Here is a 115,047-nt window from a genome sequence, read left to right as displayed (position 1 = left end):
TCATAGTCGCCCAACACCTCCAGCAACCACTCGCGCACCCACAGCGAGCGCAGCTGAGGCTTGACGGACAGTTCGCGCCAGCGGTCGTGGGCGATCAGCTTGTTGGCCAGAAAAATCAGTCGGCTAGAAGCCGTCCGCAAGGCCTCGACCTTTTGGGCCACCGCGTGGGGCAAGGGCTCAGCCACACACTCCATCGCGTCCAAGGTGCCTTTGATCATGGCCGCTGGCGTCCTGAACTCATGCGAGGCCATGGACAGCAATTCGCGCTGGCTGGCCTCGGTCAGGCGCAAGGCCTCATTGGCAGTGCTGAGCGCTTGGGCGCGGTCGCTGACCCGCAGCTCCAGCTGCGACTTCTCATGCAAGAGCATGGCATGCAGGCGGTCGCGGTCCGCGCGCACCAGCTGCCGCTCGTCCATGGCGCGGGTCAGCAAGTCCAAGAGCAAGGCGAAGCAGGCCACCGACAGGGCAATCAACCATCCATACGCGGTGCCCGAGGTGTAGGGCAACACGCCCCGCTCGGCCAAGGTCTTGATCACCACCAAGGACGCTGCGATCAAACCAAACAAGAGGTACATCGGTGACTCAATGCGATGCCGCCCTAACTGCGACGCAATGCCCGCAAACACCACCACCATCATGACCCCAGCGGCCGCAGCCGCCCCCAGCAAGGGGGACCAGCCCCGCATCACCGCCATCGCGCAGGCGGGCAGGCTCATCAAGACCACCAGCTTCATGGCCCAAGGCAACCAAGGGCTGTAGCGCTTCATGCGCATCGTCGACGCAGCCCAACGATAAAAGGCCCACAAGGTGCCTGAGGCGACCAGCGTGTCCAAGACGGTGACCGCAACCTCGGACGGCCAATCCAGCCAGAGCCTCAGATAGCCGTGCCACATGCCCATCAAGCTGATGAAGCCCAACACCATCCAAGACAGATTCAAGGCGTAGCCATCGGGGGACCAGTAGCGCACCACCAGAGACAGGGTCAGCGACACCAAGCCCAACAAAAGCACCACCCCGACCATGAAGCCCTCGATCAATTCCCCCTGCTGGTGCTCGCCCATGCTCTGCACCGACACCAAGGCCGCGGTGTAGAGGCGCGACTGCACCCGAATCAGCCAGACGGACGCTCGTCGATCATGGACCTCGACATCGAACTCCGCGTGGCGCAAAGGCAGGGGCCGCAAGGACGGCTGAACCTTGTAGCCCGAGGACGCCAGCAGCCGAGGCCGCGACTCACCCGGCACCACTTGATAGAGGTCCACACGGTCCAGCAGGGCCGGCGCCACCGTCACATAAGCCCGCGGGGCCAGCCGCATGCCTGCGGGCAATTCCAGCGCCAGCCAGAGATCGTGGGAGCTCATGCCCCGCGCTACCCCCGGCCCGGAGAGGGCCTCAAAGTTCCCCTGGCGGTAGTGCTGCAGCGCGTGCATCTCATCTTGGATGACCAGGGCTTTGGCGCTCGCGCGCAGCGTCCAGGGCTGCGGCAGGGTGTCGGCATGGTGCATGCCGAAAATCATGGACAAGCCGAAGATCAGCGCTAAGAGTGCCAAATTGCGCCCAATTCGGGCCCAGCTGTGCACAATAAGGCCTTCCACCGGGCCGCCCACAGCCCCGGATGCTGGATACTTCGGCCTGTGTTGCAAAAAGTTACCCCCTCTGCTTATGGTGCCAGCAAACCGCGCAAGCGCTGAAGTCGTCATTGTCGAAGACGAGGACATCCTCCGCAATGAACTGAGTTTTGTCTTACGGCATCACGGTTTTCGTGTCGCGGCTTATGCGACCGCGCAAGAGTTGTATCGTCATCTGGCCGTGCGTTCTGCAGGGGCCGTGATCCTCGACATTGGCCTGGTGGGTGAAGACGGCCTGTCCATCTGCACCTATTTGCGCCGGCATGACCCGCACCTGGGCATTGTGTTCCTGACGGCCCGCAGCCTGCGCGATGACCGTTTGCGTGGCTTGGCGGCCGGGGCTGATGCCTACCTGGTCAAGCCGGTGGAGATGCAAGAGTTGATTCTGATGCTGGATCGGCTGCTCGACCGCCGCGCCGTCAGCCAAAGCCATGCCCCAGGTCCTGCGCCCGTGTCCGCACCGGCGAACACCGCCGTCGCCGCCCCCGCTGATTCAGCGCTCGGCGGCCTGCCTGAGCTGGGGGGCGTGAGTCGCCTGCCCAGCGCCTTGGGCTCGGTCAGCACTGCCGCCGAGCCAAGCGCCGACCATGCCTGGACCTTGCATGTAGGCCTGGGCCAACTGCGCGCACCCAATGGGCTGACGCGCAAGCTCTCCAACAATGAACGCACCCTGCTGTATTGCCTGGCCCAACAGCAAGGCGAGGTGATCAGCGCCGAGGTGTTGTCGGCACAGTTGCAGATTCCTCAGGAGGAATACGACAAGCACCGCATCGAGGTCATCATCAGCCGCCTGCGCCGCAATATCGAGCAAACCGTGGGCCTGAGCCTGCCCTTGTTTGCCAAGCGCGGCACGGGTTACTGCGTCAAGGACATGGTGTTGGTGGATTGATCTTCCCCCTCCTTGAGGGGCAAGGTGATGGTGAAGCAAGCGCCATGGGGCTGCGCGTCAGTCACCTGGACATCGCCGCCATGCAGTTGCGCCACGGTGCGCACGATGGACAGGCCTAAGCCATTGCGCAACGAGGCTTTCTGGCTGAAGAAACGGTCGAAGACTCTGAGCTTGAACTCGTCGGGCACGCCCGGCCCGTTGTCCGACACCCGCACCCAGTAACGCGCCGAGTCCGCGCGCAGCTGCACCCGCACCTGCGCCTGGCCTTTGGGGGCTTGGTTGAGCGCGTTGTCGATCAAGTTCTGGCAGGCGATGCGCATCAACACCGGGTCCACCCGCGCCCACACCGGCTCGCTGGGCAAATCCAAGCTCAGGGGCAAGCCATCGGGGTAGTCGCCCAACACATCAATCAACCAAGCCCGCAGGTCCAGCCGCTCGACATGGACTTGCAAAGAGCGCTCGCGCCAGCGATCGTGCTCAATCAGTCGGTTGGCCAAGAAAGTCAGTCGCCGGGCGGCGGCTTGCAGGTGGTCCAGCCGGTCCTGCATCACACTGGGAATGGGCTCGCGCAGGTACTCCAGGGCCTCCAGCGTGGTTTGGATGGCTGCCGCCGGCGAACGGAACTCATGCGAGGCCATGCTCAGCAACTCGCGCTGCTGCAGCTCGGCGCGCTCCAACTCCTCATTGGCCTGCACCAAGGCAGCCGTGCGCTCCACCACGCGCTGCTCCAGCTGAGCTTTTTCGTCACGCAACAGGCTTTGCAGATGAATTTGCTCGTTCAGGGCCTCACGGCGCTGTTGAAGGAATCGGCCAATCAGCTCACGCAGCAAGATCAGGTCACAGGCCGCCAGCGCGTATTGCCAAGCATTCCAGGTCAGGTGAGTCACGGGCACCATGCCCACTTGCAGCAACACAAACGGGATGCCCGAAAGCGCCAGCAACAAGGCCACCACGCCGTAGCGGCGCGCCATCTGCTGGCCCCGCCAGATCTGCCACAGCACGCCGACGGTGAACAAAACGATCAGGCCCGCCTGAGTGAGGCGAACCATCGCCGTGTCCCAGCCCTGCCAGACCGACAGAAAGGCCAGCGGCGCGGCCGAGAGGGCCAGGGCGTGAATGACGCGCGGAAGCTGCGGATGCAAGGCCTTGAAATCCAGGGCCCGCGCCCCGAAGGCGGAGATGGTCCAAATCATCACCGACACCGTGGCCCAGAACACATAGGCATGCACCTTATAGGGCATGGCTGGAAGGTACGCCACAATCAGGCCGTGAGAGTAGGCGATGTAGCACATGCTCGAAAAGGCCTGACCCGCCCAGAGCAAGAATTCGCTATCGGCCGCCACACGCCAGGCCAGCAGCGACGCCACCAGCGTCACGACCGCCAAACTCAGCACGCCCCCCAACAAAAAGACCTCGTGCTCAACCGCTAGATGATGTTGCGCCGCCGTTTCCACCTCGACCATCGCCAGCGCAAACTGCCGGGCACTGACCTTGACCAACACCGTGGCCGAGTCCTGCGCCTGCTTGTCCAGCACAAAGGTCGGGCCGCGCGCCACCATGGGCCACTGCGTGCGGGGCACATCCAGGCCTGCCGCCCCCAGCAAAAGCGCATGGCCAGACTGGGTCAGTCGGTACAGCTCCACCCTCTTCAAGGTCGCTGGCCGCACACTCAAGACACTGCCCGGGCTCTGCGCGACAGACGCTGGCAACTCCACGGCCAGCCACAAGTCACCCGCTTGGTAGCGATTGACGCTGTCGCCCGTGATCGCCTGGAAGCCGCCGGCTTGGTACAGTGCGGCGGCCTGTTGGGGCGTTTCCACCACCAGATGGGGCGGCGCAGCTTTCAGGGTCCATGCTTGGTCGGCCTCGCTGGTCACCGACGCCGCCAGCCACGCGGCAGCCAGTGCGATGGCCATCACAATGGCCCACCACACCTTGCGCTGTCGCGTCATGCTGCTTAAATTCACTCGACTGCCCACCTCATCACCATCATGCGCGCCTTGACCGCTGAGCCTCGCACCATGAACGTCTTCTTGGTCGAAGACGACGAAATCTTGCGAGAAGCACTTCGCTTTGTGCTGGAACAAAACCAATACACCGTCACACCCGTCGCCAGCGCCGCAGAGCTCTACCGCCAAATGGCCGTTCAAACAGGTGACGCCGTCATCCTCGACATCGGCCTCGAAGGCGAAAGCGGCTTCAGTATTTGCCAGTATCTCAGAGCTCACAATCCCCACCTCGGTATTGTTTTTGTGACGGGCATGACCGACCCCGATGACCGGTTCAAAGGCCTGACGTGTGGTGCCGATGCCTACTTGACCAAACCCGTGGAAACCCGGGAGTTGCTGGCCATCCTGGCGCGGATTCAAGAGCGATGGCTGGCACGGGCCGGCGAGTTGACGCGTCTGGCGGTGGGGCTGAGCCCTGATGTGGGCTTGGCGCAAGCCGCGGGCATCCCGGTGCCCGCCCCCACGCTGTGGACGCTGCGCATTGCCTCAGGCCTGCTGCAGGCCCCGAATGGCAAGACACGGCGCGTCTCCAGCAATGAGCGCGCGCTGCTGTACGGCCTGGGTCAGGCCGGGGGCGAGCCCATGTCGGCAGAAGCCTTGGCCAAGGTGCTGGACTTCGAGGTCGATGATGGCCACCGCCACCGCATCGAGGTCATCGTCAGCCGCCTGCGCCGCAATGTCGAGCAATCCACCGGCATGCACCTGCCCTTGATGTCGGTGCGCGGCACCGGTTATTGCGTGCGCGATTTGACGCTGCTGGACTGAGCCTTAGCGCTTGAGATCCCGAAACGCCGCAAACAGCCAAGAGCGCATTCCGATCACCAGGGTGTAGGGCCGCTTTTGGTCCGCCGGCAGTTTTTGATCAGCCAGGTGCTGCTGCGCAAAGTCTTGCGCCACGCGCTGCAAGCGCTCATTGAACAACTGCGCCAAACTGCGCCCGATCTGGCCGTGGACCAAGGTCAGCATCTCGCCTTCGCCATCAAAGCCGCCGCTGTAGTAGTCGCCCACCACTTCTTCGCGGAAGAACTGCATCACCGGGCCATGAGGGCGCCACCGAAAGCCCTTGGCCACTTTGAGGCGATAGCGGTTCATCGGCCGCAGCTCGATGATGCCCAGATGGTCCAAGCGCACCAGGTATTTGATGGCCTCGGCCTCGGTCATCCGATAGTTGGTGATGACTTGATCCAGTGTCCATTGGCTCAAGCAGCAAATGGCCATCAGCAACAGCTTGCGGTCGCTGATCACGGCCTTTTCTTGCTCCAGGGTCAGCTCGCGGCGCAAGGGTTGGGCGTCGGCGACCTTGCGCGCGAGGTCTGCAAAGTCCATGCGCAAGACACGGCAGACTTCATCCACCCGCGACAGCGGCATGTCGGCCTGCGCAAACATGCGCTTGATGCTGGACTCCGCCATGCCCAGCTCTTTGGCCAGCACGGCATAGGTGATGCCAGAAGTCTTTAACTCGGCCTTGAGAACATCAATCAGCGCGTGGGTGGTGGACATGGGTGCAGCAAAAGCCAATGTCCCTGCATTCTCACTGAGTTGGCGGAGCGGTCTTCGCGCCGCCCTTGATGACACGTGGACGGTCCCACAGCACCAGGGAGCCATCGGGCACATCAAAGGTCACCAAGGCGCCCGGGCCGACATGCACCCCGTTGCCGATGCGCACCGGCCCCAGCACCCGCGCACCAAAGGCAATCACCACATCGTCGCCGGCCACCGCATAGCCCGGCCCGGCACCGATATCGTCCACCCCAAAGCCGCCGCCAAAGCCCCCATCGCCCTGAATGGTCATGCGCGCCCCCACCTGGCCGAACACATACACACCCGTGGCATGAGCGATCAAAGCGGAGGGGCCGATGGAGGAGGTCGGTGGCAGCTCAGCCCGCGTCAGGTACATGGCCATCAGCGCGATCAGGCGGGCCGGAAAGTTCCAGCCGCCCAAGAGCAGACGCCGCGCGATGCGGTGCCAAAACAGCGCTTGAAACCCTGGGAGCAAAGCGAAGTAGCACTTGTGCACCCGCGAGTGCGGCTTGCCCAAATGCATGGCGAGACGGTCCAGATCGGAGCCCACCAGTTTGAAGGTTCCCGACCAGGTCGCGGGGTTCCACGCTTGCGCTGACGAGTCGGCCATAGCTGCCTTGTTCGGCCTCATGTCCTGAGGCCTTGGGTCATCAAAAGTGAGCGGATTCTAAAGACACAGGGGCTGCGGCCTCAGGCCGATTTGCGCGCAAATTCACTGGCTGCCAGCGCTAATACGCGCCCCCGTACACCCCATTGGCGTGTGCGGAGGCGCGGGCACGCCGCCCTATTCGATTTCCTTCACAAAGGCCGCCAAGCTGGCCAGCTCCGCCGCCGTGAGATTGAGATTGAGCTTGGTGTGCGCGCTGATGGCCGCCTCCAGGGTCGGGGCCGAGCCATCGTGCAACCAAGGGCCGGTGTTCCAGGCGCCCTTGAGGGTCGGCACATCCAAACCGGTCAAGGCGGCGCCCAGGCGCTTGCCGCTGCTGGCCTTCAAGGTGCCCACATCCTGCAGGCTGCCGCCCACGCTGTTGGTGTACTGCGTGGCTGGCGTGTGACAGGCGATGCAGTTCTTGCTGGTGAACAGCGTCTGACCGGCCTGGGCCGCTGGAGACATCACGGTGGCCGAGACGCGCGCCGGGCTGGCGTCCACCTTGGTCAGCGAGTTGACATAGGCGGCGAGCCGGTCGAGGTCCGCGCTCTTGCCGGCCTTTTTGTCGCCCAAGGGTTGGCTGGTGGTGCCCGCATTGAAGGCCGTGTCGGTCATCAAGCCGGTGCCGCCCGCCAGGGTGCGGATCTGGCCTTCAAAGTCTTGGACTTCATCAAAGTTGCCCGTCCAGTGCAGCTTGCCAAAGCCCGCGCCCATGCGGCCGCGCAGCGTGGGCGTGTTGCGCAGGCCTTCGCCCGCGTGGCTCAAGTCCCAGGTGCGGCCATCGCTGCCACCGTCGTTGTGGCAAGCCGCGCAGCTCATATAGCTGTCGCGCGCCAGACGGCTGTCTTTGGCGTCGTAGAACAGGCGTTTGCCGACTTCGATGTCGCTCGTCAATGAGGTGGCCGGCACGGCCGCCCAGGTGGCCTTGACGGTGGCCCGGCGCTGGCCAAAGTCGAGCAGCGGCGACAGATCCACCACCGTGACGCTGCGGCCCATGAAGTTGAACACGTAGACGGTGCGGCCATCCCGCGACGGCACCACCGCCTGCGGCGCCACGCCCACATCCACGCGGAACAGTTGCTCACCGGTCTTGGCATTCAACACCGCCAACTCACGGCTGGTCTCCAGCGTCACAAAGCCCAGCAGACCGGTGGCATTGAAGGCAGCCGCAGACGCGACACTGGCGTTGTCGTGGTCAATGCGGCCCTGCGGAATCTCTTCCAAAGTCGCCAGGTCCACGCGCGAAGTCACCGCCCGCACCGTGTTCTGGAAGTCCAGGTCATTGCCATCGCGCAGGCGGCCACGCGCGATGTTGTCTTGCTTGGACGGGATCCACGCCACGCTCTCGTCCGGCGACAAGACCATAGGCCCCAAGTAGTTGGGCACGCCACGGCTGGAGACTGCCGTGTCCAGCGCCGTGCTGTGCTTCAGCACAATGGTCTTGAGGATGCTGTTGTTCATCAGATCCACAGCCACCACTTCGGCGCCGCCTTGGCTCACGTCGACGGTGGCTGTGTCCTCACCCACCTGCAGAGGCGTCACGAACTTGGACACCGCGAGGTAGAGGCCATCGCCCTTGATGGCCAGATGGCGCGGCGTGCCGCCCACTTGAATGGGCTGGCCCACAGCCGCATTGGCGGTGGTGAAGCGGGCGACTTGACCCAAGCCTTCCAAGGCCACATAGCCGGTGGCGCCATCGGGGCTGAAGATCAGACCATGCGGCTGGCTGCCGCGCGGCAGGGTCACGGTGCGCAGGATTCGCAAGGTCCGAGGGTCGATCAGCGAGACCGTGGCCGAGCGCTTGTTGACCACGCCAATGGTGCCGTTGAAGCTCACCGCCACAGCACGCGGCTCTTCGCCCACGGTGATGTCCACCTTGGCACCGGTGGTGGTGGTGAAAGCCGAGACCTTGTTGTGGTCCGGGCTCACCACCCAGAGACGATCGCCGCCCGTGCTGCGGCGCTCCAGCACCATGGCCGACGAGGCGCGGCCCACATAGTCCACGATGGGGCCTTTGACCATCTGCATGAAGGAGTAGGTCGAGATCAGTCCGACCCGATTCTTCATCGACACCACCACGGTGTAGACGCCGGGCTGGCTGAAGGTGTGCTGCACCGTCTGATTCGGCCCAAAGGCGGTGGCGGGAGTGCCATCGCCGAAGTCCCAGCTCACTTGAGCATCGGCCACGGTCAAGGTGGCGCTGAAGGGCGTGGCCACACCGACGCTGGTGGCGGGGGTGGGGATCTGACCCACCACATCGACCTTGGCCAGCGGCTCCATGCGCGCGGGGGGCGGCGATACATTGGCCCCCACAGCCATGATGAAGGCCTTGGACGGCACGCCCATCTCATCCACCGCCGACACCATGTAGTAGCCGGGTGGCGTGAGATTGGCATTGGGGGCCACGGCGTCGAGGCGCCCGCCGGTTTGCGTGAAGCTCAGCGGAATGCGGCGCTGGCCGGCATTGAAGCCGTGGGTCGTAACCGTCAGGCCCAACATGCTGAGCGACTTGATCTTGGCGGTGGTGGCCATCTCCAGGCTGAAGCTGCCGCCATGCGCCACTTTGAACGCCGTGGTGCCCGTGATGCTGGGACGAGTCGCCCACACCGATGTGCTGCCGCTTTGTTTGAACAGATAAGGCGGCAAGAAGATCTCGGCGTTTTTGTTGAAGACCGGGCCGGGGTTGCCGCCGCCGCCGCTGATGACCGTGCCGTTGGGCAGCAAGGCGGAGCTGTTGTGATAGACGCGCGCCTTGGTTTGGGCCGCCATCAGCGTCCATTGGCCCGTGGCCGGGTCCCAGATCTCACCGTTCAAGCGCGCATAGGCGCCGTCGTTGTTGCCGTAGGAGCTGCCGCCATTGGCGAAGACCTTGCCATCGGGCAGCACGGTGGCGTTGAAGAAGCGGCGGGAGCGCTTCATCTCCCCGGTCTCGGTCAGCACCGGCAAGCTCGGGTTGTTGAAGTCGATCACTGTGGCGGCGCTGCTGGCCCACAGATGGCTGCCATCAGCCACCCAATAGCCATTGCCGCCCATCTGCAGGGCCTTGCCTGGCGCAAACATGACGGCGCTGGTGGTGGACGAGCCCACATTGGGCAGGCTGCGCGTGCCGCCAGCGCCACCATTGCCCACCACAGCGCCGCCCTTGAAGGTGCCCACCGTGCGGATGGAGCCATTCCCGGCAGGGTTCAGCGCCCACATCACGTCCGAGGAGATGCCGAACACCTCACCGTTGGGCGCGACCCAGGCATGGGGAAACTCATTGCGGGTGCGGTACATGCCAAAGGCCTCGGTGCTGTAGGCCCCCGTCAAGAAAGACCACCCCTTGCCTGCGGTGAAGATCTCGGGCGTCAGTGCAGCCAGATTGTTAGATGTTTGCGACGCCCATGAGCCCTCGGAGTAGGGCACCATGCCGCCCAGCAAGATGGGGCGACCGTCTGCCAAGGTGATCATGGTCGAGTACCACCGCGCATCGGCCGTGTCAAAGCTGGTTTGGCGCTCGGTGCGGTTGGTCTCTGGCGAGTACAAGCCCGACATGAAGGTGCTGGAGGTGCGCCCGCCGATGAAGCCGCCCGAGCCACCTGCCGTCAAGACCTTGCCGTCGGACAAGATGGTGGCCGAGCTGCAAAAGCTGTTGATTTGCGTGGTGGTGCTGGTGGAGAAGCGGGTGACGTTGAAGACCTTGCCGTCGCCCTCAGACGGGTCCCACAGCACATTGGCGCCGCCGTCTTGGTTGCCCAGACCGCCGTCGTTTTCATTGGGCCGCGTGCCGTAGCTCAAGAGCTTGCCGTTGGGCAACAAGACCATGTGGATGGCATTGATGGGCCAATCCATGGTGGGCAGCCACATGCCTTCGCTGTGCGCCGTGGCGGTGGGTGTGACGCCGTTCAGCAGAGGGTCCGGTGGGGGTGTCACCTGATACCAAGTCTCATTGGCGACGCCCACGCCAGCAGCCTTGGCGCGCTGGCCGACCGCAGATTCATCGTCGCTGCTGCCGCCACCACCACAGGCCGTCAGCGAAAGGGCCAGGGCCAGCGCCGACAAAGAAAGGGTTTGGGGTTTGTTCATGGTCTGTCTCAATCAATAGGGTCGTGCGTCGCGCTTTGGTGCTGCGCGAGCTCAGGCTTGGGCCAGACGGGCGCGGGCACTGATGCTGCGGTCCACCTCCAGCAGCTCACGTTGGGTGCGCTCCAGGTTCACCGGCGCGCCGGAGAGACGGCCGATCACGCGGCCAAAGCCGTCAATCAGGAACAGCGAGGTCAGATGGTCCTCGGGCTTGCGGCTGTCTCCTTGCAGCGCGCCAAAGTGCTGGATCAACCGCTGCACTTGGGCAGGCTCGCCGGTCAGCCAATGCCACTGCTTGAAATCCACGCCTTGGGCTTGGGCATAGCGCTTCAAGGTCTCCGGGGTGTCCGACAAGGGGTCGACGCTGACGGTCACCAGCTCGATGTGCGGGCTGTGGGCCGCCACCGCCTGTTGCAACTGGCGCAATTGCTGAGTCGTCCCAGGGCAGGTGGTGGAGCAGGCCGTGAATGCAAAGTTCAACAGCACGGTTTTGCCCCGCAGCGCTGTGTGCAGCAAAGGCGCACCGTCCTGCCGCACGAGGCGGACACTCTCCAAGGGATTGGTGAAGTCCGGTGACGGCGCCGCCACGGGCGTCGTCGGCGCCTCGAGCGCTGCGCTCGCCGGCACCAAGGCCGCCACCCAAGACCCTAGCGCCACGCCTATGGCGGCCAAGGCCAAACCGCACAAGGCGACGCGACGCCAAGGACGGCTGGGCTTGTCTTCGGCCATGGCCGCAGAAGCACTGACAGTGGAGGGGTTCATGCGTTCGAGCTCCGTGAGAGAAGCGCGAATATATAGAACACCCCGGCGGGTAACAGCCCCACTAAATCACGAAATCACCCTTCCCAGGGGGAATATGAAAAACCTCACAGAACAAGTTTGAGATCACTTCTCACTTGCAAGACATGATGTCTTTATATTCAGATTCGCAATTAATTTGAGATTAAATGGCGATATTGTTCGGAGCGAGGAGACACCGGGCAAAGCGGCCCGCACGGGCTGCTCTTCCCAGCATGCCAAGGGGCCTCAGGTCGTGACAATGTCACGCACGAAGTAGCCAACGCCGCGCACTGAAAACAGCGGCAGTTTGAGCCCCACCGCTTGTTCCACGCTCTTTCTCAAGCGGCTGATAATCACCTCGACGCGATGCCGCTGATAAGACTCAATTGGAATATTGAGTTTATGTGCCAATTGCTCTGAAGACACCGGCTGACCCTTTTCGGACATCAGGCAGAAAACCAGCTTTCGCTCGACGTCCGACAAAGAGCAGATGTGCCCATTGGGCGCACGCAATTGACCAAAGGCCACATCGAGATTCCAGCACGACGCATCGGCGGCGGCGGGCACCTGAGCCGCAACACCACCGGCCGCTGGCACTTCAGCAGGGGCGCTGAGGGCCACCACGTTGTCGACGTTGCCGGCCTCTGCGCTCGGCCGGCCCATGTAATCGCGGCGCGCCATCAATCGCTCAATGACCAGCACGATCTCTTGGATCTCGACGGGCTTGACCAAATAGGCATCCGCCCCGGCGACCAAGCCTGTGATGCGATCGTCACGCAAACCACGCGCCGTCAAGAAGACGATGCCCAAGCTGGGATCATGACCCCTGAGGTATTTGCAGATCGACAGGCCATCTTCACCATCGAGTCCGATGTCCAACACGATGACCGCTGCATTTTTGACCGCAAGACGCCGATAAAGCTCTGTGGCAGTGGCCACCCCTTCGACGCTGAAGCCGCTTCGCGACAGCACAAAGCACAACTCATTGCGAAGCACTTCTTCGTCTTCGACAATGTACACATGGGCCGCTGTTGATGGTTGGTTCACGAGGGGCTCACCACTGGTTGTTCGGACCCTCGAATTATCGCTTTGGAACCCCTTTGAGTGCTGTACTTTCGCCGCTGAAAATTCCACGCTGGAGCAAGAATTGGCTGCGGATTTCGCCGGTCCTGTTCCTCTTGTGCGTGGCGGCTTTGCTGCTGCTGCCACGCCAGGCGCCAGTGCAAGGATTCGAGCTGTGGTATTCCGAGCCCGGCGAGGTCTATCACACCCCCACCGAGGCGTTAGCATCATTTCGTCGAGGTGAGTTTGATATCACCCGCGTCAATGGCTCAGGGCGCCCACAGACCGGTGATGATTGCTGGTGGGTGCTGCAGATTCCGCCCGACCATCGCTGGGGCAAGGACCCCCGTTTGACCGTCGGCATGCCGCTGCTGGACCAGGTCACTCTCTACCGCGTTCAGCCTGGCGATACACGTATAGACAAGGTAGGCGAAGGTGGTCTTTATGTACCACCGGCAGCGCGCCATATGCGTGATCGTCAGGCGGCATTCCGGCTCGCGGACGGCGGCCCACCGCATGGTCTGTGGCTGATCCAAGTGCATGCCACCAGCAACCATGCGGTCACGATTCACATCGAGTCCCAAGGCGATCACACCACTCGCGTCTTCCGCGAGAACCTGTTGCTGTGGACCATGGTCACCTTCTGTGCCGCGGTCTACCTGGGGGCGCTCTGGGCAGCGACCGTGCTGAAGGACGATCAGCTCTACGTCTGGGCCACCTTGATTGCCGGCTTCACCCTCTATGCCTTGGCCTGGAACGGTGTGTTGGCCGCCAGCCTCGATTGGCATCACCCTGGTGTGGTGCACGCCATCTTGCTGACCGCCACCTGGTTGGCTGGCATCAGCATTGCCAGTGTGCTGCGGGCCTTTTTGCCCGACGAGCAACAAAGCAGCCGCGCTGCGGTGTGGCTGGTGCGCTGGGGAGCCCTGGCTGCGGCAGCCGGCTTGGTCTCCTTGAGCATGGGGGGCTCCATCATCCTGGGCGCCGCCCTGTGGACCATTCCGCTGTTCCTGATCGCACCCTGGGTGGTGTGGCACGGGGTGCAAGCTGGCCAACGCTATGCCCGCCGCTATGGCGGTCTGTTCATTTTTCATTCGCTGACGGTCGGCTATCAATATGCGGGCGAGGTGGGTTTGGTGCCTCTCGATGCACTGAGCATGTATGGCTGGCAAGTGGTGGCCGGTGTCAGCATTGCCGGCCTGCTGCTCAACATCGTCTCGGAGATTGCGCGCGAACGTCAGGCCCAGCTCTATGAGCAAGCCACGCTGAAGCGCGACCTGCAACTTGAGCGCGATGCGCTGCGCCACAAAGTGCTGCGGCGTGCCAGCGAGTTGGAACAAGCGAACGCGGACCTGATGGAAGCAGAGCAGGCACATCGCCGCTTGCTGTCGATGGCCTCGCATGAGTTCCGCACCCCCGCCGCGATGATCAAGGCCTCACTGGATTCCTTGCGATACGAAAGCAGCCCGCCCTCGCCCGACACCCTGGCACCGCTGGCGGAGCTGCGCGCAGCCTCCGAGCAATTGGTGGAGTTGACCAACCGAGTGATCCTGCTGGACCAGTGGCGCCAGTGGGTGCAGTCGCCACAGATGCAAGCGGTGGATCTGCGTGAATGGCTGCTGGAGATGGCCGGCGACTACAGCGAAGACATGACGCTCGGCCTGGGCCTGCCGGACGACGACGCCCCTTGCGTCATCCACGCCGACACGCGCTTGCTGCGTGGGGCCTTCACCATTGTCATCAACCATGCGCTGGCCCGCAGCAGCCGTCAGCCCAATGCAGTGATCCTGTCCTTGAGCCGCGGTGTGTTGGGCCTGCGCTTATGCGTCTCCGACGATGGCCCTCGGCTGAGCCCTGCCGAGGCGAATGCGCTGCATAACGCCCTGATTCCCATCGAGCCCTTGCGACTGACCGAAGACTTGGGCTGGAGCATGGTCAGTGCCGTCGGCGCCAAGCTGGGTGGCCACACCCGAGCGGAGATGCCCGAGGCAGGCGGCTTGCACATTCTCATGGAGCTGCCGCCATGAGCCTGATCGATCACGGCCTGAGTCAGGCTCTGCGACGCACACTGTGGGGCTGGCTGTGCTGCTGGTGCGTGCTGCTCTCGGGCTGCGGCGTGTGGATGCCCCAGCACGACTTCACCGTCTATGCCAGCGCCAAGTCTGCCGAGCTCTTCTCGCCCGACCAAGCGCTCAAGAGTTATCTGGCCGGTGCGTTCGAGCGCAAGGACACCGGCTTTGGGCGCGGCTATCAGCGCCAGCCCATGTGGCTGGCCGTGCAGTTCTCGTCCTCGCCGCCGGGGACGGCCTCGGTGGTCTCGGTCGGCCCCGCGATTCTCGACAGCATCGAAGCCTACACCTTGGACGCCACAGGACATCCCATCTTTGTGGGCCGCTCAGGCATCGGGGTGCCGCGCCAGTCACGCAGCGGCGCCACGCTGGAGCACAGCTTTGTCATCAAGCCCGAGCGCCCCGGGCCGACATTGGTGTTGCTCAAGGTGAAGTCCTCAGCCTCCATGGCCGTTTATGCTCAGGTCACCTCGGCGGAGTACCAGTTGGAGAGCCTGCGCCTGCAGGGGCTGGGCTTCGGAATTCTGTTCGGCCTGATGTGCGCCTGCCTGGCCACCGCCGGCCTGGCCTTCCTGCGCTCTCGCAACGGCAGAGTGGCGGTGTGGCTGGCGCAGACTGGGGCAGGCCTGCTGTTTGTGTTGTGCTTCAACGGCATGCTGTCCATCTTGCTGTTGGACTTCTCGCTGCAAGCCTATAGCTGGCTGCTGACGACCTCGGGGGCGCTGATGTTGGTGTCCGTGGTGTTGTTCATGGGGCGCTATCTGTCTTTGGCCGAAGACTACCCGCGCCTGCACGCCACCACCTTGGCCATGTCTTGGTTGGTGATTCCAGTCGCCCTGGTGATGGATGCATTGGGGTGGTCGCTGTTCTTGGGGCTGGCCCTGGTGCTGCTACCCACCATGGCCTGCATGGGATTGGGACTCTTATTGCAAACGTTAAGAGGACATCCCAAGGCGCGCTCTCAGGGCATTTGGGGTTGGCTGCTCGGTGCGGCGTTCATCTACCAGTACGGTGGGAAGTGGGGTTACTGGAGCTTTGGGGCCTTCAACATGACGGCCTGGCAGTACGCGCTGTTCATCTGCTATTGCGTGATCTTGGTGGACTTGGTGCGCGGCTTGGCCCAAACCCACGGTCGTGCACGCTTGAGGCGCCAGCATCTTCAGGCTCAACTGATGGCGGAGCGCTCGTCCCTGCAAGAGAAGGTGCTGGCAGGCACCTCGGCGCTGCAGACTTTGCATGAAGATTTGCGGCGCGAGGAGCGCGCGCAGCGGGACTTGCTGCTGGTCGCGGCGCAAGAGTTTCAGCCGCCCGCGCGGCGGATTCGTCGTCTGCTGGATGACTTGCGTTTGCGCCCCGGCTCACAGCAGTCGAACTTGGCCGAGCGCTTGCGCAATATGGGAATCGCGGCCGACCGCTTGCAGTTCCTTGCCAACAAATTGATCAGCGCCGAACGCATTGATGAGCTGACCATCCATCCAGAGTTCCATGCCGTCTCGGTGACCGAATGGGTGCACGAGGTTTTGCATGACACAGTGCTGTTCATCCACACCCGAGGACTGGAGCACGTCCAAGGTGTGCAGGTGTCTGGCGACCCGGTCCTGCTGCGGATTGCGCTGCAAAACCTGATCGACAACGCCATCCGCCACACCGATGCCCAAGAAGGCTCGGTGTCATTGGAAGTGCTTCAGCATCCGCAGGAGATCGAGCTGATCATCGCCGACCAAGGCCCAGGCATTCCGGACTCGCTTCGACCGCATCTGTTCCAGCGCTACACCAACGCGCAGCGCAAGCCCGGTCATGGTTTGGGCTTGTCCATCGTGGCCGCGATCGCGCGCTCTCACCAGGGCCAGGTCAGCGTCAGCGATGCCCAGCCGCATGGCGCACGCTTTCACCTGCGCCTGCCCTCGCTGCCCACACTCAGTGGCGCCGAAAGCTCAAAAACAAATGCGGGTTGAGGACCGAGCCGCCCAAGACCCGATTACTGCAGGCCTTGAGCCACCATTCCGCCAGCTTGGCCGCCGGCTCGCCCAGGCTGCTGCGTAGACGGTTCATCTCGAAGAAGCCCGTGGGGTCGAGGTGCTGCTCCAGCTCAAAGCCATTGCGACGAAAGAGTCGGACCAACTCGTCCAATGACAGGGTCGCTTGCTCGCGAGGGCTGTGGGGCCGAAAGCCGCCCAGCAGGCGCGTGCCATGCTCATCAAAGGGAAAGCGCTTGTTGGCGGTGGTGATCACCACCATCTCGCAAGAAACGCGACAGAGCTCATCCACAAACTGACGCCGCAGGCGCCAATGGTTTTCACAAAGCGTCAGCTCCGGCCCGACGGTGCCCACATGCTCGATCACGTCCAAAGAAAAGCTCAGCTCAAACCGGCGCGCCTCGAAGGGCAGGTAAAGCCCTGAAGCCCGGCGCATGAAGGGATGCAAGTCCGAGACATCCCGCCGGAAGAAGGGGTCGACCGCATGCGCATCCAAGCCCAGATGCCGCAGCATCAAGGTGCCGTGGCCATTGTTGGCGCCCACCTCCAGGACGGAGCTGAAGAAGTTTCTGCGCAGCAGCGGGATCAGAAAGCGCGCAATCCTGCGCTCCAGCTTGGCCTTTTCCAGCTCGGAGTCGCAATACTTCCACGGCGAATCGGCGTCGATCAGCCCGATGTCATTGGTGTTCACCGCCGCCCTCTCCTCAAACTTCTGGCACGGTCCCAGACAGGCGGTGAACAGCCTCTTTTTTCTGAGCAGCCATCTCTTATATCGGTGCCGTGGTCACCACGGCCCGCCCCAACGGTAAATCTCGATCAGGTTACATCGGTAACAACTTGATTCTATGGGCAGATACTATACCGTCAAGGGTTTTTAGAGGAATTGCCGAATATATTTAAATATCCTCTAGCGAAATATAAATTTCTTATTCTTGCTATTTCTATTTTTTAGGAGAGTTACGTCTGCCTTCGGAGCGGGCCTCATGCTGGCGACTTGTCTGTGCAGACATTTCTCGCACCCAACAGGCCCCAAAGCCCGGCTGGCTGAGGCCAAAGCTCTCAAGACTCTCTCGCAGGCCGGTGCAGGGCTGGGCGGCCTGCGCCGCCCAGGTCGGGCCTGATCAATACATCTCACGCCAACTCATGCGCCCGAGCTTGGCCCGGTTGGCATGGGTCAGCGCGGTGCTGTTGCCGCCTGGGGTGGCGGAGCCGCCGGCCGGGGTGCCGCCCGACCAGGAATCGACCTGCCCTGTGTCTTGCCCCAGGCTGGGCAACAGCAGCGACATCTGCTGCGCTTGGGTGGACGCCGCCAGCAGGATCGCCGGAGGCCCGAACTGTGCCCCGCTGACCGCCATGCCCGCTGGGCTCAGCGGCGTATTGCTGTTGGGGTTGAGGCGGTCCTGGCCATCAATGCTGCCGTCGCCGTTGGTGTCAAACGGCACCAAGGCGCTGTAGCCATGGATGGGGTCGACCTCATTGAGCCAGGAGCGCGGGCCGATACAGACGTTGATGGCCTTGTCCGGCGTGGTCGGCCGGATGGACGAGAACATCACCAAACCCGTGGGCTGCTGGCGGGGCGCGCCCACGCCGTGCTCATAGGCTTGCAGGTCCACCACCCAGCCCAGGGCGCTGTCTTTGTAGTTGACGGTGGTGGGCTTCAAGGCCCGGTACTCCACGCTGTTGAGAACCTGGTTGCTCTCAAACGGGATGGCCGTCAGGCTGGCCCGCGCCACCGTGCGGCCCCGGCCTTTGTCGAGCACGCCGTAGATCGACTGGGTGCTGATGTTGGGCGTGCCGATCAGCGGCGCAATGGCCGCGCCGGTGGAGAACACCACTTGCCAGCAGCGCTTGGCGCTGGCACTGGCGCTGGCCTCTTCGCTGCCGCAGCCGGTGGCCTGGGTGTTGGCCACCACAAAGGGCGCTTGGGTGATGGGCTGCTGCTCCTCGGTCTTGAACAGCCGCGTCACACGGGCGGCGGCGGGGTCGCGAATGTCAAAGCGCCACATATTGCCCTGTATGTCGCCGGCATAGACCAGGTCGATGCGCCCGTCGTCGTCCACGTCCACGGGCGTGGGCATGCTCAGGCCGTTGTTGGTCTTGAGCGCGGGCTCGCTGTCGGCACCGGCCCACAGCTCATCCACGGCCCAGCGCCGCCAACGCCGCTCGCCCTTGTCCAGGTAGAAGGCGTAGAGCACCGCCTTGCCGCTGCCGCTGGCGGCCGCCCCACCTTGGCCGTCGTTGCTGTGGATGCCGTTGCCCACCAGCACGGCGGCACGGCGCTCGGTGTCTTTGCCCAACTGCACGATGTGCTGGGAGACCAAGGCGTTGTTGCTGACGGGCTGGCTGATGATGTAGCCCAAGTCCTTGAGCTCCGGGTCGCTGGTGTTGCTGTACTCAAAGAGCACGCCATCGCCTTTGCTCAAGTCGGCTTGGGTGACGTCGAGTGCGGTGATGGCGCGCGCCCCTCGGCCGTAGGTCACCACGGCCACCGCGCGCCAGCCGTCTTTGCTGTTCTCGCCCGTGGTGTTGACGTGGCCGACCATGGGGATGTTGTCGACGAAATAGGGGTTGGCGCGGATGCCCGCCAAACCAGGGTCGGCATAGTTGGCTGCACGGCGCAGCATCACGTCGGGCACAAAGGACCAGGCTTCCTTGAGGGCGCCGGGGCGCACTTCGTAGGCATGCACGGCGCCGTCATTGCCACCGAACAGCGCAATCGGGTGGGGCCGCGTCACCGCAGCGCGGTAGGCGGTGTAGCCGGGATAGTTGCGCTCGCTCAGGCTCAGGGTGGCGGCCGGCAACACCATGGCCGGGCTGGAGCTGAGCACCGGGCCCAAGCTCTTGCCGCCCCGGGGGCGGAAGCTGCCATCGCTGCCGCGCAGATAGTCCAGCCGCGCCGAGCCTTTGGTGTCGGCCACGCCGCGCAAGTCCAGGTTCAGCGCGCTTTGTTGGCCCGCGCTCAGCGAAGCCCATTCCAGTTTGCTGGCGGCTTGGGCACTGCTGGCCGCCACCGCCGTGAACATGGGCCGCAGCGCGGCCGCTACCGTCGCGTCTTGGGCCGAGAGGTGGCTGCTGCTGTCGATCTGGCCATTGGCACTCAGGCCAAAGGCCCACAAGTCGCCGCTGAAGTCCTTCAGCGCCCAGCGGCCTTGCACCACATAGGTCTTGGGGTCGCGCGCGCCCAGGTCGCTGAGCACCGCCCGCGGTGAGGTCGGCGTGGCCACGGCCGAGTAGCCGCTGGAGAGGCCACCGGGCGAGAGCACGGTGCCCACGCTCAGGGTCTCGGCCGGTGTGCCCACGGCTTCACCCAGCACGCGGGTGTTGACCACCAAGCTGCTGTTGAGTTGGCAGTTGGGTTGCGCCGGCTGTTTGGTGCTGACGCACACTTGCTGCGGGTCACCGTCCCAGGTCACATCCGCGCCGAACTCGACTTTGTTGGGCAAGGCCCCGGAAGACTCCAGCTTCAGGCCGATGGTCAGCTTGGGGTAGCTGGCATAGGGAATGTCGGCAATGCTCAGGCTGTAGCTGTCCTTGGCCATCTTGCGCACCGGGTTCAGCGCTGCAGGCAGCTCTTTGCCCGCACCATCCTTGAGCGTCACCGTGACCGCGCTCAGGCCATTGGCGCCGCCCCAGGCAATGCTGCGGCTGATGCGCACATCCCGCCAGCCATCGACCCGCGAGCGCGCGCTGTCGCACTGGAAATAGTCTTGCGGGTCCACGGCCAAGTCGGGCAGGGTGCCGGTCATGCCACCGCTACAGGCCTTCCAGGTCTTGGCATCCACGATCAAGGCGACCGCGGCGTCGCCCAGCGTCAACAAACACCCGGGGCGGGTCGCATCCTCACGCACCCCATAGGTGGCCATGCCCGCTGAGGCAGGCCCGGAGGACCCGCAGGAGGCATGGGTCGCAAAGTCAAAACAACCAATATAGACATCGTTGGCGGTGTAAATCTTGGTACCCATATAGGTACTGCCAACCGCCCAGTTCGGATAGCGCGCCGGTGAGTATTGCCGGATGAAGCTGGCAAATGCGCTGCTGGGCGTCAGTGACTCGCCATTTTTGGTCAGGCACCCCAGGCTATCGGTGTAGATATTGAAAGTGCACACGCCCTTCAGGCTGCCGTCGGTGTTGAGCAAACCGTAGAGGTTGTATCCCTCCAGTTTGATTCCTTCGAGAGGCCATCCACTGCAAGAGCCCTTGGCCGCGTCATCGTGGCAATACATCCGGACTTGGTCTGAGAAATACAGACGTCCTTCGAACACGGCGGAGGGCTGCTTGTTCGCGGCCACTGGGCCATAACTGACCGAGCCACAAGGCTCCTTGCTCACGTAGTTGTAGCAGTACAAAGTGCCGAACTTGTCGCGCATGTAGTAGTGGTCGCCCACGGGCTCAAAGCTGCCCATCATCGGGGTGCTGCTGATCTTGGTCATGCCGCAGGACGTGAGCGTATCCAGTTGAGTGCAAGCCACATAGGTATCTCCATCCCAGCTTCCCTTCGTCACGAAGACGAATAACTCGCCGGTACGGTAATTCATGGCTTCCAAATTGATTCTGGCGCGCTCCCAATACTGCTCTCTGCCCTGCGCTTTCAGGGGCGTTCCGGCCACTTCTTCAAAATTGAATCCACCCCTCTCAAAACCCGGGCAGGGCAAGCCAGTGGTGGCCATGCGGCAATTGAGATAATCCCAGTTCAGGTGATTAACAACAAACAATTTATCTTTGAAGGGGATGATGCGATAACCATCACCCGTCCCACTGAAATCCACCGCCGATGCCGTCGAGGTATAGGTGGCCTCATACATGGGCCTCTGATTCCATTTCACCGCCGTGACGGCCGTTCCTTCGGCCGGCTCGGTCTCGGTCCATTGCCCATTGACCTGCCACTGCGCCTTGGCCGTGGCGGGCTTTTTGAGGCTGCCGCGCACCCAGGTGTTGCCCTCAGGGAGCGTTTGCAAGCCCTCGGCTTCAAAGGGGCTTTCCAAGCGTGAGCTCATGAAATGCGTCCAGCGCACAGTGTCGCCGCCGCTCACATCCAAGGTGCTGTTCAGCGTGGGCGAGGTGGCCGGGCCGACCACCTGGCCTTGCAGCTCCAGATAGCTGCCGATCACACTGGTCGCTTGGCTTTGGGCCACGGCCCAGGCCAACATGCCCACCAGGCCGGCAGCGGCCAGCCAACGCAAAACCCCCCGCGCTTGTTGGCGGGCTTGGTCGGGCAGGGGTTCAGGAGCGCTCATGGTCAGGCCTTTTCAGAGGCTCAAATTATCTGATTTCATGGAATTATTAATCATCCTCAGCGGGGTAAGTCTGTGAATTTATAGTGGCCATGCGCGAGATTAATTTATTCCAGTATTGATAATTAAATGGCGCCTTTGAAATATTAGTTTCACAAACTCTCGCGGCGCGGCCCAGACAGGGCTCCACCCTGATGCATCGGCTGGGCTGCAAAGTCCTTGAGTGCCAACTTGTGCTTTTTGAGTGCGCACTTCGTCGCTAACTCGCTATCTTTGGCGAGAGGTAGAGGCGACTGCGATGCCGGTGCGCCGTATGATCGGCGCCAACTTGCGAGAGAGTCCTGCTGTGAGCACGCCCATCAATACCCGCCATGCCGATTGCCACGTCTTCCTCGTCGAGGACGAAGACAGCCTGCGCCAAGACCTGAGCTTTTTGCTGCAGCACCGCGGATACCAAGTCACGGCCTGCGCCTCAGCCGCGGAGTTCTATCGGCATTTCGCTGTCAAGCCAGCCTCTGTGGTGGTCTTGGACATCGGCCTGGAAGGCGAGGATGGCCTGTCCATCTGCAAGCACCTGCGCAGCCACAATCCCCTGCTGGGTATCATTTTTCTGACGGCGCGTGGCCTGCGTGACGACCGTGTTCATGGGCTGATGACGGGCGCTGACGCCTATATGGTCAAGCCCGTCGAGCTGGATGAGCTGTGCCTGACGATCGACCGTCTTGAAGACCGGCTGCGTCTGGCCCAGGTCAACAGCCTGAGCGCCGTATCAGCAGCCAGGGCCGTGGCTGACGTGGCACCGGCGCGGCCCGCCCCCGCAGTGGCGGAGGCCAGCGAGGCCGCCCCCAGCCCGATGGTGTGGTCCTTTGAGTTGGGAACGGGCCTGATCACAGCCCCCAATGGCAAGAGCCGCCGCCTGACCGGCAATGAGCGCACCGTGGTCTATGCCTTGAGCCAGCGCGATGGGCAAGCGGTGAGTGTTGAGGAACTGGCGGTGCAATTGCTGATCGCCAATCCGGCCGAGGCCAAACACCGCGTGGAAGTCATCGTCAGCCGGCTGCGCCGCAGCGTCGAGCAGGCGGTGGAGATCCCGCTGCCGCTCTATTTGCTGCGGGGCACCGGTTATTGCCTGCGCGATGTGCGCGTGGTGGAAGATTAGAGTCTGTGATCACTGCGGCCAGGGGCCGCGTTGTCGGTCAAAAAGGGCGGATGCGCCCTTTCTGGGCCACACCCCTCAGGGAAGCGGCGGGTTGGGGTGCGCTAGGACACCAACGGCAAGCTGATCACAAAGCGCGCACCGCGCCCCGGCGCATCGGCCACCGTGGCATCGCCACCATGCAAGCGCGCCACAGCGCGCACGATGGACAAACCCAGGCCATGCCGCTGGGTGCGCCGGCCGCTGAAGAAGCGGTCAAAGACTTTGGCCTTCACCTCATCGGGCACACCGGGCCCGTCATCGTCCACGGTGACATGCGCCCAGCCTTGGGCCGCATGCAAAGCCACAACGACCCGCCCATCGCTGGGCTTGGTGTGTGAGAGTGCGTTGTCCACCAAGTTCTGCAAAGCAATGCGCAAGAGCACGGCATCGCCGTTCACCATCAATGCCGCCTCGCCGGACCGTACCGTCACCGGTGTTTCGGGCGGGAAGTCGCTCATCACATCCAACATCCAGGCCCGCAGGTCCAGCATCACCTTGTTGGGCTTGACGGACATCTCCCGCCAGCGATCGTGCTCGATCAGCTTGTTGGCCAAGAACACCAGCCGGTTGGAGGCCGAGCGCACGGTCTCCAAGCGTGTGCGGGCCGCCTCTGAGTAATCTTCGGGCAGGCAGGCCAGCACATCCAACGCCCCCTTGATCATGGCCGCTGGGGTGCGGAACTCGTGCGAGGCCAGCGACAAAAGCTCGCGCTGATGCGACTCCACGCGCTGCACCTCGGCCAGGGCTTCACGCAGCTCGGCCGTGCGCTCTTCGACGCGCACCGCCAACTGCTGCTTCTCTTCGGTCAGCAGCTGATGCAAGCGCTCGCGCTCCAAGGCATTGGCCTTGCGCTCACGCCAAGCGCTCATGAGCAAGTCAACCAGCCACGACACAAAGGTCAAGGCCAAGGCCACTTGCCATAAAACCCAATGACTGATGTGAAAGGCGACCCATCCTGTCAGCCCGAGGTAAAGCCACAGCACCGAGCCCAGGATCAAGGCGCCATGCAGCGCATAACGCCGAGCACTGCGGTCGCCCACCCAGACCCGCCAGACCCCCAACGCCACCATGACCGGAATCTGCAAGGTGTGCCAGGCAAACACGCTTGCCAACGCACTGGTGCCCCAGAAATAGCCCACCAGCCCGGCCGGGACGACCATCCACACCGACAGGCGGACCCAAAACACCCCGCGCGGCAATGCGTTGGGCACGCCGAAATGGGGCAGTGCGGTGAGGCTGTAATTGATGATGGTGGCCGCGGCGAGGATGGTCAGCGCCTCATTGAACATGCCGCGGTAAAGGGACTCCAGCGGTGCCCGCATGATGCCGTTCACGGCCAAGAGCAAGCTTGAGACGATCACCAAAGCCAGGGCCCATTCAGCCAAGGTGCGCTGCTGCAAAAGGGTGTAGATGAGGATGGCCACCCCGAACAGACAAATCATCAAGCAAAGTGCTCCGCCAATGGCAATGCCCTCCACCAGCGTCCACTGCTGCTGCGCATGGGCATCCCGCAAGGTCAGACCCACGACGCGAACGGAAATGGTCTCAACCTTGAGGACCAAGAGCCCCGAAACATCACGCACCTCAGGCACCATCACCGTGGCCAAGCGGGTGCGGGTTGCGCGCTGCTCACCGGGCACTGCCATGCCATTGCGGCCCAGCTCAAAGATCTCGCCATTGGGCCGCGCCAGCCACAAGATGACCCGCGAAATGGGCAAGGGATTGATGTTGAGGAACATCGGCCCGCTGGCCGGCCACGCCTTGCTGGGCTCCACCACCATCCACACCGGAGCCTCGCTGTAGCCATAAGAGACCGGTGAGTCCGTCATGGCCACAAACTCACCACGATGAAAACCGGCCAAGGCCTCCGCCGCATTGGCATACACCTGTTGAGCCGGAGCCACATAGCGGCCTGGCTGAGGCGCGTCAGCCCAGGCCGGCGCCAGCCAGGCCAAGCACAGCAGCGCCAGCATCCACGCACGCACGCGCGCCCACCCAGGCGGGGGGCGCAGCAAGCGGCGAAGAGGGCAAGGGGCAAACATCAGATGCAGATTGTCCGCGCCCTGGGCAAAGCTGACCATGCCCCTTGGCCAGGTCGCACACGGTATTGACCAGTAATACCGCCAGCCCCCCGGGTGGGCACTTGGCAGCGCCAGCGCGACTCGGGGCCCCATCCGCAGCGAGCATGCGCGGCCTTGCAACCTCAAAAAGCCCGCCATGCCTGCCTTGATCTCCCGCCGTCATGCCCTGTGCTGTGGTGCCGCCGCCGTGGCCGGCCTGTTCAGCAGCCTCACCACGCCCGCCGCGCAAGCCGGCTGGCGCAACCCCTGCAAAGGCCCACTCCCTGGCCCTCTCGTCGAGCACCCGCTCGTGGCGCAGACCTTTGCGGGGCTGGACCCGCACGCGCTGTGGGACAGCCACGCCCACCTGCTGGGCACCGGTGATGCCGGCTCGGGCTGCTGGGTCGATGCGCGCATGAGCCAGTGGTGGCACCCGGCGGCCGTGGCCCGCCGCAGCGTGATCCTGAATGCGGCCTGCGTGGCCCCCGATGCCCCCTCCATCGACCGCGCCTATGTGCAGCGCCTGCTGCAGTTGACGGCCGACTTTCCGCCAGGTGCGCGCTGGATGCTGTATGCCTTTGACGAAGCCTTGGACGACTTCGGCCGCCCCCGCCCGGACTGGACCACTTTTCATGTGCCCAACGCTTATGCGGCCGAGATCGCCCAGCGCCACCCAGAGCGCTTTGCCTGGGTCGCGTCCATCCACCCCCACCGTGCCGATGCGCTGGAGCGGCTGGACCGTGCCATCGCCAGCGGTGCCGTGGCCCTGAAGTGGCTGCCCAGCGCGATGAACATCGACCTGGCCGCCCCGCGCCTCGCGCCCTTCTACGCCCGACTGGCCCGCAGCGGCCTGCCCTTGATCGTGCACTGCGGCGAAGAAAAGGCTGTGCCGGGTGCGGGCCGCGACGAGCTGGGCAACCCGCTCAAAGCGCGCGCGGCACTGCAAGCCGGTGTGCGGGTGATCATGGCCCACTGCGCCTCGCTGGGCGAGGCCCTCGACCTGGACCAGCGCCGCCCCAGCCCCTGCAGCGCTTTCTCTTTGTTTGAGCGCTTGATGGACGAGCCCGCTTGGAAGGACTTGCTGCTGGGCGACATCTCGGCCGTGTTCCAGGCCAACCGCAGCGCCGAAGTCTGGCGCACGCTGCTGGCGCGGCAAGACTGGCAGCCGCGCCTGCTGCATGGCTCCGACTACCCGCTGCCCGGCGTGGCCCCGCTCTACCGCCCCTCAGGCCTGGTGCGAGCGGGCCTGCTGGCCGCCGAGCAGGTGCCGGTGCTGGAGACCGTGCGGGCGCACAACCCGCTGCTGTTCGATCTGATGCTCAAGCGCACGCTGCGCTGGCAAGGCCAGGGCTTGAGTGACGCGGTGTTTGACACCCGACGCCACTTCGTCAAGCCGCTCAAAGTATCGCCCGCAGATACCTGAGGGCCGACGGACCTGCACACGCACGCAAGCGCCTGCGCTGCGGCCACGCAGCGTTCGATGATGAAACCCTGTTCAACCCTGAAAGCCCTGTATGGACTCACACCAACCCCTGACCATGATCCGCCGCGACACCCGTGCGTGGCGAGCGCAAGTCTGGATCTCTTTCGGTATCGCCGCCTCGCTGTGCGCCACCGGCCTGGCCTGGTTGCCCGGCGAGGACCTGGACCGCGCCTTCATGGTGATGGGTTATGTGTTTTGTTTGTGCAGCGCCTTTGTGCTGGCCAAAACCATCCGCGACAACCAAGAGCAACGTCAAGACTCGCCCATGTGGTCCAACGTGGCCTGGGCCGGCTTTGTGCTGGCCATGGTGCTGACGGCCTGGGGCCTGTGGCGTATGAACATACAGCCGGTGTGGAAGTCTTACCTGCTGGTGTCTTGGTTGTTCCTCATCTCCTGCGTCTTCACCCTGGCCAAGACCCTGCGCGACGCCTATGACGCCGACCTGCTGGAAGCCCGCTGGACCGCCCGCCAAGAAGGCCGTCACGAAGCCCGCCAACACGCTGCCCGCAACGCCGAATAAGGAGCCCGACATGACCACAAGCTTCACCCGTATCAGCCTATGCGCCGCCCTCAGCCTGAGCCTGCTGACGGTGTCACCTATCGCCTCGGCCCACCGCTGCTGCAACTCGCATGCATCCGACATCAGCCTGCTCTCGGCCCTGCCGATTGCCGTCTCGGTGGCGGCGCCGGTCGCCGTGCTGTCGGCCGGAGTGGCCTTCACGGTGGTCGCGGTGGAAGCCACCGCCGCCGGCTCGGTCTGGGTGCTGCAGCGCGCGTCGGACGGCGTGCGCATGAGCGTGCGCTTTGCCGGCGAGTCGGTGGCCGCCGTGGGCACGAGCGTCACCGTGGTCGCCATCGGTGCGGGCTGGGTGCTCTCTGCGGCCGGTGAGGCCTTGTGCTTCATCCCCAACGAGATTGGGGCCTCGCTGCTCTACAACGAGCCCATCACCCGATGAGCCCCGCCCCGCGTATCGCGGCTGTTGCCGTGCTGTTGTGGGCCGCCAGCACCGCCGCGCTGGCCGGCCGCACCTGCGAAGAGAAGCCCCTGAGCCTGCGCGAGCTGGAGCAAGGCCTGAAACTGGCCGAGACCACCGCCAAGCAATTGGACGCCACCGGCGCACAGGTGCTGCTGCTGGCCCGCGCCGGGCAAGACCTGAGCAAGCATGGCTTGCAGTGGTCGCACCTGGGCTTTGCCTATCGCCCGGCCGCCACCGCAGGCAGCCCCGCGCCGCCATGGCGCGTGCTGCACAAGCTCAACCAATGTGGCACCGACCGCGCCCAGCTTTTTCGCCAAGGCTTGGGTGAGTTTTTCTTGGACCGGCCCCACCGCTATGAAGCCGCCTATGTGGTGCTGAGCCCCGAGGCCCAAGCCAAGCTGCTGCCGCTGCTGCAAGACAACGCACGCCTGCCGCAATGGCACAGCCCCGCCTACAGCATGGTGGCCTACCCTTGGAGCCAGCGCTATCAACAGTCCAACCAATGGGCGTTGGAGACGCTGGCCGGTGCCCTGGAGCCCAGCGCGAGCACCCGCAGCCGCGCCCAGGCTTGGTTGCAATTCAAAGGCTATGAGCCCACCACGCTGCACCTGGGCACCTTCACCCGCTTAGGCGCCCGTGTGACCACCGCCAATGTGGCGTTTGACGACCACCCCAATGCCAAACGCTTCTCCAACCGCATCGACACGGTGACAGTCGACTCCATGTTCAGCTGGACACAGCGCAGTGGCTTGTCAGGGTCGCCTCAAGTCATCCGTTAGATCGACTTCAGCGGTAACTCAATGTGCACCTGCAGGCCGCCCAGTCGCTCTGAGCGGCGCAGCGCCACCTGCCCGCCCAAAGCCTGTGTCACCGACTGCACAATGGACAGGCCCAGGCCCGCGCCCGATTCGGATCGCGGGTTGTCCAGCCGCGTGAAGCGCTGAAAGGCGCGCTCGCGGTCGGCCTCGGCAATGCCCGGGCCGTTGTCTTCCACATCGAGCAGCGCGGTGTGATCGCGCTGGGTCAGACGCACCAAGACCTCGCCGCCGCTGTCCACATACTTGATGGCATTGCCCACAATGTTGTCGATCAGGGACTCCAAGGACTCCGGCGGTGCCCAGACCCGCAGGCCAAGGGCGGCTTGCAGCTCCAGGGTCACCGACTTGCGGTCTGCCACACTGCTGAGTTCCGCCAAGCGGGACTCCAACACCCGCGCCAAATCCAGCAACTGAGGCTCGGCCTCAACCATCACCTCGCTCTCATGGCGCACCAAGCGCATCAACTGCTCCACCACGCGCGTCATGCGACGGCAGCCGCTCAGCAAGGGCGCCAAGGCACCGTCCACTTCAGGCCCCGTCTGCCGCTGCAACTGCTCGGCATTGACCTGGATCGCGGTCAGGGGCGTTCTGAGCTCATGGGCGGCATTCGCCAAGAAGAGCCGCTCCCGCATGCGGCTGGATTGCAGCTCAGCCATCCAATGGTTCAAGGCAGCCACCATCGCCCGCAGCTCCTTGGGATGCTTCTGCACGTCGATGGGGTCTAGCTGCTCCGGTTGGCGTGCCGCGATTTGCCGGCTCAGGCGCCGGACAGGCCCCATGGCCCACCAGTAAATGGGCAGCATGAAGGGCCCACTCAGGATTGCCATGTAAAGCAGCACTTGCATGTAGTCCTTCAGGGTGCCGCCAATGGCCCGAATGAAAAAGTGCGGGCCTTGGGTGGTGAAGCAGACGATGTAAGGGCTGGAGGCTTCCGCTTTGCAGAGCTGACCTGCCGCTCCGTGGCCCAAGTCCACCATTTCGCCCATGGGTGTCGGCGCCGCCGGGTGCGGCAAATGCGGCGGGCTGTAGACGAGCTGCCCGTCGCGCCAAATGACCAAGGAGGTGACCAAGTCGGGCTCATCGTTGGCATGTTGGTCACGGGCAAAAAAGTGCTTGTTCAATGCAGTCAGCAGCAGGGCCTGCTGCACAGGGTTGCGTTCGGTTTGACGCAAAACCTCAAAAACCAAGGTGTGCCGCCCATCAGTGTGAAGGTCCTTGTCGCTCCAATCGTCGAACAGGTACATCAAGGTGCCCACAACCATCCACAAGACCTGGGCCATCACCAAGCCGGCCAAGGCGGCACGCCAGGATATGCCCAGCACGGGCCAACGCCAGGCGCTGGGTCTCATGGCTGCACCTGCTCAGGCGCGTCTGTCGGCATCAATGACATACCCTACCCCTCTGACTGTGCGCAGTCGGTGCGCACCAATCTTCTTGCGTAAATTGGAGACATGCATGTCCAAAGAGGTGCTGTCTGCGCTGGGCAACACCACCCGCTCCAGTGTGCTGCGCGGCACCACGCTGCCCTGCTTGAGCAGCAGGGCGCGCAGCAGCTCATATTGGGTCTTGGACAATGCAATGTTCTGGCCATCCACTTGGACGCGCATGGCCTTGTCGTCCAGGCTCACGCCCGCGCGGGTGAGCTGCCCGACCTGAAAGCCCCGCACCCGCCGCGCCATGGCGTTGACGCGGGCCGACAGCTCCAACATCTCAAAAGGTTTGATGAGGTAATCGTCGGCGCCGCATTGCAGGCCCAGCACGCGGTCGTACAGGCCGTCCCGCGCAGACAGGATCAACACCGGCGCTTGATAGCCCGCTGTTCGCATCTCCCTCAGCCACGACATGCCATCACCATCGGGCAGCCCTAGGTCCAACAAAAACAGATCAAAAACAGAGTCCTGCAAGGCCTGGCGCGCCGCCTTCAAGCTCCGGACTTGAGTCACTTGAAAGCCCTCGTGATGCAGAGCTCGGCCAATACCACTGGCGATATCAATATCGTCCTCAATGGTCAGCACTTTCATCGGAGCCCAAGGGCTGGGTGTGGCAATGTTCACGGTCAACGACGATGTCCTAGTTGTTGACAGAAAGTCTAGGAGATTGCCCCTTGGAAAGCCACGTCAGCACTGAGACCGCTTCTCTCTTTCGACAGAAACATAGGAAACATTGAGGATCGCCTAAGCTAGTCTTGAGCGTCCGGCGAACGAGCCTCAATCGACTTCAATGACCTGGCCGCCGCAAGAGGTGTAGCAGCGCCTGAAGCTGGCCTCGCAGCTTTCAGTCATGGGGATGGCGACGCATGCCGGCGCGCGCTCATGGCACTTCTCCTTCTGGGCTTTGTCATTGGCGCCAGCCAAGCACAGAGCCAGCGTGAAGGCGCGGGTTTGCCGGCATTCCTTGGCGCCGGCTTCGGCTCGGTCTTGGGCAGAGGCGATACAGCTTTGGCGTGGCTGCTCACACTGAGCGGCGCAGGCGCGCCCTGCATCGCTGCTGGGCGGCACGTACTCATAAGTGGTGCAAGCCCCCAAGGCCAGCAGCATGGGGAGCGCCATCAGGGCGTGACGAAAGGCAGAAAAGCGCTTCATGGTGAATACCTGTTCAGTAGAGGGGAGAGGGCATCAAACGTGCCGACGGCAGTGCAGAGGCATCACTTGGGGCGCGCTGGCGGTGTGTAGGCCTTCAGGCCGACGCTGAGCACCCGTGCGTCGGCTTGCAATTGCTTGAAGGCTGCGGGCATGTGCTCGGGCACAACCTCGATCAAGGCATAGCCCGGGTTGCTGAACTCCAGGCGCGCGCCTGGCAAAGCCTGGGCCAAGGACGCCGCATCGGCGCCCGGTGTCAGCTCGACCCGCAGCACCGAGAGGCGGTAGTGCACCTGGCCGGTGACGGGGTCGCGCAAAGTGAGCAGCGGCTGAGTCCGGCCTGCCGCCACCTCCACCGGCCGCTGAGCCAGCAGCTCGACCCTGTCTTGACCCAAGAGCACCCATGGCGTGGGGGCGCCTTCTGGCAGCGCCAGTGGCCGTGCCTTGACCCGACGAGTCACCGAAGAGGCCGCGCTCGCCACCATGGGCCCCGCCGCGTGCGGCGCCGCGCCCGCATCGTGGGGTGCAGGCTGTGCGCCAGGCGGCTGCAAAGCCGCCGAGGCCGCCGCGAACTGAGGGCCCCCTGCACCCCCCGCAGCCGCAGACCCCGCGGGCGGAGGCTCTGCTTCAGCCTGGGCCAGATCAGGAGCCCAGGCATACAGCGCCAGGCCAACGGCCACCGCTGCTGCGGCCCCCCACCACCAATGCGCATGGCCTGCCGCCTTGGTGGGCGTGCGTTGCATGACCATGATCAGAGGCTGTGTGAGCTCAGGTTGGCCGTGAAGTTCAAGCCCTTGGATTGGCCTCGAACATCCACCACCCGCACCTCGAAGTCGCCGGACAGGCTCTCGCCGAAAAAGGCATTGCTGAAGAAGCGCAGGCTCTGGCTGGCACCGTTCATCAGCAGCGCATCGTCACGCTGACCGCCGATGTACCACGCCGTGAAGGCCGGCATCACGATGGACCGCGTCCCGCTGCGGCGGTTGATCACTTCAAACTGCAGGCCCCCCACATTGAGCGGCGCCCCGGACACATTCGTCAGCGTCACATCGAGCTGCAGCTTGCCTTGCACCGCCGTAGTGTCCGCAAAGCGGGCCAGGCCGCTGTAGACCGTGAAGCCGTCGATCGTGCTGGTGGTGGAGGGCCCCGAAAGCGGCGCCACCAAAGTCGCCTCACGTCGGCCCTTGGGGGCCGTGAAGCCGATAGACATGTTCACCGCGGCGCGGGCATCCGCCATGCCGAAGCCGTAGCGGTTCTGGAAGCGATAGCCCGCCGCATTGGTTTGCCAAGGCAGGTCCAGCGGCCAGCCCACGGCGTTGCCCTGGGGCAGATAGCGCGGCTGGCGGCTGCTGTCCGCGATGGTCGGGTCCACCTGGCGGGCGCTGCGGGCCAAGATGTAGCCCACATCGCGCCAAGTCAGCTTGGGATTGGCTTCCAGCATCAACGCCACAATGCCGCTGACGGAGGGCGTTGCCGCCGAGGTCCCGTTCATGCGGCCGGTGTAATGGCAATTCGGGTCTTGGGTGCTGGCGCCAAAGAGGTCGGCAATGATCTTGGTCCAGTCCGGGAAGCTGGCCTTCCACTTGGCCGCATTGGCCACGTTGTTGGCGCCACTTGCGCAGCCGCTGTTGTCGGTTGTGATGATGGCGGCTTGGTCACCGCCAAACTCCCCGCCGAAGCCCGCCACCCAGACTGACGAGCCGGCACTGGAGTACGACGCGGCGCGACCCGTGTTGTGCATCGCGGCAATCATGTACTTGCTTTCGTGGCCGCGGTAGTCTTGGTTGGGCGAGCCACAGCTCACCGCATCGAGGTTTGCAAAAGACCCCGGCAGCTGAGCCGCAGACAGCGCGGTCTGACAGAAGATCTCTGCGGTGCTGCCATCCGGCATGAAGAATTTCTCGGAGCCCTGATACTCATTGCCGGCGGCCTGCAGATAGATCGCGCCCTTGCCCTCGCGGCGCGTCTTGACGCCAAAGGCCATCGCGCTCTCTTGTGCGCCGGGCGACTCAACCGGCGCGGGCACGCCGATGTCCATGCCGGCGCTGTAGTTGAAGACGTCGACCCCGCTCGATCGATTGGCGAACAGCGTCACGGCGGGCCCTTGACCCGCCAGCTCGCTGGCCCCAAAGGAGAGATAAGCCACCGCATCGGACGACAGGCTTTCATGCAGCTTCACGTCCACGGTCGGAAACGCCAAGAGTGACGCAAAGGGTGCGGTGCCTCGCGAGCCCAGACCATTCCAACCGCGCGCGGCCGCAACCCCGGCCACACCGGTGCCGTGATCGAGATCCACCTGATCTGCGGCGGGCGAGGTGTCGCTGCTCAGCGTGGCGAAACTGAACGATTGACCCGGCAGCACATTGGGCTGCAAGTCTTCGTGGCCCAGCTCCATCGCGGTGTCCACAACGGCGATCTTCACGCCCTTGCCGGTGCAGCCTTTGCCGGCTTTGTGGATGTCACTGACATTCGCGTCAATCCCCGCCACACCGGCATTGCTCTGGGCCGACACGGCCTGTGTGGCGCCGGTATTGAGCAAATGCCACGCATGGGCAGCGAAGGGGTCATCAGCGCCGACAGCATTGGCGGTGGTGCCGTCAATACAGGTACCGGTGGTCACGGCCGCCGGCGGGGCATCATCGCCGCCGCCACAGGCGGCAAGAAGGGTCGAGACAGCAGCAGCGGCTGCCGTGAGGCGCAGCGTCAAGGCAAAGGAGGTACTCATGGAACAACGACTGAGAAGGTGATCTTGGATGCGCAGAGCAGCCCAGCAGCCCCGCGTCGATCCCCAGCTTAGTCACGCGTCCTCAAGAGAGGCCATGCTGGCCTCAAGGTACGCTAAAGGTTCCTGCGAGCCCCCCGCTCGCTGCCGGTCGTCAGTACTTCTCGCGCCAGCTCATGCGCCCCAGTTTGGCCGGGTTGGCGTGCGTCAGGGCCGCGCTGTTGCTGCCCGGTGCAGGGCTGCTGCCGCCGCTGCCCGGCCCGCCCGACCATGAATTGGCCTGGCCTGTGTCCTGGCCCAAGCTGGGCAACAGCAGCGACATTTGCTGAGCCTGGTTGGACGCGGCCAGCAGCACCGCGGGCGGGCCAAACTGCGCGCCGCTGACGGCCATGCCGGACGGGGTCAAAGGGGTGCTGCTGTCGGGGTTGAGCCGGTCTTGGCCATCGATATTGCCGTCGCCATTGGTGTCAAAGGGCACGATGGCGCTGTAGCCGTTGAGCGGATCCACCTCATTGAGCCAGGAGCGCGGCCCAATGCACACATTGATGGCCTTGTCGGGTGTGGTCGGCCGGATGGACGAAAACATCACCAAGCCCGTGGGCTGCTGGCGCGGCGCGCCCACGCCATGCTCATAGGCCTGCAGGTCCACCACCCAGCCCAAGGCCCCGGCCTTGTAGTTGACGGTGGTGGGCTTGAGCGCGCGGTACTCCACGCCGTTGATGATCTTGTTGGCTTCAAAGGCGATGTTGGTCAGCTGAGTGCGCGCCACGGCTGCGCCGCTGCCTTTGTCCAGCACGCCGTAGAGAGATTGCGTCGCCACATTGGCCGAGCCGATCAGCGGAGAGATGGCCGCGCCGGTGGCGAACACCACCTGCCAGCAGCGCTTGGCTGCGGCACTGGCGCCGGGCTCACTGCCGCCGCAGCCGGTGGCGTTGGGGTTCATGCTGACAAACGGTGCTTGGGTGATGGGCTGCTGGGCCTCGGTCTTGAACAAGCGCGTCACGCTGGCGGCAGCGGGGTTGCGCACATCAAAGCGCCACATATTGCCCTGTAAGTCGCCGGCATAGACCAGATCGATCCGGCCGTCGTCGTCCACGTCCACGGGCGTCGGCGAGCTCAGGCCGTTGTTTTCGCCCAAGCCGGGTTCGCTCTTGGCGCCCGCCCACAGCTCATCCACGGCCCAGCGTTGCCAGCGCCTGGCGCCGCCTTGGTCCAGGTAGAAGGCATAGAGCACCGCTTTGCCGGGGCCGCTGGCGGCAGCGCCACCCACACCGTCGTTGCTGTTGATGCCGTTGCCCAACAGCACGGCCGCGCGGCGGCCCGCGCCTTCAGCGAGCTGCACCAGGTGCTGCGAGACCATGGCGTTGCTGCTGACGGGCTGGCTGATGATGTAGCCCAAGTCCTTCAGCGCGGGGTCGCTGGTGTTGCTGTACTCAAAGAGCACGCCGTCACCCTTGCTCAAGTCCTCTTTGGTGACGTCTATCGCGGTGATGGCCCGCGCACCGCGCCCATAGGTCACCACAGCCACCGCACGCCAGCCGTCTTTGCTGCTCTCACCGGTGGTGTTGACATGGCCCACCATGGGAATGTTGTCCACAAAGTAGGGGTTGGCGCGCACGCCCGCAATGCTCGGGTCGGCATAGTTGGCTGCTCGGCTCAACATCACGTTAGGCACAAAAGACCAGGCCTCGCGCAGGCTGCCGCTGCGCACCTCGTAGGCGTGCAAGGCGCCGTCGTTGCCGCCAAACAAGGCGATGGGATAGGGCCGCGTGCTTTGCGCCCGGTAGGCCGCATAGCCGGGGTAGTTGCGCTCGTTGAGGCTGACGGTGGCTGCCGGCAACAGCATGGCGGGGCTGGAGTTGATGACCGGCCCCAAGGTCTTGCCGCCGCGCGGGCGGAAGCCGCCGTCCAGACCGCGCAGATAGTCCACGCGGGCCGGGCCTTTGTCGTCAGCCACACCACCCAAGTCCAGGTTCAGGGCTTGCTGCTGGGCCGGCGAGAGCGAGGCCCAAGCCAGCGGCTGCACGGCTTGCACGCCGCTGGCCGCGGGGGCGGTGAACATGGGCCGCGCAGCCGCCGCCGCCGTGGCCGATTGGGCCGAGAGGTAGCTGCTGCGATCGATCTGGCCGGTAGGCGCCAAGCCAAAGGCCCACAAGTCACCGCTGAACTGCTGCAGCGCCCAGCGGCCTTGCACCACATAGGTCTTGGGGTCGCGAGGGCCTAGGTCGCTGAGCACCGCCCGCGCCGAGGTGGGTGTGGCCACGGCCGAGTAGCCGCTGCTCAGGCCGCCGGGTGACAGCGTCTTGGAGACGGTGAGCGTTTCGTCGTACGTGCCCGCAGCGCTTTGCAGCAGCCGGGTCTTGACGGTCAGGCTGGCGCCCATCAGGCAATCGGGCGAGGCCGGCATCTTGGTGCCGACGCAGACTTGAATCGGGTCTCCGTCCCAGCTGACATCAATGCCCAAGCCCGCCACGGCAGGCATGGCGCCGGGGGTTTGGAAATCCACGCCAATCTTCAGCGCGGGATAGTCGCGGTAGGGAATGTCGGCAATGCTCAGGGTGTACTGCCCGGTGGTGAAGGTGCGCACCGGCTTGAGGGCCGCGGGCAGCAGCTTGCCGGTGGCGTCCTTGAGCGTCACCGTCACGGCCGAGAGGCCATTGGCACCGCCCCAAGGCATCACCGGGCTCAGGCGCACCTGCCCCCAGGCGCTGACCCGCGAGCGGCTGATGTCGCAGGCATAGGACTTGGCGGGCACCACGTCGATGTCGGGCACCTTGCCGCTGAGGCTGCCTTTGCAGGCACCGCCGGTCGTGACATCCACAAAGTCGCCCACACCGCCGTCCCCCAGCACCATCAGGCAGTTGGCGCGGGTGGGGTCTAGGCGCGTGGTGTAGGGATACCAGTCATGCACCGTGTGCGGCTTGAAACTGGTGCACATCGCATCTTGTTTGAAGTCAAAACAGGCCAAGGCCTTTTGGCTGCCATTGGCCGCCCACCACTTGCCCTCTTGGAACGCGCCCCAGCGGTTGCCGCAGCAGTTGTAGGTGTCGTTGGCATAGGCGTTAATGAAAGCCATGTAGTTGGCCGACGGGCTGAACGAGGAGCCATCGAGCGCAAAGCATTGGCCCGAGCGCGTGCACACCCCGTTGGGCAGGCCATCGCGGCCCGCGTGGGTGTGGGTGCGGGTGGCCGCCGCCGACTTGCCGGAGGTGGCCCAGCCCTGGCAGGTGCCGCGCACCCCCGCATCGGTGTCGTAGCAATAGGTGCGGCTGCCATCGTTCCAGAACAGCTTGGTGCCGATGGCTTTGGCGTCAAAACTGTAGTTGTTGCCACCAGCCGAGGTGCCCGTCGTCATGCCGGCACAGCGGGCTTTGGTGACGATGTTCAGGCAATACAGGGTACTGGTCTCTGGGCTGTAGGCGTAATACTCATCACCCACGGTTTCCAAGCCATAAGGGGCCGAACTGGCGCTGCCCAGCGGAAATGACTGACAGGCTTTATGCGGCGTGGTGGTGAGATTGACGCACGCGATGTGAATGGTGTTGTCGCCGATATTTCGGACCGGCACAAATAACTCGCCGGTGGCGTAGTTCACCGCCTCCAAGGGGGCGATGCTGACATTCAGATTAGAGCGCCCTTGGATGGGTGTGCCCGCCACCAACTGCAGGCCTTGGTTGCCGCCCTCAAAGCCCTTGCAGGCGAAGCCGGTGGTGGCATCACGGCAGCCAAAGGGGTGGTCGTCGGTGTAGCTGGTGGAGTAGACGTGGTTCAGCACATAGAGGCGGTCGGCATAAGGGATCACCCGCAAACCATCGCCCGTCCCCTGAAAGTCGATGATCTCGGGCAGCGGCGTCGCCTCAAAGGTATAGAGCGGCTTGACCGTCCAGGCCACCGCGCTGACGGCCGTGCCGCTGGCGGGCTCATTGCTGACCCAGGCGCCGTTGACCTTCCACTTCAAGCTGGTGTTGGGCGGCGCTTTGAAGGAGCCGCTGACCCAGGTTTGGCCCGGCGGCAGCGCCAGCTCACCCTCGGTGTCAAAGGGTGCGGTCAGGCGCGACTGGCCGTAGCTCGTCCAGCGCACCACATCCCCGCCGCTCACATCATCCGTGCTGTACAGCGTGGGCGTGCCCACCGGCCCGGTGACCTGCGCCCCCAGCTCCAAAAAGCCCCCCTCCGGCGGGCGCACCTGGCTTTGCGCCACCGCCCACCACACCGTCGCCGCCAGGGCCCCTACGCCCAGCACCTTGACCACCCGTGCCCATTGCTGCCACTGCATCACACACCCCGCACCACTAAACCCCTGACATCCCCGTCAAGCAAGGTTTTCAGAAAACATAATTATTCTGGAATGCGCTGAATATGTCTGGTCATAGTTGTCATTTTCGGACGCCTTGGCAAAACGAATTATTTCTAATATCTCTCCCTATATTGAAACCCTCTCGAAAATCGCTAATAAACGAGAGTTGTCCTGGCCTCTCGCGAGCGGGAGGCCTGTTTGATCTGCCTGGTGAGAGGTGCGTTGCCGCGCCGCCCTGAGTACTGCGCCGCGATACCCGGGCAAGCCCCGCCCCAAGCGCGTCAAAGTGCGCCTGTACATTTCGTCCTCACGTACAGCCACACCGACGCCAGTCGTTACCTGCATGAGCCACACCACCGGCCACGAGCATCCCAACCAGTTCGCGCTGATGACCCAGCGCCGCTTTGCCCCCTTCTTCTGGGTGCAGTTTTTGGGCGCTGCCAACGACAACATCTTCAAGTTCGCCTTCACCATGCTGGTGACCTACAAGGTCTCGGTCAGTTGGATGCCGCCGGCCATGGCGGGCTTGGTGATTGGGGCGGTGTTCATCGCCCCGTTTCTGCTCTTCTCGGCCACCGCCGGGCAGTTGGCCGACAAGTACGACAAGCGCACCCTGACCCGCTTTGTCAAAGACCTGGAGCTGGTGATCATGGCGCTGGCCACCTGGGGCCTGTTCCAGGGCAGCGTGGGCGTGTTGCTGGGCTGTATTGGCCTGCTGGGCCTGCACAGCACCTTGTTTGGCCCGGTCAAATATGCCTATCTGCCGCAGCACCTCAACGAGCGTGAGCTGACCGGCGGTAACGGCATGATCGAGATGGGCACTTTTGTGGCCATCTTGCTGGGCAATATCGCGGGTGGCGTGTTGAGCGACCTGCCCGATGGCGCCTGGTTCACGGCCAGCAAGGCGGTGGCCGTGGCCTGCGTGGTGGTGGCCGTGCTGGGCCGCATCGCCGCCCACTATGTGCCGGCCAGCCCGCCCACCGCGCCGGGCCTGCGCGTCAACTGGAACCCCTTCAGCGAAACCTGGCGCAACCTGCGCCTGGCCCATAGCAACATCGTCGTCTACCGCTCGCTGCTGGGCATCTCCTGGATGTGGTTTTATGGCGCGGTCTTCCTGACCCAGATTCCCGCGTTTGCCAAAGACGTGCTGCATGCCCAGCAAAGCGTGGTCACGGTCTTGATGGTGGTGTTTTCGGTGGGCGTGGCCTTGGGCGCCTTGCTGTGCGAGAAGTTCAGCCACCGGCATGTGGAGATCGGCCTGGTGCCGCTGGGCGCCATCGGCATGAGCCTCTTTGCCTTTGACCTCTACCTGGCCTCGACCGGCTTGGCCCTGCCCGCCAGCGCCTACAGCGTGAGCAGCTTCTTGGCCCAACCCGCCCACTGGCGCATCTTGGTGGACCTGTTCCTGCTCTCGGCCGCCGCAGGCCTCTACAGCGTGCCCATGTATGCGCTGATTCAGATCCGCTCGCCGGAGAGCCACCGCGCCCGCATCATTGCGGCCAACAACATCTTGAACGCGCTGTTCATGATTGCGGCCAGCCTGGGCGTGGGCCAACTCTTGAGCCATGGCTTCAGCATCCCGCAGATCGTGGGCATCTTGGCCCTGCTCAATGCCATCGTCGCGGCCTATATCTTCTTGCTGGTGCCCGAGTACCTGCTGCGTTTTGTGGCCTGGGTGCTGTCCAACTGCATCTATCGCTTTCGGGTGAACGGCAGCGAACACATCCCCACCCAAGGCGCCGCCGTTTTGGTATGCAACCACGTGAGCTTTGTCGACGCCGTGCTGCTGATGGCCGCCAGCCCCCGCCCCATCCGCTTCTTGATGGATCACCGCATCTTCAAGGTGCCCGTGCTGGGCTGGTTGTTCAAACTGGCCAAGGCCATTCCCATCGCCCCGCGCAGCGAAGACCCCGAAGCCTACGAAGCCGCACTGCGCGCCGCCGACCAAGTGCTGGCCGAGGGCGACCTGCTGGGCATCTTCCCCGAAGGCGGCATCACCCTGAATGGCGAGCTGCAACCCTTCAAGGGCGGCATCATGAAGATCCTGGAGCGCCGCCCCACCCCCGTCATCCCCATGGCCCTGACCAACCTCTGGGGCTCCTTCTTCAGCCGCATTGAAGGTGGCACCGCCATGGTCAAACCCCTGCGCCGAGGCTTCTGGAGCCCGGTGGGCTTGAATGTGGGCGCGCCGATGGCGGTGGGGGAGGTGACGCTAGAGGGCTTGCAAGCGCAAGTGAGTGCCTTGCATGCACGCTGAGCTGCCCAGCAAGATGGCTGCCCCGACCATCGTCCTCATCATTGCCAGCGTCGCTAGCTATTGCGGCTCGCTCGCCATGGAAGCCGTAGATGGCCAGTACGGCTTCGTATGCCTGCTGTTCGGTTGGATCTCAGTACTCTCCTTAACCAATCTGTCGTGGCTGGCCAACTTCATGCTCTGGATCGCCGCTTACTACACCATCGCCGCTCGCAGAGGTGCCGGCATGTTTTGGAGTTGCTCCACCGCCTTGCTGATGGCCAGCAACCTGATAGTGAAGCGATATGCCACTTGGGACTCGGGCGACGGCTTGGGCTATAGCACCATCAGGAGTTTCGGACCCGGTTTTTGGCTGTGGCTGGCTGCGCCCATGCTCTTGATCATCGCCCATGTCTGGGAGTCGAGACGTCGAGCGCCCCCACAAGGAAGCCAGCGCCATCGCGCAACCCCCTAAAATCGCAGATTCCCCGCAACGCCCCGGCCGCGCGGGACTGCCCACCCACTTCCCCCTGACAGGACACCCCCGTGGCCGCGACGATTCTGCAAAAACTCCCCGCTGGCGAGCGCGTCGGCATCGCTTTTTCTGGTGGCCTGGACACCTCGGCTGCTGTGCACTGGATGCGCGCCAAGGGCGCCGTGCCCTGCGCCTACACCGCCAACCTGGGCCAGCCCGACGAGAGCGACTATGAAGAGATCCCCCGCAAGGCCAAGGCCTATGGGGCGGACATCGCCCGCCTGATCGACTGCCGTGCGCAACTGGTGGCCGAAGGCATTGCCGCCATTCAGTGCGCGGCCTTCCACATCAGCACCGGCGGCGCCACTTACTTCAACACCACCCCGCTGGGCCGCGCCGTGACCGGCACCGCGCTGGTGGTGGCCATGCGCGAAGACGGCGTCAACATCTGGGGCGATGGCAGCACCTATAAGGGCAATGACATCGAGCGCTTCTACCGCTATGGCCTCTTGGCCAACCCGGCGCTGAAGATCTACAAGCCCTGGCTGGACCAGACCTTCATCGACGAGCTGGGTGGCCGCAAGGAGATGAGCGAATACCTCATCGCCAACGGCTTTGACTACAAGATGAGCGTGGAGAAGGCCTACTCGACCGACTCCAACATGCTGGGCGCTACCCACGAAGCCAAGGACTTGGAGTTCTTGAACGCCGGCATGCACATCGTCAACCCCATCATGGGCGTCGCCTTCTGGAAAGACGACGTCAAGGTGGCGGCCGAGAAGGTCAGCGTGGGCTTTGAAGAAGGTGTGCCCGTCACCCTGAACGGCCAGCGCTTTGGCTCGGCCGTGGCCCTGTTCGAAGAGGCCAACAAGATCGGCGGCCGCCACGGCCTGGGCATGTGCGACCAGATCGAAAACCGCATCATCGAGGCCAAGAGCCGCGGCATCTACGAAGCCCCGGGCATGGCCCTGCTGCACATCGCCTACGAGCGCCTGGTGACCGGCATCCACAACGAAGACACCATCGAGCAGTACCGCATGAACGGCCGTAAGCTGGGCCGCCTGCTCTACCAAGGCCGCTGGTTCGACAGCCAGTGCCTGATGCTGCGCGAAACCGCCCAACGCTGGGTGGCCCGCGCCATCACCGGCGAGGTGACGCTGGAGCTGCGCCGTGGCAACGACTACTCCATCATGAACACGGTCAGCCCCAACCTGACCTACGCGCCCGAGCGCCTCTCGATGGAAAAGGTCGAAGACGCCGCCTTCACCCCAGCCGACCGCATTGGCCAGCTGACCATGCGCAACCTCGACATCTCTGACACCCGCGCCAAGCTGGGCATCTACACCCAGACCGGCCTGCTGGGCAGCAGCTCGGATGGCAGCGTGAGCTTGTTGACCGGGCCGGGGACGGGGCAGGCGGACTGAAGCGACTCAGCGCGCTGAACAGATCAAAGCCCTGTGGCGTGAGCCCAGGGCTTTTTCCGTTGGGGCCTCAAACAGGTCACTCAGGCTGTACATCGTGCTGAAGCAAGCGTCTGCGAGGTAGCGGGGGCAGCAAGTTGGCTGACCCCACGGTGACCCTGACGCCACGGCCACTACAGATGAATCTTCACAGCCCACCTGTGATGAAAACAGCACCCTCTGACTGCAACAATAGCTGATCATCAGGTGTGACGAAAAGCTCTTCGGGCCTAGAAATCAGTGCAGGCAATGCACCCAATTGGTTGCCTGAGTAGAGCTTTCCGCCGATCACTGTCACCACTCGGCCTGCGGGGTCAACACGGCGGACGGCTTGGTTTACGAAATCCGACACGTACAAATTACCTTTGGAGTCCAGCGCAAGGTCTGTCGGCTCAGAGAACTTGGCCAAAGCGCCGACCGCGTCCGTCAGACCCGATTGATCTTTGTCACCCGCAAGCACCGTTACCCTTTTCAGGGCATCCACCTTCAGAACATCATGTCTATTCCCGGAGGTGAAGAAGTAGTTGCCGCCTGGGGCCGCTGCTACACCAACAATGCGATAAGCAAAGTCACCCACACCGACGATGGTTTCAACCTTTCCATCTGGGGTGACCTTTCGAATCAATCCATCTCCTGCAATCACCAAGTGGCCATCAGCATTGAAGGTCGTTGACTGAACGAAAGTGATGATTGCATCTCGCCCCACTCCGTCCTTAGCGGTAGGAGAAAAAAGCTCTCTATTTCCGGCAATGAAGGTCAGCTGCCCAAATTTATCTATCTTGTGGATTTCGGAGCTAAACCAATCATTCACGAAGTAGATATCCCCCGAGGGTGAAGGAGTTGCACGAACAAGTCCTGGAGGACCAAACTCTACGAGGGACTGTGCACAGTCTTCTTCAACATGAGCCCGCCAACCACCACCAGTGCCGACATAGAGCATTTCAAATGCACCAGATGGAGTGCGCCTCCGATACGATGAAAGCTCTGTGGGTGCACCATTGATGATGCAGCGAGCGACGGAATACACATTCCCCACTGCGTCGGCGCCAATGATGCGACCCGAAAGATATCCAGCACGCGGAAGACCAAAACCTAATAGAGCACCACTGGAGGGAGTGGCTGGAGAACCGGCAAGGCTAACCAGGGCATTTCCGGATATCTTGCGAACAGCCGGTCCATCAGCAAGCAAGATGTCTCCTGTCGCCACCACTGTTAAACCAAGGGGCTCATCAAACACAGGTTCCGTGGGCGATGTGGGGCCGACAATTGTGGTCGCACTCGTGCGAGAAACCACCTTTTTCACAGATGACAGGTCAGAGAAATAAATGGCTCCGTCCGGACCAACAGCCAATCTTCCAGACAAATCAAGACTGTAATTCAAATCGCCTGTAGTCGGCTCATGGACCATAGAAACTAGCCCATCTTCCCCCAACCTCATCACAAACTGCCGTTGAGTCTTATAAAGAAGCCGATCGTCCAAGTCAACCGCCACTGCGTAGACTCTACCAATGTAAATTTCTTTAGCCACGCCCTCAACAGGGCGAGCAGACCAGACCGGATTTTGGCCAATCCCGGCAATTGTTGTTACCGTACCATCGACAGACAATTTCTTGATTTTCTCAGCATGCTCGTCAGCTATATATATATTCCCTGACCGATCTATCGCAATATCCTTTGCGTAAAATCTTGCATCGGTAGCCACACCATCACGATCTCCACACTGATCTAGGCTGCCCGCAATGGTTCGTAACTCATTGAAGTTAGTGAGCTTTCGGATTGCACACCCATCCAATACATAGATGGAGTCATCTCTCCCGACGACCACCGCCGAAATATATCCAAAGCTACCGGAAAGCAGATTTCCGTCAGCACGATTGCTTGAGTAAGGCTGCCCCATCAACGTTCGGACTTGACCAGAAGGCGTCATGATCCGAAGCGTGGTGGTGTCAGCGACCACAAACGAGCCGTCGCTCAATTGCGCAATATCCACAGTATTGATGAATCGAGCGTCATCTCCGACGCCATCCCGGAAACCACGGCCGCCCAAGTTACCTGCCAAGAGGTTCAACGTCTGATAGGGGCTCACCACCAACGTAGCGCTGGCTGATGACTGTTGGCCCTCCGGGTCGGTCACAGTCATCACCACATTGAACGTTCCAGCGCGGCTATAGCGATGGCTGGCCTGAGGCCCTGTCGCCACGTTGCCATCGCCAAACTGCCATTGATAGGTCAAGGCCCCTGTTCCAACGGCCTCACCGACAAAGCCCACTTGTGCACTGACACCCAAAACCAACTGGCTGGGCTTGATGACCAAAGCTGAGGGCGCATTGGGCAACGCGGGCAGGACGGTGATGGTGGCAGTGGCTGGCGCAGAGGCCAGGCCTGAGCGGTCCCTGGCCACCAGCACCACGCTGTAGCTGCCAGCGCTCTGATAGGTGTGACTGGGGTTGCTGCCTGTGGCGGTCGCGCCATCGCCAAAGTGCCACTCGTAGGCTTGTGCACCCGCCAAGTCACCCGTGCCGGTGCCGTTGAATTGCACGGCCACGCCCGCACGCGGTGCCGCAGGAGAGAAGCCAGTGATCGTGGCCGTGGGTAGCTCCACCCGAATGGAGATCTGTGTGCTTGTGGAGGTTTTGCGTCCCGCTGTGTCGGTCGCCTTTGCGGTGACCGTGTAGTCGCCTGCCGCCGCGTAAGCGTGCGACGCAATCTCTCCGTAGCCCTGCGTGCCATCACCAAAACTCCACTCTACGGCTTGAAGCGGCGCTGAGGCGTTCAAGCGCCAAGTGGCCTGGCTGCCAACCTTGGTGACGCTGTCACCTTGAATCTGAAGCGTCAACTCACCGGGCAGGCCTTGCGAGACCACCGTGATGGTGCGGGTGAGGTCGTAAATGCTGCCATTGGAGCCATAGAGTTGCGCTCGGGCTGTGTACGTACCTGTTGCGACATAAGTGTGCGTTGCAACAGCACCTAACTGGCCGGTCCCGTCGCCAAAATCCCAAGCCACATCCACCCCGCTAGGCTCCGATAAGCCTGTCACGCGAAGGTCGTAGGCCAGTCCAGCCACCGCTGCGTCTTGACCAACGCCAATGGCGGGGCCTGTTCCTGTCACCAACACCGTGACGCTGGCCGTGGCCGATTGACCTTCCGCGTTGGAGGTCGTGAGCATCACGGTATAGGTTCCAGGAACCAAGAAGCGGTGGTTGACTGACAGGCCTTCGGCCTTGCCTGCGTCGCCGAATGACCACCGATAGGTCACGCCGGCCTGCGGCAACTGCTGCGCGGTAAAGCTCAAGGACTGCCCTGCCGCAGCTTCTTTTGAGGCGGCCGTCACCACAGCAGTTAATGCGGGAGCCGACACTGTGATGTTGGCAGTCGCGGTGGCTGAACGCCCCGTGCTGTCCTTCACGGTCACTGTCGCGGTGTAGCTTCCGGGCTGAGAGAAGGTGTGACTGACATTAGCGCCGTCGGCCGTCGCCCCATCGCCAAAGGACCAGCTGTAGCTGAGCCCCGACCCCTCCCCTTGAGCGGCCATGCTCACACTCTGGCCTGCGACCGGCGACTGAGGTTGAACCGCCTTGATGGCAACAGCCGGCGCAGGCGCGGGTGGGGGATTGGATGTTGGCTCACTGCCTCCGCCACCACCTCCGCCGCAGGCCACAAAGCCTGCCGTCACAAGGCCCAATGCAGCGGCCTTTACCCAACGAACGATGTTCATGCTCTCACTCCTCAGTCATCCTCTTATGCTGGTCAGTTTAGCGTTCGGTCGCGGTATCGCAGAAGGGGGGCTTTCTCCCCCCCACAAAAGGTTGAGGGCCGCTCATGGGATGTGGCATCCTCAACTCGCCTTCGGCCTGACATCGGTTTCAGCCCCGCCCCGACACCCTGCGCATCATCCGCCTCAGCTGCGCCTTCAGCACCCGCCCAGCGCGCCACGCGGCGCTGCTGCGCACCCAGGCCAGCAGGCCGTCTTTCCAGACCGTCCAGCGGGCATACAGGTGGGCAAACCAGGCCAATTGCAAGAGCGCTGGCTGCGTCAGCGTGAAGAGCCGGGCGACGATGGCGGTGCCCACAATCTTGGCCGTGATGATGAGCAACGCACCCCACACCGCTTTGCCTTGGCCGATGAGCCAGAGGGCCGCCAGCTTGACGGGCAAGAGCAGCAGCGAGGGCAGCAGGAAGAGGGCCAACGCGGCGTAGGGCGGCAGGCGGCGCACGGCGGCCTCGACCCAACGAAAGCCGGGCCACTGGCCGATGGCCGCCAAGACCCGCTGCAGCGGCACCCAGCCCCATTCCTCGAACACGATGAGGAGGGCCAGCGGCCAGCGGACGAGGCCCAGCAGGGCGCGGCGCCACCAGGGGCGAGGGTGGCTCATGGAGTCCTGAAGTGGGTGGCCAGCATCGGCACACGATACCAGCCAGCGCACAGGCCGCCACTGTGCGGCCACGCACCGCCCGGTGTGTGACCCCGCGCCTAGCATCGGCCCGTGTTCCACACCTGGCTTGCGCAAGGCAGGCCTTTGACCTTGACCACTTCCAATCTCACCTCGCATCTCTCCAACCTGGCCGCTGCAGCGGCATTGGCCGTGGGCCTGGGATATGGCGCAGCCGCTGAGGCAGCACCCTTAACCCTGGACATGAGCACCACGGCCGGCTTTGCCCAGACTTGCAAGCAGATGCCCCGCGACGCGCGCCGCCTGAAGAGCGACGACGAGCGCATCGCCTGGGCCATTTGCCGCGACACCGACCAGACCCGACGCCTGATCACTTGGGGCACACAGAACTTCAAGCGCATCGATCACTTGCCGCCGTCACAGGTGGTGGCCGAAGTCGAGCGCAAGATCGACGAGGTGCGCCGCGAGATGGCGCAGACCCGGCAGGTCCTGGCACGCCTCAACCTGGGTGAGCGCCGCAGCCTGCGCATTGCGCCGGGGCAGTGGCAGATCGACCTGAATGGTGACGGGCAGATGGAAGTCTGGGAGAAGTACTTCTTCGCCATTCCCAAACGCGGCCTGAGCCAGGCGTCTTGGGGCCTGCCCCGCAATGACGAGGCGCACATCCAGCGCCGCTATGCGCCCGCCGCGCAGATCGCCGTGGACCAGGCCGATGTGCTGTGGGCACTGTCTTATCACCAGTTCATTGAAGGCCTGCTGACCCATGTGCGCGCGTTCGACCTGAACACCCAGACCTGGCAGTTGACGCTGGCGCGCCCGGCCTTGCTGGCTCAGGCCCACCAGCTGATTGGGCAAGGGCTGGAAACCTCAGACCGCATGCGCCATGCCGTGTTGGCCGAGACCGATGACGAGCAGGAGTGGATCGCCAACCCGCAGCAGCGCCACAGCGTGTTCCCGCTGGTGCTGGACGCCGAGGACTTCCAGACGTGGCGGGAGGTGATGGCCGAGGCCCGCGCCACTTGGCAGGGCCAGCACCTGCTGCCAGCCAGCCGCAACGCGCGTGGCCTGCTGGGCCAAATGGCGCCGCTGTGCGCCGAGGGCCAAGGCTTGAACATCAAGCAGCTCTACCTCAAGCCCCCGACCAAAGGCATACGGCTTGGCAGCAGTGGCCCGCTGCCTGATGTGAGCGAGGCCTGCCAAGCCCTCAGCCCCTCGAAGCCGGCCTCACGCTTGGCCGAGATGGCCGAGCGCGCCGCCAGCTCTGAAGCCGTGGGCACCAAGACCCTGCGCCACTTGTACTGGGTGAACTGAGCCCGCGCAAGGACCGAGGGGGGCGCGCCAACCGTGTGGACGGCAGGCGGAACGGCTCAGAGCCGATCTTCATGCCGCCCGCACGCAGCATGCAAAGCCGCTGAAGCACAGGCCCGACCGTCGGCCTACCATTGGGGCATGACCAACACCACACGCATCGTGCTGCGCCACAACGGCCACCGCCACGGCCCCATCACCCGGCTGATGAGCCCGGGCGACGTGGGCCAACTCACCAAGCCTTTCGTCTTCTTGGACGACATTGCCGCGCCTGCGGGCGGCGGGCCGCGCTTTGGCTTTCACCCGCACTCGGGCATTGCCACGCTGAGCGTGCCGCTGACCTTTGACATCGAACACGAAACGTCTGAGGGACGGGTCGACCATGTGGCCGCTGGCGGCCAGGAATGGATGCAAGCCGGCCGCGGCATCTGGCACAAGAGCCAGGTCACCAGCACCGCCGCCATTGAAGGCTATCAACTCTGGCTGGCCCTGCCCGCCTCGCACGAGCTGGCCGAGCCGGTGGCCGCCTTCATCGCGCCTGAGCAGGTGCCCACGCTAGGCCCGGCCAAGCTGCTGCTGGGCAGCCACGAGGGGCAACGCAGCGCCGTGCCCGCACCGCACGATGCCAACTTGTTCTGGGTGGAGCTGGCCCCCGGCCAAAGCTGGCACTACACCGTGCCCCAAGGCCACAGCGTGCTGTGGCTGGCCGCCAAGCGCGGCAGCGTGCAAGTGGCCGGCGAGACCCTGCGCAGCGAGCTGGCCGTGCTGGCCCATGAGGGGCCCGAGCCCTTGCACTTCAGCAGCACTGAGGGTGGCGGCTTCCTCTTTGGCTCTGCCGTGCTGCACCCGCATGAGCTGGTGCTGGGCAATTACTCGGTGCACACCTCGGCTGAGGCGCTGGAGCAGGGCGAGGCGCGGATTCGGGAGATTGGGCGGGGGTTGCGGGGCCGGTGAGCGGCAATCGCCCATAGAGGTGGGTAGGCGCGCTTTAGCGGGGGCGTGACCGTCGCCTTTCTTGGCGCCCTCCCATCGAGACTTAAGCCTTTGCGGATGTATCCCCGTGAGCGCAATTGGAGCGGATTGAGCACTTCGCGCATCGAGGCTCCCTCAAACAGATGCCCTCAGAGATCCCCGCATTCGGCGACTTCACTTGCCCAAAGACGACAAACACAATGTCGATGTATCGAATCGGCAAGCCCGTCGCCCTCGCAAAGCGCCGGCCCTCCAAGATGGCCTTGAAGATCTGGTCTTCGCTCTCCAGCAAGCCCAAACGGTGGAAATGCCGGCAGATCACACGGTCAGGCTTCAACACGTTCAGGCCAATGTCGGTCATGAAGTGATAGACCGTGATGCCACCCAGGTAGGCAAACTTGACCTGAAGCAGCTCTTTGAGCAGCAACAAATTTTCTAGCGAGTCATCGGGCAACTGGCTGTCAAGGAACGCTTGGAAAGATCCGTACTGGTTCACCAGAATCCCTAGGGTGCGGGCGTTGTCCACGCAGCCTTGCACCTTGCCTTTGTGGGCGATCATCTCGCCGTCGTTCAAGATGCGCTGAATGTCGGCCTCGCCATACTGAGCGACCGATTGCCAGTCGGGAAAGTGCCGCCTGATTACCTCCAACTTGCTGGCCACCGTGGCAGCGCGGAAGCCCGAATAGAAGGCCACCAAAACCAGCTTCCAGAAAACCTCGTCGTCGCTAAAGCGGCGGTCTGCGAAGGTCTTGAATTCGCTCAGGTACTCGTGCACGGCCGGTGCACCCAACTGCTTCGAGCCGGTCCCTATCACTTGCTGTTCTACCGCTGCAAATACTTCGGCGTAGGGAAATGCTTGGTTTGTCATTGTTGTGTGAATCGTTGTTGCAGGGCGATGGTCAGGCTTACATCAACTCGGAGGGAGAAAGCACGCCGACGAGATGATCAACTGGATATCCCTTCTTTCTCACCAACCAAAGTCCTGGCTGACGGCGGCCGACCAGCAGTTCATCTACGGGCGTGCTTTGCCAGACAGGCTTGGTGCTAACAAACAACAGACGATCCTCACCTTGTCGAGCATCGCCGAGCGTCTTCTTCAGGCGATCCTTTGCCGGCCATTCAGGCCGCAGGTATTTCGCCATCGCAATGTCTGAGATCAGCCACCACTTTTTTTCGTGCCAAATGGGCAAGTACGAGAACGAGTTGAGGAGCATCAACTGCCGTGCGTGCTCCACCGTTTGCCAGTGGTGCACCACCACCGGGGTGGACACCATGAAGTCACCGACAGTCAGGCGCTTGACTTGTTTTTCTGACTTTCCTTGCACCATGAGTGCGTCCTCCAGAATGAGACAAAGTGCCACCGCATCGGCAGCGACATGCCGCGCGTAAGCGCCGGTATGCATGGCGTCGTTGCGTGCGTCTTTGAGCGCTACAAACAGGGCGTCGAAGGACTTGATGGCGCGATCGCCTTCATCCGTATCCGGCAGGAGCTTTGATTGGCTGGCCAGCGTATGCAGCGCCTCTCGACGAGGTCCCAGGCCATTTCCCTCCGGTTTCAAGTGCTTCCCCAGTGCCTCAATGGCAAAGCACATCTGTTGAAACCCTTCCGCATCGGCCAGTGCCGCATAGCGTGCTTCGCGCAAACGGTCTCGGAAGAACACGCGCTGTTCAGGTGACAAACCCGTCGAAGGCTTCACCGCATCGCTCGGGGCAGGAGGACTCGATGTGCTCATGCTGCTGTGCCCAACGACTTCTTGCGACCACGCTTTGAGGCCGGGGAAAAACTTGTAGCAGCCAAGCGCTTGAGCAGTTCACTGGCGGGTTCGTCGTTCGGGTCTTGCGGCACCAGCTCGCCCCGAAAGTCTTTGGCCAGTAGGGGAGCGGTAGGCCTGTCGGTGTAAGTGAGGAGAGTGTTGTGCACGTTCAAAGAACCGAAGCTGCTTATCTAATCAGAGGTATCCATTGAAATGATACGTTGCCTCAACATAAGCTTTATAACAAAACCTTAACTTGAGTGTATAAATGACTCCGCCAGCTTGCTCGGATGTTGCTTGAGCGCTCACACCTACCGGCACATCCCGATGGAATCCGCTGCTGTGTGGCGCATGCTTATGATCGGCTTCACCGGCCAATCTCATTGAGTCAACATGAATTTCCGCTCCCGCCCTATAGCCGTAGTGCTGCTCTCCATCGCGTTGCAAGGATGCGCGACCACAAACACCTTACGTGACGACGGCCATCGAACCTACGAACTGATGGACACAGCCGCAGCACAGCCTTTAATCGTTCGCGTCGTGGATGTGAGACCCGTGGGGGATCGCCAAGAACTACGGATAGACCCGCAGCGACTTCGGCTCGGTGATCAGCGCTTTACCATCAGCCCGGAGCAGGCCGTGGCAATGCACATGAGCAAGCTCAGCGTTGACACGGCGATCCCTGCGGCGAGGAGGCAACAACTCCAAACCGTTGGCGTGCAACTCAAAGAGTTCAATGTTCGGATCACCGCCACTGAAGCACTAGGGGAACGTGAGCCCAGCGGCTTGCCGGGCATGGCCGCTGTCGACTACCTGGTCCGCTCTGCGGTCAATGCATCGATGCAAGCAGGCTGGGTTGATGTGCAGTTAGAGCTGGAGATCGGTGGCAAGCAATTCCTGGCGCGTCGAGGCAAGAAATTTGCCCTTGATCCGTCGTCAGGAGACTTGCAGTGGGCGCTCGACGCCGCCATGTTGGAGATACGGCGCCAGCTCATTGCCAGACCCTTGGCGCCTGAGGGCGAATAAGGGTCTCATGCTCAGCGCTACACCCCGCGCGCCCTATCCGCCGCAAACTGCACGCGGAACTCAGCGAATCGGCCAGCGTCCAGCGACTCGCGCACCTCGCGCATCAGGTTGAGGTAGTAGTGCAGGTTGTGGATGGTGGCCAGCATGGGGCCGAGCATTTCGCCGCAGCGGTCGAGGTGGTGCAGGTAGGCGCGGCTGAAGCCACCGTGGTTGCCGGAGCCCTTGCAGGTGTAGCAGGTGCAGGTCTCGTCAATCGGGCGGTGGTCGCTCTTGTGGCGGGCGTTGCGGATCTTCAAGTCGCCAAAGCGGGTGAATAGGTGGCCGTTGCGCGCGTTGCGGGTGGGCATGACGCAGTCGAACATGTCGACACCGCAGCGCACGCCTTCGACCAAGTCTTCGGGGGTGCCCACGCCCATCAGATAACGGGGTTTGTGGGCAGGCAAGCGGTGCGGGGTGTGCGCCATGATGCGCAGCATTTCGTCCTTGGGCTCGCCCACGCTGACGCCGCCGATGGCGTAGCCGGGCAGGTCCATTTCGACCAAGGCTTGCAGGGACTCTTCGCGCAGGTTCTCAAACATGCCGCCTTGGACGATGCCGAACAAGGCGTTCGGGTTTTGAAGGCGCTCAAACTCGGTGATGCAGCGCTGTGCCCAGCGGCGGCTCAGCTCCATGGAGCTGCGGGCTTCTTTTTCGGTGGTGAGGTGGCCCTTGGTTTCGTAGGGCGTGCATTCATCAAACTGCATCACGATGTCGGAGTTCAACACCGTTTGAATTTGCATGCTCACTTCTGGCGTTAGGAAGAGCTTGTCGCCGTTGACGGGCGAGGCAAACTTGACGCCCTCTTCGCTGATCTTGCGCATCTCGCCTAAGGACCAGACCTGAAAGCCGCCGCTGTCCGTCAAGATGGGCTTGTCCCAGCGCTCAAAGCCGTGCAGGCCGCCAAAGCTTTGCATGATGTCCAGGCCGGGCCGCATCCACAGATGGAAGGTGTTGCCCAGAATGATCTGCGCCCCCATGTCATAGAGCGACTGCGGCAGCACGCCCTTGACGGTGCCATAGGTGCCCACCGGCATGAAGATGGGCGTCTCCACCACACCATGGTTGAGCGTGAGGCGGCCACGGCGAGCGTGGCCATCGGTCTTGAGCAGGTCGAACTTCAGCATGGGGGCGATTGTCGCCGAGGCGGCATAGCCGCCGCTCAGAACCTGCGGCGCAGCCCCGGTCAGCGCCTGCGGCCCAGCCGCCATTGACGGCCTGCGGCTGGCCGCCGTTCAGGGCCGGGGCACCTGCTGCTCCAGGGTCAGGCGAGTGGCCTCGTTGGCAGCAAACAGGTGCTCCACCCGCAGCGAGGCCAGGTGAATGTCTTGCGGCGTGCCAAAGGTGGTGAACATGCTGAAAAAGGCCAGCTCACCCCTAGGGCTGGCAAAGCGCGTGGTCAGCACCGGGCTGCGCGGCGCAGCGGCAGGCTTGTGGCCCGGGCCGATGCGGGCGTGCAGCGCGGCTTCGACCGCCGCAATGCGGGGCGCCAGCGTGGGCTGCAGCGCCAGCTCGGCCCGCCACTGGGCCATCAGGTGCGGCGCCACCTCGGGCAAGTTGCTGATGCAGGTGAACAGGCCTTGCGGGTGGGCCAGCAGGTCCAGCATGTTCATGGGCGTGGTGGGGGGCAGCTCGGCCGTCCAGGGCAGCAGGGTGTGGATTAGCCACTGCGCGCCCTGGTTGACCTGCAGCACATCCCACTGCGCACTGACCACCAAGGCCGGCAGCGGGTCGTGGGCCTGCAGCAAATGGCGCAAGGCCCACTCGGCTTGGGCCAGACCCGGGTCGCCCCGGGCCGCGTCGCCATAAGCCGGGGCAAAACCGGCTTGCAGCAAGGCGGCATTGCGCTGGGCCAAGGGGGCGTCCAGCGCCTGCAGCCAGGCCATCAACAGCGCCCGGCTGGGCTGGGCCCGGCCTTGCTCGACGAAGCTGATGTGGCGCTGCGAGACGCCCAGCGTCAAGGACAGCGCCAATTGGCTCAGGCGGCGGGCTTGGCGCAGGTGGCGCAGGGTGTCAGGCAGTTGATCGGGGGGCGTCATGCTGCCGCATTCGACCACAGCACCGCCGCAGCGCAATGACCTGCGAGGTAATTGCGGGGATGACCTGGCGGGCCGACACTGGCCGTCTGACTGACTCCAAGACACCCACCCACCATGCAACGCGCTCTGCTGCTCATCACCTTGGCTCTGTTCGGCGCCCTCACCGCGGTGGCGCTCTGGCACCACGGCTTTTGGGGCATCTTCGAGCCCCACTTCAAGAGCTGGGGCCCAGCCCAGGTGTTTGCCGACCTGGTGATCGCGCTGACCCTGGTGATGATCTGGATGTGGCACGACGCCCGCGCCCTGGGCCGCAATGTCTGGCCCTGGATTGGCCTGACCTTGGTGGCGGGCTCGTTTGGGCCGCTGCTGTATTTGCTGACGCGGCCGAACGCCACCACCCGCCCGCGCAGCTGATGCCCCTTGTGCGAGCTGGCAGGCTAGCCGCTCAAGGGGCCAGTGCCGCCAGCAGCACTTCCGCCGACCGACGCGGGCCATGGGCTTGGGGCCAGCCGCGCCCGACCACCAAGGCACCTTCGAGCGTGCACATGAACGCCTCCGCCAATTCGGCTGCACTGTGGCCGCTTTTCAGGCTGCCTTCTGCCATGCCCTCGGCAAACACCGTGGTCAGCCATTCCAAGTTCACGCTGAAAAAGCGTTTGACTTGAGCAGTGATTTCTTGGGGCAAGGAGTCGGCCTCAGCGCCCAGCATGCCGCAAATGCAGAGGCGGCGGCTTTTCTCATAAGTCGCTTCGAAGAGATCGGCATAGGCGCGCAAGCGCGCCGGCGCTTTGCTCACCGTGCCTTCTACATGCAGCAGCGCCTCGCGGAATCGGTGGGTGTAGCGTTGCGCCACCACCGCCCCCAACTCCATCTTGGACGGGAAGTGGTGGTGGATGCTGGGCTTGCGAATGCCCACGATCTTGGCCACGTCCTCGTATGAAAAGCCGTTGTAGCCCAAGGTTTGAATGAGGCCTTCGGCGGCATCAACGATGCGCTCGGCGGAGGGGGTGAGGTCGGAAAATTGCTTCATGTGGCGAGAGGGCGAGCCAAACCTATCAGTTGTTAGAGAGATTCTGCGGAGCAGTACCCGCGCCGTCAAGCCCTCCGGGTCAGTGCGCCTCGATCATTGAGCAGAGGCCGCCGCCTCAAAGTCACGCGGGCCATCAAAGGTGATGAACCACACGCACTCATCGGACTCGCAGGCGTCGCCGTGGGCAAGGCCCGCCGGCTGGTACCAGAAGCTGCCGGGGCCCATCTTGGGGGCGGCCTTTTGGCTGCCTTTGGCGTCCCAGTGCTTCATCACGCCCTTGATGACGACCAATTGGTAGTTGGCCGTGTGCGTGTGCATGGGGAAGGCGCCTCGGCCCATCTTCATGACGATGGACGAGGCCTCGCGTTCGGGCTGGCCCTTCACGGGTGCGATCTGCGGATTGCCGGGCTGCTTGGCCGAGAAGCTCAGCGACTCGTATGGGGTGACGATCATGGGCGAGGCCGACGGCGCGGCGCTGGCCCCTGTAGGGTTGAACCAGGCGGCCACTGCGAGTGTGGCCACGGCGACGGCACGGATGAAGGTAGTGAGGGACATGTGTTTCTCCTAAGTGTGAAATGGTTGAGGCCAGGTAGTCACCGAGAGCCAACCCACTGCTCGGTGCTGAGGGGGCCGGTGGTGGGCCACAGGCGCCCCTGCCGCAGCAGGGTCACCGTGAGGGCCACCAGGGCCATCCAACTGAGGTTGGCCGCCGCAAACAGCAGCGGGGCCAGGGCTTGCCAGACGGGCTCTTGGGGAGCCCGCGCGAGAAAGCTCATGCTCATCGTGGCCAGGGCCATCACGCCGAAGCTGAAGGCCCAGTAGGCCGGCGTCAGCCCGGACTGGGCGGTCCATGGCAGCTGACGCAGCGCCAGCCCGGCTTGATAGAGGGCATATCCGAAGAGCATCTGAGCCAGCAGGTCTGGCGGGCCCGCCGTCAAGGCCAGGTAGCTCACCCCGCCCACGGCAGCCGGCGCGGCTTGGATGCCCTGCAAGGGGCGCAAGGCTTTGTCCAGCGCAGGCTGGTGCATGGTGCGATGCAGGATCACCGACTCCAGCGCCAGCCACGAGAACACCCCCGCACCGAAGAACAGTGCCGCGAGTGCGGCGTGGCCAAAGCTGGCCGAGGCCGTGGCAGCGACAAAGTTCTGGGCGACGGCCGGTAGGTAAAGCGCGGCCGTGGTGGGGCTGGCAGCTCTCCCGCCTTGCCACAAACGGCCCCCCAGCCAGACACCCAGCCACAGTTGTGCACCCAGGCCCAGCAGCCACAGGGCGTGCGCCAGCTCGAACCACCAAGGCTGGAGCGACATCGCCGCCAGCAGCGTGGAGACGGGCACCAAGGCCGCCATCGCGGACTGGGTGGGGTGGTGCAGCTCCTCTTGGGCGGCCAGAGGCTGATGCCACCACTTGCGCAGGTAGGCCAGCCCCAGGACGGCCCACAGCGCCAGACCGATGAGGGTGGCCGCCTGAGGGATCCACGGCGGCATGGGCCAGACCGTTGACGCGGCTTGCCAAGCCTGCGAGAAGGCCAAGGTGCCCACGGCCATGCTGAAGAAGGACAGCGGAATGTGTCGAGTGATGCGCGATGTCATGGTGCGGACCTCCGGGCTCGGCCTCAGTGCAGCGCAGCGGTGTGCACCGCCTGGGCCACCCCCGAGGGCACAGCCGCGTAGTGGTCGAAGCTCATGGCATAGCTGGCACGGCCCTGCGTGAGCGAACGCAGCGTGGTGGCATAGCCAAACATTTCCGACAGCGGCACCTCCGCGCGAATCAGCTTGCCCAGGCCCGCGGCTTGCTCGTCCAAGCCCTGCACCTGGCCACGCCGACGCGCCAGGTCGCCCATCACCGCGCCCGCGTAGTCTTCGGGGGTCTCCACCTCCACCGCCATGCGCGGCTCCAGCAGCACCGGGTCTGCTCGCCGCAGGGCTTCTTTGAGGCCCAGGGCTGCCGCCATCTTGAAGGCTTGCTCGCTGGAGTCCACCTCGTGAGAGGAGCCAAAGGTCAGGGTGACCTTCACGTCCACGACGGGGTAACCCGCCAACACGCCTTGAGGCAAGGCTTCGCGCACGCCCTTTTCAACGGCCGGGATGAATTCGCGGGGCACCACACCGCCCTTGCTCGCGTCGACAAAGGTCACGCCGCTGCCCGGCGGCAGGGGCTCCACGGTCAGCACGACATGGCCGTATTGGCCTTTGCCGCCCGACTGCCGCACAAAGCGGCCCTCCACATCCTTGGCAGTGTGGCGGATGGTTTCTCGATAGGCCACCTGGGGGGCGCCAACGCGAGCCTCCACGCCGAACTCACGGCTCAGCCGGTCCATCACAATCTCAAGGTGCAGCTCGCCCATGCCTGCGATCAAGGTTTGGCCTGACTCCGCATCAGTGCGCACCCGCAGCGACGGGTCTTCCGCCGCCAAGCGGGCCAGCGCCATGCCCAGCTTCTCTTGGTCTGCACGGCTCTTGGGCTCCACGGCCTGAGAGATGACGGGGTCGGGCACCTGGATTTGCTCCAGAAGAATGGGGCGGCTGGGGTCGCTGAGCGTGTCCCCGGTGGCCACTTCTTTGAGGCCCACCACGGCTGCGATGTCACCGGCATACAGCGCAGTGATGTCTTCGCGTTGGTTGGCATGCATGCGCACCAAGCGGCCCACACGCTCGCGCCGGCCGGTGCGCGGGTTCAAGACCGTGTCGCCCTGGCGCAGCACGCCGGCATAGACGCGCACAAAGCTGAGCTGGCCCACATAGGGGTCGCTCATGAGCTTGAAGGCCAAGGCCGCCAGGGGCTCGGCGTCGTCAGGGCGTCGAGCACTCGGCTGCGCCTGCTCGTCCAAGCCCTGCACCGCGCCAATGTCCAGCGGCGAGGGCAGAAACTCGATGACCGCATCGAGCAGGCGCTGCACGCCTTTGTTTTTGAAGGCCGATCCGGCCAGGAGCGGCTGCACCTCACCCGCCAGGGTGCGGGCTCGCAGACCCTGGCGGATCTCGTCCTCGCTCAGGGCGCCACTGTCCAAGAAGCGGTGCATCAGCGCATCGCTCGCCTCAGCCGCTGCCTCCACCAGGTGTTCGCGCCACAGCAGGGCGGCCTCGAGGGCCGCCGCAGGAACCTCCTCTTCGCGCACGCGGCTGCCTTGGTCGGCATCGTCCCAATAGAGGGCCTTCATGCGCACCAGGTCGATCACGCCCTGAAAGTTGTCTTCGGCGCCTAGCGGCAGTACCAGCGGCACGGGGTTGGCCTTCAGGCGCTCGACCATCATCTGGCGCACCCGAAAGAAGTCGGCGCCCACGCGATCCATCTTGTTGACGAAGGCGATGCGAGGGACTTTGTATTTTTCAGCCTGGCGCCACACGGTTTCAGACTGCGGCTGCACACCACCCACCGCGTCATAGACCATGACCGCGCCGTCCAGCACACGCATGGAGCGCTCCACCTCGATGGTGAAGTCCACGTGGCCGGGCGTGTCGATGATGTTGAACTGGTGAATGGGCTGCGACAGGTCCATGCCGCGCCAAGTGGTGGTGGTGGCTGCGGAGGTGATGGTGATCCCGCGCTCCTGCTCCTGGGGCATCCAGTCCATGGTGGCGGCGCCGTCGTGCACCTCGCCCAGCTTGTGGTTCACGCCGGTGTAAAACAAGATGCGCTCGGTGAGCGTGGTCTTGCCAGCGTCAATGTGCGCCGAGATGCCAAAGTTGCGGGTGCGCTCAAGCGGGGTGGGGCGGGACATGCAGGTCTCCAAGCAGGGTCAAGGTGTTGGGGAGTCCCCGCCGCCCGCAGCCCGGTTGGGGCCGCCGGTGGCGGGGCCGGCCGATCAGGCCTTCAGGCGCTCAGCCAAGGCTTGAGCCAAGGGGGCGGCAGACGCGGGGCTCTGGCCGGTCATCAAGGGGCCATCGACGATGACGTTGGCTTCCCAGTTCGCCTTGCTGACGTACTTGGCACCACGGCCCTTGAGCTCGTCTTCCAGCGAGAACAGCAGGTGGTGCAGCAGTTCGATCTCGGTGTCCTCGTCGTTCTTGAAGCCCGTTAGGCTGACACCCTTGACCAGGTACTCACCATTGGCCTTCTTCACATCGCGCAGGATGGCCGGTGCGTGGCAGACCATGGCGATCGGGCGGTTGGCGGCATGGAAGTCGCGAATCAGCTTGATGGCAAAGGAGTCCGAGGCCAAGTCCCACAGCAGGCCGTAGCCACCAGGGAAGAACACGGCGTCGTAGGTCTCGACGTCGATGTTGCGCAGCTTGCGGGTGTGCTTGGCGGCAAACAGCGCCACCGGGTCCTTCAAGAAGCGGTCGGTGTACTCGGTGGTGAAGGGCACCTTCAGGCTGAGCAAGTCGATCGGGGCTTCACCGCCCTCGGGTGAGGCGAAGACGACTTCATAGCCAGCTTCCGTCAAGATGTAATAGGGGGCCGCCAGTTCGTGGAACCACGTGCCAGTCTGCTTGCCGCTCAGGCCCATCTCGTCAACCGACGACATGACCAAGAGAACGCGTTTTTGCTTGTTGCCAGTGGGAGTCATTTCAATGTCCTTTCGAGTCGATGCGTTGAGAGGCGTTGCCCACCGTGCATCACCGGTGGCGCCGTTGAATCATTTGCAACCTACTAATAGGTAGGTGATGAAGTCAAAAACAAAGGCCGAAACAAGCCTGGTCACAGCATTGAAATGTTGCCGTTAGAGCCCAGGCATTCGACCTATCACTTGGTAGGTATTTTGAGCGCAGCTTTTGTGCTTGTCAAGTCATTCGAAGTCTTTTTTCAAAACCAACGGACAGTCCCTGTGCGCCGCGCGGCACGATGTCACAGCCCAGCCTCGATGTTGACGGGCCCATCGAGCACTTGGCCCAGCTTGACCCACAGCTTGGTGCCGCGCGAGCCCGTGCGAACCGTCAGCGCACTGGCGCGGGGCAGCCTCAGCCACGACTGGGGCGTGAAGATCTCCGAGCCCTCCGAGAAGCCTCCTTCGAGGACGAGGAACTCCCCGCCCAAGGGAAGATCCAGGTGGATCAGGGTGTGAGCCGCCCAGACTTCCATGCGCACATCTTCTCGCCGATCCCTGAACAAGGGCGAGACCGCAACACCGGGCCGACGCGCATCGGGCACACGCGCCAGCTTTTCCGTGTTGACCTGAGTCGGCGTTCTGTCGTGTGGATCGAATTGCCAGAGCTTGACGAAGAGGGTGCAGCCCTCATCGGACCTGGGCGTGTGAAAGCTGCCCGGCGGGTTGCGCACATAGGTGCCCGCAGGGTAGTCACCGTACTCATCCTGAAACGTGCCTTCGAGCACCAGAAACTCTTCGCCCCCAGGGTGCGAATGCCCCTTGAAGTGGCTGCCGGCCTCATAGCGAACGATGGTGGTGGCGCGAGCCTTTTCCTCGCCCTCGCGATGCAGCATGCGTCGGGACACCCCAGCCATCGGTGAAGGCAGCCAGGCGGCCTGTGCGGCATGCACCGCAGCGCGCTGCTCAAAATCTGCGTTAATCCTCATGATCTCTCCTATGCCAGCGGCTGCTGAGGGCGTGGCGAGAACGTGCTGGAGAGGTTCTGCAGCACACCTTCGACGGCCGCTTCGGCAGCCTCCAAGGCCCCTTCCAGGTAGCCGCCAAACAGGGCGGAACGCTCGGTACCGGCCAACCAGACGCTTTTCCGCCAAGCCTCAGGCACCTCTGGGTCTCGGTAAGCCGGGTGATAGGCCAAAGGCCGCTGGTCTTGCTGGGCTGCGGTGTGCGGCTCCCAGGCCCAGTCTTGGACCTGGGTCCACAGCGGCGTGGCTGCGGCCTCACCGAAGAGGCGGGTCAGCTGGAGCACGCTCAGCCGCCGCAGTTCGTCAACGCCGATGCCACGGCGATAGTCGGGCGTGGCGCCAACAAAGCCAAACAAGGCTGCGTGGGCACCGGTCGCATCACTGGCGTCGTGCACCTCGGAAAGCGGGCCACGGTGGCTGACGGCAGAGCCCGATTGACCCTGCTCTCGCCAAAAGGGTCGCGCGTAGGCGGCGACGAACTTGGCCTGGCCCGCCATCCATGTCGGCGTCGCGGTCATGTCGGCAAGCGTCTCGCTGGGCCACGCCGGCGTCAACGCGATGTCTTGGGCCATCAAGCGCGGTGGAATGGTCACGATGACCTGGGTGGCCAATTGCGTCCAACGACCGCCACCGTCCTGCAACGCGAGTTCCACGCCGTTGGGCCTGAGCTTCATGGACAGCAGTGTGGTGTTGAGCATCAGGTGCGTCTGATCACCCAGCCGGGCTTGCAATGCATCGGTCAGCGATTGCATGCCACCCACCAGGCGGTGTGAGGGCGGAGATTGCTCCCAGGTCACCGGGCGATGTAGAACCTTGCCGTCGGGCGCCTCCAGGGTCATGGCACCCTGGGTGTGCTGCGGGTAGTGGGCCAGCCCCAACGCATCCACCAGCGCTTGCATGCGCGGGTTCATGCCCGGCCAAAACCAAGTTGGGCCAAGGTCCAGGCGCTGGGCATGCTCGGCTTCGACGTGGCTCAAGATGCGCCCCCCTGCGCGTGGGCGAGCTTCGACCAAGACGGATCTGTGGCCGGCACGGTTGAGCAAGGTGCTGGCATACAGGCCACTCAGGCCTGCACCAATGATGACGATAGGGAGAGACATACCACGCTCCTTCAGTGGGAGGTCAACACAGGGCGGAAATTCACTTCGTCGCTCCAGACGCTTGGCGCCTGGTGGAACAGCTGGAAGTACTGCTCGGCCAGCGCATCGGGCTCGATCAAGGGCTCGCTTCGGCCGGGCGCGAAGCGCTGCTCGGTCTTTTTGCTGCGAATGAGGCCGTCGATCACCACATGCGCCACATGGATGCCGTCCGGGTTGTGCTCTCGGGCCAACGCTTGCGCCAAGCCTCTGAGCGCGAACTTGGCCGAGCTGAATGCGGCAAATCGAGGACCGGCCCGCAAGCTGCCCGAGGCACCGCTGAAGATCAAGCTGCCGCCCCCCGCACGTTGCAGCCGAGGGATCGCCGCTTGCGCGGTGTTGAAGGCCGTCAGCACCATCGATTGCCACACCGACTGCAGCGTTTGGGGCGTGGTGTCCAACATCGCCTGGCGATGAAACTGCATGGCGTTGTGGATCACCCCTGCCAGCGGCGGGCAACGCTCATCAAGCTGCTGGAACAGGGCGTGTGTCGCCAGCGCATCCGTCAAGTCGACCGCCCATGGCGACGGTGCTTGCCGCGACACACCGACGACGCAATAGCCGCCTTGTTCGAAGCGGGCTTGCAGCGCGGTGCCCAGCCCTGGTGCCATGCCAGCGATGAGGATGGTTTTGTCTTGACTCATGGTTCACACTGCTTCGCAATAATACCTATCAATAGGTTTGTTTCAGGACGCCGAATCGGCAGCGTCTCAGGGGGGATGTCCCGTTGCCAATGGGGAGGCACCTGTGTCGACTGCAGATTCGAATTCAATAAACCTACTAGTTGGTTTGTATTGTGGGCACAAAAAAGGGGCCTGTCAAGGCCCCAGCAGCGCGTTAGGGCGCCACCCGCGCGCCCTGGCGTTTACTTCTTCTTGGCTTCCAGCGACATGATCCACGCCACCACCTTGCTGGCGTCCGCTTCGCTGATGGCCACCTTGTTGGGCGGCATGGCCAAGCCGCTGACCTTGCCCTTCCAATGGCTGTCATAGGGGTTGGAGCCCGTCAGCACGGTGTGGGTCAAGGTCTTCTGCGCGTCTTTTTGGCCCTGGTACTTGGCCGAGACATCGCGCCACGCCGGGCCGATGGGGGCCAGGCCGTCCGGGCCTTTGGCGCCGGGCTCAATGTGGTGGCAGGTCATGCAGCCCGCGTTGGTGGCGATCTTGATCGCCTCGCTGGGGCTGGCAGGGGCAGCCTGCGAGGCTGAGGCGGCCAGGCTGAGAACCAGGGCGGTGAGTGACAGCGTCTTTTTCATGGTGAAGCTCCTAGGCATCGATGTGATGGCCTCACCATAAAACGCCACGCGGGCCGAGCTTTGATGCGCGTCAAGCCCCCACACCATTTCGCCAGAGTGGCACAAGCGGTACAGCATGCCCGCCACGGTGTGTGGCGCGATGGAGCAATGGAATCAGGCCGATTCAAACGCCAGCAAGTTGCCGTCCGGGTCCTTCACCACAAACCAACGCGTCCCCCAATGCGTGGCTTCAGGCGCGAACAGCGGCAGGCCCTGCGCTTGCAACGCCGCATAGCGCGCGTCTAAGTCGGCCACCTTGAAGTGCAGCGTGGGCCGATGGCCGTTGATGCCATGGCTCTTGGAGTGATCCTCCGCAGGGTGCCGCTCGGCCAATACGACGCCAACCTCGCCACCGCTCAGTGCCACGCCCCGGGGTGCGCCCTGACCACCCCACTCAAAGCGCACAAGCCAGCCTAGGCCATCGCGGTAGAAGGCGACAGTGGCATCAAAGTCGGAGGGTTCGATGAAGAAGTGATCGAGTCGGTCGGCCGCCATGTCATCTCCTCTGCAGCGCTTCAAGCCGCAAGGCTATCGCCTGCTCCAACTCGGCCAAGCGCTTCTGGGCTTTGTCGCGGTCAGCGCCTGCAGGCAAGTTGTCGAGCGCGGTCCGCAACAGGGCGCGCTCTTGCATCATCTCCACCTCGTGCGGCACCACGCCCGCGTCCTTCAAGATCTTGAAGGGCATGCGCCATTCATCGGGGGTTTGCTCCCAGCCCTCGCTGTGTTGCAGGGGCTGGCCATAGCCTTTGGCGCCGGCCAGCTCGCCGCTCTGCTGCGCCTCTTGCAGCTTGCGGCCGATCTCGTCGTCCAACAGCTCTAACCTGGGCATGTCGCACTCCTTTCAAGTTCAGCGTGCAGTCGATCCAAGTTCTGCTCGTTGGCGGGCTGCAGAATGTGCGCCGCCGCCTGAGCAAAGGCGGGGTCATCAAACACCTGCTGCCACTGCACGCGCGTGCCCTCGGCGACGGGCTCCAGCGTGATGGTCAGCGTGAACAACGGGGCGCAGGTGTGCCGCACCACGACTTGGCGGTGAGGCTCAATGTGCTGGAACACCGACTCGTTGGGATAGACCGTGCCATCCGGCCCGACCATCTCAAACACCCAGCGCCCGCCGGGCCGGAAGTCGCAACGCTCAAAGCGATTGCTGAAGCCCGCCGGGCCCCACCAGCGCGCCAAACGCTCAGGCGTGGCGATGGCCGCGAACACGGCCGCAGGGGGCGCGGGCAAGACGCGTTGGTTGTGAAAGGTGTTCATCGGCTCAGTCTCTCAGTTTTCAGGCGCCACCACCAAGACAGTGCGGTTGCGGTCTTCCACCACCCAGAGGCGGCCTTGGCTGTCTACCGTGGCTCCGGCGGGCGTGCCGCGCGGGCGCAGGCCGGGCTGCTCGTCCCAGCCACTGTTGAGAACACGCCGGTCCGCCCCAAGTTTTCTCGCGCCCCCTTGGGGGGCCGGGTCGGGCAACGGCCGGCCCTCGGGGGCACCCAGAAGGTCTTCGCGAGCCCCTTGCGGATGGCCTTTGGCGTCCAAGCGCCACGCGACGATGCGGTGGCCCTCGGCGCGGTAGCCGTGCCACACGGCCAGCAGCTTGCCGGCCCAGGGGCTGGCGGGCGTGGCGGGTGGAGCCAGCAACTGCAAGGGGGCCACATGCGCGGGCCAGGCCATGGCCGGGGCTTTGTAGAGCGCGGCCTCGCAGCGGGCGCGGCCTTCATAGCCTTTGGCCACCACGCTGCGGCCCTTGGCGTCCGTCACGCAATAGGGCCAGCCATGGTGGGAGCCGGCCTGCAATAAGTTCAGCTCTTCAGCCGGGGCCTTGGGGTCGTTGTAGTCCACCGAGTTTTCAGCCTGCCAGACCGCCCCAGTGGGCAGCGCCAGCAAGCCCAAAGAATTGCGCAAACCCAGCGCAAAAGGCTTGAAGGACTGCAAGCCACCGCTGGGGGTGAGGCGGGCTTCATAGACCGCAGCACGGGGCTTGTCACCGCCCAGCTCGGGGCAGGTGTCGGGCTGCTGGCCTTTGTCATCCCGGCAGGCATCGGTGGCCGAGCCCATGTTGACGTAGAGCTGGCCCTCGGGGCCAAAGACAATCTCCTTGAGCGGGTGCGCGCCCTGGTCGGGCAGGCCCATCAGCAGGTTGTCACGCTGCACCGGCTTGGCCACCGGCGTGCGCCACACGCTGCCCGCCTCGCCGATATAGATGCGGCCGTCTGGGCCTTTGGCCAAGCCGTGCGGGCGGTCCAGCCCCTCCGCCAACACGCTCACCCGCCCAGGGCTGCCGGGCTGGCCGGCGGTTTGCAGCTCCAGCAAGCGGCCGCGGCGCGGCTCCCAGTTGCCCATGTCGGTGATCCAGAAGCGGCCCGGCGCCACCTCCAACAAGCGGCGCGGCATGCGCAGGCCGTCGCGCGCGTCAGCCACCAAGCCCACGCACCAGCCCTTGGGCGCGGTGATGGCGACGCGTGGGTAGCCCGCACATTGACCGGAGGGGACGTAGGCGGCCGGGGCGGCCATCGCGGACTGGGCGCCCCATACTGCCAGCAGGCATAAGGCACGCCCCAAAAGGACAGGCTTGTTTTGCATGCCCAGCATGATCGCACCACTTCGGTCAGTGCCAAAGTCACCTGTGTTTGACACTAGACCGACTGGTCTATAGACTGCCGCGCCATGACCACCACCGACCTGGGTACCCGAGACCGCCTGGTGCGCGCCATGTCCCAGGCGCTGCAGCAGCGCGGCTTGCATGGCGTGGGCTTGAATGAGCTGCTGACCCAGGCCCAAGCGCCCAAGGGCGTGCTCTATCACCACTTTCCGGGTGGCAAGACCGAGTTGGCGGTCGCCGCCATTGAGGCCACGGTGGGCCACATCACCCGCGCGCTGGATGATCTCTTGGCGCAAAAGGCCGACCCGCAGCCCACGCTGCGCGGCTGGTTTGCCGCCGGGCTCAAGCAACTGGAGCGCGGCCAGTTTGAGCGCGGCTGCCCGCTGGCCACCGTGGCGCTGGAATCCACCGCCGAAGACACCGCCTTGCGCCAAGCCTTGGCCCAAGGCTTTAGCGCCATCCGCGAGCGCATTGCCCTGCTCTTGGCGCGCGGCGGCTTGCCCGAGCCCCAAGCCCGGCGCTTGGCGGCGCTGGTGGTCTCCACCTATGAAGGCGCGCTGCTGCAAGCGCGCGTGGCCGGCCACGTGGGCCCCATGGCCGACAGTGCCGCCGCCTTGCTGGACCTGCTCGACACCCTGATGCCACCCACCCCATGACCAGCACTGCTGAGGCGCGAGCCTTTACCCTCCAAGCCACCGACGGCTATGCCCTGGCCGCCACGCGCTACCCCGCCACCAGGCCCCTGCTCGGCCACTTGGTGGTGGCCCCCGCCACCGCCGTGCCGCAGCGCTTTTACCGCCGCTTTGCAGAGCACGCTGCCGCGCGCGGCTTCGAGGTCTGGACGCTGGACTACCGCGGCATTGGCGGCTCCAAGCCCGCCACGCTGCGTGGCTTTGAGATGGACTATCTGGACTGGGCCGAGAAAGACTTGGCCGCGCTGGTGGCCCAGGTGCCGCAAGACGCGCCGCTGTATTGGGTAGGCCATTCCTTTGGCGGCCATGCGCTGGGCCTGTTGCCTGAGCCCCAGCGGGTGCAGGCCGCCTGCTTCTTTGGCGTGGGCGCGGGCTGGCACGGCTGGATGCCGCGCTTGGAGCGCCTGCGGGTGTGGGTGATGTGGAATGTGCTGGGCCCGCTGATGACCCGCTGGAAGGGCTACCTGCCCTGGAGCCTGCTGGGCATGGGGGAAGACCTGCCCTTGGGGGTTTATCGCGACTGGCGGCATTGGTGCCACTTCCCGCATTACTTTTTTGACGACCCGGCCCGGCCGGAGATGGCCCAGCGCTTTGCCCGAGTGCGCGCACCGATCTTGGCCTACAACGCGCTGGACGACCTCTGGGCGCTACCGCGCTCGCGCGAAGCCTTCATGGCCGGCTACAGCCAAGCGCCCTGGCGCGGCCGCGACTTGGACCCGCACCTGAGCATGGGCCACATCGGCCATATGGGTTACTTCCGCCCGCACGCCCAAGTGCTGTGGGACGAATGTTTGGACAGCTTGATCGGAGCACCGCATGGACCTGCAGCGCTTTAACGAGATCGGCCGCCAGGTGCTGCCGGGCTACCTGGGCATCGTCATCACCCAGGTCGAAGGCCCCGAGGTGCGCGGCGAGCTAGCGGTGCGGCCCCAGCTCATGGCGCCAAATGGCTTTTTGCATGCCGGCTCACTGGTGACCCTGGCCGACACCTGTGCCGGCTATGGCTGCGCGGCCAACCTGCCCGAGGGTGCGACCGGCTTCACCACGATTGAGCTGAAGTCCAACCACCTGGGCACCGCCCGTGACGGCACCGTGGAGTGCGTGGCCCGCGCCGTGCACCTGGGCGGCAGCACGCAGGTGTGGGACGCCACCGTGACCCACCGCGAAACCGGCAAGACGCTGGTGATGTTCCGCTGCACGCAGATGGTGCTGCGGGCGCGCTAAGCCGCTGGCAGGCCCGCTCAGCTCGTAGCCCAGCGCTCTTGCACTAGGGTCTGTTGACATATAAATCCTACCCGCGCAGGAGTGTCCAAGGGCGCTGGAGTAGGCGCGATCCGCAGCCCGGGCTGGTGCCCGGGCAAGGTGAGCAACGCCCGCCAGCACCCTTGGACGCCCTGCCCTCAGGGTGAGTCCTACAGGCCACGCCTTTCGTTGTTGCGCCGCTTGCCCGCACAGCGGTGCGGGCGGCGCAGCGCGCCTAGACTGGCATGGCCTGTAGGACTCACGCGGGTAGGATCTATATGTCAACAGACCCTAAAGACAGCGACCACCACAGCCACAGCCCCGCCGGCGCAGCCAGCGCCAGCAAGGGCTCCAGCCACTGGGTGGTGAGGCGCGGGTCGGCCAAGGCGGTGGGCTGTTGGGCCAGCAGCGACCCCCAGGCCCACAGGGTCTGCCACTGCGGCCACAGCGCCGCAGCGCACAGCAACAGCAGCGCCAGCCCCAGGCTGTTGAGCACTGGGCGCCAGAAGGCCGCGCCCCAGTGGGGCTGTGCCGCCGGGGCGGCCGGTGAAACAGGCGCCAGAGCCGCCGCTGGCAAGGCGCGCAGCACGGCATCACTGAAGCCGTCATCGGCAGGCTCGTCCGCCCGGGCCGCTTGACGCAGCAGCCCATCCAGCCACTCGTCGGGCTGAGGCGCGGTGGAGGTCGAACGCTCAGTCATGTCGCTTCTCCTGACGGTGTGGGGCCCAAGCAGCCAAGGCGCTTTGCAGTTTGGCACGGCCGCGCAGCACATGGGTCTTGACGGTGCCCAAGGGCCAGCCCAGCACTTCGGCTGCTTCGCTGTGCGAGAACTCGGCCATGCAGCAACACACCACCGCCTCGCGCTCAGCCGGGCTGAGTTGGTTCAAGGCCTGCTGAACATCCAGGCTCAAGGCGACGCTCAGTGCCACATTTTGGGCCAAGGGCGCAGCGCCAGAGTCCGTGGCTTCATCGGCCTCCGCCCAGGGCTCACTGGCGGCCTGCAGTTGACTCTCGGCGCGCCGGCGGTGCTGCAAGAACTCGTTATACGCCAGGCGGTAGAGCCAAGTGCGCACCTGCGCCTCGCCCCGAAAACCCGGCAGCGCTTGCCAAGCGCGCAGGCAGGCCTCTTGGGCCAGCTCATCGGCCAGCGCGGCCTGCCCGCCACACAGTCGCCGCAGCAGCGCGCGCAGCGGCCCTTGGTGGCGGCGGATGAGCTGCGCAAAGGCGGTGCGGTCGCCGTGGCGCTGAACCTGCTGCACCCAGGCCAGGTCCTGGGCGGCGGCGTCGCGGGTGGTCACCGGGCTCAGAGCGCGATCAAGCCTTGTCGCGCTCCATGCGCCACAGCAAGAGCAGCGCAATGCCGATGAACAGGGGAATGCAGCCGATGGACCAGAGCCAGCTGCCGGGCTGCATCACCGAGAACATCAAGATCAAACCCAGCCCTACCGCCGTGTTGATGGCCCCGCCGCGCAGGTTGGCCGCCGGGGTCCAGCCGCCGGGCTTGGCTTCGCGCAGCTGCGCGTTCAGCAGCTCCGGCGGGATGGGCTGGCCGCGCTCGGCCATCTGGCGCACGGTCTCGTGCATCAGTTGCTCGCGCGCCATCTTCATGCGGATGCCCGCGACGATGGCGACGATAGGGATGCACAGCGCGATGATGGGGATCATCAGGCCAAACAAATGCTTCAAGGTGTCCGGACCCATGGTTTGCTCCTCAGTCAGTGGGGTGATGATGACTTGGATGCGGGCGGACACCCGATTGGATTCAGTTCAGCGAAAAATTTTCTTCACAGGCCCAGAACAGGGCGCAGCAAGGTCACGGCGCAGGCGGCCGCCAACCAAGCCCCAATGCGCTTGAGCAGGGCCGCGTCCACCCCGCGGCCCTCAGCCGACCCGGAGGGCCCCATGCCCACCACAAAGGCGTGGGCCGGCAAGGCAATCACCAGCAAGGTGCCGACCACCAGCTCGGTGGTGCCGCTGGACGACGCGCCACCAAAGCGGCTCCACAAATAGGGCCAGGCGACAGCGGCCACGATGCCTGCCAAAGCGGCGGTGAGGGGAGTGGGGCGGAGGTTCACGGGCTTGATCGGAAGTCCAAAACAACGGACGGGATGATGCCATCTCGCCCCTGTTTGAGGCGCGCCCTCAGACCCAGGCTAACCCTTGGCTGCCTGCAGCGCCAGCGGCAGGTAGTCGGCCACCTGCTTGTCCGCCAGATCACTAAGCCCACGCAGCTTGAGATGGCGCCGGCCTTTGCCCGCGCCCTCCAACAAACCATAGGGGTCGGTGATGGCGGCACCCTGGCCGAACTCCAGCGAGACATGCTGGCGGTAGGCAAATACGCCGGCGAATGACACGCCGTCGACGGCAAAGAGAATGCCGCCGTACTTGACCTCTTCGTCGACAGTGCCGAAGGTCTGCTTCACCAAGGCGCGGACGGCCTGCACCAGGGCATGGCCTTCTTCGCTGAGCAAGCGGACGTCTTCGAGCAAGGTGGAAATAGATTTGGCGGCCATGGTGGCCCCAGTGTAGGCGAGTGCCCTGCCCGGCGCCCCGCCCTGCGCACTACGCGGTGCAGCGCAGCGTCAAACCATGCAAAGCCAAGCCCTCAAACTGGGTCTGCCACTGCTGCCCCACCGCAAAGGGCTCGGCCACGCACAGGGTGCCGGTGGTGATCATCTCCCCGGCTTGCAGGGGCGGTGCGTCGGGCTGCTGGGCCAGCAGGTCCACCAGGGCCATCAGCGCGCGCAGTGGGCTGCCCATCACGCGCTCGGGCGTGCCGGTCGCACGCTGTTGCCCATCGCACACCACGTTCACGCTGAACTGGGCCAGCGCCGCCACCGGGTCGGCCCCAAGGCTGGGCAAAGGCTGCCAGGGCGCCACCAGCAAGGCAGCATGGCAGGCGCCGGTGGCCACGCTGTCGGCGGGGCTGTGGGTCCAATCAGGGAAGGGCGAGGTGACGATCTCCAGGCCGTGGGCGACGGCGTCCACACTGTCCACGACATCGGCCAAGGCCGCGCTGCGCGGCGCATGGCGCAGGCGGAACACCACCTCGGGCTCCAGCTTGGGCGCCACCCAAGTGCCCATGGCCACGGTCGCCTCGTGGCTTGATAAAAGCTGCACCGTATGGGCATAAAGCGGCGCCCACAGGGGCGCGGTGATGCCGGCAGGCCATGCTGCCGGGTAGGTCAGCCCCAGCTTGCGGCCCACCGGCCGCTGGCCCAAGGCCAAGTGGCCCTGGTGCAAGTGCCGGGCCACCGTGTAGGCCTCGGCCATGCTCAGCCCTCCTGGGCGGGTGCTCAGCAGCGGGATGGGGCGCCCGGCTTGGGCGGCCGCCAGCGCTTCAGCGGCCAGGGCTTGCAGGCGGTCAGTCATGCGGGCTGCGATTCAAGATCATCGCGTCGCCATAGCTGAAGAAGCGGTAGCGGGCCTCGATGGCGTGGCGGTAGAGCGCCATCACGTGCTCGTAGCCGGCCAGGGCGCTGACCAGCATCATCAAGGTGCTTTTGGGCAGGTGGAAGTTGGTGATGAGGGTGTCCACCACGCGGAAGTTGAAGCCGGGGGTGATGAAGATCTCGGTCTCGCCGCTGCAGGCGCGCGCAATGTGGCGGGCCTGGCCTTGCGGGTCGGTCTGCGCAGCCGCGCTCTCCAGCGCACGCAGCGCGGTGGTGCCCACCGAGACCACGCGCCCGCCCCGAGCACGAGCGGCCTGGATGGCCTGCACGGTGGCCTCAGGCACCTCGAACCATTCGCTGTGCATGCGGTGCTCGCTCAGCTTGTCCACCCGCACCGGCTGGAAGGTGCCAGCCCCGACATGCAGGGTGACGGCGGCGCGCTGCACGCCGCGCGCATCCAAAGCCGCCAAGAGCGCTTCATCAAAGTGCAGCGCGGCGGTGGGTGCTGCCACCGCACCGGGGGCGCGGGCAAACACAGTTTGGTAGCGGCGCTCGTCGTCGGCGTCGTCCGCATGCTCGATATAGGGCGGCAGCGGCACATGGCCGTGCGCCTCCAGCAAGGTGAAGGGGTTGCCCTCGAAGCGCAGGTGGAAGAGGCCGCCATCCGGCCCGCAGCGGCCCAGCACTTCAGCCTCAAAACCGGGGCCCGAGGGCTCGTCCTTGTGGGCAAAGAAGCGCACGCTGCTGCCCGGCCGGGGCGACTTGCTGGCCCGCAGATGAGCCCAGACCTCACGCGGCTCGCCACCGGGCTCGGTCGCTGGCAGCACCCGCTCGACCAGGGCCTCGACGCTGCCGCCCGTGGGCTTCTCGCCAAACAAGCGGGCTTTGATGACGCGGGTGTCGTTGAAGATCATCAAGTCGCCCGGCGCCAGCAGGCTGGGCAACTGGTGAAACACCAAGTCGGCAGGCAGGTGGCCACGGCCGTCCAGCAGGCGCGAGGCGCTGCGCTGGGGCGCGGGGTGTTGGGCGATCAGCTCTTGAGGGAGCGTGAAGTCGAAGTCGGCCACGGTGAATACGTGGCCAGCAGGCAAGGTGCGTGGCATGGCGGCGGTGCCGGCCGCAGCCCTGCAGGCTCAGCGCCAGGCTCAGGAGCAAGCCAGCGCGGCAGGGGCTCGAAAGGCTGGACCGGCCTGTATCGAGATGGGCACGATTTTGCCAGCCTGCGTCTGTGCGCGGCAGCCTGTTCGGCGGCTGCCCCTGGCAGGGATGAGGAAATGCACCGGAACCGCGCCGGTGCACCCCGGCTGCCGCAGGACTGACGCAAAGCGGGCAGGGCTAGGCGCGAAGGCGCAGACAGTACGCCCGGTACGGCAAGCCGAAGCAACAACGCCCGGCCCGTTTTGCGTCAGTCCTGTGTTTATTGCCCCGCAGGCGGCTGCCAGAGTTCCAGCTTATTGCCTTCAGGATCGATGGCCCAGCCGAATTTGCCGAACTCAGACTCTTCCACCTTGTCCATCACCGTCACGCCTTCGGCACGCAGGGCGGCCAAGAGCGCGTGCAGGTCATGCACCCGGTAATTGATCATGAAGGGCGCCGTGCTGGGCGCAAAGTAGCCGCTGTCTGCGGCAAATGGGCTCCAGATGGTGCTGCCCACGCCCTCAGGGTTGTCGGGGGAGTTCCAGCGAAAACCAAAGCCGCCCCAGTCCTCCACGTCGATACCCAGGTGCTTTTTGTACCAAGCACCCAAGGCCTTGGGGTCTTGGGCTTTGAAGAAGATGCCGCCAATGCCGGTCACGCGCTTCATGGGTGCTCCTGGTTGGGGGAGGAGAAGCGGAGCGGCAACACGCCGCACCTGGCCCTCAAAGGGCTTCGGTGGACTTTAGCGCACCGGGGCTTCGAGGCGATGCTGCTGGTCCGAGTGATCCCAGGCCCAGGCCAATGCAAAGCTGGTGCCCAGCACCACGACCAGGAGGGTGAGGATTCGAGCAGCGAGGCGCATGGCAGTCATGGTGATCGGCAGAGCAGGTGGCAGGAAACACCGGAGGCGGTGTGGGGTCTGGGGCGCGATTGTGGGTGGGGCCTGTGCGCTTGTCGCTGCGGGTCAGCCGCGCTGCGCAAAGTCTTGCACGGGCTGTGGCGTGGGCGTCACAGGAGACGCGCAAATGCGCACAGTGCACGGCCTGCTTTGCCGGCCAGACACGCTTCAGCAAGGGTGCGATCATGGCGGCCCCACAGCGCCAACGCCGCCACACCACCATGCTTCGTCTGCACTACTACCCCAGCACCGCCAGTTTCGCGCCACATATCGTCTTGGAAGAGCTGGGCGTGCCTTACCAGCGCGTGCTGGTGGACAGGGAGCAAAACGCCCACAAGTCCACCGAGTACCTCAAGCTCAACCCGAATGGCCTGATCCCGGTCTTGGAGGACGGCGAGGTGGTGCTCTATGAGACCGCCGCCATCCTGCTGCACTTGGCGGACACCCATGCCGACGCGCACCTGGCCCCGCCCATGAGCAGCGCGGCGCGCAGTGAGTTCTACAAGTGGCTGGTCTGGCTGACGAACACTCTGCAGGCGACCTTGATGGTGTACTTCTACCCCGAGCGCTGGGTGAGCGCGGGCAATATGGCGGGTGCCGCCGAGGTCAAGGCCCAGGCCGAAGCCCGGGTGGGCGTCTTGCTGCAGCAGCTGGATGCGCAGTTCAGCGACGGCCGCCCTTGGCTCCTGGGCGACGCCTACAGCGCCGCCGACGCCATGGCCTTCATGCTCTGCCGCTGGACGCGGCACTTTGGCCAGCCAGCACGCGATCTGCCGCATCTGGGGCCTTACTTGCAACGCATGTTGGCGCGGCCGGCCGTGCAGCGGGCGATCGCGAATGAGGCATTGCCGCAGCCCTGGGTTTAGGCGGTGTCACCTCGGTGCTGGACAGTCCAGCGGCACTGCCTCAATACTGGGCTTCATCGCCGCCACGCCTGAAAGCCCGCCATGGACAGCACCACCGCCGACACCCCCATCACGCTGCACCACCGCATCTGCCCGCTGTGCGAGGCCTGCTGCGGGCTGACCGTTCAGGTGCAAGGCCGCAAGGTCATCAGCATTCGCGGGCATGACGACGATGTTTTCAGCGCGGGCTATATCTGCCCCAAGGGCGTGGCGCTGAAAGACCTGCATGAAGACCCAGACCGGCTGCGCACACCGATGATCAAGCGCAACGGTCGGCATGTCGAAGCCACCTGGGAAGAGGCCTGGGCCGAGATAGCCCAGCGCCTGCCCGCGGTGCAGGCCGCCCACGGGCGGGACGCGGTGGGCCTGGTGGCGGGTAATCCGTCCTCGCACAAGATCGGCCTGATGCTCTACCTCGGGCGCCTGATCAAAGCCTTGGGCAGCCGCAACATCTTCACCGCCGCCACGCTGGACCAAATGCCGCGCCACCTCAGCAGCGGCCTGCTGTTTGGCCAGTGGATGAGTGTGCCGGTGCCCGACATTGAGCGCTGCGACTTTCTGCTGATCTTGGGGGCCAACCCCGTGGTCAGCAACGGCAGCATGTGGACGGTGCCCAACTTCAAGGCCAAGGCTCGGGCCTTGCAAGCGCGGGGCGGGCAGATGGTGGTGATCGACCCACGCCGCACCGAAACCGCCGCCCTGGCCGACACCCACCTCTTCATCCGCCCCGGTGCCGACGTGTTTTTGCTGCTCGGCATGGTGCACACGCTGTTTGCAGAAGGGCTGGTCCAACTCGGCCGCTTGGCCGAGTGGGCCCAAGGCTTGGAGCAGGTGCGCGAAGCGGTGCAGCCCTTCACGCCCGAGGTAGTGGCCCCGCGCTGCGGCATCGCGGCCGACACCGTGCGCGGGCTGGCGCGCCAACTGGCGCAGACCCCGCACGCCAGCGTCTATGCCCGCATTGGCACCTGCACCCAGCACTATGGCGCGCTCAACACCTGGCTGGTGGACCTGCTCAACCTGCTGACCGGCCACCTGGACGAACCCGGTGGCGCGATGTTCCCCAAGGCTGCCGCGTTTGCGCTCAACACCAGCCACCTTGCGGCCACACAGCCCGGCCAATCCCTCAAGGGCCGGGGCGTGGCGCTGGGCCGCTTCAGCAGCCGGGTCAGCGCGGCGCCCGAGGTGATGGGCGAGCTGCCCATCGGCTGCCTGGCCGAAGAGATGGAGACACCCGGCGCGGGCCAGATCAAGGCCCTGATCACCGTGGCCACCAACCCGGTGCTCTCTGCGCCCAACGGGCCACGCCTGTCGGCGGCGCTGAGCCAGTTGGACTTCATGGTCAGCATGGACATCTACCTGAACGAGACCACGCGCCATGCCGACGTGATCCTGCCTGCGCCCTCGCCGCTGGAAGACCTGCACTACGACGTGCCCTACCCCCAGCTCTCCTGGCGCAACCATGCCCGCTACAGCGCGCCGGTATTTGGACCCGCCGCCGAGCAAGCGATGGACTGGGAGACCCTGCTGCGGCTGGCCGCCATCGCGTCCGGCGAGGCCACCACGCCGGCCACCGCAGCCCAGCTCGATGACCAGCTCTTTGCCCAGGACATGCAGCGCCGTTTTGGCGCGCTGGCTCCGGCGGTGCTGGCCGCCACGGCGGGCTTGCGGGGGCCGGATCGCCTGCTGGACGTGGCCTTGCGCACCGGCCCCTATGGTGATCAGTTTGGCCAACAGCCCGACGGCCTGACGCTGGCTAAGGTCCAAGCCAGCGGCCCCAGCGGTGGCATCGACTTAGGGCCCTTGCAGCCGCGCCTGCCCGAGATGCTGATGACCCCCAGCGGCCTGATCGAGATGGCGCCAGCCGCCCTGCTGGCCGACCTGCCCCGCGCCCTGGCCGACCTGCAGCAGCCCACGCCCGAGCTGGTCATCATCGGCCGGCGCGATGCACGCAGCAACAACAGCTGGATGCACAACCTGCCCACGCTGGCCAAGGGGCCGATGCGCTGCACGGCGCTGGTCCACCCGGCCGATGCGGCGCGCTTGGGGCTGGCCGAGGGGGCGCTGGTGCGCCTCAGCACCCGCACGTCGCAGGGCGCACAGCACATCGACGCCCAGGTCAGCCTGAGCAGCGAGATGATGCCCGGCGTGGTCAGCCTGCCGCATGGCTGGGGCCATGACCTGCCGGGCACGCAGCTGCAGCTGGCGGCCCAGCGGCCTGGCGTCAACCTCAACGCCTTGCTGGACGAGAACCAGCGTGACCCGCTCTCGGGCACCGCGGTGCTCAGCGGCTTGCCCGTCGAGATGGTCGCGGTTGAGGGCGCTAAAACAAAAGTGTTTACTCACTTTTAAGGCGGACACTCTCCACGCCTTGTTAATATGTGCAAAGCGCACATTGATTTAATGCGTGCTTAATCTCTCCCAGGCCCAATGCGGAGCAGCGAGATGGATGTCCCGTCCCGTCACCCCAAACCAGGAAGAGATCATGAAATCACTGTTCACTGCTGCCGCCCTGTGCCTCGCCGCCACCGCCACCTTCGCCGGCCCCACCTGCACCGCCCCTGAAGCCCAGTGGATGAAGGAAGCCGACTTCAAAGCCAAGCTGCAACAGCAGGGCTACGACATCAAGACCTTCAAGGTCAGCAAGGGCAAGTGCTACGAGATCTATGGCTTTGACAAGGCCGGCAAGAAGGTCGAGATCTACTTCGACCCCATCACCGCCGCCATCCTGGAACAGAAGTAAACCCAGCGGCCAGCGATGAACGCCACCCCGACCCTGCCTGCGGACCCCGAGGCGAGCCCGCCCGACAGCGGCCCCACGCCCGTCAAAGTGTGGGACCGCTTTGTGCGCGTCTTTCACTGGAGCTTGGTCAGCTGCGTGCTGTTGAACCAGTTCGTGCTGGAGGCGGGCGAGACCGCGCACACCTGGACGGGCTATCTGGCCAGTGCCCTGGTGCTGGCCCGCATCGTCTGGGGCTTCATCGGCAGCCGCCACGCCCGCTTTGCGGACTTCTTTCCCACCCCGGCTCGGCTGCGAGCCCATTGGCAGGCCTTGCGGGCGGGCGAGCCGCCGCGCCATCTGGGCCACAACCCCTTGGGCGCGCTGATGATGTTGGCGCTGATGGCCCTGGTGCTGGGCTTGGGGGTCACCGGCTTTCTGCAGGGCACCGACGCCTTCTGGGGCGAAGAGTGGCTGCAAGACCTGCATCAAGCCCTGGCCAACAGCCTCTTGGCCGCCGCGGGATTGCACGCCGCCGCCGCGCTGGTGATGGGCCAACGCGAACGCGTGGGCTTGGTCCGCGCGATGGTGACGGGCGTCAAGGAGTTTCGCTGAGCAGATGGGCCACCACCTGCTCGATCAAGGCTGAGCGCGGCTCTTGGGCCTGCGCAAGCCACAGCGAGCCATTGGGCAAAGGCGCAAAGCCTGGCCAGCATTGCAAACGCCCCTGCGCCAAGGCCTCGCTCGCCACCGCACGGGACAGCACGGCCACGCCAAGGCCGCGAAGCGCCGCATCCAGCAAGAGCCGGGCGTCATCAAACATGCCGCGTCGCGACCAACCCGCAAAGTGCTGCCGTAGGTGCGGCCCGACGGTGGCCGACATCGCATCGCCCTCCAGGCAGATGAAGCCTCCGGGCTGGGGGCTCTGCGCCAGCGCGGCGGCAAGGGCCGGCGTGCACACCGCCACCAAGGCATCGTCAAACAAGACTCGCTCCGTCAAACCCGCTTGCTGTAGCGGGCTGCGGCTGATGACCACATCGACATCCACCTGGTCCACATAGCGTGCCGTTTCATCCACCGAGACCACCGGGCAGAGGTTCGGAAGCTGCGCTTGCAGGCTGTGCAGGCGCGCCTGCAGCCAGCCCTGCGCAATGTCCGCCGGGCAGACGATGGTCAGCAGTTGAGCATCCAGATAGGTGTCCAATCGGCCGAGGCCTGAGCGAATGTGGTCCAGCGCCTTGCCCACGGTGTCGAGCAAGAACTCGCCCGCCATCGTCAGCTCCATGCCCCGTCCCACACGGCGGAACAAGGGCTGCCCCAGATGGGCTTCGAGCTGCGCGATCTGGTGGCTGACGGCCGATTGAGAGATGAACAAGGCTTCGGCAGCCCGGGTGACGTTGCCCAGGCGGGCCACCGCCTCAAAGCCTTGCAGCCAGCGCAGGGAAGGAATCGCGGAAGTGAACAAGGTATGAATTTTTTAGATTGAACAGGCCTGAATATGCCATTTCCGTTCAGGAAGTCCGCATGGCACGATGCCGACATGTTCATCCCACCACGTCCCCAGCCCATGACCAGACGCACCCTTGGCCAAGCCCTGCTGGCATTTGGCGCTGGATGGCTCGGTTCATCCAGCAGCGCCAAGCCTGCTGAGGGGCCTTGGCGTATGCCCGACGAGGCCGAGCCCCACCGCCGCACCTGGATGGCTTATGGGGCCAGCCGTCAGGTCTGGGGCAAGCGCCTGCTGCCGGTGGTGCAAGACAACCTCATCACGCTGGCCAACACCATCGCCCAGTTTGAGCCCGTCACGCTGCTGGTCAGGCCCGAAGAGCGGGCGAGCGTCGCGCCGCGTCTCAGGCCTCAGGTCAGTCTCTTGGAGGCTGGGCTGGATGACCTTTGGATCCGCGACACCGGCCCCGTGTTCGTGCAAGGGCCCCAAGGCCAGCGGGCCGGGGTGGACTTCAATTTCAATGGCTGGGGCGACAAGCAAGCCAACGCGCAAGACGCCTTGGTGGCGGAGCGTGTGTGCCAAAGCGCTGGGGTGCCCCGCCTAGACACCGAGTTGGTGTTGGAGGGCGGCGGCATTGAGGTGGACGGCCACGGCACGGCCATCATCACCGAGAGCTGCGTGCTCAACGCCAACCGCAACCCCGGCCTGAGCCGGCAAGACGTGGCCGACGAGTTGCAACGTTTGCTCGGCATTCGCCACATCATTTGGTTGCCTGGCATTGCGGGTGAGGACATCACCGACGGCCACACCGACTTCTATGCCCGCTTCAGTCGCCCCGGCGCTGTCTTGGCCCATCTCGACCCTGACCCGCAGTCTTACGACCATGCCGTCACGCGCGAGCATGCGGCCATCTTGCGGCGGGCCAAAGATGCCTCGGGCCAAAGCCTTCAGGTCAGCACCATCGAGGCGCCGACCAAAGTGCGCCCCGCTTTTGACAGCAATGACTTCACCGCCGGCTACATCAACTTCTATGTGTGCAACGGCGCGGTGATCACCCCCGAGTTCGGCGACCCCCGCGCCGATGCCCAGGCACAGCGCACCCTCGCAGCGCACTTCCCAGGTCGAAAGATCGTGGCCATCAACATTGATGGCATTGCCGCAGGCGGCGGTGGCATCCACTGCGCCACCCAACAAGAATCCCGTTAAGGAACTCCCATGACAGTATCGAGACGAGGCCTGCTGCAGGCCGGCTTGGCCCTGGGTGCTTGGCCCGCGTTGGCGGCCCAGGCAGCCCCGAGCAGCGCCTGGTTCATGCCCGACGAGCATGGGCCTCAAGCCAGTGTCACGGTGGCCTTTGGTGCCAAGCCCGCCATCTGGGGCGCATGGACGGCCGATGTGCAGAACGCAGTGGGGCGACTGGCCCGCGCCATGTCGGCCTTTCAGCCCGTCACGGTCTTGTGTCGCGCCTCTCAACTGGCGCTGGCCCAAGAGAAGTGCGGGCTGACCAACACGCGCTATGTCATCAGCCCGCTGGACGACATTTGGGTGCGTGACACGGGTGGCTTGATGGTGCGGCAGGCGCAAGCACAGAGCCTGGGCACGGTGGACCTGAACTTCAATGGCTGGGGCCGCAAGCAAACCCATCGGCAAGACGCTCAGGTGGCCAGCACCTTGAGTGCCGCCATCCAGAGCCACTGGATGCGCAGCGCCTTGGTGGGAGAAGGCGGCGGCATCGAGGTCGATGGCGCAGGCACCGCCATCCTCTGTGAGAGCAGTTGGGTCAACCCCAACCGCAACCCAGGTTGGAGCCGCGACGACATCGAGGCGGAACTGATGTGGCAACTCGGCCTGAGAAAAATCATTTGGCTGCCGGGCATCCGCGGCAAAGACATCACCGATGCCCATGTCGACTTCTATGCCCGCTTTGTGCGCCCTGGCGTGGTGATTGCCAACCTGGACAACGACCCCCAGTCCTATGACTATGCCCTCACCCGTACCCACCTGGACATCTTGCAAGCCGCCACCGACGCCGACGGACGCACGCTGCAAATCCACACCCTGCCACCGCCGCTGAAGCCCCGCCGAAACAAGTTCACCACCGGCAATCCAGACTTTGCGCCGGGCTATGTCAACTTCATCACCCTCAACGGCGCGGTGCTCTTGCCGGAGTTTGGTGACCGTGTGGCGGATCGCTATGCCCAAGACCTGCTGGCCAGCCTCTTTCCGGGCCGAGTGCTCGTGCCGCTGAACATCGATGCCATCGCGGGGGGTGGCGGCGGCATACACTGCGTCACCTTGCATGTGCCTGCGACCTGACGGAGAGACCCTTGGCGGACGAGACCCCCCACCACGACATCAAAGATTTTCGGCAACCGATGGTGACCTCGCTGGGCATCGTGCTGGGCTTTTTGCTCAACTTCCTGGGCCAATGGGCCATTGATGACCAACAAGAGCACCAAATCCAATCCATGGCCGACTGGATCATCGTGGTCACCTTTGTCAGCGCCATCCTGTTGATGCTGCATGTGCTCTATCGCCTGCTCAACAACCGTTATGACGCCGCGACAGCGGGGGTCTACTACCACCAGACTTTTCAGCGCTATATGGTGGCCATCTGCCTGTCTTTTGCGGGAGTGGCCCTTGCGCTGCTCTTGTAATTGACACGGCGCCGCTGGCCCCTGCGGGCGGCCGACCTGCGCGGCGCAGCCCGCCTGCTCACCCAGGCCACCACCCGCGTGACCGACGTGGTCGAGGGCATGCATGCGCGCATCAGCCCTTGGCCGGAACACCCCGCGACACCGGGCCAAACCCAAGGCCTGACACGGCTGATCTACCGCTCAGTGCGCAGCGTAGCTCGCTTTGTCGGCGGCGGTGTCGAGGCGCTGCTGCACCTGCTGCCCGAGGGTGAGGCCCAAGCCCCAAATAGCCCGCAGCGCGATGCCTTGATCGCCGCCCTGAATGGCGTGCTCGGTGACCATCTGCAGGCCAGCCAAAACCCACTGGCCACCCCGATGCAGTGGCGCATGGACGGCCAGACCTTGCCCTCAGAGCCCGCCCTTCTACAGCGCACCTTGAGGGATAAAGGGTGCACCTCCAAGGTGTTGGTATTGGTGCACGGCCTGTGCATGCATGACGGCCAATGGCGGCACACAGGCCACGACCACGGTGCTGCGCTGGCGCAAGCCCTGGGCTTCACGCCCGTCTACCTGCGCTACAACACCGGACTGCCCATTGCCCACAACGGCGCCGATCTGGCCCAGCAGTTGGAGGCTTTGCTGGCGGCATGGCCACACGCCGTCGAGCGCCTGGTGCTGCTGGGTCACAGCATGGGCGGGCTGGTGCTGCGCAGCGCCTTGCACGCGGGGCCACCAGCGCAGCAGCGCTGGGTGAAGGCCTGCAGCGACCTGATCTGCCTGGGCAGCCCGCACCACGGCGCGCCCCTGGAGAAGGCCGGCCACGGCCTGGACCTGCTCCTGGCGCAAACACCCTACACCGCCCCGCTGGCTCAAGTGGGCCAGTGGCGCAGTGCGGGCATCATGGACCTGCGCCACGGCACCGTGCTGCGCCCGCCTGCGCACCTGCCCTTGCCCACGGGCCTGCGCTGCCATGCGGTGGCCGCCTGCCTGAGCGGCGCTCCCCGCGCAGGCAAGCCGGCACGCCTGGCCGAGCGGCTGCTGGGCGACGGCCTGGTGCCGCTGGACAGCGCCTTGGGCTGGCACCGCCGCAGCGCGCAACGCCTGGCCTTTGAGCCTGAGCGCTGCCTGACCGTCTGGAACACCGGGCACTTGGACTTGCTCCACTCGGCTCAAGTCAGCCAGCAAATGATTCAGTGGTTAAGATGAATTGAGCTGGGTTTTCATCCAGCATAATCGCCGCCATGCCCCGCGCGTCCACGCCACCGGCCTCTGCCCCAGCCGCCCCCCCCGCAGCAGCGCCAGCGCGCACGCTGTCGGCCCCGGCCAAGGCCTTGCAGAAGCTGGGGCTGACGCACCCCGTGGCCCTGGCCCTGCACCTGCCGCTGCGCTATGAAGATGAAACCCGCCTGACCCCGCTGGCAGACGTGCACGCCGGCGACACGGCCCAGGTCGAAGGCACGGTGCGCGAGTGCAAAGTCGAGCTGCGGCCGCGCCGCCAACTGGTGGTGAGGTTGCTGGATGAGGCCGGCGACGAGCTGGTGCTGCGCTTTGTGAATTTCTACCCTTCGCACCAAAAGAGCTTGGCGGTGGGGCAGGTGGTGCGCGTGCGTGGCGAAGTGCGGCACGGGTTCTTCGGCCGCGAGATGGTGCACCCCACCTTCAAAGCCGTGGTGCCCGGCGCGCCGCTGGCCGAGACGCTGACGCCGGTCTACCCAGCTTCGGCCCAGTTGCCGCAAAGCTATTTGCGCAAGGCCGTGGCGGCGGGCTTACAGCGGGCGAATTTGCACGAGGTCATCCCGCCCGAGCTGGTGCCTCCGGGCTTGCCGCTGCTGCGCGACGCGCTGCAGGTGCTGCACCACCCGCCGCCGCGCACGGCGCTGGCAGCACTGGAAGAGCGCACCCACCCCGCCTGGCAGCGGCTCAAGTTTGAGGAGCTGCTGGCCCAGCAGCTCTCACAGTGGCAGGCCCGGCTGGAGCGCGCCGCACGCCGCGCGCCGCAACTGCTCGACAAGCCGCAGGCCGAGCAGGCTCACAGCTTGAGCCAGCGCCTCTTGACCGTGCTGCCCTTTGGCCTGACCGCCGCGCAGCAGCGGGTGGTGGCCGAGATCAGCGCCGACCTGGGCCGCGCCCAGCCCATGCACCGCCTGCTGCAAGGCGATGTGGGGGCGGGCAAAACCGTGGTCGCTGCGCTGGCCGCCACCGTGGCCATGGGCGCGGGCTGGCAGTGCGCGCTGATGGCCCCCACCGAAATCTTGGCCGAGCAGCACTTTGCCAAGCTGGTGCAATGGCTGGAGCCCCTGGGCATCAGCGTGGCCTGGCTCAGCGGCAGCCGCAAAGGCAAGGTGCGCCAAGCCCACTTAGATGCGATTGCCAGCGGCCAGGCGCTGCTGGTGGTGGGCACGCATGCGGTCATTCAAGCAGACGTCAAGTTCGCGCGCTTAGGCCTGGCCATCGTGGATGAGCAGCACCGCTTTGGCGTGGCCCAGCGCTTGGCCTTGCGCCAGCACCTGTCCGCCCCCGCCCCAGATGATGCCGGCGTGCTGGAACCCCACTTGCTGATGATGACGGCCACACCCATTCCGCGCACCCTGGCCATGACCCACTTCGCCGACTTGGACGTCAGCACCATTGATGAGCTGCCCCCTGGCCGCACGCCCATCTTGACCAAGGTGTTCACCGATGCGCGGCGCGACGATGTGGTGGCGCGGGTGGCCGAAGAGATCGAGCGCGGCCGCCAGGCCTACTGGGTCTGCCCGCTGATTGAAGAGTCCGAAACCCTGGACCTGCAAAACGCCCAAGCCACCCACGAGGCCTTGGCCGCCGCCCTGCCCCAAGTCACCGTGGGCCTGCTGCATGGGCGCATGCCCGCGGCCGAGAAGGCCGCGGTGATGGCCGAGTTCAAAGAAGGCCGCATGGGGCTGCTCGTGGCCACCACGGTGATCGAAGTGGGCGTGGATGTGCCCAACGCCAGCCTGATGGTGATCGAGCACGCCGAGCGCTTTGGCTTGGCGCAGTTGCACCAGCTGCGCGGCCGCGTCGGGCGGGGGGCGGCCGCCAGCGTGTGCGTGCTGCTGCACACGCCGCCGCTGTCGGTGTCGGGCAAGGCGCGGCTCAAGGCCATGATCGAGACCACCGACGGCTTTGAGATCGCCCGGCGCGACCTGGAGATCCGCGGCCCCGGCGAGTTTCTCGGCGAGCGCCAGTCGGGGGACGCCCTGCTGCGCTTTGCCGACTTGCACGAAGACCAGGCCCTGGTGCAGCGCGCCCAGGCCGCTGCCAAGCTGATGTGGGAGCGCCACCCCCACGCCGCCATGGCGCAGGTGCGGCGCTGGCACGGCGGCCACCTGGATTACCTGCAGGCCTGAAGCGATACCTCCCCGGCATTCCTGCACATCTTGTTGCATCAGCTAGGGAAGAGCATTCCCTTCCCACGGGCGGGGGAGTGTGCAGGAGCGTCGCCTTATCGATACTGGGGTCACTGGGTGCCGCATGCGCTCAGAACGCCATAAACCCGCTGTCGCCACTTTCTGGCACAGCCCAATAAGGACTGCCCCATGACCCCCCATTTCACCGTCAAGCCCCTGGCGCTGGCCACCCTGGCATTGAGCGTTACCGCTGCTTTGGCCGCCCCGCCGCAAGCGGACCACCCCGCGGTGCAACGCGCGCTGAACCATTTGCAGGCCGAGAATGCCCGCAGCCTCGCCGGCGCTGGGCACGACTACAGCCCCCGTGACTTGATCGTGGATGCCGATGGCAGCGAGCATGTGCGCTTTGCCCGCCGCTACCAAGATCTGCCGGTGATTGGGGGCGATGTGGTGGTGCACAGCCGTGCTTCGGGCACCTTGCGCAAGCTCTCGCAAACGCTGCGCGCTGCCCCCCAGCTGGGCACCGCTGCCACCTTGGACAGCGAGCAAGCCGTGGTGGCGGCGCGCGCCGCCTTCGGGGGCGAGGTGCAGTTGCCACCGCAGGCTCAATTGGCCGTCTATGCGCGCGGCCTCAAGCCACGCCTGGCTTATGACGTGAGCGTGAGTGGCACCTTGGCCAATGGCGCGCCCAGCCGCAGCCACATCGTGGTCGACGCCCACAGCGGCCGCGTGCTGGACCGCTGGGATGACCTGCACACCGCCGCCGCCGTGGGCACCGGCAAGAGCCTGTACGTGGGCACGGTCACGCTGAATACAGACAGCCTGAGCACCGGCGGTTTTGCCCTGCGGGATACCACCCGCGGCAACCACGAAACCCATGACCTCAAGGGCAAAGACGCCTACTTCGGCAACCCCAAGAGCCAAGTCATGAAGGATGCCGACAACGCCTGGGGCACAGGGGTGCAAGGCAATAAGTCGCAGAGCGACGGTGTGGATGCGGCCTACGGCTTCGCCACCACCTGGGACTTCTACAAGACCCGTTTTGGCCGCAGTGGCATTGCCGACGACGGGCGCGGCGGCAAATCGCGCGTCCACGCCAGCAACTGGGGCGGCGCGCTCTACAACGCCTTCTGGGATGACGGCTGCTTCTGCATGACCTACACCAACCAAGCCGGTGCAGGCAACGGCGCCTTGGTGTCTTTGGATGTGGCGGGGCATGAAATGACCCACGGTGTGACCAGCAACACGGCCGGCCTGATCTATTCAGGAGAGTCGGGCGGGCTGAACGAAGCCACCTCGGACATCATGGGCGCCATGGTCGAGCGCTTTGCCAACAATGCCAGCGACCCGGCGGACTACCTGATCGGTGAGGAGCCGCTCAACGGCAGCCCCTTCCGCAACATGATTCAGCCCAGTGTCGACGGCAGCTCGGCCGATTGCTATTACAGCGGCGTCGGCAACATCGATGTGCACTACTCGTCGGGCGTGGCCAACCACATGTTCTACATCTTGGCTGAGGGCAGCCGCCCCGCTGGCGGCCCCGCCTCGCCGACCTGCCAAGCCTCGGACACCCGCGTCGCGACCGGCAGCGCCACCGTGACCGGTATCGGCCACTTGGACGCCACGGCCATCTACTACCGGGCCTTGACGGTCTACATGACCAGCAACACCAACTTTGCACAGGCGCGTGCCGCGATGATCAGCGCATCGAGCGACTTGTTCGGCGCCAGCTCCGCTCAGACCCAAGGGGTCAAAGCGGCTTGGAGCGCCGTGAACGTGAACTGAGCCTGATCGAGACAGGCCCCGAGCTTGCGGCTCGGGGCCCGTAGCGCTTTGGCGCCCCACACGGCCTCATTGATCTCGTGTGAACAGCCCCTAGAGGATCAGCTCCACAGCGATTCGAGTTCAGCGCAAATCCCTGCACAATCCCATGTCATGACCCTGACTGAGTTACGTTACATCGTCGCCGTGGCCCGCGAGCGCCACTTTGGCCGAGCTGCCGAAGCCTGCTTTGTCTCCCAGCCCACCTTGTCGGTGGCCATCAAAAAGCTCGAAGAAGAGCTGGACGTGAAGATCTTCGAGCGTGGCGGCAATGAAGTCAGCGCTACCCCCTTGGGTGAGGACATCGTGCGCCAAGCCCAACAGGTCATCGAAATGGCCCAGGGTATCCGCGAGATCGCCAAGCGCGGCAAAGACCCGCTCTCCGGTCCGCTGCGCTTAGGGCTGATCTACACCATCGGCCCCTATCTGCTGCCCGACTTGGTGCGCAACACCATTGCGCGCACGCCGCAAATGCCCTTGATGCTGCAAGAGCAGTTCACCGTGCGTCTGCTGGACATGCTGCGCTTGGGCGAGTTGGACTGCGCCATCATGGCCGAGCCCTTTCCGGATGCCGGCTTGGCCGTGGCGCCGCTCTATGACGAGCCCTTCATGGTGGCCGTGCCCAAGACCCACCCCTTGGCCAAGATGAAGCGCATCAGCGCCGAGCGGCTCAAGCAAGAGACCATGCTCCTGCTGGGCACGGGCCATTGCTTCCGCGACCAAGTGCTGGAGGTCTGCCCCGAGTTTGCGCGCTTCTCCAGCGACGCCGAGGGCATCAAAAAGAGCTTTGAGGGCTCCTCGCTGGAGACCATCAAACACATGGTCGCCGCCGGCATGGGCCTGACCGTGGTGCCCCAGCTCTCCGTGCCCGCTGAAGCCCAGACGCATGTGGTCTACATCCCCTTTGAAGACCCGGTGCCCACCCGCCGCGTGGTGCTGGCCTGGCGCCGCAGTTTCACGCGCTACGAAGCCATTGCCGCGCTGCGCAACGCCGTCTATGCCTGCAAGCTGCCGGGGGTCACGCGGCTGAGTGACTAGGTCCTGTCAGCGGCCTTGGGCTCGATGTCGACGTAGTGCCAGAACTGCCGCCCAAAGGCGGGGCGGCGATATCCCACCAAGTGCCGATGGGTCAGGTCGTTGGCGATGCGGTGCACCGTGTACTTGTGCGGCGCGTAGGCCAGCACCAGCTTTTGGGCCTGCCGCAGCAGGGCCAAGCGCTCAGGGCCATCGGGCAAGGCCTGCATGCGGCGGCAGACCTCGTCATAGGCGTCCAGCTTGAAACGCGCCAAGTTCTGCGCCCCCGAGGACGGGCCAAACAGAATGTCCAAGGCATCCTGCACATCGGGGTTGGTGGCCGTGTAAGCCAGCAGCCAAATCTGCAGCTTGCCCGCCCGGGCCGCTTTGAGCTGCTCGGGCCATTTGCCCAGCTTGATATCGACACGGATGCCCAGCGCATCCATGTTCTTTTTCCAGACCTCGTCCATGGAGCGTGAAATCGCATCGGGCTGGCTCGCGTACTCCAGCACCAGGGGCGAGCCATCGGGCTGCTCGCGCCAGCCGTCGCCGTCGCGGTCGGTCCAACCATAGAGGTCGAGCAAGGCCTTGGCGCGGGCCAAGTCGTAGTCGCTGTTCTCGGTTTTGAGCTTGGGGTCATAGCCCCAGGTGTAGGGGGCCACCATGGTCTGCGCCGGGATGGCTTGGTCGCGCCGCACCAAGCGGATCTCTGCAGCCAGGTCAGTGGCCAGGCCAATGGCGCGGCGCAGCGCCACCCTTTCAGGGGTATAGCCGCCCACCACCGGGTCTTCCATATTGAAGTAATACAGCACCCGATCAGGCAGCAGTTGGCGCCCCAGACGAACGCCCTGTTTGGCCAAATTGGGCGCCAGCCGGCCCTGCGGCACGGCCACCGAAGAAAACTCCAAGGGCACGGCCACCAAATCAAACTGTCGATTCAAGAAGGCCAACCAGCGTGGTTGGGATTCCTCGATGATCGAAACCTCTACGCGGTCGATGATGGGCAGACGCCGGCCCTTGAGCTGCTTCAGCCAAGCTTGGCCTTCCTCATCATCGGCGTTGGGCTCAGCGTCAAAGTAGGCCTCCCGATAATCAGGGTTACGCTCCAAGACGATCAAGGAGCCCCGCCGCCAGATCACCAGCTTGAACGGACCGGTGCCCACCGGATGGGCCATGATGTTGTCGCCGTAATGCTCGACCACCTCGCGCGCGACCGCACCGTAGATATCACCGGCCGCCAGGTAATAGAGGAAGCGCGGCCGCGGGGCTGCCAGCTTGATGCGCAAGGTGTGGCTGTCCAAGGCCTGCAGGCCTTCCACCGGAGCGTCATAGTCAAACCGCTGGCTCTTGAGTGCCGCTTCGCGCAGGGCCTCCAAGCCCAGAATCCCCGCTTCCCGCAAAGTCGGGAAGTTCGGGCTCTTGGTCTTGGGGTCGTAATAGCGCTTGAAGGCGTAGACGAAGTCCTGCGCCACCACCTCGCGCCGCTGGCCTTTAAAGGCGGCGTCTTGGGCAAAAAAGACGCCGCGCTTGAGCCGAATGGTCCAGGTGCGAAAGTCCTCGGAGACTTCAGGCATGCCGTCAGCCAAACAAGGCTTGACCTTGTAGGGACGCGCCAAGTAGTCGTACTGGTAGAGGCCTTCAAAAATGTGGTCGGTGACCGTGCGTGAGTAGGTGTCTGAGACCTGCACCGGGTCAAAGCCCGTCTCGGCCACCGGAAAGGCATAGCGCAAGACTTTGGGGCCCGGCTTGGCTTGCGCCAAGGCCTCTGACAAGCCAGGGCCGACAAGGGCTGAGCCCAGGGCCAGCCCAGAAAATGTACGTCTATCCATAGCGCGTCTGCGGGTGAACCAAAGGGTCAGGACTCGACGTCCACGTAGTGCCAAAACTCTTGCCAGAACACGGGGCGGCGATAGCCCGTGACGCCTTTGTGGAAGAGGTCGGCCCGCACCGAGTGATAGCGGATCTTGTAGGGCATCCACACCGTGCCGATGCGAAAGGCTTCCACAAACAGCTTGTCGCGCTCTGGTCCATCGGGCATTTCAGAGAGCTTGGTGTAGATCGCATCCATCTCCGGCCGCTTGAAGCGGGCCAGGTTCTGCCCACCCACCTGGCTGCCGTCATAGCGCTGCAAAGAGCCCTGGCTGTCGGGAGAGGCCGATTGCCCACCCACCTGCCAGACTTGAAAGTTACCGGCTCGGGCGGCCTTCAGCAACTCGGGCCATTTGCCGGTTTTGAACTCCACCTTCAAGCCAATGGCCTTCATGTCCTTGAGCCAAATCTCTGAACGCTGACGGCCACGCTGGTCGTCCTCCATGCTCCAGTTCAAGACCAAGGGTTGGCCGTTAGGCTGCTCACGCCAGCCGTCCCCATTGCGGTCCACATAGCCGTACATCTCCAGCAGGGCCTTGGCCTTGGTGGGGTTGTACTCGCTCATGGCCGAGCGGAACTGAGGGTCGTAAGAGGTGGTCTGCGGTGCGACCGAGGCCTGGGCGATCACCGCCTGGCCATGTTGGGTCAGGCGAATCTCGCGCTCCACATCCATGCCCAGCGCAATGGCGCGGCGCAGCGCCACGCGCTCCGGCGTGTAGCCGCCCACCACCTCATCCTCCAGGTTGAACATGGTGTAGGCGTTGTCGGGCATCAAGACGCGCTGGCCCCTCACGCCCCGCTTCTGGAGGTGCGGTGCAATCTGGCCATTGGGCATAGCCTGGCTGATGAACTCCGGTGGCACCTCTTGAATGAGGTTGTGTTCTTCGTTCAAGAAGGACAGCCAGCGCGGCTGACTCTCTTGAATGATGGACAGCTCGACGCGGTCGATCATGGGCAGGCGCCGGCCTTTGAACTTGGCCAGCATGGCCTGGCCTTCCGCGTCATCGGGCGCGGGCTCGGCGTCGTAGAAGTGCTCGCGGTACTCGGGGTTGCGCTCCAGCACGATCAGGGACGCACGCCGCCATTCGGTCAGCTTGAAAGGGCCGGTGCCGACGGGGTGTTTATCGATGTCCGCGCCGTAGTGCTCGACCACCTCACGGGCCACCGCACCGAACAAGTCACTGGCGGCCAAAAACTCAATGAAGCGCGGACGCGGCTGCGCCATGCGGTATTCAATGGTGGTCTTGTCCAGCGCCCGCACGCCCGGGATGGGCGTGTCGTAGTCAAAGGCGGTCTTCTGGTCCATGGCCTTTTGGCGCAGCTCGGCCAAGCCCAGGAACTTGAAGCTGTCGATGAAACCCCAGACCGGGCTGACGTTCTTGGGGTCCGCAAAGCGCTTCATCGCATAGACCAAGTCCTCGGCCACCACCTCGCGGCGCTGCCCTTTGAAGGCCGCATCGCTGGGGAAGTAGATGCCCGAGCGCAGCTTGACGCGCCAGACCCGATAGCCCTCGTCATGCTCCGGCATGCCCGCGGCCAGCAAGGGCTTGAACTTCACCGGCCGCGCGAGGTGGTCGTAGGTGTAGAGCGATTCAAAAATATGGGCGGTGATGGTGCGCGAATAAATGTCCGAGGCCTTGACCGGGTCTAGGGTGGACTCCGGGGCCCTGAAGGCATAGCGCAAGACCTTCTTCTTGGCTGCGGCAGCAGGCTGCGCCCACAGCGGGCCGGTGACAGCCGAGCCCAGGGCTAAGCCCGAAAACGTACGGCGGTCCATCTCACTTCCCCAGCGCTTGGCGGCGCTTTTCCAGGTCAATGTCTATCCACTTCCAGCTCTCGCGCAAGAAGACGTTACGGTGGTAGCCAATGACCCAGGGCTGAGAGAGGTCCGAAAAGATGCGATGGACGTGCAGCTTGTAGGGCGCATAGGCCACCATCAGGCGTTGGGCCTGGGTCATGGCGGCCATGCGCTCGGGACCGTTGGGCAAGGTCTTTTGCAGCGCATAGAGGCGGTTGAACTCGGGCAGGTCAAAGCGCGACTTATTGGCCTGACCCTTACTCTTGCCATCGCCCAACGCCAAGAAGGTATCGCCATCGGGCACGCCCGCGCTCCAGCCCACGCCCCACATCTGCAGCTTGCCCGCATTGGCGGCCTTCAGGTTCTCCGGCCATTTGGCGGGGGTGAAGCGGGTCTTGATGCCCAGCCGGTTCATGTTCTTCTTCCACAGCTCGGCCAATTGGCGCGAGAGCTGATCGGGCTGAGTCGCAATGTTCAACTCCAGCGCAGATCCATCCGGAAGATCACGCCATCCGTCACCGTTCTTGTCGACATAGCCGGCCATCTCCAGCAAGGCTTTGGCGCGTGCTGGGTCATAGTCACTCATCTCCGACTTGAAATCCTTCTGGAAGCCCCAGGTGCCCGGTGCGATGGGGCCCTGTGAGGCCACCGCCTGGCCCTTGCGCACCAAGCGGATCTCGGTGTCCAAGTCCACGCCCAGCGAGATCGCGCGGCGCAGCGCCACTTTGTCGGGCTCGTAGCCGCCCACCACCGGGTCTTCCATATTGAAGTAGGTGACGGCGACATCGGCGCGCGGGTAGCGCACCATCTGGATGCCCTTTTTCTGCAGGTTAGGCGCCAGTTGGTTGTTGGGCAACACCATGGTGGCGAACTCGGCCGGCACCTCCTCCAGGATGTCATGCTCGCCATTCAAAAAGGCCAGCCAGCGCGGCTGGTTTTCTTCAATGATGGCAATCTCCACGCGGTCGATCAGCGGCAGGCGTTTGCCCTTGAGTTTGGCCACTGCCGCCTCGGCTTGCGCGTCGCCCGCCGGGGCTTCTTCACTGTAGAACTCTTCGCGGTAATGGGGGTTTTTGACCAGCTCGATGCGGGATGAGCGCCGCCACTGGCCCAGCATGAAGGGCCCGGTGCCCACCGGGTGCTCCATGGCTTTGAGGCCATGCGCCTCAATGACCTCGCGGGCCACAGCACCCCAGGTGGAGCCATCGGTGAACTGCTCGACCAAGCGCGGCATGGGCTCGGCTGTTTTGACCTGGAAGGTGTATTTGTCGATGACCTTCAGACCCTCGACCTCACGGTCGTAGTCGAAAGGCTTTTTGGCGGCCATCAGCTCTTTGCGCAGCTCGGAGAGGCCCAGGATCTTGAAGTTCTCCAGGATGTAGAGGTTGGTGCTCTTCCACATCGGGTCGTAGTGGCGCTTCCAGCTATAGACATAGTCCGCAGCCACCAGCTCGCGCTTCACGCCCTTGAACTCTGGGGCGGGCGCAAAGTAAATGCCAGGTTTGACCTTGAAGGTGAAGGTCTTGTAGTCGGCGCTGACCGTGGGCATCTCCGACAAGGTGTTGAGCCGATAGCGGAAGGGGCGGGCCAAGAACTCCCATTGCAGCGGCGCATCAAAAATGCTGGCGGCCACCGTGCGGGAATACAGGTCGGAGATCTGCACCGGGTCGAAGCCGGTTTCGGCGATGCGGAAGGAATAACGCAAGACCTTCTCGTCGGGGCTGCCCTTCGCAGGTGCCGCCTCGGGCCCTGCCCAGGCCCAACCACTCAAACCACAGAGGCCAACCACAACGGTGGCCGCAGACAGAAGACGCTTCACGGTAGTGCTTTCAAGTGCAAGAGATGCCGACAAGCTGCTTTGTGAGCAGCCCGTGGGCGCAGGCGTGCGCGCATGTCGTGGGCGCGCACCATGCCAAAAGTGGATGCGAAAGCGCGCAGTCTACTTGCCAGCCGGCGCCGCGCCCACCCCGCGAAACCCCAGCCACGCCAAGGCCACTCCCGTCTGAGCCCCCCTGATGTCAGGGGTCGCCCCTTTGGCCGGCCCTTAAGACGCGGGCAGACCCTGTTCTGCCCATCGTCTTCTTAGGGATTCAGGGCAAACGCCGGGGAGATTGGCACAGCAATTGCACTAGACTCGCGCCTGTTTCTCAAGCCCTGTGAGCCACAAGCTGCCAGGGCTTGCTGTTTGTTGAACTTCCGAGAACCGGAGCCTCTGGCATGGCGGCCTACCTGATACGACGCCTGTGGCAAATGATTCCCACTTTGTTGGGCGTCATCCTGCTGGTGTTTTTCCTCTTCAAGTACTTTGGCGGCGACCCTGCCGAAATCTTAGGGGGCTTGAACGCCTCCAAAGAACAGGTGGACGCCATACGCGATCAACTCGGCTTGAACAAGCCGGTGATTGAGCAGCTTTGGATCTTCATCAAGCAGATCGTCACCTTCGATTGGGGCCGCAGCTGGGCCACCAATGAAGCAGTGAGCGACATCTTTGCCAAGCGCCTGCCCGCCACGCTGACGGTGATGGTGCCCATCTTGGTGCTGGATGCGCTGCTGGCCATTCCGCTGGCCTTGGGTGTGGCCTATGTGCGCGGCTCGCTGACCGACCGCAGCATCATGATCATCTCCACGGTGGCGCTGTCCATCTCTTTCTTGGTCTACGTGATCGTGGGCCAGTATGTGTTTGCCTTCCAGTTGGGATGGTTCCCGGTGCAAGGCTGGAGTGACAGCTTCTGGACCAACCTGGCCGTCTACAGCCCACTGCCGATTTTGTTGGCCGTGATGGTGGGCCTGGCCCCGCAGACCCGGCTCTACCGCACCTTCTTCTTGGATGAGATCGGGCACGACTATGTGCGCACCGCCCGCGCCAAGGGCATGACCGAGCAAACCGTGCTGCTCAAGCACGTGCTGCGCAACGCGATGATCCCCATCCTCACCAATATCGGCACTTCGCTGCCGGGTATTTTTGTGGGCTCTTTCCTGATTGAGGTCTTCTTCTCCATCCCCGGCCTGGGCCGCGAGGTGTTGGGCGCCGTGAACCGCAGTGACTACCCCGTCATTCAAGCCGTCACGGTGTATCTGGCGGTCATCACCATGGTGGTGAACCTGCTCACCGACGTTCTCTACAAGCTGGTCGACCCACGGGTGGTGCTGAAATGAGCGCAACAACAACAGTCAACACACAAACGGGCGCGGGCGGCATCGTCGGCGCTGGTGCCTCGCAAGGGGTGTGGGGCGCCGCCTGGAAGCGCTTCAAGACCGACAAGGTCGGCCTCACCTCGCTGGTCATCGTTGCCGCGTTCTTGCTGCTGGTCATTGCGGCCATGAGTGGCTTGGTGGCCAAGCATTGGCAGCAAGAAGTGGGCGTGCCCAATGCGCCACCCACCTTCATGGGCCCGGCGGCCAAAGAGCAAGTGGCTGCCATCGCCGCGCCTACAGGCCCGAATGTGGACCTCTCCGACATCGACCCGCTGGCCCCGCGCTACAAAGAGTGGGAAGAGCGGGCCAAGCAGTTCAAGACGGTGGACACCGTCAAGGCCGAGACCCTGCCCTTTGGCGCCGACCGCCTGGGCCGCGATGTGCTGGACAAGGCCATCAAGGGCGCCGAAGTCTCCATCATGGCCGGTGTGCTGGCCGCGCTGATGGCCACCGTGATCGGCACCCTGCTGGGCGCTTTGAGCGGCTTTTTTGGCGGCAAGGTGGGCGACTTCTTGGAGTGGGTCTACAACGTCTTCACCGCCATTCCCGGCATCTTGCTGATCTTCACCTTTGCCGCGGTGCTGAACCGCGCCGATGCCATCATCCCCAAGGGCATCTGGACGATTGTGATCATCCTGGGCCTGACCACCTGGACCGGCATTTACCGCCTGGTGCGCGCCGAGTTCATGAAGCACCGCAGCCGCGACTATGTGCGCTCGGCCGAGGCGATTGGCGCCAGCAACAGCTCGCGCATGTTCCGCCACATCCTGCCCAACATCAGCCACGTGATCTTGGTTCAGTTGTCCCTGCATGTGGTCAGCGCCATCAAGGCCGAAGTCATCCTGAGCTACCTGGGCCTGGGCGTGGCGGTGGACCAGGTCTCCTGGGGCACCATGCTGGCGGAGGCCCAAAGTGAATTGATCCTGGGCCACTGGTGGCAGTTGGCTGCGGCCACCGCCTTCATGGCCGTGTTCGTGACGGCGTTCTCGCTGTTCACCGACGCCCTGCGCGATGCGCTGGACCCCAAGCTGCGCGGATTGGAGTGAGTCCCATGTTGCTGAGTATCAAAGACCTGAAGGTCACCTTCCGCATGGGCGCCGTGGGTGGCGTGATGCAACGCTCGCTGGCCGTGGGCCGCGAGGTCAATGGCCAACAAGTAGGCGTCAGCTTTGACGTGCCCGAGAACACCACGGTCGCCCTGGTGGGCGAGTCGGGCTCGGGCAAGAGCGTGACGGCCATGTCCATCCTGAACCTGCTGCCCAGCAATGCCGAGCGGCATGGCGCCATCAGCTTCCAGGGCCGGGACCTGCTGGCCGCCTCGCTGCCAGAGCTGCAGAGCATTCGCGGCAAAGAGATCGCCTGCGTCTTCCAAGACCCGATGACCTCGCTCAACCCGGTCTTTACCGTGGGCCAGCAGTTGTGCGAGCCGCTGATCAAGCACATGGGCATGAGCCCCCGCCAGGCCTGGGCCCGCGCTGAAGAGCTGCTGGCCGAGGTGGGCATGCCCGAGCCCAAGCGCCGTCTGAATGCCTATCCGCACGAGATGTCGGGCGGCCAGCAACAGCGGGTGATGATTGCGATGGCGCTGTCTTGCTCGCCCAAGCTCTTGATCGCCGACGAACCCACGACGGCGCTGGACGTGACCATTCAACGCCAGATCATGGAGTTGATGGCCAAGCTCAAAGACACCCACCACATGAGCATGCTGTTCATCAGCCATGACTTGGGCGTGGTGGGCGAGATCTCTGACCGCGTGGTGGTGATGCGCCACGGCCTGATCCGCGAGCAAGGCCCGGTCAGCCAAATCTTCCAAGCCCCGCAAGACCCCTACACCAAGGCCTTGTTGGCCTGCCGCCCCAGCCTCACCGAGAACCCGGCGCGGCTGATGGTGATCGACGACCACATCGCCGCCCAAGCCGCCGCCGAGCGCGGCGAGCAGCGGGTAGAGGCGGTGGCCAAAGCCAAAGATCCGAACGCCCCGGTGGTGATTGAAGCCACCGCGCTGACCAAGAGCTTCTGGCTCAAGAGTGGCGTGTTTGGCCGCAAGGAGTTCAAGGCCGTGGGCCGTGAAGGCCGTGGCGTGAGCTTCAAGCTGCGCAAGGGCCACACCCTGGGTGTGGTGGGCGAGTCCGGCTCGGGCAAAACCACCATGGGCTTGGCGCTGCTGCGCCTGCATGAGCCCAACGGCGGCCCCACCGGCGGGCAGGCCGTCTTCCATGGTGCTGAGGGCGCCACCGACTTGATGACCTTGAGCAAGCAAGGCTGGCTGCCCATGCGGCGGCGCATCCAGGTGGTCTTCCAAAACCCCTATGCCTCGCTCAACCCGCGCTTCACCATTGGCCAAACGCTGCTGGAGCCTATGCAGATCCACGGCATTGGCGCCAACGACGCCGAGCGCGAAGAGCGTGCCAAAGCCCTGCTGGTCAAGGTGGGGCTGGACCCCTCCGTGATGCAGAAGTACCCGCACGAGTTCTCCGGCGGCCAGCGCCAGCGCGTGGCGATTGCCCGCTGCCTGACACTCAACCCCGAGGTGCTGGTGCTGGACGAAGCTGTGAGCGCGCTCGATGTGTCGGTGCAAGCCCAGGTGCTGAACCTGCTCAAAGACCTGCAAGACGAACTCGGCTTGGCCTATATCTTCATCAGCCACGACTTGGCCGTGGTGCGCTTCATCTCTGACGAAGTGCTGGTGATGAAGGATGGCGAGGTGGTGGAACAAGCCAGCGCCGAAGAGATCCTGCACCACCCCAAGCAAGACTACACCCGCCGCCTGATCGGCGCGGTGCCCAAGGGCTGGCGCGAAGGCGCTGCCGCATAACAAGGAGTTGAGGATGGGACTGTTGACATCGTGGCGCGAAGTGACGGCCGAGCCTGGCCGCGTGGTGGCCCCTGACGAGCGCCTGCCCTGGCCGCAAACTGCTGCCATGGGCGTGCAGCATGTCATCGCCATGTTTGGCGCGACGGTGTTGGCCCCCCTCTTGATGGGCTTCAACCCCAACATCGCCATCCTGATGTCGGGCATTGGCACCCTGCTCTTCTTTGTGGTGGTGGGAGGCCGGGTGCCCAGCTATCTGGGCTCCAGCTTTGCCTTCATCGGCGTGGTGATTGCGGCCAGCGGCTATGCCGGCCAAGGGCCTAACCCCAACTTGGGCGTAGCGCTGGGCGGCATCATCGCCTGCGGCGCGGCGGTGGCCGCGATCGGCCTGCTGGTGCAAGCCATCGGAACCCGTTGGATTGAGTCGCTGATGCCGCCGGTGGTGACCGGCGCGGTGGTGGCCGTGATCGGCCTGAACCTGGCCCAAGTGCCCATCAAGAACATGGCCCCGACCGACTTTGACAAGTGGATGCAGGCCATCACCTTTTTGTGTGTGGGCCTGGTGGCCGTGCGCACCAGCGGCATGACACAGCGCTTGCTGATTTTGGTGGGCCTGATCGCCGCCAGCCTGATCTATGCGCTGCTGACCAACGGCCTGGGGCTGGGCAAACCGATTGACTTGACGACGCTGGCCAGCGCCGACTGGTTTGGCCTGCCTCAGTTTGCCGCCCCGGTGTTCGATGCCAAGGCCATGCTCTTGATCGCGCCCGTGGCCATCATTCTGGTGGCCGAAAACCTGGGCCACGTGAAGGCCGTCTCCGCCATGACCGGCCAAGACCTGGACAAGTACATGGGCCGCGCCTTTGTGGGCGATGGCCTGGCCACCATGGTCTCGGGCAGTGCCGGCGGCACGGGCGTGACCACCTATGCCGAGAACATCGGCGTGATGGCCGCCACCAAGATCTACTCCACCGCCATGTTTGTGGTGGCGGGCTTGATCGCCATCCTGCTGGGCTTCTCGCCCAAGTTCGGCGCGCTGATCCAGACCATTCCGCTGGCCGTGATGGGCGGCATCTCCATCGTGGTCTTTGGCCTGATCGCCGTGGCCGGGGCCAAGATCTGGGTCGAGAACAAGGTGGATTTTTCCGACAACCGCAACCTCATCGTCGCGGCCGTCACCCTCATCTTGGGCACCGGCGACTTCACCCTGAAGTTCGGCGACTTCGCGCTGGGTGGCATCGGCACCGCCACCTTTGGGGCGATCTTGCTGCATGCGGTGTTGAAGAAGAGCCGCTGATTTTCGCGAGGGCCCGGAGGAGGCGCTTCACTCGCCGCACAATTGCCGGGTGCCCTCCGCCGCTTCCGCCCACCCCACTTGGCGCGACGACCTGCTCGCCGCCGCCATCATCACCCTGCTGTTGATCCCGCAGAGCTTGGCCTACGCCATGCTGGCGGGGCTGCCGCCCTCGGTGGGGCTGGCGGCCAGCGTGCTCCCCGCCTTGGCTTATGCAGCCTTGGGCTCCAGCCCTGTCACGGTGATGGGGCCCGGCGGTGTGCTGTCGCTGATGTGCGCGCAGGCCCTGGGCCATGTGATGAGCGTGGCCCCCGAGGGCACCTCGGTCAGTGCTGCCGCCTTGGTCTTGGCCGCCGAGATGGGGGCACTCTTGCTGCTGGGCGCGGTGCTGCGCCTGGACACCCTGGTGGCACTGCTCTCGGTGCCCGTGCTGCATGGCTTCATGACTGGGGCGGCCTTGACCATTGTGGTGACCCAACTGCCCGTGCTGGCCGGCGCCAGCAGTGGCGGCGTCAGCCTGATGACGGTGGCCACACAGTGGTGGGGCGCCGCTCGGCCCTGGCACGCCGTCAGCATGGCCTTTGGCCTGGGCGCACTGGGCCTGCTCTTCCTGCTGCGTGAGCATGCAACGGCGTGGCTGCGACAGCACCTGGGCTGCACCACGGCCCAGGCCGGCTTGATCGTGAAAGCGGCTCCCTTGGCCGTGATGGTGGTCGCGTTGCTGATTCAGATGGGCTTGTCCAGCCCGGGTGTGGCGGTGGTGGGCACACTGCCCGCTTTGCACCTCAGCCTGGGCTGGCCCGAAGTGCCGGCCCCACTGTGGCGCGTGATGCTGCCCAGTGCGGCTTTGCTGGCCCTGATGGCCGCCGTGGAGAACCTGGCCGTGGCGGGCAGCTTGGCCGCCCGCCGCAAAGAAACCATCATCCCCCGGCGTGAGCTGGCGGGCCTGGGCGCCGCCAATTTGGTGGCGGCCTGCAGCGGCGGCATGCCCGTGGCGGGCGGCCTTTCGCGCAGCGCCGTGGCCTTTGACGCGGGCGCACGCAGCCGCTGGGTGGGCGTGATGGTGGCCTTGTTGATGGCACTGGCCGCCACCTTGCTGGCGGAGCCCCTGGCCAGTTTGCCGCGCGCGGTGCTGGCCGCCACCATCGTCATCGCCGCCTCGTCCATGCTGGACCTGGCCCCGTTTCGCCAAGCCTGGCGCTTCTCGCGCGAGGAGTTTTGGGTGATGGTGGGGGCAGCGGGTTTGACCTTGCTCGCCAGCATGGAGCTGGCCTTGTCGGTGGGCGTGGCGCTCTCGGTGGCCCTGCTCTTGCAGCGCACCACCGACCCGCATGTCGCCCGCATCGGCCGCGTGCCCGGCACCGAGCACTACCGCAATATTGAGCGCCACGAGGTCGACGAAACCCCCGGCGTGGTGGCGCTGCGCATTGACGAGAGCCTGCTGTTCACCAACGCGCGCGGCCTGACTGAGCTGGTGATGGCCCATGTCGATGAGCACACCCGCCGCGTGGTGCTGCAAATGAGCCCGGTCAACACCATCGACTTCAGCGGCCTGACCGCCCTGGCCGCCCTGGACACCGCCCTGCACGACCGCGGCGCCCGCCTCGACCTGGCCGAGGTCAAAGGCCCGGTGATGGACCGCTTGGCCGCCGTGGGCTGGAGCCAGCAGGCGCATGGAAAAATCTATCTGAGTTTGCATCAGGCGGTAGATATAAGAATCAACGACGAGGAGTGAGGACGATGACAAACGCAGAACAACCTGCACCGGAGGCACCCGGTTTTGCGGGCTTTTGGCGGCGCTTGGCCGCCTGGGTGTTGGATTTTTTAGCGCTGGGCCTGGTGGGCTGGGTGCTCGGGCTGCTCATCGCCAATGCGCTGACCGCCATGGGGCCGTGGGGGCGCGTCTTTGGCTTCCTGGTGGCCTGCCAGTACTTTGCTTTCTTCGACAGCCATTGGGGCCAGGGCCAAAGCCTGGGCAAGCGCATCATGGGCATCCGTGTGCTGAGCAGCTCGGGCCAGTTGCTCACGCCCTGGCAGGCGGGCTTGCGCTTTGTGCCCGTCGGGCTGCCTTGGTTCTTGAATGGCGCCGCCTTTCCGCCCAGTCTGCTGAGCTCCTGGCTCATCTATCCCTTGACCGCCTTGATGCTGGGCCTCGCCCTGAGCCAGCTCTATCTGGCGGTCTTTAACCGTCCCAGCCGGCAGTTGGTGCACGATGTATGGCTGTCCACCGTGGTGGTGCCTGCAGTTCAACGAGAAGCACCGCGCAGCCAGCCCCTGACGAAGCTTTCGCTCTCGATGTGCGCCTTGCTCTGTGTGGCCTCAGGCCTCGCGCCCTGGGGCATTCAGCGGTGGGCGAGCCTGCAAGGTGCAGACCTGGCAGCGATTCAGCCCGTGCAAGAAGCCGTGATGGCACAGCCCGGCGTGACGCACGCCCAGGTGGGCATTGGCGAGGGCTTCACGCAAAGCAGCCAGACGGAGCGGCGCCAGTGGCGCTACCTGTCGGTGAAGGCGGCCTCCCGCACACCCGATGTCGGCACGCCGGCCCGCCTGCAAGCCATTGCGCAAGCCGCCTTGCAAGCCTTCCCGGAAGGTCAACAAAAGGATGTGCTGAATGTGCGGCTCTGCCATGGCTACGACATCGGCATCGCGACGAGCGAGCACTGCGAGCAGCGCAATGCCTCGCCTGCGGAGTGGCTGGCCGGGTCTTGAGTTGGCGGCGCCATCAGGCCTCACGCTGAGGTGGCGCTGGCCCGCATCCTCAAGAACAGGTTAACGCCCTCGGGCTCGGCCTCGACGTGGCTGTTGGTGACACCGGCTTGCGCGGCCAGGGCGCGGAGCTGCTCTGGGCTGCGGTGAATCAGCAGCCAGTCGCCCCAGGCTTGGTAGGCCATGCTAGGGTTGTCGGCGCTGAAGTTGCCCACCACGACTTCACCATCGGGCTGGGCCAGGCTGATGAACTTGCGCATCAGGCGCACAAAGAGCGGGTCTGAGAAGTAGTCCAAAAGGCCGGCGCTCCACACCAAGTCAAAGCGCTCAGGCAACACGAGGCGCAAGGCATTGCCACGGACAAAGCGCACTTGGTCGGGCCAAGCGTCGCACAGCCGCCGGGCATGGGCGATGGCCTGCTCATCGAGGTCCACGCAGGTGATGTGCACGTCGAGCTCGGGGCATTCAGCCAGCAGCTCGGCCACATCGCGGCATGGGCCGCTGGCCACATTCAGCACCTTCAAGGGGCGGCCCCCTTTCGCCTGGGCGGCGGACTGGACCAAGGCCTTGAAGTAAGCCTTGCGGTTGCGCACCGCCTTGGCCGCAGCTTGGGTGTGGAAAAAATCGTCCCAGGCACGCAAGTGGGGGTTGGGGCTGCACGCCTGCTGGTAGATGTCGTCGATGAGCTGAAAGTCCCCGGCATAGCCATAGGGCTTGAGCCAACTGCGGCCTTGCAGCGTGCCCAGGCCCATGGCCGCGCCCACGGAATGACGCAGGGCGTGCAGGGTCTCCGCGCTCAAGTCACCCGCGAGGTGGGCCTCGTGCACTTGCTGCATCAGGTTCTCCAGCATCGGGTATTGCTCGGGGGTGGGCCCGCCGGCCTGGGCCAGCGCCGCCAAGGTCTGCTGCCAGCGCAGGGCTGGCGCGTCAGCGGTCAACGCATGGGGCTGGTCGATATCGGCCAATAACTCTAGGGCTTCGAGAGGGGGCATCGGGCACTCCGTGGGGCAGTAGCGAGGGCCCCACCAGCAGCGGGAATCGCCAGGGGGCTTCGAGGCCGAAACCATAGGTTTTGGCGTGTTTTCACGCACCCTCAAGCTTGATGAGCACGGCACCTCCGTCAAAGGCTATGGATGCCATAGAGCTATTGAATTGGCAAATTCAATAGCCAAAAGACAAAATCCCTCCATCGTTCAGACACCGGAGAGACTCATGCCCCAACGCCTCTACACCCGCCCCCCAGTCGCCCTGCGCCTGCGCCGCGCTGTGGGGCTGGCCATCACCGGTGCAGGCAGCTTGATGTGGCTGGGGCCACTGGTCGTGGGTGTGGCAGCGCCCTGACCCCGGCCGTTCAAACTGTCCGTCATTCTTTCAACTCAAGGAGCACACCATGGCCAAGTCCAAATCCAAGCACCCCGCCCAAGCCACGGGCATCGCCCCGCAAATTGGCATCAGTGAGAAAGACCGCGCCGCCATTGCGCAGGGTTTGTCGCACCTGCTGGCGGACACCTACACGCTCTACCTGACCACGCACAACTTCCACTGGAACGTGACGGGGCCGATGTTCAACACCCTGCACACCATGTTCATGGCGCAGTACACCGAGCTGTGGAATGCGGTGGACCCGATTGCCGAGCGCATCCGCTCGCTGGGCCACCGCGCGCCGGGCAGCTATGCCGAGTTCGCCGCGCTCAGCTCGGTGCCCGACGCACCGGCCGCCGCCCCCAAGGCCCTGGCCATGGTGCGCACGCTGATGGAGGGCCATGAAGCCGTGGCCCGCACGGCGCGCGGCCTCTATGCCCTGGTGGACGAGGCCAGCGACGAGCCCACCGCCGACCTGCTGACGCAACGCCTGGCGGTGCATGAGCAAACCGCCTGGATGCTGCGCTCGCTGCTGGAAGACTGATCAATGCGCCCGGCGGCGCCACGCCCGCCGCAGGGCCAAGCCCAGCATCACCAGGCCGGTCAGCACCAGGCCCAAGGCCAGCAGCGAGGCGCCCTTGATCAGCGGGTGGTTGAAGTCCTCACCTTCGCTGTAGTCCATCACATGCAGGCGCCAGAAGAAGTCGTAGAGCACCCAGGCGTCGCTGCGCGCGGTGATGAACTCGCCTTGGGCGCCGCTGAAGTAAAGCCGGGTCTGCAGCCCATCATCAAAGCGCGCCACCCACACATCGCGCTTTGCGCCCAGCTCACGCACCATCAGCCATTGTGTGGGCACCTGCGCCAGCCTCTCCACGGCCTGCAGCCTGCCGTGGCCTTTGTAGAGGCTGGTCGCAAAGCGGCCGATGTCGTCTGCGGTGGGTGCAGGCAGCGGGCCACCGCTGGCCAACAGCCACTGCTCACCCTGCGCCGTGCGCAGCTTGAAGGCCGGGCCGCTGGCGGTGGCCACGGCCGAGAGGCCTTGCACCGGCTGGCCCGCCAGCGGGCTGCGCGCCAAAGCCTGCGCCCAATCGGCGGGCAGGCTCAGGCTGGGCTTGCGGACGGCCTCTGCACTCTTGACCCAGGCCTGAAACGGCAACCACGCAAACAAGGCGCCGCCCAAGACCCAGGCCAGCACCTGCAGGGCCACCACATAACCGAGCCAGCGATGCCAGCGGAAGAAACGCGCCGACAGGCTGGGGCTTGCACGCACCGCGTCAGTCACGGCGGGGCTCGGGTTCCACCAAGGCGGCCATGGCCGTATCCAGCGGCCAGGCGCGCGCGCGCAGGCCTTGGGCCACGCCCTCGCGGTCGGCGCGCGGGCGGTTTTGGCTGGCTTTGCGCTTGCCCACCCAGCGGGTGACCGGGATTTCGATGCCCACAATCGCGTCGAGCATCAGCTCGATGTAGTCGGCCGGTGCATCGCTGAGCTGCCAGGGCTGCGCTTGGTGCGCCTCATGGCGAGCCGTTAAGGCCGCCACCAAGGCGCGCAGGCGCTCGCGGTCTTCAAACATGCGGGCCACGCCATGGGCATGCACGACCTCGTAGTTCCAGGTCGGCACGGCCTTGCCGTGGGCTTGCTTGCTGGGGTACCAGTTGGGGCTGATGTAGGCCTCGCTGCCTTGAAACACCGCCACGCCAATGGCCTCGCCCACCACCTGCCAGACCGGGTTGGCCCGCGCCACATGGCCCACCAGGGTGCCGTGCTCGCCGCGCTCCATGTCGAGCAACCAAGGGATGTGGTTGACCAGCAGCTCACCGTCATGCGGCATCACCCAGGTGGCCAGCGGGTGGGCTTGGGCCAGGGCTTGGCAGGCGGCCAAGTCGGCCACTTCAAAGTGTTTGGGCAGATAGGTCATCACAGGCCTCGTGCGATCAGGTCTTTCATGATCTCATTGGTGCCGCCATAAATGCGCTGCACCCGGGCGTCTGCCCACATGCGGGCAATCGGGTACTCGGTCATATAGCCATAGCCGCCAAAGAGCTGCAGGCATTCGTCCATGACGTGGCATTGCTGGTCCGTCGTCCAGCACTTGGCCATGTAGGCGGCCTCGTGGTCCAGCGTGCCGTCCACCAGGCGCTGGATGCAGTCATTCACAAAGCTGCGGCCAATATGGGCCGTGGTGGCCACCTCGGCCAGCTTGAAGCGGGTGTTCTGAAAGTCGAACACCGTCTGGCCAAAAGCCTGGCGCTCGCGGGTGTAGGCCACGCTCAGCGCCAGCGCCTGCTCGATGGCGGCCACCGCAGGCACCGCAATCAACATGCGCTCGTAAGGCAGTTGGCTCATCAGTTGTCCAAAGCCTTGGCCCTCTACGTCGCCCAGCAAATGATGGGCGGGCACACGCACGCCATCAAAAAACAGCTCGGCCGTGTCCGCCGCATGCTGGCCCAGCTTTTCTAAGCGGCGGCCCACCTTGAAGCCTGGCAAGCCCTTCGTTTCCAACACCACCAAAGACACACCCTTGGCCCCCTCGCCGCCGGTGCGGCAGGCCAGCACCAGCAAGCTGCAGTTGGCCCCGCCGGTGATGAAGGTCTTGGCGCCGTCGATCACATAGTCCTCACCGTCGCGCCGCGCACGGGTGCGCAAGGCCTTGAGGTCAGAGCCGCAGCCGGGCTCGGTCATGGCGATGGCAGCCAGCCATTCACCGCTGCAGAGCTTGGGCAGCCAACGCTGCTTTTGCGCCTCGCTGCCATAGGCCAAGATGTAATGCGCCGCGATGCTGTGCACGGCCGAGATGGCCGGCACCTCGGCGCGGGCCAGCTCGTCTTGCACCACCAACTGCCAGGCCAGGCTCACGCCGCTGCCGCCATAGGCCTCGGGCATCTCGGGCAGCAAAAAGCCCAAAGCGCCCAAGCCTTGCCAGACCGCCGGCGGGATGTCGCCCGCGCGGCGCCAACCATCCAGGTGCGGGGCCATCTCGGCCTCGATATAGCGCCGCACTTGGTCGCGAAAGCTGGACACATCGGCGTCCATCCAAGGGTGTTGAAGCAGGCGAGGTGGGGGCATGGATGGGGCTGGCTCAAGTGGGGTGTCTTGCGGACTGTAGCGCGGAGTAGTGGCGCCACGCCGGCAGGCCCCAAGGAACACTCCAGGGCCAGCAGCGTCACCGGCTTCTCGGACTGCTGGCTTGCGCTTGGCTCAAACTGAGGGTTACTGGCTATTCAGTTCACCTTTCAAAGCGTGCCTACAGTGACTGCCTGGGGCTATAGTGCTGCCAAGCACTGCGCCAGAATGCCGATTTGTTAATGCTTTGTGTTTACCCCGTTCAACGCGCAATTCATCAGCATCGACACGTACTTAGTGGCTGGTCACCCAGCCTGTTGCTGGTGACAGGGTTTTTTCGGGCGAAAGGCATCTGTCGCCACACAAAAAAGTTAGCCTCCTACAGCACCTCCACCGCTGCATGAAGACATACAAGCATTACCACGGCACGCCAAATCAAGTAATGTCGCAAGAAGAGGCGTCAATTTTGTTGTGCGTGGAGCGTGCGCTGGCATCGTCTAGCAACTCCCAAACAATCGGCAAGAACGGTGAACAACCGTTCATAGAATTCTTGCAGCGCTATTTACCCAATACTCTTCGCGCAACTTCTGGCCACTTTGTTACGCCAAGCGGGGATATTTCTCCACAACTTGATGCCATCGTTTTCGACTCGCGGTATCCACTTCTCTCCGAGAACATAGATGGTTCAGCACTACTGATGTTGAATTCAGTTGTTCACATCTATGAACTCAAGACCAACCTAACAACCAAAGACATACGAAAGAGCGTTGCGAACTCGCAGAAAGTCGCTGCTCTCACGCAGCAGATCAAGGACTTCGATACGCCGGATGGGTGGGGAGCACCTCGACAAACGCTGTTGGGCTATCGCACGGAGCAAAGACTGGAGACTCTCGAGGCTGCATTCTTTAATGCGTCAACGCCAGAAAAAGCCCAGATGGACTGCATCATCCTGCGCTGCAATCCAAGGGACGCAGAAGCGATGGGCGGAGTTGGTGGAACACTTCACTTGGAGCCACCATTCCCGGAAGAAAGTGGCCGCGGACCGCGTCTTGATGGGTACTTCCCTATGTTCATTCCGAGTCACACGCCGCTCTCTGATCTCTACTACACGCTTGTTCAAGACGCCTATTACACCTTGGGCGAGCGAAACTACTCGTTCCACGACATTGGCGCGCATTTCAACGACTACATGAGTTGGGCAACAGCATGAGCAAGGCCCTATCAATTGTCACCAGGCTAACTGTCGGTTCAACGCGGACGCCAACACTGGCCATGCCTTCGGCATTTTCGTGGCCAGTGTTGGTGCCCCCCGCCTTCGGCTCCGGTTACCCTGGGCTTTAGAGGTCACCAATGTCCGAACGGAAGTTGCTTCGAGAGAACATCGCAGACGCTTGGACTAGAACCCTTTCCGAGAGCTATCCGCAGAAGCTGATTAACTCGGAACGTGGTCTTCAAGTCCATTTTTGCCACAGGCTTCTTGAGGTGTTTGGCGACCTTGATCGTCGGCTTTTCATCGAGCCAACCTTCACAGCATCCGATGGCACGACTCGCATACCAGACATCGTGATCTGTAACAGTCAACGGATCATTGGTGTTGTCGAGCTCAAGTACATGCCACGCGCGGCTCCCGACTACGAGAAGGACCTGCGAACGCTTGAGTGGTTCTGCTCCGCACCACCGCCAATCACCCTCTCCAACGAGCGCTATCGCGGAATAGATGAAAAGAAAGTCAAAGCCTATGAGTTGGCTGGTGACGCGATCTTGTGCTGGGCGGGTGTCTATGCTGAGCCAAGGGCGGACGTTGAGTATCACGGCCGAGCGCTGGGATCTCGGCTCCTTTGCCTTCATGCAGTCACGAAGCCACTACTTCGGCCTGAGATTTACCTAGGCCCGTCCCCTGCCAGTGCCCTCTAAGCTAATCCATCGAGAGGATGTCCAGTCGGCTGCGCCGTCCTGTAACCACTCATTCCAAACGTTTTATTTGCTAACCCGTGCATCCCTACCGCACCGCTGAATGGGCCGCCTTTCGCGCCGAGGTCGTCCGGCTGGACGGAGGCGCGTGCCTTATTTGCGGTCGCAGCAAGTGCGATGGCGCGATCCTACAGGTTCACCATAGGTAGTACCTTCCGGGGCACAATCCTTGGGAGTATCCATTTGATATCTGCGAGACCATCTGTTCAGGATGCCACGCAGCGCTCCACGGCTTCATCCCGCCAAAGTTCGGATGGGAGCCGTCGGTTGGGATGACCTCGATGAACTCACCGGAACCTGCGAGTGCTGCGGAACTCCCATTCGCTACGTATTCATGGTTCAGCACCCAAAGCGGCGCCCGATGGAGGTCGGAGAGATTTGCTGCGATCACCTGACATCAATTCGGGTCGCAAGCGGCTTCATGGAATCCAAGCGACGGTACGCAGACCGACTGAAGCGCTTCGTAAGCTCACCGCGCTAGAGCATGGGGCCGGGCAACGTGCACCACATTCGCCAGAAGAAAATCCATCTTGAGGTTGTGCCGAAAGATGGCGCCTACCTGCTGAGAGTCGACTGGCAGCCCGGGAAGCAAAGGTTCATGTCAGTCAATGAAGCCAAGGCCAAAGCGTTCGAGATCATCGAGTCTGGTGAAGCCGACAAATATCTTGCAAATCTTGCAGCGCGCCGCGCCAAGAGGCAGATCTAATTCCTCTGACAGGACTTCCCGTTTTGTCAACGGTTGGTATCTTTTCAATAGCAGCATTCAGAACGTTCAAGATGAGCCAATGACTGGGCTCCATTTGCTCAGCGCGACAGTGCTGTCGCAGAAAGTTCATTGAGCCGTTCGACTCTTTGTGCCGCAAGGCCCAAACCGCCTGCAACCACATATGCCCCAAAGGGTACTCACGCTATGGATGGCCTGCTGAGACAAGCCACCTTTCAGCGAAGAAACCAACTTATCTTTGGAGTTGATATGAGGAAGACATTTCACGCCTTGAGTGCGCTGGCTCTCACCACGGTGACCTTGGCTGCGCAAGCGACCCCACCGGAGCAATGGGAGATCATCGAAGGCCATGGCTTGACGGATAACGCGGTGTATTTGGGTCAACCACGCAAGCAATTGATCCAGCGGTCCAAGTCCTGCAAGAAGCCCGCTACGGAGTGCACCTTCCGGATTGAACCGAGCGCGCAGGACATCACCGTGTTTTTCAATGCCAAGAGCAAGGTTGAGCGCATCCGGTTCCGCGCCGCTGCGGTGGCGGTGCAAAACTGCCAGTCTGTGCCTTTGCCCTTCACCTGGCCCACCTCCAAAGGGGCTGACTTCACGTGGGGGGTACCTGGGGTGGCCGACTTGTATCCGGGCAGCACATGGCAGTGCAGCTTTGGCTATTGCACGACAGAGGCGCAAACACACGGTTTGCGCTTTGAGATGCGGCATACCAATGACGAATGTGACCTGTTCTACGACGGAACGTTCGAGGTCATCCCCAAACAACCATGAGCGCCTTGGGGCTCAACGCGCTGAAGGGCGACGGTGCGTGTGACTGCTGCTGCATGAGCGGCGCAGTAGCACACCACAGCGCCCACTCACCACTCACTTTTTGACGGAGTCGATATGAACAAGCTTTTTTCCGTTCTCGGTTTTGCGGCACTCGCTTTGGGGGGCGCCTCTGCACAAGCCACCCCACCCGAGCAATGGGTGATCATCGAAGGCCACGGTCTGACGGACAACGCGGTGTATTTGGGTCAACCACGCAAGCAATTGATCCAGCGGTCCAAGTCCTGCAAGAAGCCCGCTACGGAGTGCACATTCCGGATTGAACCGAGCGCGCAGGACATCACCGTGTTCTTCAATGCGAAGAACAAAGTGAACCGGATCCGCTTCGCGGCGCAGAGTACCCAAACTTGCCAGAATGAGCCCATCCCCTTCACCTGGCCCACCAGCAAGGGCGTGCATTTCTACGACCGGTTCTTCAATGTCCAAGCCGCTTACCCAGGCAGCACGGTTCAATGCGGCGGTGGCGTTTGCCTGGTGGATGCCCCCAAAGACGGCCTGCGCTTTGAAGACCGCCATGTGTTCGAGGACTGCTTCACCTTCTACAACGGCACGATGGAAGTCATTCCCAAGCAGCCTTGAGCCCAGCACCGTCTCCTGAACGACAGCCCACCCCCATCGGTGGTGGTAGGCTGAAGGCACAGGAGACACGCGATGACCATTGCTTCAACACAGGCTGCTGCGGCAGCAGCGCGCCCGGTGCTGGTGGCCGGGGTGGGCATGATCCCTTTTGCCAAGCCCGGCGCCCACCGCCCCTACCCGGAGATGGCCGCTGCCGCCGTCCAGGCCTGCCTGGCCGATGCAGGCTTAGGTTATGAGTTGATCCAACAGGCCTATGTGGGCTATGTCTATGGCGACTCCACCGCTGGGCAGCGCGCGCTCTATGAAGTGGGCCTGACGGGCCTGCCCATCATCAACGTCAACAACAACTGCTCCACCGGCTCGACCGCGCTCTACCTGGCGCGCCAAGCGGTGCAGAGCGGTGCGGTGGACTGTGCCCTGGCGCTGGGCTTTGAGCACATGACGCCCGGCGCCCTGGGCGCGCAGTTCACCGACCGGCCCAGCCCCTTTGAGTGGTTTGACCGCGAGACCGACACCCTGGTGGGCCATGCCGAGATCCCGCTGGCCCTGCGCTATTTTGGTGGTGCGGGCCTGGCCCATATGCAGCAGTGGGGCACGCCGCTGACCACCTTTGCCAAGATCCGCGCCAAGGCCAGCCGCCACGCCGCCAACAACCCGCTGGCCTTGTTCCAAAAGGTGGTGACGACCGAAGAGGTGATGGCCGCGCCCATGCTCTGGCCCGGGGTGATGACCCGGCTGATGGCCTGCCCGCCCACCTGCGGCGCGGCTGCAGCCTTGGTGTGTTCCGAGGCTTTTGCACACAAGCATGGCCTGCGCCGCGATGTGCGCATCCGCGCCCAAGCGATGGCCACCGACACCCCCGCCACCTTTGAGAGCCGCGACATGCGCGAGGTGGTGGGCTTCAGCATGGCCCGCAGCGCCGCCCAGCAGGTCTATGAGGCGGCAGGCGTAGGCCCCGAAGATGTGCAGGTGGTGGAGTTGCACGACTGCTTTGCCCAAAACGAACTGCTGACTTACGAGGCCCTGGGCCTGTGCCCGGTGGGCGGGGCCGAGAAGTTTGTGGACGACGGCGACAACACTTATGGTGGCCGTTATGTCACCAACCCGTCGGGCGGCCTGCTCTCTAAAGGCCACCCGCTGGGCGCCACGGGGCTGGCGCAATGCACCGAGCTGGTCCAGCAATTGCGCGGCCAGGCCGGCGCGCGGCAGGTGGACGGTGCGCGCTTGGCGCTGCAGCACAACCTGGGGCTGGGGGGTGCTTGCGTGGTGACGCTGTACGAGCGAGCAGCGTGAGGCGCTCAGGGCGCCCGGCCCGTCTCCCGCGCCAAGCAGGCGCGATAGCGGGCTTCGCAGCGCTCGGCAAACCAGGCCGTGGTCAGCTTGCGGCTGATCTTGGGGCTGTTGAGCTGAATGTCGGGCAGGCGCTCGCGCTCTGGCGAAAGCCCTTTGCGCTGGGCCAGTTCATACAGCCGGAGATAAGTGGGCGTCTGCTCAAACTCAAAGCGCTTTTCTTGCATCAGGTCTTGCGCCACCTGCCGCGCACCCAGGCCCAGGAACTGCAAGGCCTCTAAGGCGCGCCAGGCCTCGCTGGGCTGGCTCTGGGGCGGCTGGGCCACCTCGCCGCTGTAGCGCAGCAGGTCGCCATCAGGCACCAGGCTGCGGCCGGTCAGCTGGGCCAGCAGGCTTTGCACAGCGGCGTTGCGGCTGCTGTAGCGGCCGGCGTTGTAGTCGGCAAAGCGGTAGAGCATGCGGTTGTAGGACACCGGATAGTCCAGCAGCATGGCCGCCCCAAAGTACACGCCGCCACGACGCTTGAACACCTCCTCGCGGGCCGTGCCCGCAGGCTGCCAGGGGTAGGCGCGCTGGCGCATCTGCTCGGCCGCAAAGCTGATGCTGACTTGGGTGGAGCCGCCGGTGCGCACAGGGTTCTGGCCCTCAAAGAGGCGGCCACCAAACGGGATCTCGCTGGCCATGTCTTCAAACAGCAGCGACAGCTCTTGCTCGGTTTTGAGGCGCTGCAAGCGCTGGCGGTAGGTCTGGCCGGTGCGCGAGGTTTTGTCCAAGGCCAGGTCAAACACCAGCTTGGGCACACCCAGGCGCTCGCGCTTTTTCTCCAGCTCTTGCTGCGCGATCCGGCTGAGGTTGGCCACGGGCGGGTCGGCCTGCCAGGTGGACTCTTGCTCGATCACCGCCGCCAGCGCGCACACCTTGTGCGCCTGCGCGGGAATGGCCAAGGCGGCAAAGCTCACCGCAATGTCCTCGGCCCAGCCTTTGCGGTCGGCCAGGGTGGGCGGCAAGAGGCGCAGCGCCACAGTGCGCACTTCGGCGGCTGTGACGGCCGGGGCCGGCGGGGGCTCTGGCGGCTTGACGGGTGGCGCAGGGGGCTGGGGCGGCGGGCTGGGCTGGGGCACAGGTGCTGGCCGCGGCGCCGGGGTGGGCGCAGGCCCCTCCACACCAGGGCGAGGCAGCGGCGGCGGCACGGGCGAGGGCAGCGGGGCAGGCGTGGTGCAAGCAGCCAGCGCCAGCACGGCCGCTGCGCTGAGCCCAAGGCGACAGACAGGCGACTTCATGGCTGGCAGTGTAGGGCCCGGCTTCGCTGCGCTAGCATGGGTCAGCCTTGGCGACGCTTCACCACGCCCTCACCCACTGCGCCCATCTCATGCCTCAAGCCCTGCCCCTCCAGCACCTGCACCTCATCGAGTTCGAAGGCCTCGGCCCCGGCCCCCTGGCCGCCCGCATGCTGCAAGGCATGGGCGCGCGCATCACCCGCATTGCGCGGCCCAGCACCGGCGCGGTGGCGGCGCAACTGGGCATGGGCAATGACCTGCTGGACGCAGGCAAAACCACCGTGCGGCTGGACTTGAAAAACCCCGACCACCGCGCCCAAGCCCTGGCCCTGGTGGCCCAGGCCGATGGCCTGATTGAAGGCCTGCGGCCCGGCGTGATGGAGCGCCTGGGGCTAGGCCCCGCCGACTGCGCCGCCGTGAACCCCAAGCTGGTCTATGGCCGCATGACGGGCTGGGGCCAGAGCGGCCCGCTGGCCCACACCGCCGGCCACGACATCAACTATGTGGCGCTGAGCGGCATGATGGCCCTGGGCCTGCCCGCCGGGCAGACGCCGCAGGTGCCGCCCACCTTGGTGGGCGACGCCACCGGCGCGCTGGGCCTGGCCTTTGGCATGGTCTGCGCGCTGCTGGACGCCCAACGCAGCGGCCAAGGCCGGGTGGTCGATGCCGCCATCGTGGACATCGTGGCCATGCTGGGCAATATCGGCCAGTGGATTGCCGCCAGCGGCCAACTGGGTGGCCCAGGCCCCAGCCCCTTTCATGACTCGCCCTTTTACGACACCTATGCCTGCGCCGATGGCGGCTTCTTCACCGTCGGGGCGCTGGAGCCGCAGTTCTATGCCGAGTTGCTGACCCGCTTAGGGCTCAGCGATGTGTCACCCCAGACCCAATACGACACCGCCCAATGGCCCGCGCTGAAAGCCCGCCTGACCGCCCTGTTTGCCAGCCAGCCCCGCGCGCATTGGGAAGAACTGCTGGCCGGCACCGACGCCTGCGCCGCGCCCGTGCTGAGCTTGGATGAAGCCGCCCAGCACCCGCACCTGCAAGCGCGCGGGGTGTATGAGCGCACAGAGAGCGGCGCGTGGTTTGCCGCCACGGCGCCCAAGTTCCTGCCCCTGGGCTAGAACCTGTCCGCAAGTGGCCGTGGTCGGCTGGCTGGTGCTTTGGGCGTCGGGCGGCGTTGCAAATCCTCACCATGCCGCAGGGCATGGCTGCGGTATTGCGCCTTGCCCGCCATCCCAAATCACTCAGCCATCCTCCACTCGTCCATGTGCGGACAGGTTCTGGCACTGGTTTTTGCTAGGCCCGTGCGGCCCCAGATATGGCAACCTGAAGCCAGTGCGACGCACAGCGCCGTCCGCCACTTTTTTGAGCCCAAGGAGCCCCGATGAACGGTTTGATGATGCAGCAGCAATTGCTGATCTCCAGTTTGCTGACCCATGCCGAGCGCCACCATGGCGAGCAGGAAATCGTCTCGCGCCGGGTGGAGGGCGATGTTCACCGCTACCACTTCCGGGACATGGCCGAGCGCTCGCGCCGAGTGGCCAATGCTCTGGGGGCCTTGGGCGTGCAGCATGGCGAGCGGGTGGCCACGCTGGCCTGGAATGGCTACCGCCACATGGAGCTGTATTACGGCGTCTCGGGCTCGGGCGCGGTGCTGCACACGCTCAACCCCCGCCTGCACCCCGACCAAGTCGTGTGGATTGCCGACCATGCCGAAGACCAGGTGCTGTGCTTTGACCTGACCTTCCTGCCCTTGGTCGAGGCCGTGGCCGGGCGTGTCAAGACCATCAAGCATTTTGTGGCGCTGTGTGGGCGCGAGCACTTCCCGGCCACGAGCAAGATCCCTGGTCTGCTGTGCTATGAAGACCTGCTGGCCCAGGCCTCGCCCGACTATGCCTGGCCCAGCTTTGACGAGAACACTGCGGCCACGCTGTGCTACACCTCGGGCACCACCGGCAACCCCAAGGGCGCGCTCTACAGCCACCGCTCCACTCTGCTGCACACCCTGGCCGGTGCCGCGCCTGATGCGCTGAACTGCGGCGCGCGCGATGTCATCTTGCCCGTGGTGCCGATGTTCCACGTCAACGCCTGGGGCATTCCGTACATCGCCTGCATGGTGGGCGCCAAGCTGGTGTTCCCCGGGCCGCACCTTGACGGTGCCTCGCTGCACGGGCTGATGGAGAGCGAGAAGGTCAGCATGTCGGCCGGCGTGCCCACGGTGTGGCAAGGCCTGCTGGGCTTTATGGAGGCGCAGGGCCTGCGCTTCTCCAGCATGAACCGCACGGTGATTGGCGGCTCGGCCTGCCCACCGGCCATGATGAAAACCTTTGAAGAGAAGTACAAGGTGCATGTGCTGCACGCCTGGGGCATGACGGAGATGAGCCCGCTGGGCACCGTCTGCGCGCTCAAGCCGGTGCACGATGCCCTGCCCTTTGAGGGCAAGCTGGCGGTGCAGGCCAAGCAGGGCCGCGCCGTCTATGGCGTGGACATGAAGGTGGTAGGCGAAGACGGGCAAGAGCTGCCGCGCGATGGCAAAGCCAGCGGCGAGCTGCTGGTGCGGGGCCCTTGGATCATCAGCCAGTACTTCAAGGGCGAAGGCGGCAACCCGCTGCGCGATGGCTGGTTCCCCACCGGGGACGTGGCCACCATCGACGCCGAAGGCTTTATGCAGATCACCGACCGCAGCAAGGACGTGATCAAGTCCGGCGGCGAGTGGATCGGCTCCATCGACCTGGAAAACATCGCCATGGCCCACCCCGCCGTGGCCATGGCCGCCTGCATCGCTGCCAAGCACCCCAAGTGGGACGAGCGCCCGCTGCTGGTGGTGGTGAAGAAGCCCGGGCAAGAGGTCAGCCGCGAGGACTTGCTGGCCTTTTACGAGGGCAAGATCGCCAAGTGGTGGACACCCGACGACGTGGTGTTTGTCGACGCCATCCCGTTGGGGGCGACGGGCAAGATGCAGAAGATCAAGCTGCGGGAGCAGTACGCGGACCACTTGCTCAAGGCCACGCCTTGACACCATGAAAAAGGGCCGGTGCGCCTGCGCGCACCGGCCCTGTCCTCGTCACGTCGCTGCGGGATCAGCGCAGGTCAAACCGGTCCAGGTTCATCACCTTGGTCCAGGCGGCCACAAAGTCGTTCACCAGCTTGGCTTGGCTGTCGCGCTGGGCATAGACCTCGGCCAGAGCCCGCAGTTGCGAGTTGGAGCCAAAGGCCAAGTCCACCCGGGTGGCGGTCCACTTCAGCGCGCCGGTTTGGCGGTCGCGGCCTTCAAAGTGGCCCGGCTTGCTGGGCTTCCAGACGGTGCTCATGTCGAGCAGGTTCACAAAGAAGTCTTGCGTGAGCTGGCCCGGGCGCTGGGTGAAGACGCCCTCGGGCGCGCCACCCACATTGGCGCCCAGCACGCGCAGGCCACCGACGAGCACCGTCATCTCGGGGGCGCTCAGTGTCAACAACTGCGCTTTGTCCACCAGCAGGGCCTCGGGCGAGACGCTGTACTCGGCCTTGACATAGTTGCGGAAGCCATCGGCTTGAGGCTCCAGCACCGCAAAGGACTCGGCGTCGGTTTGCGCTTGTGTGGCATCGGTGCGGCCCGGCGTGAAGGGCACGTGCACCGGCTGGCCGGCGGCGGCCGCAGCGGCTTCCACGGCGGCGTTACCCGCCAGCACGATCAGGTCGGCCAGCGAGACCCTCTTGCCACCGGCGCTGGTGGCGTTGAAGTCGCTCTGGATCTGCGTCAGCACCT

At 64.4% G+C, this 115,047-nt stretch carries 99 protein-coding genes (2 of these 99 only partly in view); 45 read left to right on the top strand and 54 right to left on the bottom strand.

What is annotated here, in order from left to right:
• Positions 1 to 1,517, bottom strand: the 5' portion of a protein-coding gene (locus KAK11_RS04360; protein ID WP_246498426.1) for a sensor histidine kinase. The gene continues 415 nt to the left of window position 1, outside the view; 1,517 of the gene's 1,932 nt are visible here — the first part of the coding sequence; it begins with the start codon at positions 1,515 to 1,517; the stop codon falls past the left edge of the window.
• A gap of 145 nt (positions 1,518 to 1,662) precedes the next feature.
• Here KAK11_RS04360 and KAK11_RS04355 point away from each other — a divergent pair, with 145 nt between their 5' ends.
• Positions 1,663 to 2,517, top strand: a complete 855-nt coding sequence (locus KAK11_RS04355) for a response regulator transcription factor (protein WP_210806505.1) — start codon at positions 1,663 to 1,665, stop codon at positions 2,515 to 2,517.
• On the opposite strand, the gene KAK11_RS04350 is transcribed toward KAK11_RS04355, so the two are convergent.
• On the bottom strand, positions 2,484 to 4,469 hold the full coding sequence (locus KAK11_RS04350; RefSeq protein ID WP_210806503.1) for a sensor histidine kinase: 1,986 nt from the start codon (positions 4,467 to 4,469) through the stop codon (positions 2,484 to 2,486). The genes KAK11_RS04355 and KAK11_RS04350 overlap by 34 nt on opposite strands.
• 39 nt (positions 4,470 to 4,508) lie before the next feature.
• On the opposite strand from KAK11_RS04350, the gene KAK11_RS04345 reads away from it, so the two are divergent.
• Positions 4,509 to 5,291 carry a response regulator transcription factor gene (locus KAK11_RS04345; protein ID WP_210806501.1) on the top strand — a complete coding sequence of 261 codons (783 nt, stop codon included), beginning with the start codon at positions 4,509 to 4,511 and terminating at the stop codon, positions 5,289 to 5,291.
• A 3-nt stretch (positions 5,292 to 5,294) separates the two neighbouring features.
• On the opposite strand, the gene KAK11_RS04340 is transcribed toward KAK11_RS04345, so the two are convergent.
• The 5 genes from KAK11_RS04340 to KAK11_RS22145 all read right to left on the bottom strand — a co-directional run bounded on the left by KAK11_RS04340 (position 5,295) and on the right by KAK11_RS22145 (position 12,558).
• Positions 5,295 to 6,026, bottom strand: a complete 732-nt coding sequence (locus tag KAK11_RS04340; protein WP_210806499.1) for a helix-turn-helix domain-containing protein — start codon at positions 6,024 to 6,026, stop codon at positions 5,295 to 5,297.
• A 31-nt stretch (positions 6,027 to 6,057) separates the two neighbouring features.
• Positions 6,058 to 6,657 carry a serine O-acetyltransferase gene (locus KAK11_RS04335; RefSeq protein WP_210806497.1) on the bottom strand — a complete coding sequence of 200 codons (600 nt, stop codon included), beginning with the start codon at positions 6,655 to 6,657 and terminating at the stop codon, positions 6,058 to 6,060.
• Positions 6,658 to 6,831: 174 nt separating this feature from the next.
• A complete protein-coding gene (locus tag KAK11_RS04330) occupies positions 6,832 to 10,761 on the bottom strand; it encodes a galactose oxidase-like domain-containing protein (protein WP_210806495.1) in 3,930 nt (1,309 codons plus the stop codon).
• Between the two features lie 51 nt (positions 10,762 to 10,812).
• A complete protein-coding gene (locus KAK11_RS04325; protein ID WP_210806493.1) occupies positions 10,813 to 11,520 on the bottom strand; it encodes an SCO family protein in 708 nt (235 codons plus the stop codon).
• A gap of 264 nt (positions 11,521 to 11,784) precedes the next feature.
• Entirely contained in the window at positions 11,785 to 12,558 is a 774-nt protein-coding gene (locus KAK11_RS22145) for a response regulator transcription factor (protein ID WP_310737742.1), read from the bottom strand.
• Between the two features lie 80 nt (positions 12,559 to 12,638).
• Here KAK11_RS22145 and KAK11_RS04315 point away from each other — a divergent pair, with 80 nt between their 5' ends.
• Positions 12,639 to 14,627: a sensor histidine kinase gene (locus tag KAK11_RS04315; RefSeq protein ID WP_210806489.1), complete on the top strand. Its 1,989-nt coding sequence runs from the start codon at positions 12,639 to 12,641 to the stop codon at positions 14,625 to 14,627.
• Positions 14,624 to 16,624, top strand: coding sequence for a sensor histidine kinase (locus KAK11_RS04310; protein WP_210806487.1), 2,001 nt, complete (start codon positions 14,624 to 14,626; stop codon positions 16,622 to 16,624). Before KAK11_RS04315 ends, KAK11_RS04310 begins: the two co-directional genes overlap by 4 nt.
• Here the strand turns inward: KAK11_RS04310 and KAK11_RS04305 are convergent.
• The gene (locus tag KAK11_RS04305; RefSeq protein WP_210806485.1) at positions 16,587 to 17,336 is read right to left on the bottom strand and encodes a class I SAM-dependent methyltransferase; all 750 of its coding nucleotides are present in this window, start codon (positions 17,334 to 17,336) and stop codon (positions 16,587 to 16,589) included. The two genes, KAK11_RS04310 and KAK11_RS04305, sit on opposite strands and share 38 nt — an antisense overlap.
• Before the next feature lie 430 nt (positions 17,337 to 17,766).
• Positions 17,767 to 21,879 carry a pilus assembly protein gene (locus KAK11_RS04300; protein ID WP_210806482.1) on the bottom strand — a complete coding sequence of 1,371 codons (4,113 nt, stop codon included), beginning with the start codon at positions 21,877 to 21,879 and terminating at the stop codon, positions 17,767 to 17,769.
• A 295-nt stretch (positions 21,880 to 22,174) separates the two neighbouring features.
• Here KAK11_RS04300 and KAK11_RS04295 point away from each other — a divergent pair, with 295 nt between their 5' ends.
• On the top strand, positions 22,175 to 23,035 hold the full coding sequence (locus KAK11_RS04295; RefSeq protein WP_210806480.1) for a response regulator transcription factor: 861 nt from the start codon (positions 22,175 to 22,177) through the stop codon (positions 23,033 to 23,035).
• A 101-nt stretch (positions 23,036 to 23,136) separates the two neighbouring features.
• On the opposite strand, the gene KAK11_RS04290 is transcribed toward KAK11_RS04295, so the two are convergent.
• A complete protein-coding gene (locus tag KAK11_RS04290; RefSeq protein ID WP_210806478.1) occupies positions 23,137 to 25,116 on the bottom strand; it encodes a sensor histidine kinase in 1,980 nt (659 codons plus the stop codon).
• Between the two features lie 175 nt (positions 25,117 to 25,291).
• On the opposite strand from KAK11_RS04290, the gene KAK11_RS04285 reads away from it, so the two are divergent.
• The 4 genes from KAK11_RS04285 (at position 25,292) to KAK11_RS04270 (ending at position 28,373) form a co-directional block, all read left to right on the top strand.
• Positions 25,292 to 26,557, top strand: coding sequence for an amidohydrolase family protein (locus KAK11_RS04285; RefSeq protein ID WP_210806476.1), 1,266 nt, complete (start codon positions 25,292 to 25,294; stop codon positions 26,555 to 26,557).
• Between the two features lie 91 nt (positions 26,558 to 26,648).
• Positions 26,649 to 27,137, top strand: a complete 489-nt coding sequence (locus KAK11_RS04280) for a YiaA/YiaB family inner membrane protein (RefSeq protein WP_210806474.1) — start codon at positions 26,649 to 26,651, stop codon at positions 27,135 to 27,137.
• Positions 27,138 to 27,147: 10 nt separating this feature from the next.
• Positions 27,148 to 27,573: a hypothetical protein gene (locus tag KAK11_RS04275; protein ID WP_210806472.1), complete on the top strand. Its 426-nt coding sequence runs from the start codon at positions 27,148 to 27,150 to the stop codon at positions 27,571 to 27,573.
• Positions 27,570 to 28,373, top strand: coding sequence for a DUF2145 domain-containing protein (locus KAK11_RS04270; RefSeq protein ID WP_210806470.1), 804 nt, complete (start codon positions 27,570 to 27,572; stop codon positions 28,371 to 28,373). Before KAK11_RS04275 ends, KAK11_RS04270 begins: the two co-directional genes overlap by 4 nt.
• Here the strand turns inward: KAK11_RS04270 and KAK11_RS04265 are convergent.
• The 6 genes from KAK11_RS04265 to KAK11_RS04240 form a co-directional block, all read right to left on the bottom strand.
• Complete coding sequence (locus KAK11_RS04265; RefSeq protein ID WP_210806468.1) at positions 28,370 to 29,761, bottom strand: sensor histidine kinase; 1,392 nt, start codon at positions 29,759 to 29,761, stop codon at positions 28,370 to 28,372. The genes KAK11_RS04270 and KAK11_RS04265 overlap by 4 nt on opposite strands.
• Positions 29,762 to 29,773: 12 nt before the next feature.
• Positions 29,774 to 30,466 carry a response regulator gene (locus tag KAK11_RS04260; protein WP_310737741.1) on the bottom strand — a complete coding sequence of 231 codons (693 nt, stop codon included), beginning with the start codon at positions 30,464 to 30,466 and terminating at the stop codon, positions 29,774 to 29,776.
• Between the two features lie 153 nt (positions 30,467 to 30,619).
• Positions 30,620 to 30,994: a hypothetical protein gene (locus KAK11_RS04255; RefSeq protein ID WP_210806464.1), complete on the bottom strand. Its 375-nt coding sequence runs from the start codon at positions 30,992 to 30,994 to the stop codon at positions 30,620 to 30,622.
• Between the two features lie 62 nt (positions 30,995 to 31,056).
• A complete protein-coding gene (locus tag KAK11_RS04250; RefSeq protein WP_210806462.1) occupies positions 31,057 to 31,734 on the bottom strand; it encodes a hypothetical protein in 678 nt (225 codons plus the stop codon).
• Between the two features lie 8 nt (positions 31,735 to 31,742).
• A complete protein-coding gene (locus KAK11_RS04245) occupies positions 31,743 to 33,716 on the bottom strand; it encodes a S8 family serine peptidase (protein ID WP_210806460.1) in 1,974 nt (657 codons plus the stop codon).
• A 151-nt stretch (positions 33,717 to 33,867) separates the two neighbouring features.
• On the bottom strand, positions 33,868 to 37,989 hold the full coding sequence (locus tag KAK11_RS04240) for a pilus assembly protein (RefSeq protein ID WP_210806458.1): 4,122 nt from the start codon (positions 37,987 to 37,989) through the stop codon (positions 33,868 to 33,870).
• 364 nt (positions 37,990 to 38,353) lie between these two features.
• On the opposite strand from KAK11_RS04240, the gene KAK11_RS04235 reads away from it, so the two are divergent.
• From KAK11_RS04235 to argG, 3 genes are all read left to right on the top strand, one after another.
• Complete coding sequence (locus tag KAK11_RS04235; protein WP_210806456.1) at positions 38,354 to 40,267, top strand: MFS transporter; 1,914 nt, start codon at positions 38,354 to 38,356, stop codon at positions 40,265 to 40,267.
• A complete protein-coding gene (locus tag KAK11_RS04230) occupies positions 40,257 to 40,718 on the top strand; it encodes a hypothetical protein (protein WP_210806454.1) in 462 nt (153 codons plus the stop codon). Before KAK11_RS04235 ends, KAK11_RS04230 begins: the two co-directional genes overlap by 11 nt.
• 71 nt (positions 40,719 to 40,789) lie before the next feature.
• Positions 40,790 to 42,142: an argininosuccinate synthase gene (gene argG / locus KAK11_RS04225; RefSeq protein ID WP_210806452.1), complete on the top strand. Its 1,353-nt coding sequence runs from the start codon at positions 40,790 to 40,792 to the stop codon at positions 42,140 to 42,142.
• 184 nt (positions 42,143 to 42,326) lie between these two features.
• Here argG and KAK11_RS04220 read toward each other — a convergent pair whose 3' ends face one another.
• Together KAK11_RS04220 and KAK11_RS04215 are read right to left on the bottom strand one after the other, a co-directional pair.
• Positions 42,327 to 45,893: a PKD domain-containing protein gene (locus tag KAK11_RS04220; protein ID WP_210806451.1), complete on the bottom strand. Its 3,567-nt coding sequence runs from the start codon at positions 45,891 to 45,893 to the stop codon at positions 42,327 to 42,329.
• Between the two features lie 148 nt (positions 45,894 to 46,041).
• Positions 46,042 to 46,551 (bottom strand): hypothetical protein, encoded by a 510-nt coding sequence (locus KAK11_RS04215; protein WP_210806449.1) that lies wholly within the window; start codon positions 46,549 to 46,551, stop codon positions 46,042 to 46,044.
• Positions 46,552 to 46,701: 150 nt separating this feature from the next.
• On the opposite strand from KAK11_RS04215, the gene KAK11_RS04210 reads away from it, so the two are divergent.
• Both KAK11_RS04210 and KAK11_RS04205 read left to right on the top strand, forming a co-directional pair.
• Positions 46,702 to 47,880 carry a hypothetical protein gene (locus KAK11_RS04210; protein ID WP_210806447.1) on the top strand — a complete coding sequence of 393 codons (1,179 nt, stop codon included), beginning with the start codon at positions 46,702 to 46,704 and terminating at the stop codon, positions 47,878 to 47,880.
• Between the two features lie 138 nt (positions 47,881 to 48,018).
• Positions 48,019 to 48,831 carry a pirin family protein gene (locus KAK11_RS04205; protein WP_210806445.1) on the top strand — a complete coding sequence of 271 codons (813 nt, stop codon included), beginning with the start codon at positions 48,019 to 48,021 and terminating at the stop codon, positions 48,829 to 48,831.
• 82 nt (positions 48,832 to 48,913) lie between these two features.
• Here KAK11_RS04205 and KAK11_RS04200 read toward each other — a convergent pair whose 3' ends face one another.
• Entirely contained in the window at positions 48,914 to 49,717 is an 804-nt protein-coding gene (locus tag KAK11_RS04200) for a DNA-3-methyladenine glycosylase I (protein ID WP_210806443.1), read from the bottom strand.
• A gap of 37 nt (positions 49,718 to 49,754) precedes the next feature.
• A complete protein-coding gene (locus tag KAK11_RS04195; protein WP_210806441.1) occupies positions 49,755 to 50,582 on the bottom strand; it encodes a CBS domain-containing protein in 828 nt (275 codons plus the stop codon).
• 414 nt (positions 50,583 to 50,996) lie between these two features.
• Between KAK11_RS04195 and KAK11_RS04190 the strand changes: the two genes are divergently transcribed.
• Complete coding sequence (locus tag KAK11_RS04190; RefSeq protein ID WP_210806439.1) at positions 50,997 to 51,629, top strand: hypothetical protein; 633 nt, start codon at positions 50,997 to 50,999, stop codon at positions 51,627 to 51,629.
• A 17-nt stretch (positions 51,630 to 51,646) separates the two neighbouring features.
• Here the strand turns inward: KAK11_RS04190 and tgt are convergent, their stop codons facing one another.
• The gene (gene tgt, locus KAK11_RS04185) at positions 51,647 to 52,792 is read right to left on the bottom strand and encodes a tRNA guanosine(34) transglycosylase Tgt (RefSeq protein WP_210806673.1); all 1,146 of its coding nucleotides are present in this window, start codon (positions 52,790 to 52,792) and stop codon (positions 51,647 to 51,649) included.
• Positions 52,793 to 52,900: 108 nt separating this feature from the next.
• Entirely contained in the window at positions 52,901 to 53,704 is an 804-nt protein-coding gene (locus tag KAK11_RS04180; RefSeq protein ID WP_210806437.1) for a helix-turn-helix domain-containing protein, read from the bottom strand.
• A 114-nt stretch (positions 53,705 to 53,818) separates the two neighbouring features.
• On the opposite strand from KAK11_RS04180, the gene KAK11_RS04175 reads away from it, so the two are divergent.
• Positions 53,819 to 54,118 (top strand): DUF2834 domain-containing protein, encoded by a 300-nt coding sequence (locus KAK11_RS04175; RefSeq protein ID WP_210806435.1) that lies wholly within the window; start codon positions 53,819 to 53,821, stop codon positions 54,116 to 54,118.
• A gap of 31 nt (positions 54,119 to 54,149) precedes the next feature.
• On the opposite strand, the gene KAK11_RS04170 is transcribed toward KAK11_RS04175, so the two are convergent.
• The 13 genes from KAK11_RS04170 to KAK11_RS04110 all read right to left on the bottom strand — a co-directional run bounded on the left by KAK11_RS04170 (position 54,150) and on the right by KAK11_RS04110 (position 65,243).
• The gene (locus tag KAK11_RS04170) at positions 54,150 to 54,734 is read right to left on the bottom strand and encodes a TetR/AcrR family transcriptional regulator (protein WP_210806433.1); all 585 of its coding nucleotides are present in this window, start codon (positions 54,732 to 54,734) and stop codon (positions 54,150 to 54,152) included.
• 93 nt (positions 54,735 to 54,827) lie between these two features.
• The gene (locus KAK11_RS04165; protein ID WP_210806431.1) at positions 54,828 to 55,289 is read right to left on the bottom strand and encodes a DUF4437 domain-containing protein; all 462 of its coding nucleotides are present in this window, start codon (positions 55,287 to 55,289) and stop codon (positions 54,828 to 54,830) included.
• Between the two features lie 38 nt (positions 55,290 to 55,327).
• On the bottom strand, positions 55,328 to 56,323 hold the full coding sequence (locus KAK11_RS04160; protein WP_210806429.1) for an SLAC1 family transporter: 996 nt from the start codon (positions 56,321 to 56,323) through the stop codon (positions 55,328 to 55,330).
• A gap of 23 nt (positions 56,324 to 56,346) precedes the next feature.
• Positions 56,347 to 58,452: an elongation factor G gene (gene fusA / locus KAK11_RS04155; RefSeq protein ID WP_210806427.1), complete on the bottom strand. Its 2,106-nt coding sequence runs from the start codon at positions 58,450 to 58,452 to the stop codon at positions 56,347 to 56,349.
• 84 nt (positions 58,453 to 58,536) lie between these two features.
• Positions 58,537 to 59,241 carry a type 1 glutamine amidotransferase domain-containing protein gene (locus tag KAK11_RS04150; RefSeq protein ID WP_210806425.1) on the bottom strand — a complete coding sequence of 235 codons (705 nt, stop codon included), beginning with the start codon at positions 59,239 to 59,241 and terminating at the stop codon, positions 58,537 to 58,539.
• A gap of 278 nt (positions 59,242 to 59,519) precedes the next feature.
• Positions 59,520 to 60,206, bottom strand: a complete 687-nt coding sequence (locus KAK11_RS04145; RefSeq protein ID WP_246498272.1) for a cupin domain-containing protein — start codon at positions 60,204 to 60,206, stop codon at positions 59,520 to 59,522.
• A gap of 8 nt (positions 60,207 to 60,214) precedes the next feature.
• Positions 60,215 to 61,342 carry a flavin monoamine oxidase family protein gene (locus KAK11_RS04140; RefSeq protein ID WP_210806423.1) on the bottom strand — a complete coding sequence of 376 codons (1,128 nt, stop codon included), beginning with the start codon at positions 61,340 to 61,342 and terminating at the stop codon, positions 60,215 to 60,217.
• Positions 61,343 to 61,353: 11 nt separating this feature from the next.
• A complete protein-coding gene (locus tag KAK11_RS04135; RefSeq protein ID WP_210806421.1) occupies positions 61,354 to 62,022 on the bottom strand; it encodes an SDR family NAD(P)-dependent oxidoreductase in 669 nt (222 codons plus the stop codon).
• Positions 62,023 to 62,243: 221 nt separating this feature from the next.
• The gene (locus KAK11_RS04130) at positions 62,244 to 62,633 is read right to left on the bottom strand and encodes a c-type cytochrome (protein ID WP_210806419.1); all 390 of its coding nucleotides are present in this window, start codon (positions 62,631 to 62,633) and stop codon (positions 62,244 to 62,246) included.
• 153 nt (positions 62,634 to 62,786) lie between these two features.
• Positions 62,787 to 63,167 (bottom strand): VOC family protein, encoded by a 381-nt coding sequence (locus KAK11_RS04125; RefSeq protein WP_210806417.1) that lies wholly within the window; start codon positions 63,165 to 63,167, stop codon positions 62,787 to 62,789.
• A 1-nt stretch (position 63,168) separates the two neighbouring features.
• On the bottom strand, positions 63,169 to 63,501 hold the full coding sequence (locus KAK11_RS04120) for a DnaJ family domain-containing protein (protein WP_210806415.1): 333 nt from the start codon (positions 63,499 to 63,501) through the stop codon (positions 63,169 to 63,171).
• Positions 63,489 to 63,926 carry an SRPBCC domain-containing protein gene (locus KAK11_RS04115; protein WP_210806413.1) on the bottom strand — a complete coding sequence of 146 codons (438 nt, stop codon included), beginning with the start codon at positions 63,924 to 63,926 and terminating at the stop codon, positions 63,489 to 63,491. The genes KAK11_RS04120 and KAK11_RS04115 overlap by 13 nt, the downstream gene beginning before the upstream one ends.
• Positions 63,927 to 63,938: 12 nt before the next feature.
• Complete coding sequence (locus tag KAK11_RS04110) at positions 63,939 to 65,243, bottom strand: PQQ-dependent sugar dehydrogenase (RefSeq protein ID WP_210806411.1); 1,305 nt, start codon at positions 65,241 to 65,243, stop codon at positions 63,939 to 63,941.
• An 84-nt stretch (positions 65,244 to 65,327) separates the two neighbouring features.
• Between KAK11_RS04110 and KAK11_RS04105 the strand changes: the two genes are divergently transcribed.
• Genes KAK11_RS04105 through KAK11_RS04095 form a run of 3 tightly spaced genes read left to right on the top strand, consistent with a single transcriptional unit; the run spans position 65,328 to position 67,178 of the window.
• A complete protein-coding gene (locus KAK11_RS04105; RefSeq protein ID WP_246498270.1) occupies positions 65,328 to 65,918 on the top strand; it encodes a TetR/AcrR family transcriptional regulator in 591 nt (196 codons plus the stop codon).
• On the top strand, positions 65,915 to 66,790 hold the full coding sequence (locus KAK11_RS04100) for an alpha/beta hydrolase family protein (protein ID WP_210806409.1): 876 nt from the start codon (positions 65,915 to 65,917) through the stop codon (positions 66,788 to 66,790). The genes KAK11_RS04105 and KAK11_RS04100 overlap by 4 nt, the downstream gene beginning before the upstream one ends.
• Positions 66,771 to 67,178 (top strand): PaaI family thioesterase, encoded by a 408-nt coding sequence (locus KAK11_RS04095; protein ID WP_210806408.1) that lies wholly within the window; start codon positions 66,771 to 66,773, stop codon positions 67,176 to 67,178. The genes KAK11_RS04100 and KAK11_RS04095 overlap by 20 nt, the downstream gene beginning before the upstream one ends.
• 292 nt (positions 67,179 to 67,470) lie before the next feature.
• Here KAK11_RS04095 and KAK11_RS04090 read toward each other — a convergent pair whose 3' ends face one another.
• The 9 genes from KAK11_RS04090 to KAK11_RS22020 form a co-directional block, all read right to left on the bottom strand.
• Entirely contained in the window at positions 67,471 to 67,896 is a 426-nt protein-coding gene (locus KAK11_RS04090) for a hypothetical protein (protein ID WP_210806406.1), read from the bottom strand.
• Positions 67,889 to 68,494 (bottom strand): RNA polymerase sigma factor, encoded by a 606-nt coding sequence (locus KAK11_RS04085; RefSeq protein ID WP_210806404.1) that lies wholly within the window; start codon positions 68,492 to 68,494, stop codon positions 67,889 to 67,891. Before KAK11_RS04085 ends, KAK11_RS04090 begins: the two co-directional genes overlap by 8 nt.
• 16 nt (positions 68,495 to 68,510) lie before the next feature.
• On the bottom strand, positions 68,511 to 68,948 hold the full coding sequence (locus tag KAK11_RS21725) for a DUF6249 domain-containing protein (RefSeq protein ID WP_210806402.1): 438 nt from the start codon (positions 68,946 to 68,948) through the stop codon (positions 68,511 to 68,513).
• A gap of 32 nt (positions 68,949 to 68,980) precedes the next feature.
• Positions 68,981 to 69,271, bottom strand: coding sequence for a hypothetical protein (locus tag KAK11_RS04075; RefSeq protein ID WP_210806400.1), 291 nt, complete (start codon positions 69,269 to 69,271; stop codon positions 68,981 to 68,983).
• 78 nt (positions 69,272 to 69,349) lie between these two features.
• Positions 69,350 to 69,709, bottom strand: a complete 360-nt coding sequence (locus KAK11_RS04070; protein ID WP_210806398.1) for a DUF1801 domain-containing protein — start codon at positions 69,707 to 69,709, stop codon at positions 69,350 to 69,352.
• A 49-nt stretch (positions 69,710 to 69,758) separates the two neighbouring features.
• Positions 69,759 to 70,568 (bottom strand): 2-keto-4-pentenoate hydratase, encoded by an 810-nt coding sequence (locus tag KAK11_RS04065; RefSeq protein WP_210806396.1) that lies wholly within the window; start codon positions 70,566 to 70,568, stop codon positions 69,759 to 69,761.
• Positions 70,561 to 71,691, bottom strand: a complete 1,131-nt coding sequence (gene queA, locus KAK11_RS04060; protein ID WP_210806394.1) for a tRNA preQ1(34) S-adenosylmethionine ribosyltransferase-isomerase QueA — start codon at positions 71,689 to 71,691, stop codon at positions 70,561 to 70,563. Before queA ends, KAK11_RS04065 begins: the two co-directional genes overlap by 8 nt.
• Positions 71,692 to 72,005: 314 nt before the next feature.
• Complete coding sequence (locus KAK11_RS04055) at positions 72,006 to 72,392, bottom strand: VOC family protein (RefSeq protein ID WP_210806392.1); 387 nt, start codon at positions 72,390 to 72,392, stop codon at positions 72,006 to 72,008.
• A 75-nt stretch (positions 72,393 to 72,467) separates the two neighbouring features.
• A complete protein-coding gene (locus KAK11_RS22020; protein WP_259373519.1) occupies positions 72,468 to 72,596 on the bottom strand; it encodes a hypothetical protein in 129 nt (42 codons plus the stop codon).
• 248 nt (positions 72,597 to 72,844) lie between these two features.
• On the opposite strand from KAK11_RS22020, the gene KAK11_RS04050 reads away from it, so the two are divergent.
• The 4 genes from KAK11_RS04050 (at position 72,845) to KAK11_RS04035 (ending at position 76,859) form a co-directional block, all read left to right on the top strand.
• The gene (locus KAK11_RS04050; protein WP_210806667.1) at positions 72,845 to 73,489 is read left to right on the top strand and encodes a glutathione S-transferase family protein; all 645 of its coding nucleotides are present in this window, start codon (positions 72,845 to 72,847) and stop codon (positions 73,487 to 73,489) included.
• Between the two features lie 81 nt (positions 73,490 to 73,570).
• A complete protein-coding gene (locus KAK11_RS04045; RefSeq protein ID WP_210806390.1) occupies positions 73,571 to 75,877 on the top strand; it encodes a molybdopterin-dependent oxidoreductase in 2,307 nt (768 codons plus the stop codon).
• Positions 75,878 to 76,010: 133 nt separating this feature from the next.
• Positions 76,011 to 76,268, top strand: a complete 258-nt coding sequence (locus tag KAK11_RS04040) for a PepSY domain-containing protein (RefSeq protein WP_210806388.1) — start codon at positions 76,011 to 76,013, stop codon at positions 76,266 to 76,268.
• Between the two features lie 15 nt (positions 76,269 to 76,283).
• Complete coding sequence (locus tag KAK11_RS04035) at positions 76,284 to 76,859, top strand: cytochrome b/b6 domain-containing protein (RefSeq protein ID WP_210806386.1); 576 nt, start codon at positions 76,284 to 76,286, stop codon at positions 76,857 to 76,859.
• On the opposite strand, the gene KAK11_RS04030 is transcribed toward KAK11_RS04035, so the two are convergent.
• Entirely contained in the window at positions 76,843 to 77,709 is an 867-nt protein-coding gene (locus KAK11_RS04030; RefSeq protein ID WP_210806384.1) for a LysR family transcriptional regulator, read from the bottom strand. The two genes, KAK11_RS04035 and KAK11_RS04030, sit on opposite strands and share 17 nt — an antisense overlap.
• A 102-nt stretch (positions 77,710 to 77,811) precedes the next feature.
• On the opposite strand from KAK11_RS04030, the gene KAK11_RS04025 reads away from it, so the two are divergent.
• The 7 genes from KAK11_RS04025 to KAK11_RS03995 all read left to right on the top strand — a co-directional run bounded on the left by KAK11_RS04025 (position 77,812) and on the right by KAK11_RS03995 (position 86,551).
• Positions 77,812 to 78,897, top strand: a complete 1,086-nt coding sequence (locus tag KAK11_RS04025; protein WP_210806382.1) for an agmatine deiminase family protein — start codon at positions 77,812 to 77,814, stop codon at positions 78,895 to 78,897.
• A 9-nt stretch (positions 78,898 to 78,906) separates the two neighbouring features.
• Entirely contained in the window at positions 78,907 to 80,007 is a 1,101-nt protein-coding gene (locus KAK11_RS04020; protein ID WP_210806380.1) for an agmatine deiminase family protein, read from the top strand.
• Positions 80,008 to 80,018: 11 nt separating this feature from the next.
• The gene (locus KAK11_RS04015) at positions 80,019 to 80,348 is read left to right on the top strand and encodes a hypothetical protein (RefSeq protein ID WP_210806377.1); all 330 of its coding nucleotides are present in this window, start codon (positions 80,019 to 80,021) and stop codon (positions 80,346 to 80,348) included.
• Positions 80,349 to 81,533, top strand: a complete 1,185-nt coding sequence (locus KAK11_RS04010) for an esterase/lipase family protein (RefSeq protein ID WP_246498264.1) — start codon at positions 80,349 to 80,351, stop codon at positions 81,531 to 81,533.
• A gap of 35 nt (positions 81,534 to 81,568) precedes the next feature.
• Positions 81,569 to 83,692 (top strand): ATP-dependent DNA helicase RecG, encoded by a 2,124-nt coding sequence (gene recG, locus KAK11_RS04005; RefSeq protein WP_210806375.1) that lies wholly within the window; start codon positions 81,569 to 81,571, stop codon positions 83,690 to 83,692.
• A gap of 189 nt (positions 83,693 to 83,881) precedes the next feature.
• Positions 83,882 to 85,477 carry a M4 family metallopeptidase gene (locus tag KAK11_RS04000; protein ID WP_210806373.1) on the top strand — a complete coding sequence of 532 codons (1,596 nt, stop codon included), beginning with the start codon at positions 83,882 to 83,884 and terminating at the stop codon, positions 85,475 to 85,477.
• Positions 85,478 to 85,627: 150 nt separating this feature from the next.
• The gene (locus KAK11_RS03995) at positions 85,628 to 86,551 is read left to right on the top strand and encodes a LysR substrate-binding domain-containing protein (RefSeq protein ID WP_210806371.1); all 924 of its coding nucleotides are present in this window, start codon (positions 85,628 to 85,630) and stop codon (positions 86,549 to 86,551) included.
• On the opposite strand, the gene KAK11_RS03990 is transcribed toward KAK11_RS03995, so the two are convergent.
• From KAK11_RS03990 to KAK11_RS03980, 3 genes are read right to left on the bottom strand one after another with little or no spacing between them, the layout of a single operon-like run.
• Positions 86,548 to 88,356, bottom strand: coding sequence for an ABC transporter substrate-binding protein (locus KAK11_RS03990; RefSeq protein WP_210806369.1), 1,809 nt, complete (start codon positions 88,354 to 88,356; stop codon positions 86,548 to 86,550). The two genes, KAK11_RS03995 and KAK11_RS03990, sit on opposite strands and share 4 nt — an antisense overlap.
• 26 nt (positions 88,357 to 88,382) lie before the next feature.
• The gene (locus KAK11_RS03985; protein WP_210806367.1) at positions 88,383 to 90,173 is read right to left on the bottom strand and encodes an ABC transporter substrate-binding protein; all 1,791 of its coding nucleotides are present in this window, start codon (positions 90,171 to 90,173) and stop codon (positions 88,383 to 88,385) included.
• Position 90,174: 1 nt separating this feature from the next.
• Positions 90,175 to 92,013 carry an ABC transporter substrate-binding protein gene (locus tag KAK11_RS03980; RefSeq protein WP_210806365.1) on the bottom strand — a complete coding sequence of 613 codons (1,839 nt, stop codon included), beginning with the start codon at positions 92,011 to 92,013 and terminating at the stop codon, positions 90,175 to 90,177.
• A gap of 398 nt (positions 92,014 to 92,411) precedes the next feature.
• On the opposite strand from KAK11_RS03980, the gene KAK11_RS03975 reads away from it, so the two are divergent.
• Genes KAK11_RS03975 through KAK11_RS03950 form a run of 6 tightly spaced genes read left to right on the top strand, consistent with a single transcriptional unit; the run spans position 92,412 to position 100,204 of the window.
• Positions 92,412 to 93,350 (top strand): ABC transporter permease, encoded by a 939-nt coding sequence (locus KAK11_RS03975; protein ID WP_210806363.1) that lies wholly within the window; start codon positions 92,412 to 92,414, stop codon positions 93,348 to 93,350.
• Positions 93,347 to 94,435, top strand: a complete 1,089-nt coding sequence (locus KAK11_RS03970) for an ABC transporter permease (RefSeq protein ID WP_210806361.1) — start codon at positions 93,347 to 93,349, stop codon at positions 94,433 to 94,435. The genes KAK11_RS03975 and KAK11_RS03970 overlap by 4 nt, the downstream gene beginning before the upstream one ends.
• Positions 94,436 to 94,440: 5 nt before the next feature.
• Positions 94,441 to 96,204, top strand: coding sequence for an ABC transporter ATP-binding protein (locus tag KAK11_RS03965; protein WP_210806359.1), 1,764 nt, complete (start codon positions 94,441 to 94,443; stop codon positions 96,202 to 96,204).
• A 13-nt stretch (positions 96,205 to 96,217) separates the two neighbouring features.
• Positions 96,218 to 97,498, top strand: a complete 1,281-nt coding sequence (locus tag KAK11_RS03960) for a solute carrier family 23 protein (protein WP_210806357.1) — start codon at positions 96,218 to 96,220, stop codon at positions 97,496 to 97,498.
• Positions 97,499 to 97,547: 49 nt separating this feature from the next.
• Positions 97,548 to 99,230, top strand: a complete 1,683-nt coding sequence (locus tag KAK11_RS03955; RefSeq protein WP_210806355.1) for a SulP family inorganic anion transporter — start codon at positions 97,548 to 97,550, stop codon at positions 99,228 to 99,230.
• Between the two features lie 5 nt (positions 99,231 to 99,235).
• Positions 99,236 to 100,204: an RDD family protein gene (locus tag KAK11_RS03950; RefSeq protein ID WP_210806353.1), complete on the top strand. Its 969-nt coding sequence runs from the start codon at positions 99,236 to 99,238 to the stop codon at positions 100,202 to 100,204.
• 20 nt (positions 100,205 to 100,224) lie between these two features.
• Here the strand turns inward: KAK11_RS03950 and KAK11_RS03945 are convergent, their stop codons facing one another.
• Entirely contained in the window at positions 100,225 to 101,193 is a 969-nt protein-coding gene (locus KAK11_RS03945) for a class I SAM-dependent methyltransferase (protein WP_210806351.1), read from the bottom strand.
• A 220-nt stretch (positions 101,194 to 101,413) separates the two neighbouring features.
• On the opposite strand from KAK11_RS03945, the gene KAK11_RS22015 reads away from it, so the two are divergent.
• Together KAK11_RS22015 and KAK11_RS03940 are read left to right on the top strand one after the other, a co-directional pair.
• A complete protein-coding gene (locus tag KAK11_RS22015; protein ID WP_259373518.1) occupies positions 101,414 to 101,542 on the top strand; it encodes a hypothetical protein in 129 nt (42 codons plus the stop codon).
• A gap of 49 nt (positions 101,543 to 101,591) precedes the next feature.
• Positions 101,592 to 102,107: a Dps family protein gene (locus tag KAK11_RS03940; RefSeq protein ID WP_210806349.1), complete on the top strand. Its 516-nt coding sequence runs from the start codon at positions 101,592 to 101,594 to the stop codon at positions 102,105 to 102,107.
• Here KAK11_RS03940 and KAK11_RS03935 read toward each other — a convergent pair whose 3' ends face one another.
• From KAK11_RS03935 to KAK11_RS03925, 3 genes are read right to left on the bottom strand one after another with little or no spacing between them, the layout of a single operon-like run.
• The gene (locus tag KAK11_RS03935) at positions 102,108 to 102,845 is read right to left on the bottom strand and encodes a PepSY domain-containing protein (protein WP_210806347.1); all 738 of its coding nucleotides are present in this window, start codon (positions 102,843 to 102,845) and stop codon (positions 102,108 to 102,110) included.
• Positions 102,838 to 103,479: an FMN-binding negative transcriptional regulator gene (locus KAK11_RS03930; RefSeq protein ID WP_210806345.1), complete on the bottom strand. Its 642-nt coding sequence runs from the start codon at positions 103,477 to 103,479 to the stop codon at positions 102,838 to 102,840. The genes KAK11_RS03935 and KAK11_RS03930 overlap by 8 nt, the downstream gene beginning before the upstream one ends.
• Positions 103,479 to 104,627, bottom strand: coding sequence for an acyl-CoA dehydrogenase family protein (locus tag KAK11_RS03925; protein WP_210806343.1), 1,149 nt, complete (start codon positions 104,625 to 104,627; stop codon positions 103,479 to 103,481). The genes KAK11_RS03930 and KAK11_RS03925 overlap by 1 nt, the downstream gene beginning before the upstream one ends.
• A gap of 397 nt (positions 104,628 to 105,024) precedes the next feature.
• Between KAK11_RS03925 and KAK11_RS03920 the strand changes: the two genes are divergently transcribed.
• From KAK11_RS03920 to KAK11_RS03900, 5 genes are all read left to right on the top strand, one after another.
• Complete coding sequence (locus KAK11_RS03920; RefSeq protein WP_210806341.1) at positions 105,025 to 105,834, top strand: DUF6602 domain-containing protein; 810 nt, start codon at positions 105,025 to 105,027, stop codon at positions 105,832 to 105,834.
• Positions 105,835 to 107,094: 1,260 nt separating this feature from the next.
• Positions 107,095 to 107,301 (top strand): hypothetical protein, encoded by a 207-nt coding sequence (locus KAK11_RS03915; protein ID WP_210806339.1) that lies wholly within the window; start codon positions 107,095 to 107,097, stop codon positions 107,299 to 107,301.
• Between the two features lie 267 nt (positions 107,302 to 107,568).
• Complete coding sequence (locus KAK11_RS03910; RefSeq protein ID WP_210806337.1) at positions 107,569 to 108,096, top strand: hypothetical protein; 528 nt, start codon at positions 107,569 to 107,571, stop codon at positions 108,094 to 108,096.
• Positions 108,097 to 108,210: 114 nt separating this feature from the next.
• The gene (locus KAK11_RS03905) at positions 108,211 to 108,732 is read left to right on the top strand and encodes a hypothetical protein (RefSeq protein WP_210806335.1); all 522 of its coding nucleotides are present in this window, start codon (positions 108,211 to 108,213) and stop codon (positions 108,730 to 108,732) included.
• 72 nt (positions 108,733 to 108,804) lie between these two features.
• A complete protein-coding gene (locus tag KAK11_RS03900) occupies positions 108,805 to 110,025 on the top strand; it encodes a lipid-transfer protein (protein WP_210806333.1) in 1,221 nt (406 codons plus the stop codon).
• A 5-nt stretch (positions 110,026 to 110,030) separates the two neighbouring features.
• Here the strand turns inward: KAK11_RS03900 and KAK11_RS03895 are convergent, their stop codons facing one another.
• Complete coding sequence (locus tag KAK11_RS03895) at positions 110,031 to 111,302, bottom strand: DUF1615 domain-containing protein (protein ID WP_210806332.1); 1,272 nt, start codon at positions 111,300 to 111,302, stop codon at positions 110,031 to 110,033.
• An 89-nt stretch (positions 111,303 to 111,391) separates the two neighbouring features.
• Here KAK11_RS03895 and KAK11_RS03890 point away from each other — a divergent pair, with 89 nt between their 5' ends.
• On the top strand, positions 111,392 to 112,423 hold the full coding sequence (locus KAK11_RS03890; protein ID WP_210806330.1) for a CaiB/BaiF CoA transferase family protein: 1,032 nt from the start codon (positions 111,392 to 111,394) through the stop codon (positions 112,421 to 112,423).
• 263 nt (positions 112,424 to 112,686) lie between these two features.
• Positions 112,687 to 114,318 (top strand): 3-(methylthio)propionyl-CoA ligase, encoded by a 1,632-nt coding sequence (locus KAK11_RS03885; protein WP_210806328.1) that lies wholly within the window; start codon positions 112,687 to 112,689, stop codon positions 114,316 to 114,318.
• A gap of 64 nt (positions 114,319 to 114,382) precedes the next feature.
• Here KAK11_RS03885 and katG read toward each other — a convergent pair whose 3' ends face one another.
• On the bottom strand, positions 114,383 to 115,047 hold the end of the coding sequence (katG, locus tag KAK11_RS03880; RefSeq protein ID WP_210806326.1) for a catalase/peroxidase HPI. 1,537 nt of this gene lie beyond the right edge of the window; 665 of the gene's 2,202 nt are visible here — the last part of the coding sequence; its start codon lies off the right edge, out of view; its stop codon occupies positions 114,383 to 114,385.

The sequence above is a fragment of the Ideonella paludis genome, from assembly GCF_018069865.1.
GTDB classification, from domain to species: domain Bacteria; phylum Pseudomonadota; class Gammaproteobacteria; order Burkholderiales; family Burkholderiaceae_C; genus Ideonella; species Ideonella paludis.
The sequence above is the reverse complement of the archived record's forward strand: the minus strand, read 5'-3'. Positions and strand labels throughout refer to the sequence as shown.

Coding starts and splice junctions, on each gene's coding strand:
- KAK11_RS04355 (WP_210806505.1), top strand. CDS start 1,663: ATGGTGCCAGCAAACCGCGCAAGCGCTGAAGTCGTCATTGTCGAAGAC.
- KAK11_RS04350 (WP_210806503.1), bottom strand. CDS start 4,469: ATGACGCGACAGCGCAAGGTGTGGTGGGCCATTGTGATGGCCATCGCA.
- KAK11_RS04345 (WP_210806501.1), top strand. CDS start 4,509: ATGCGCGCCTTGACCGCTGAGCCTCGCACCATGAACGTCTTCTTGGTC.
- KAK11_RS04340 (WP_210806499.1), bottom strand. CDS start 6,026: ATGTCCACCACCCACGCGCTGATTGATGTTCTCAAGGCCGAGTTAAAG.
- KAK11_RS04335 (WP_210806497.1), bottom strand. CDS start 6,657: ATGGCCGACTCGTCAGCGCAAGCGTGGAACCCCGCGACCTGGTCGGGA.
- KAK11_RS04330 (WP_210806495.1), bottom strand. CDS start 10,761: ATGAACAAACCCCAAACCCTTTCTTTGTCGGCGCTGGCCCTGGCCCTT.
- KAK11_RS04325 (WP_210806493.1), bottom strand. CDS start 11,520: ATGAACCCCTCCACTGTCAGTGCTTCTGCGGCCATGGCCGAAGACAAG.
- KAK11_RS04310 (WP_210806487.1), top strand. CDS start 14,624: ATGAGCCTGATCGATCACGGCCTGAGTCAGGCTCTGCGACGCACACTG.
- KAK11_RS04300 (WP_210806482.1), bottom strand. CDS start 21,879: ATGAGCGCTCCTGAACCCCTGCCCGACCAAGCCCGCCAACAAGCGCGG.
- KAK11_RS04295 (WP_210806480.1), top strand. CDS start 22,175: ATGCCGGTGCGCCGTATGATCGGCGCCAACTTGCGAGAGAGTCCTGCT.
- KAK11_RS04290 (WP_210806478.1), bottom strand. CDS start 25,116: ATGTTTGCCCCTTGCCCTCTTCGCCGCTTGCTGCGCCCCCCGCCTGGG.
- KAK11_RS04285 (WP_210806476.1), top strand. CDS start 25,292: ATGCCTGCCTTGATCTCCCGCCGTCATGCCCTGTGCTGTGGTGCCGCC.
- KAK11_RS04280 (WP_210806474.1), top strand. CDS start 26,649: ATGGACTCACACCAACCCCTGACCATGATCCGCCGCGACACCCGTGCG.
- KAK11_RS04275 (WP_210806472.1), top strand. CDS start 27,148: ATGACCACAAGCTTCACCCGTATCAGCCTATGCGCCGCCCTCAGCCTG.
- KAK11_RS04270 (WP_210806470.1), top strand. CDS start 27,570: ATGAGCCCCGCCCCGCGTATCGCGGCTGTTGCCGTGCTGTTGTGGGCC.
- KAK11_RS04265 (WP_210806468.1), bottom strand. CDS start 29,761: ATGAGACCCAGCGCCTGGCGTTGGCCCGTGCTGGGCATATCCTGGCGT.
- KAK11_RS04255 (WP_210806464.1), bottom strand. CDS start 30,994: ATGAAGCGCTTTTCTGCCTTTCGTCACGCCCTGATGGCGCTCCCCATG.
- KAK11_RS04250 (WP_210806462.1), bottom strand. CDS start 31,734: ATGCAACGCACGCCCACCAAGGCGGCAGGCCATGCGCATTGGTGGTGG.
- KAK11_RS04245 (WP_210806460.1), bottom strand. CDS start 33,716: ATGAGTACCTCCTTTGCCTTGACGCTGCGCCTCACGGCAGCCGCTGCT.
- KAK11_RS04240 (WP_210806458.1), bottom strand. CDS start 37,989: ATGCAGTGGCAGCAATGGGCACGGGTGGTCAAGGTGCTGGGCGTAGGG.
- KAK11_RS04235 (WP_210806456.1), top strand. CDS start 38,354: ATGAGCCACACCACCGGCCACGAGCATCCCAACCAGTTCGCGCTGATG.
- KAK11_RS04230 (WP_210806454.1), top strand. CDS start 40,257: ATGCACGCTGAGCTGCCCAGCAAGATGGCTGCCCCGACCATCGTCCTC.
- KAK11_RS04220 (WP_210806451.1), bottom strand. CDS start 45,893: ATGAACATCGTTCGTTGGGTAAAGGCCGCTGCATTGGGCCTTGTGACG.
- KAK11_RS04215 (WP_210806449.1), bottom strand. CDS start 46,551: ATGAGCCACCCTCGCCCCTGGTGGCGCCGCGCCCTGCTGGGCCTCGTC.
- KAK11_RS04205 (WP_210806445.1), top strand. CDS start 48,019: ATGACCAACACCACACGCATCGTGCTGCGCCACAACGGCCACCGCCAC.
- KAK11_RS04200 (WP_210806443.1), bottom strand. CDS start 49,717: ATGACAAACCAAGCATTTCCCTACGCCGAAGTATTTGCAGCGGTAGAA.
- KAK11_RS04195 (WP_210806441.1), bottom strand. CDS start 50,582: ATGAGCACATCGAGTCCTCCTGCCCCGAGCGATGCGGTGAAGCCTTCG.
- KAK11_RS04190 (WP_210806439.1), top strand. CDS start 50,997: ATGAATTTCCGCTCCCGCCCTATAGCCGTAGTGCTGCTCTCCATCGCG.
- tgt (WP_210806673.1), bottom strand. CDS start 52,792: ATGCTGAAGTTCGACCTGCTCAAGACCGATGGCCACGCTCGCCGTGGC.
- KAK11_RS04180 (WP_210806437.1), bottom strand. CDS start 53,704: ATGACGCCCCCCGATCAACTGCCTGACACCCTGCGCCACCTGCGCCAA.
- KAK11_RS04175 (WP_210806435.1), top strand. CDS start 53,819: ATGCAACGCGCTCTGCTGCTCATCACCTTGGCTCTGTTCGGCGCCCTC.
- KAK11_RS04170 (WP_210806433.1), bottom strand. CDS start 54,734: ATGAAGCAATTTTCCGACCTCACCCCCTCCGCCGAGCGCATCGTTGAT.
- KAK11_RS04165 (WP_210806431.1), bottom strand. CDS start 55,289: ATGTCCCTCACTACCTTCATCCGTGCCGTCGCCGTGGCCACACTCGCA.
- KAK11_RS04160 (WP_210806429.1), bottom strand. CDS start 56,323: ATGACATCGCGCATCACTCGACACATTCCGCTGTCCTTCTTCAGCATG.
- fusA (WP_210806427.1), bottom strand. CDS start 58,452: ATGTCCCGCCCCACCCCGCTTGAGCGCACCCGCAACTTTGGCATCTCG.
- KAK11_RS04150 (WP_210806425.1), bottom strand. CDS start 59,241: ATGACTCCCACTGGCAACAAGCAAAAACGCGTTCTCTTGGTCATGTCG.
- KAK11_RS04145 (WP_246498272.1), bottom strand. CDS start 60,206: ATGAGGATTAACGCAGATTTTGAGCAGCGCGCTGCGGTGCATGCCGCA.
- KAK11_RS04140 (WP_210806423.1), bottom strand. CDS start 61,342: ATGTCTCTCCCTATCGTCATCATTGGTGCAGGCCTGAGTGGCCTGTAT.
- KAK11_RS04135 (WP_210806421.1), bottom strand. CDS start 62,022: ATGAGTCAAGACAAAACCATCCTCATCGCTGGCATGGCACCAGGGCTG.
- KAK11_RS04130 (WP_210806419.1), bottom strand. CDS start 62,633: ATGAAAAAGACGCTGTCACTCACCGCCCTGGTTCTCAGCCTGGCCGCC.
- KAK11_RS04125 (WP_210806417.1), bottom strand. CDS start 63,167: ATGGCGGCCGACCGACTCGATCACTTCTTCATCGAACCCTCCGACTTT.
- KAK11_RS04120 (WP_210806415.1), bottom strand. CDS start 63,501: ATGCCCAGGTTAGAGCTGTTGGACGACGAGATCGGCCGCAAGCTGCAA.
- KAK11_RS04115 (WP_210806413.1), bottom strand. CDS start 63,926: ATGAACACCTTTCACAACCAACGCGTCTTGCCCGCGCCCCCTGCGGCC.
- KAK11_RS04110 (WP_210806411.1), bottom strand. CDS start 65,243: ATGCAAAACAAGCCTGTCCTTTTGGGGCGTGCCTTATGCCTGCTGGCA.
- KAK11_RS04105 (WP_246498270.1), top strand. CDS start 65,328: ATGACCACCACCGACCTGGGTACCCGAGACCGCCTGGTGCGCGCCATG.
- KAK11_RS04100 (WP_210806409.1), top strand. CDS start 65,915: ATGACCAGCACTGCTGAGGCGCGAGCCTTTACCCTCCAAGCCACCGAC.
- KAK11_RS04095 (WP_210806408.1), top strand. CDS start 66,771: ATGGACCTGCAGCGCTTTAACGAGATCGGCCGCCAGGTGCTGCCGGGC.
- KAK11_RS04090 (WP_210806406.1), bottom strand. CDS start 67,896: ATGACTGAGCGTTCGACCTCCACCGCGCCTCAGCCCGACGAGTGGCTG.
- KAK11_RS04070 (WP_210806398.1), bottom strand. CDS start 69,709: ATGGCCGCCAAATCTATTTCCACCTTGCTCGAAGACGTCCGCTTGCTC.
- KAK11_RS04065 (WP_210806396.1), bottom strand. CDS start 70,568: ATGACTGACCGCCTGCAAGCCCTGGCCGCTGAAGCGCTGGCGGCCGCC.
- queA (WP_210806394.1), bottom strand. CDS start 71,691: ATGCCACGCACCTTGCCTGCTGGCCACGTATTCACCGTGGCCGACTTC.
- KAK11_RS04055 (WP_210806392.1), bottom strand. CDS start 72,392: ATGAAGCGCGTGACCGGCATTGGCGGCATCTTCTTCAAAGCCCAAGAC.
- KAK11_RS22020 (WP_259373519.1), bottom strand. CDS start 72,596: ATGACTGCCATGCGCCTCGCTGCTCGAATCCTCACCCTCCTGGTCGTG.
- KAK11_RS04050 (WP_210806667.1), top strand. CDS start 72,845: ATGCTTCGTCTGCACTACTACCCCAGCACCGCCAGTTTCGCGCCACAT.
- KAK11_RS04045 (WP_210806390.1), top strand. CDS start 73,571: ATGGACAGCACCACCGCCGACACCCCCATCACGCTGCACCACCGCATC.
- KAK11_RS04040 (WP_210806388.1), top strand. CDS start 76,011: ATGAAATCACTGTTCACTGCTGCCGCCCTGTGCCTCGCCGCCACCGCC.
- KAK11_RS04035 (WP_210806386.1), top strand. CDS start 76,284: ATGAACGCCACCCCGACCCTGCCTGCGGACCCCGAGGCGAGCCCGCCC.
- KAK11_RS04025 (WP_210806382.1), top strand. CDS start 77,812: ATGACCAGACGCACCCTTGGCCAAGCCCTGCTGGCATTTGGCGCTGGA.
- KAK11_RS04020 (WP_210806380.1), top strand. CDS start 78,907: ATGACAGTATCGAGACGAGGCCTGCTGCAGGCCGGCTTGGCCCTGGGT.
- recG (WP_210806375.1), top strand. CDS start 81,569: ATGCCCCGCGCGTCCACGCCACCGGCCTCTGCCCCAGCCGCCCCCCCC.
- KAK11_RS04000 (WP_210806373.1), top strand. CDS start 83,882: ATGACCCCCCATTTCACCGTCAAGCCCCTGGCGCTGGCCACCCTGGCA.
- KAK11_RS03995 (WP_210806371.1), top strand. CDS start 85,628: ATGACCCTGACTGAGTTACGTTACATCGTCGCCGTGGCCCGCGAGCGC.
- KAK11_RS03990 (WP_210806369.1), bottom strand. CDS start 88,356: ATGGATAGACGTACATTTTCTGGGCTGGCCCTGGGCTCAGCCCTTGTC.
- KAK11_RS03985 (WP_210806367.1), bottom strand. CDS start 90,173: ATGGACCGCCGTACGTTTTCGGGCTTAGCCCTGGGCTCGGCTGTCACC.
- KAK11_RS03975 (WP_210806363.1), top strand. CDS start 92,412: ATGGCGGCCTACCTGATACGACGCCTGTGGCAAATGATTCCCACTTTG.
- KAK11_RS03970 (WP_210806361.1), top strand. CDS start 93,347: ATGAGCGCAACAACAACAGTCAACACACAAACGGGCGCGGGCGGCATC.
- KAK11_RS03965 (WP_210806359.1), top strand. CDS start 94,441: ATGTTGCTGAGTATCAAAGACCTGAAGGTCACCTTCCGCATGGGCGCC.
- KAK11_RS03960 (WP_210806357.1), top strand. CDS start 96,218: ATGGGACTGTTGACATCGTGGCGCGAAGTGACGGCCGAGCCTGGCCGC.
- KAK11_RS03950 (WP_210806353.1), top strand. CDS start 99,236: ATGACAAACGCAGAACAACCTGCACCGGAGGCACCCGGTTTTGCGGGC.
- KAK11_RS03945 (WP_210806351.1), bottom strand. CDS start 101,193: ATGCCCCCTCTCGAAGCCCTAGAGTTATTGGCCGATATCGACCAGCCC.
- KAK11_RS22015 (WP_259373518.1), top strand. CDS start 101,414: ATGCCCCAACGCCTCTACACCCGCCCCCCAGTCGCCCTGCGCCTGCGC.
- KAK11_RS03940 (WP_210806349.1), top strand. CDS start 101,592: ATGGCCAAGTCCAAATCCAAGCACCCCGCCCAAGCCACGGGCATCGCC.
- KAK11_RS03930 (WP_210806345.1), bottom strand. CDS start 103,479: ATGACCTATCTGCCCAAACACTTTGAAGTGGCCGACTTGGCCGCCTGC.
- KAK11_RS03925 (WP_210806343.1), bottom strand. CDS start 104,627: ATGCCCCCACCTCGCCTGCTTCAACACCCTTGGATGGACGCCGATGTG.
- KAK11_RS03920 (WP_210806341.1), top strand. CDS start 105,025: ATGAAGACATACAAGCATTACCACGGCACGCCAAATCAAGTAATGTCG.
- KAK11_RS03910 (WP_210806337.1), top strand. CDS start 107,569: ATGAGGAAGACATTTCACGCCTTGAGTGCGCTGGCTCTCACCACGGTG.
- KAK11_RS03905 (WP_210806335.1), top strand. CDS start 108,211: ATGAACAAGCTTTTTTCCGTTCTCGGTTTTGCGGCACTCGCTTTGGGG.
- KAK11_RS03900 (WP_210806333.1), top strand. CDS start 108,805: ATGACCATTGCTTCAACACAGGCTGCTGCGGCAGCAGCGCGCCCGGTG.
- KAK11_RS03895 (WP_210806332.1), bottom strand. CDS start 111,302: ATGAAGTCGCCTGTCTGTCGCCTTGGGCTCAGCGCAGCGGCCGTGCTG.
- KAK11_RS03890 (WP_210806330.1), top strand. CDS start 111,392: ATGCCTCAAGCCCTGCCCCTCCAGCACCTGCACCTCATCGAGTTCGAA.
- KAK11_RS03885 (WP_210806328.1), top strand. CDS start 112,687: ATGAACGGTTTGATGATGCAGCAGCAATTGCTGATCTCCAGTTTGCTG.